At 73.2% G+C, this 111,459-nt stretch carries 108 protein-coding genes, 2 pseudogenes and 1 riboswitch (2 of these 111 running past the window's edge); of the genes and pseudogenes, 61 read left to right on the top strand and 49 right to left on the bottom strand.

From position 1 onward, the window contains the following. The 3 genes from IE260_RS08745 to IE260_RS08735 form a co-directional block, all read left to right on the top strand. Positions 1-2,885, top strand: partial view of a vWA domain-containing protein gene (locus IE260_RS08745; protein ID WP_373303324.1) — the 3' portion only. It extends 748 nt beyond the left edge of the window; the window shows 2,885 of its 3,633 coding nt (coding positions 749-3,633); the start codon falls outside the window, past its left edge; the stop codon is at positions 2,883-2,885. Beyond that, complete coding sequence (locus tag IE260_RS08740) at positions 2,882-4,714, top strand: hypothetical protein (RefSeq protein WP_189869912.1); 1,833 nt, start codon at positions 2,882-2,884, stop codon at positions 4,712-4,714. The genes IE260_RS08745 and IE260_RS08740 overlap by 4 nt, the downstream gene beginning before the upstream one ends. Before the next feature lie 340 nt (positions 4,715-5,054). Next, positions 5,055-5,447: a luciferase domain-containing protein gene (locus IE260_RS08735; protein WP_189869911.1), complete on the top strand. Its 393-nt coding sequence runs from the start codon at positions 5,055-5,057 to the stop codon at positions 5,445-5,447. Between the two features lie 45 nt (positions 5,448-5,492). On the opposite strand, the gene IE260_RS08730 is transcribed toward IE260_RS08735, so the two are convergent. Both IE260_RS08730 and IE260_RS08725 read right to left on the bottom strand, forming a co-directional pair. Continuing rightward, positions 5,493-7,085 (bottom strand): MFS transporter, encoded by a 1,593-nt coding sequence (locus IE260_RS08730; protein ID WP_189869910.1) that lies wholly within the window; start codon positions 7,083-7,085, stop codon positions 5,493-5,495. Between the two features lie 120 nt (positions 7,086-7,205). After that, positions 7,206-7,679, bottom strand: coding sequence for a MarR family winged helix-turn-helix transcriptional regulator (locus tag IE260_RS08725; protein WP_189869909.1), 474 nt, complete (start codon positions 7,677-7,679; stop codon positions 7,206-7,208). Positions 7,680-7,780: 101 nt separating this feature from the next. Here IE260_RS08725 and IE260_RS08720 point away from each other — a divergent pair, with 101 nt between their 5' ends. After that, the gene (locus tag IE260_RS08720; protein ID WP_189869908.1) at positions 7,781-8,146 is read left to right on the top strand and encodes a DUF779 domain-containing protein; all 366 of its coding nucleotides are present in this window, start codon (positions 7,781-7,783) and stop codon (positions 8,144-8,146) included. Between the two features lie 27 nt (positions 8,147-8,173). Here IE260_RS08720 and IE260_RS08715 read toward each other — a convergent pair whose 3' ends face one another. The 6 genes from IE260_RS08715 to IE260_RS08690 form a co-directional block, all read right to left on the bottom strand. Continuing rightward, positions 8,174-8,368: a hypothetical protein gene (locus IE260_RS08715; protein ID WP_189869907.1), complete on the bottom strand. Its 195-nt coding sequence runs from the start codon at positions 8,366-8,368 to the stop codon at positions 8,174-8,176. Positions 8,369-8,482: 114 nt separating this feature from the next. Then, positions 8,483-9,346, bottom strand: coding sequence for a phosphatidylinositol-specific phospholipase C/glycerophosphodiester phosphodiesterase family protein (locus tag IE260_RS08710; protein ID WP_189869906.1), 864 nt, complete (start codon positions 9,344-9,346; stop codon positions 8,483-8,485). A 185-nt stretch (positions 9,347-9,531) separates the two neighbouring features. Continuing rightward, a complete protein-coding gene (locus IE260_RS08705; protein ID WP_189869905.1) occupies positions 9,532-10,623 on the bottom strand; it encodes an acyl-CoA dehydrogenase family protein in 1,092 nt (363 codons plus the stop codon). After that, the gene (locus tag IE260_RS08700; protein ID WP_189869904.1) at positions 10,620-11,801 is read right to left on the bottom strand and encodes an acyl-CoA dehydrogenase family protein; all 1,182 of its coding nucleotides are present in this window, start codon (positions 11,799-11,801) and stop codon (positions 10,620-10,622) included. Before IE260_RS08700 ends, IE260_RS08705 begins: the two co-directional genes overlap by 4 nt. Next, positions 11,798-12,769 (bottom strand): NADPH:quinone oxidoreductase family protein, encoded by a 972-nt coding sequence (locus tag IE260_RS08695; protein ID WP_189869903.1) that lies wholly within the window; start codon positions 12,767-12,769, stop codon positions 11,798-11,800. The genes IE260_RS08700 and IE260_RS08695 overlap by 4 nt, the downstream gene beginning before the upstream one ends. A gap of 90 nt (positions 12,770-12,859) precedes the next feature. Further along, on the bottom strand, positions 12,860-13,432 hold the full coding sequence (locus IE260_RS08690) for a helix-turn-helix domain-containing protein (RefSeq protein WP_189869902.1): 573 nt from the start codon (positions 13,430-13,432) through the stop codon (positions 12,860-12,862). A 77-nt stretch (positions 13,433-13,509) separates the two neighbouring features. On the opposite strand from IE260_RS08690, the gene IE260_RS08685 reads away from it, so the two are divergent. The 5 genes from IE260_RS08685 (at position 13,510) to IE260_RS08665 (ending at position 18,770) form a co-directional block, all read left to right on the top strand. Next, positions 13,510-14,457: an NAD(P)/FAD-dependent oxidoreductase gene (locus IE260_RS08685; RefSeq protein WP_189869901.1), complete on the top strand. Its 948-nt coding sequence runs from the start codon at positions 13,510-13,512 to the stop codon at positions 14,455-14,457. A gap of 594 nt (positions 14,458-15,051) precedes the next feature. Then, positions 15,052-16,590, top strand: a complete 1,539-nt coding sequence (locus IE260_RS08680; RefSeq protein WP_189869900.1) for an ATP-dependent DNA ligase — start codon at positions 15,052-15,054, stop codon at positions 16,588-16,590. Then, positions 16,587-17,045, top strand: a complete 459-nt coding sequence (locus tag IE260_RS08675) for an NUDIX hydrolase (protein WP_189869899.1) — start codon at positions 16,587-16,589, stop codon at positions 17,043-17,045. Before IE260_RS08680 ends, IE260_RS08675 begins: the two co-directional genes overlap by 4 nt. A 76-nt stretch (positions 17,046-17,121) precedes the next feature. Next, positions 17,122-18,507, top strand: a complete 1,386-nt coding sequence (locus IE260_RS08670) for an NADP-dependent succinic semialdehyde dehydrogenase (RefSeq protein ID WP_189869898.1) — start codon at positions 17,122-17,124, stop codon at positions 18,505-18,507. Positions 18,508-18,533: 26 nt separating this feature from the next. After that, positions 18,534-18,770, top strand: a complete 237-nt coding sequence (locus IE260_RS08665) for a DUF6213 family protein (RefSeq protein ID WP_189869897.1) — start codon at positions 18,534-18,536, stop codon at positions 18,768-18,770. Here the strand turns inward: IE260_RS08665 and IE260_RS08660 are convergent. Next, positions 18,758-19,435: a thiaminase II/PqqC family protein gene (locus IE260_RS08660; protein ID WP_189869896.1), complete on the bottom strand. Its 678-nt coding sequence runs from the start codon at positions 19,433-19,435 to the stop codon at positions 18,758-18,760. The two genes, IE260_RS08665 and IE260_RS08660, sit on opposite strands and share 13 nt — an antisense overlap. A gap of 191 nt (positions 19,436-19,626) precedes the next feature. On the opposite strand from IE260_RS08660, the pseudogene IE260_RS08655 reads away from it, so the two are divergent. The 3 genes and pseudogenes from IE260_RS08655 to IE260_RS08645 form a co-directional block, all read left to right on the top strand. Then, a pseudogene (locus tag IE260_RS08655) lies at positions 19,627-20,706 on the top strand (type III polyketide synthase); the annotation flags it as partial. Further along, a complete protein-coding gene (locus tag IE260_RS08650; protein ID WP_189869894.1) occupies positions 20,703-21,917 on the top strand; it encodes a cytochrome P450 in 1,215 nt (404 codons plus the stop codon). The pseudogene IE260_RS08655 and the gene IE260_RS08650, both read left to right, overlap by 4 nt. 7 nt (positions 21,918-21,924) lie before the next feature. Then, entirely contained in the window at positions 21,925-22,446 is a 522-nt protein-coding gene (locus IE260_RS08645; protein ID WP_189869893.1) for a cupin domain-containing protein, read from the top strand. 83 nt (positions 22,447-22,529) lie between these two features. On the opposite strand, the gene IE260_RS08640 is transcribed toward IE260_RS08645, so the two are convergent. After that, positions 22,530-23,756, bottom strand: coding sequence for an acyl-CoA dehydrogenase family protein (locus tag IE260_RS08640; RefSeq protein ID WP_189869892.1), 1,227 nt, complete (start codon positions 23,754-23,756; stop codon positions 22,530-22,532). A gap of 169 nt (positions 23,757-23,925) precedes the next feature. Between IE260_RS08640 and IE260_RS08635 the strand changes: the two genes are divergently transcribed. Continuing rightward, on the top strand, positions 23,926-24,582 hold the full coding sequence (locus tag IE260_RS08635) for a TetR/AcrR family transcriptional regulator (RefSeq protein WP_189869891.1): 657 nt from the start codon (positions 23,926-23,928) through the stop codon (positions 24,580-24,582). A 9-nt stretch (positions 24,583-24,591) separates the two neighbouring features. Here IE260_RS08635 and def read toward each other — a convergent pair whose 3' ends face one another. After that, entirely contained in the window at positions 24,592-25,134 is a 543-nt protein-coding gene (def, locus tag IE260_RS08630; protein ID WP_189869890.1) for a peptide deformylase, read from the bottom strand. 180 nt (positions 25,135-25,314) lie between these two features. Here def and IE260_RS08625 point away from each other — a divergent pair, with 180 nt between their 5' ends. The 6 genes from IE260_RS08625 (at position 25,315) to IE260_RS08600 (ending at position 31,911) form a co-directional block, all read left to right on the top strand. Next, positions 25,315-26,553, top strand: a complete 1,239-nt coding sequence (locus IE260_RS08625; RefSeq protein WP_189869889.1) for a MurT ligase domain-containing protein — start codon at positions 25,315-25,317, stop codon at positions 26,551-26,553. A 24-nt stretch (positions 26,554-26,577) separates the two neighbouring features. After that, positions 26,578-27,306: a type 1 glutamine amidotransferase gene (locus IE260_RS08620; RefSeq protein ID WP_189869888.1), complete on the top strand. Its 729-nt coding sequence runs from the start codon at positions 26,578-26,580 to the stop codon at positions 27,304-27,306. Positions 27,307-27,472: 166 nt separating this feature from the next. After that, complete coding sequence (locus tag IE260_RS08615; RefSeq protein WP_189869887.1) at positions 27,473-28,498, top strand: 6-phosphofructokinase; 1,026 nt, start codon at positions 27,473-27,475, stop codon at positions 28,496-28,498. Positions 28,499-28,632: 134 nt separating this feature from the next. Further along, the gene (locus IE260_RS08610) at positions 28,633-29,583 is read left to right on the top strand and encodes a cytochrome c oxidase assembly protein (RefSeq protein WP_189869886.1); all 951 of its coding nucleotides are present in this window, start codon (positions 28,633-28,635) and stop codon (positions 29,581-29,583) included. A 68-nt stretch (positions 29,584-29,651) separates the two neighbouring features. Beyond that, the gene (locus IE260_RS08605; RefSeq protein ID WP_189869885.1) at positions 29,652-31,727 is read left to right on the top strand and encodes a serine/threonine-protein kinase; all 2,076 of its coding nucleotides are present in this window, start codon (positions 29,652-29,654) and stop codon (positions 31,725-31,727) included. 13 nt (positions 31,728-31,740) lie between these two features. Then, positions 31,741-31,911, top strand: coding sequence for a hypothetical protein (locus IE260_RS08600; protein WP_189869884.1), 171 nt, complete (start codon positions 31,741-31,743; stop codon positions 31,909-31,911). A gap of 9 nt (positions 31,912-31,920) precedes the next feature. Here the strand turns inward: IE260_RS08600 and IE260_RS08595 are convergent, their stop codons facing one another. The 4 genes from IE260_RS08595 to IE260_RS08580 are packed head-to-tail and all read right to left on the bottom strand — an operon-like array spanning position 31,921 to position 35,979. After that, a complete protein-coding gene (locus tag IE260_RS08595; protein ID WP_189869883.1) occupies positions 31,921-33,126 on the bottom strand; it encodes a sensor histidine kinase in 1,206 nt (401 codons plus the stop codon). Then, entirely contained in the window at positions 33,123-34,853 is a 1,731-nt protein-coding gene (locus IE260_RS08590; RefSeq protein WP_189869882.1) for a sodium/solute symporter, read from the bottom strand. Before IE260_RS08590 ends, IE260_RS08595 begins: the two co-directional genes overlap by 4 nt. Then, positions 34,850-35,227, bottom strand: coding sequence for a hypothetical protein (locus tag IE260_RS08585; protein ID WP_189870049.1), 378 nt, complete (start codon positions 35,225-35,227; stop codon positions 34,850-34,852). Before IE260_RS08585 ends, IE260_RS08590 begins: the two co-directional genes overlap by 4 nt. A 2-nt stretch (positions 35,228-35,229) precedes the next feature. Next, positions 35,230-35,979, bottom strand: coding sequence for a LytR/AlgR family response regulator transcription factor (locus IE260_RS08580; protein ID WP_189869881.1), 750 nt, complete (start codon positions 35,977-35,979; stop codon positions 35,230-35,232). 77 nt (positions 35,980-36,056) lie between these two features. Between IE260_RS08580 and IE260_RS08575 the strand changes: the two genes are divergently transcribed. From IE260_RS08575 to rocD, 3 genes are all read left to right on the top strand, one after another. Then, positions 36,057-36,590, top strand: a complete 534-nt coding sequence (locus tag IE260_RS08575; protein ID WP_189869880.1) for an Lrp/AsnC family transcriptional regulator — start codon at positions 36,057-36,059, stop codon at positions 36,588-36,590. A gap of 96 nt (positions 36,591-36,686) precedes the next feature. Beyond that, positions 36,687-37,526, top strand: coding sequence for a dimethylargininase (ddaH, locus tag IE260_RS08570; RefSeq protein WP_189869879.1), 840 nt, complete (start codon positions 36,687-36,689; stop codon positions 37,524-37,526). Beyond that, on the top strand, positions 37,523-38,743 hold the full coding sequence (gene rocD / locus IE260_RS08565; RefSeq protein WP_189869878.1) for an ornithine--oxo-acid transaminase: 1,221 nt from the start codon (positions 37,523-37,525) through the stop codon (positions 38,741-38,743). Before ddaH ends, rocD begins: the two co-directional genes overlap by 4 nt. A 334-nt stretch (positions 38,744-39,077) precedes the next feature. Here rocD and IE260_RS08560 read toward each other — a convergent pair whose 3' ends face one another. Then, complete coding sequence (locus IE260_RS08560) at positions 39,078-39,533, bottom strand: RpiB/LacA/LacB family sugar-phosphate isomerase (protein ID WP_189869877.1); 456 nt, start codon at positions 39,531-39,533, stop codon at positions 39,078-39,080. Positions 39,534-39,661: 128 nt separating this feature from the next. Here IE260_RS08560 and IE260_RS08555 point away from each other — a divergent pair, with 128 nt between their 5' ends. From IE260_RS08555 to IE260_RS08545, 3 genes are all read left to right on the top strand, one after another. Further along, complete coding sequence (locus IE260_RS08555; RefSeq protein WP_189869876.1) at positions 39,662-41,182, top strand: MFS transporter; 1,521 nt, start codon at positions 39,662-39,664, stop codon at positions 41,180-41,182. 154 nt (positions 41,183-41,336) lie between these two features. Continuing rightward, a complete protein-coding gene (locus IE260_RS08550; RefSeq protein WP_189869875.1) occupies positions 41,337-42,050 on the top strand; it encodes a lysophospholipid acyltransferase family protein in 714 nt (237 codons plus the stop codon). A gap of 66 nt (positions 42,051-42,116) precedes the next feature. Further along, positions 42,117-43,151 carry an NAD-dependent epimerase/dehydratase family protein gene (locus IE260_RS08545; protein ID WP_189869874.1) on the top strand — a complete coding sequence of 345 codons (1,035 nt, stop codon included), beginning with the start codon at positions 42,117-42,119 and terminating at the stop codon, positions 43,149-43,151. Between the two features lie 55 nt (positions 43,152-43,206). Here the strand turns inward: IE260_RS08545 and IE260_RS08540 are convergent, their stop codons facing one another. The 8 genes from IE260_RS08540 to IE260_RS08505 form a co-directional block, all read right to left on the bottom strand. Continuing rightward, positions 43,207-44,814, bottom strand: a complete 1,608-nt coding sequence (locus tag IE260_RS08540) for an alpha/beta hydrolase (protein WP_189869873.1) — start codon at positions 44,812-44,814, stop codon at positions 43,207-43,209. Positions 44,815-44,964: 150 nt separating this feature from the next. After that, positions 44,965-45,726, bottom strand: coding sequence for an urease accessory protein UreD (locus IE260_RS08535; RefSeq protein WP_189870048.1), 762 nt, complete (start codon positions 45,724-45,726; stop codon positions 44,965-44,967). Beyond that, the gene (gene ureG / locus IE260_RS08530) at positions 45,723-46,400 is read right to left on the bottom strand and encodes an urease accessory protein UreG (RefSeq protein ID WP_189869872.1); all 678 of its coding nucleotides are present in this window, start codon (positions 46,398-46,400) and stop codon (positions 45,723-45,725) included. Before ureG ends, IE260_RS08535 begins: the two co-directional genes overlap by 4 nt. Positions 46,401-46,564: 164 nt before the next feature. Continuing rightward, positions 46,565-47,239: an urease accessory protein UreF gene (locus IE260_RS08525; RefSeq protein ID WP_189869871.1), complete on the bottom strand. Its 675-nt coding sequence runs from the start codon at positions 47,237-47,239 to the stop codon at positions 46,565-46,567. Positions 47,240-47,247: 8 nt separating this feature from the next. Next, positions 47,248-48,969 carry an urease subunit alpha gene (locus tag IE260_RS08520; protein ID WP_189869870.1) on the bottom strand — a complete coding sequence of 574 codons (1,722 nt, stop codon included), beginning with the start codon at positions 48,967-48,969 and terminating at the stop codon, positions 47,248-47,250. Further along, on the bottom strand, positions 48,962-49,273 hold the full coding sequence (locus tag IE260_RS08515; RefSeq protein ID WP_189870047.1) for an urease subunit beta: 312 nt from the start codon (positions 49,271-49,273) through the stop codon (positions 48,962-48,964). The genes IE260_RS08520 and IE260_RS08515 overlap by 8 nt, the downstream gene beginning before the upstream one ends. Before the next feature lie 13 nt (positions 49,274-49,286). Continuing rightward, positions 49,287-49,589: an urease subunit gamma gene (locus IE260_RS08510; RefSeq protein ID WP_189869869.1), complete on the bottom strand. Its 303-nt coding sequence runs from the start codon at positions 49,587-49,589 to the stop codon at positions 49,287-49,289. Positions 49,590-49,755: 166 nt separating this feature from the next. Beyond that, a complete protein-coding gene (locus tag IE260_RS08505; protein WP_189869868.1) occupies positions 49,756-50,409 on the bottom strand; it encodes a TetR/AcrR family transcriptional regulator in 654 nt (217 codons plus the stop codon). 103 nt (positions 50,410-50,512) lie between these two features. On the opposite strand from IE260_RS08505, the gene IE260_RS08500 reads away from it, so the two are divergent. Further along, on the top strand, positions 50,513-51,547 hold the full coding sequence (locus IE260_RS08500; protein ID WP_229880553.1) for an ABC transporter permease: 1,035 nt from the start codon (positions 50,513-50,515) through the stop codon (positions 51,545-51,547). Positions 51,548-51,627: 80 nt separating this feature from the next. Here IE260_RS08500 and IE260_RS08495 read toward each other — a convergent pair whose 3' ends face one another. After that, on the bottom strand, positions 51,628-51,906 hold the full coding sequence (locus IE260_RS08495) for a type II toxin-antitoxin system Phd/YefM family antitoxin (RefSeq protein WP_189869867.1): 279 nt from the start codon (positions 51,904-51,906) through the stop codon (positions 51,628-51,630). A gap of 156 nt (positions 51,907-52,062) precedes the next feature. Between IE260_RS08495 and IE260_RS08490 the strand changes: the two genes are divergently transcribed. From IE260_RS08490 to IE260_RS08480, 3 genes are all read left to right on the top strand, one after another. Next, a complete protein-coding gene (locus IE260_RS08490) occupies positions 52,063-52,698 on the top strand; it encodes an ATP-dependent Clp protease proteolytic subunit (RefSeq protein ID WP_189869866.1) in 636 nt (211 codons plus the stop codon). 4 nt (positions 52,699-52,702) lie between these two features. Next, positions 52,703-53,011, top strand: a complete 309-nt coding sequence (locus IE260_RS08485; protein ID WP_189869865.1) for a hypothetical protein — start codon at positions 52,703-52,705, stop codon at positions 53,009-53,011. A 422-nt stretch (positions 53,012-53,433) separates the two neighbouring features. Continuing rightward, positions 53,434-53,580, top strand: a riboswitch (cyclic di-AMP (ydaO/yuaA leader). Positions 53,581-53,583: 3 nt separating this feature from the next. Continuing rightward, entirely contained in the window at positions 53,584-54,057 is a 474-nt protein-coding gene (locus tag IE260_RS08480) for a C40 family peptidase (RefSeq protein ID WP_189869864.1), read from the top strand. Between the two features lie 52 nt (positions 54,058-54,109). On the opposite strand, the gene IE260_RS08475 is transcribed toward IE260_RS08480, so the two are convergent. Beyond that, a complete protein-coding gene (locus IE260_RS08475) occupies positions 54,110-54,589 on the bottom strand; it encodes an ATP-binding protein (protein ID WP_189869863.1) in 480 nt (159 codons plus the stop codon). A gap of 214 nt (positions 54,590-54,803) precedes the next feature. Between IE260_RS08475 and IE260_RS08470 the strand changes: the two genes are divergently transcribed. Then, a complete protein-coding gene (locus IE260_RS08470) occupies positions 54,804-55,664 on the top strand; it encodes a helix-turn-helix domain-containing protein (RefSeq protein WP_189869862.1) in 861 nt (286 codons plus the stop codon). A gap of 9 nt (positions 55,665-55,673) precedes the next feature. Beyond that, positions 55,674-55,904: a DUF397 domain-containing protein gene (locus tag IE260_RS08465; RefSeq protein ID WP_189869861.1), complete on the top strand. Its 231-nt coding sequence runs from the start codon at positions 55,674-55,676 to the stop codon at positions 55,902-55,904. Positions 55,905-55,946: 42 nt separating this feature from the next. Here IE260_RS08465 and IE260_RS08460 read toward each other — a convergent pair whose 3' ends face one another. Further along, the gene (locus tag IE260_RS08460) at positions 55,947-57,074 is read right to left on the bottom strand and encodes an 8-amino-7-oxononanoate synthase (protein WP_189869860.1); all 1,128 of its coding nucleotides are present in this window, start codon (positions 57,072-57,074) and stop codon (positions 55,947-55,949) included. 150 nt (positions 57,075-57,224) lie between these two features. Between IE260_RS08460 and bioB the strand changes: the two genes are divergently transcribed. The 4 genes from bioB (at position 57,225) to IE260_RS08440 (ending at position 61,530) form a co-directional block, all read left to right on the top strand. Further along, positions 57,225-58,370 carry a biotin synthase BioB gene (bioB, locus tag IE260_RS08455; protein WP_189869859.1) on the top strand — a complete coding sequence of 382 codons (1,146 nt, stop codon included), beginning with the start codon at positions 57,225-57,227 and terminating at the stop codon, positions 58,368-58,370. Beyond that, positions 58,363-59,649, top strand: a complete 1,287-nt coding sequence (locus IE260_RS08450) for an adenosylmethionine--8-amino-7-oxononanoate transaminase (RefSeq protein WP_189869858.1) — start codon at positions 58,363-58,365, stop codon at positions 59,647-59,649. Before bioB ends, IE260_RS08450 begins: the two co-directional genes overlap by 8 nt. Before the next feature lies 1 nt (position 59,650). Continuing rightward, positions 59,651-60,367, top strand: a complete 717-nt coding sequence (bioD, locus tag IE260_RS08445; RefSeq protein ID WP_189869857.1) for a dethiobiotin synthase — start codon at positions 59,651-59,653, stop codon at positions 60,365-60,367. Positions 60,368-60,840: 473 nt separating this feature from the next. Next, positions 60,841-61,530, top strand: coding sequence for a class I SAM-dependent methyltransferase (locus IE260_RS08440; protein WP_189869856.1), 690 nt, complete (start codon positions 60,841-60,843; stop codon positions 61,528-61,530). Here the strand turns inward: IE260_RS08440 and IE260_RS08435 are convergent, their stop codons facing one another. Together IE260_RS08435 and IE260_RS08430 are read right to left on the bottom strand one after the other, a co-directional pair. Continuing rightward, positions 61,531-61,905, bottom strand: a complete 375-nt coding sequence (locus IE260_RS08435) for a fic family toxin-antitoxin system, toxin component (protein WP_189869855.1) — start codon at positions 61,903-61,905, stop codon at positions 61,531-61,533. Positions 61,906-61,909: 4 nt separating this feature from the next. Beyond that, complete coding sequence (locus IE260_RS08430; RefSeq protein WP_189869854.1) at positions 61,910-62,128, bottom strand: toxin-antitoxin system HicB family antitoxin; 219 nt, start codon at positions 62,126-62,128, stop codon at positions 61,910-61,912. Positions 62,129-62,335: 207 nt separating this feature from the next. On the opposite strand from IE260_RS08430, the gene IE260_RS08425 reads away from it, so the two are divergent. The 9 genes from IE260_RS08425 to mug all read left to right on the top strand — a co-directional run bounded on the left by IE260_RS08425 (position 62,336) and on the right by mug (position 72,516). Next, on the top strand, positions 62,336-63,142 hold the full coding sequence (locus IE260_RS08425; protein WP_189869853.1) for an ABC transporter ATP-binding protein: 807 nt from the start codon (positions 62,336-62,338) through the stop codon (positions 63,140-63,142). 4 nt (positions 63,143-63,146) lie between these two features. Continuing rightward, positions 63,147-65,714, top strand: coding sequence for an ABC transporter permease (locus IE260_RS08420; protein WP_189869852.1), 2,568 nt, complete (start codon positions 63,147-63,149; stop codon positions 65,712-65,714). 44 nt (positions 65,715-65,758) lie between these two features. Next, complete coding sequence (locus tag IE260_RS08415) at positions 65,759-66,649, top strand: LLM class F420-dependent oxidoreductase (RefSeq protein WP_189869851.1); 891 nt, start codon at positions 65,759-65,761, stop codon at positions 66,647-66,649. A 55-nt stretch (positions 66,650-66,704) separates the two neighbouring features. Beyond that, positions 66,705-67,151 carry a GNAT family N-acetyltransferase gene (locus IE260_RS08410; protein WP_189869850.1) on the top strand — a complete coding sequence of 149 codons (447 nt, stop codon included), beginning with the start codon at positions 66,705-66,707 and terminating at the stop codon, positions 67,149-67,151. 94 nt (positions 67,152-67,245) lie between these two features. After that, positions 67,246-68,589, top strand: coding sequence for a hemolysin family protein (locus IE260_RS08405; protein WP_189869849.1), 1,344 nt, complete (start codon positions 67,246-67,248; stop codon positions 68,587-68,589). Beyond that, positions 68,586-69,599, top strand: a complete 1,014-nt coding sequence (locus tag IE260_RS08400) for a hemolysin family protein (RefSeq protein WP_189869848.1) — start codon at positions 68,586-68,588, stop codon at positions 69,597-69,599. The genes IE260_RS08405 and IE260_RS08400 overlap by 4 nt, the downstream gene beginning before the upstream one ends. A 64-nt stretch (positions 69,600-69,663) precedes the next feature. Further along, positions 69,664-70,443 carry an SGNH/GDSL hydrolase family protein gene (locus IE260_RS08395; RefSeq protein WP_189869847.1) on the top strand — a complete coding sequence of 260 codons (780 nt, stop codon included), beginning with the start codon at positions 69,664-69,666 and terminating at the stop codon, positions 70,441-70,443. An 88-nt stretch (positions 70,444-70,531) separates the two neighbouring features. Continuing rightward, complete coding sequence (gene purB / locus IE260_RS08390) at positions 70,532-71,974, top strand: adenylosuccinate lyase (RefSeq protein WP_189869846.1); 1,443 nt, start codon at positions 70,532-70,534, stop codon at positions 71,972-71,974. After that, complete coding sequence (gene mug, locus IE260_RS08385; protein WP_189870045.1) at positions 71,971-72,516, top strand: G/U mismatch-specific DNA glycosylase; 546 nt, start codon at positions 71,971-71,973, stop codon at positions 72,514-72,516. Before purB ends, mug begins: the two co-directional genes overlap by 4 nt. Before the next feature lie 94 nt (positions 72,517-72,610). Here mug and IE260_RS08380 read toward each other — a convergent pair whose 3' ends face one another. Genes IE260_RS08380 through IE260_RS08370 form a run of 3 tightly spaced genes read right to left on the bottom strand, consistent with a single transcriptional unit; the run spans position 72,611 to position 74,757 of the window. Further along, positions 72,611-73,051, bottom strand: coding sequence for a hypothetical protein (locus IE260_RS08380; protein ID WP_189869845.1), 441 nt, complete (start codon positions 73,049-73,051; stop codon positions 72,611-72,613). Between the two features lie 57 nt (positions 73,052-73,108). After that, the gene (locus IE260_RS08375) at positions 73,109-73,834 is read right to left on the bottom strand and encodes an ABC transporter permease (protein ID WP_189869844.1); all 726 of its coding nucleotides are present in this window, start codon (positions 73,832-73,834) and stop codon (positions 73,109-73,111) included. 2 nt (positions 73,835-73,836) lie between these two features. Beyond that, on the bottom strand, positions 73,837-74,757 hold the full coding sequence (locus IE260_RS08370) for an ABC transporter ATP-binding protein (RefSeq protein ID WP_189869843.1): 921 nt from the start codon (positions 74,755-74,757) through the stop codon (positions 73,837-73,839). A gap of 108 nt (positions 74,758-74,865) precedes the next feature. On the opposite strand from IE260_RS08370, the gene IE260_RS08365 reads away from it, so the two are divergent. The 3 genes from IE260_RS08365 (at position 74,866) to IE260_RS08355 (ending at position 77,960) form a co-directional block, all read left to right on the top strand. Next, positions 74,866-76,020 carry a sensor histidine kinase gene (locus tag IE260_RS08365; protein WP_189869842.1) on the top strand — a complete coding sequence of 385 codons (1,155 nt, stop codon included), beginning with the start codon at positions 74,866-74,868 and terminating at the stop codon, positions 76,018-76,020. A gap of 14 nt (positions 76,021-76,034) precedes the next feature. Further along, entirely contained in the window at positions 76,035-76,697 is a 663-nt protein-coding gene (locus tag IE260_RS08360) for a response regulator (protein ID WP_189869841.1), read from the top strand. 108 nt (positions 76,698-76,805) lie between these two features. Further along, positions 76,806-77,960 carry an ROK family transcriptional regulator gene (locus tag IE260_RS08355; protein WP_189869840.1) on the top strand — a complete coding sequence of 385 codons (1,155 nt, stop codon included), beginning with the start codon at positions 76,806-76,808 and terminating at the stop codon, positions 77,958-77,960. A gap of 75 nt (positions 77,961-78,035) precedes the next feature. Here IE260_RS08355 and IE260_RS08350 read toward each other — a convergent pair whose 3' ends face one another. Continuing rightward, on the bottom strand, positions 78,036-78,797 hold the full coding sequence (locus tag IE260_RS08350; protein WP_189869839.1) for a GntR family transcriptional regulator: 762 nt from the start codon (positions 78,795-78,797) through the stop codon (positions 78,036-78,038). A gap of 316 nt (positions 78,798-79,113) precedes the next feature. Further along, a complete protein-coding gene (locus IE260_RS08345) occupies positions 79,114-79,995 on the bottom strand; it encodes an RNA polymerase sigma-70 factor (RefSeq protein WP_189869838.1) in 882 nt (293 codons plus the stop codon). Between the two features lie 158 nt (positions 79,996-80,153). Between IE260_RS08345 and IE260_RS08340 the strand changes: the two genes are divergently transcribed. After that, on the top strand, positions 80,154-81,032 hold the full coding sequence (locus IE260_RS08340; RefSeq protein ID WP_189869837.1) for an alpha/beta fold hydrolase: 879 nt from the start codon (positions 80,154-80,156) through the stop codon (positions 81,030-81,032). On the opposite strand, the gene IE260_RS08335 is transcribed toward IE260_RS08340, so the two are convergent. Both IE260_RS08335 and IE260_RS08330 read right to left on the bottom strand, forming a co-directional pair. Further along, positions 80,984-81,853 carry an esterase/lipase family protein gene (locus IE260_RS08335; protein ID WP_189869836.1) on the bottom strand — a complete coding sequence of 290 codons (870 nt, stop codon included), beginning with the start codon at positions 81,851-81,853 and terminating at the stop codon, positions 80,984-80,986. The two genes, IE260_RS08340 and IE260_RS08335, sit on opposite strands and share 49 nt — an antisense overlap. Before the next feature lie 161 nt (positions 81,854-82,014). Further along, positions 82,015-82,518, bottom strand: a complete 504-nt coding sequence (locus tag IE260_RS08330) for an SRPBCC family protein (protein WP_189870044.1) — start codon at positions 82,516-82,518, stop codon at positions 82,015-82,017. A 372-nt stretch (positions 82,519-82,890) separates the two neighbouring features. Here IE260_RS08330 and IE260_RS08325 point away from each other — a divergent pair, with 372 nt between their 5' ends. The 6 genes from IE260_RS08325 (at position 82,891) to IE260_RS08300 (ending at position 89,406) form a co-directional block, all read left to right on the top strand. Then, positions 82,891-83,541 carry an HD domain-containing protein gene (locus IE260_RS08325; RefSeq protein ID WP_189869835.1) on the top strand — a complete coding sequence of 217 codons (651 nt, stop codon included), beginning with the start codon at positions 82,891-82,893 and terminating at the stop codon, positions 83,539-83,541. Between the two features lie 47 nt (positions 83,542-83,588). Further along, on the top strand, positions 83,589-85,391 hold the full coding sequence (locus tag IE260_RS08320) for an NAD(P)/FAD-dependent oxidoreductase (RefSeq protein ID WP_189869834.1): 1,803 nt from the start codon (positions 83,589-83,591) through the stop codon (positions 85,389-85,391). 223 nt (positions 85,392-85,614) lie between these two features. Continuing rightward, positions 85,615-86,064 (top strand): RNA polymerase sigma factor, encoded by a 450-nt coding sequence (locus IE260_RS08315; RefSeq protein ID WP_229880550.1) that lies wholly within the window; start codon positions 85,615-85,617, stop codon positions 86,062-86,064. A gap of 96 nt (positions 86,065-86,160) precedes the next feature. After that, positions 86,161-86,796 carry a hypothetical protein gene (locus IE260_RS08310; protein WP_189869832.1) on the top strand — a complete coding sequence of 212 codons (636 nt, stop codon included), beginning with the start codon at positions 86,161-86,163 and terminating at the stop codon, positions 86,794-86,796. Positions 86,797-86,889: 93 nt separating this feature from the next. Further along, the gene (locus tag IE260_RS08305; protein WP_189869831.1) at positions 86,890-88,476 is read left to right on the top strand and encodes an ABC1 kinase family protein; all 1,587 of its coding nucleotides are present in this window, start codon (positions 86,890-86,892) and stop codon (positions 88,474-88,476) included. 48 nt (positions 88,477-88,524) lie between these two features. Then, entirely contained in the window at positions 88,525-89,406 is an 882-nt protein-coding gene (locus IE260_RS08300; RefSeq protein ID WP_189869830.1) for an SAM-dependent methyltransferase, read from the top strand. Between the two features lie 55 nt (positions 89,407-89,461). On the opposite strand, the gene IE260_RS08295 is transcribed toward IE260_RS08300, so the two are convergent. The 9 genes from IE260_RS08295 to IE260_RS08255 all read right to left on the bottom strand — a co-directional run bounded on the left by IE260_RS08295 (position 89,462) and on the right by IE260_RS08255 (position 98,252). Further along, positions 89,462-90,700, bottom strand: coding sequence for a wax ester/triacylglycerol synthase domain-containing protein (locus IE260_RS08295; protein WP_189869829.1), 1,239 nt, complete (start codon positions 90,698-90,700; stop codon positions 89,462-89,464). A 52-nt stretch (positions 90,701-90,752) separates the two neighbouring features. Continuing rightward, a complete protein-coding gene (locus IE260_RS08290) occupies positions 90,753-92,075 on the bottom strand; it encodes an NAD(P)/FAD-dependent oxidoreductase (RefSeq protein WP_189869828.1) in 1,323 nt (440 codons plus the stop codon). Continuing rightward, positions 92,072-92,656 carry a flavin reductase family protein gene (locus IE260_RS08285; protein WP_229880548.1) on the bottom strand — a complete coding sequence of 195 codons (585 nt, stop codon included), beginning with the start codon at positions 92,654-92,656 and terminating at the stop codon, positions 92,072-92,074. Before IE260_RS08285 ends, IE260_RS08290 begins: the two co-directional genes overlap by 4 nt. After that, the gene (locus tag IE260_RS08280) at positions 92,628-93,095 is read right to left on the bottom strand and encodes an aromatase/cyclase (RefSeq protein ID WP_189869827.1); all 468 of its coding nucleotides are present in this window, start codon (positions 93,093-93,095) and stop codon (positions 92,628-92,630) included. The genes IE260_RS08285 and IE260_RS08280 overlap by 29 nt, the downstream gene beginning before the upstream one ends. A gap of 41 nt (positions 93,096-93,136) precedes the next feature. After that, positions 93,137-94,420 carry an aspartate aminotransferase family protein gene (locus IE260_RS08275; RefSeq protein WP_229880579.1) on the bottom strand — a complete coding sequence of 428 codons (1,284 nt, stop codon included), beginning with the start codon at positions 94,418-94,420 and terminating at the stop codon, positions 93,137-93,139. A gap of 2 nt (positions 94,421-94,422) precedes the next feature. Then, positions 94,423-95,553 carry an SDR family oxidoreductase gene (locus IE260_RS08270; RefSeq protein ID WP_189869826.1) on the bottom strand — a complete coding sequence of 377 codons (1,131 nt, stop codon included), beginning with the start codon at positions 95,551-95,553 and terminating at the stop codon, positions 94,423-94,425. A 62-nt stretch (positions 95,554-95,615) separates the two neighbouring features. Next, a complete protein-coding gene (locus tag IE260_RS08265; RefSeq protein ID WP_189869825.1) occupies positions 95,616-96,749 on the bottom strand; it encodes an acyl-CoA dehydrogenase family protein in 1,134 nt (377 codons plus the stop codon). A 56-nt stretch (positions 96,750-96,805) separates the two neighbouring features. Beyond that, positions 96,806-97,768, bottom strand: a complete 963-nt coding sequence (locus IE260_RS08260; RefSeq protein ID WP_189869824.1) for a bifunctional lysylphosphatidylglycerol flippase/synthetase MprF — start codon at positions 97,766-97,768, stop codon at positions 96,806-96,808. Next, entirely contained in the window at positions 97,752-98,252 is a 501-nt protein-coding gene (locus tag IE260_RS08255; RefSeq protein WP_189869823.1) for a hypothetical protein, read from the bottom strand. The genes IE260_RS08260 and IE260_RS08255 overlap by 17 nt, the downstream gene beginning before the upstream one ends. A 151-nt stretch (positions 98,253-98,403) precedes the next feature. Here IE260_RS08255 and pdxR point away from each other — a divergent pair, with 151 nt between their 5' ends. The 4 genes from pdxR to IE260_RS08230 all read left to right on the top strand — a co-directional run bounded on the left by pdxR (position 98,404) and on the right by IE260_RS08230 (position 104,383). Beyond that, entirely contained in the window at positions 98,404-99,900 is a 1,497-nt protein-coding gene (gene pdxR / locus IE260_RS08250) for a MocR-like pyridoxine biosynthesis transcription factor PdxR (RefSeq protein ID WP_189869822.1), read from the top strand. Positions 99,901-99,946: 46 nt separating this feature from the next. Further along, the gene (locus IE260_RS08245; RefSeq protein ID WP_189869821.1) at positions 99,947-101,533 is read left to right on the top strand and encodes an alkaline phosphatase D family protein; all 1,587 of its coding nucleotides are present in this window, start codon (positions 99,947-99,949) and stop codon (positions 101,531-101,533) included. A gap of 140 nt (positions 101,534-101,673) precedes the next feature. Continuing rightward, positions 101,674-102,855 (top strand): DUF7825 domain-containing protein, encoded by a 1,182-nt coding sequence (locus IE260_RS08235; protein WP_229880544.1) that lies wholly within the window; start codon positions 101,674-101,676, stop codon positions 102,853-102,855. Positions 102,856-103,006: 151 nt separating this feature from the next. Continuing rightward, the gene (locus IE260_RS08230; RefSeq protein ID WP_229880540.1) at positions 103,007-104,383 is read left to right on the top strand and encodes a GNAT family N-acetyltransferase; all 1,377 of its coding nucleotides are present in this window, start codon (positions 103,007-103,009) and stop codon (positions 104,381-104,383) included. A gap of 24 nt (positions 104,384-104,407) precedes the next feature. Here the strand turns inward: IE260_RS08230 and IE260_RS08225 are convergent, their stop codons facing one another. Next, entirely contained in the window at positions 104,408-105,628 is a 1,221-nt protein-coding gene (locus IE260_RS08225) for a trans-sulfuration enzyme family protein (RefSeq protein WP_189869819.1), read from the bottom strand. A gap of 60 nt (positions 105,629-105,688) precedes the next feature. Between IE260_RS08225 and IE260_RS08220 the strand changes: the two genes are divergently transcribed. Beyond that, entirely contained in the window at positions 105,689-106,180 is a 492-nt protein-coding gene (locus tag IE260_RS08220; protein ID WP_189869818.1) for an Lrp/AsnC family transcriptional regulator, read from the top strand. Positions 106,181-106,257: 77 nt separating this feature from the next. Then, entirely contained in the window at positions 106,258-107,946 is a 1,689-nt protein-coding gene (locus tag IE260_RS08215) for a DUF885 domain-containing protein (protein WP_189869817.1), read from the top strand. Positions 107,947-108,077: 131 nt separating this feature from the next. On the opposite strand, the pseudogene IE260_RS08210 reads toward IE260_RS08215, so the two are convergent. Then, a pseudogene (locus IE260_RS08210) lies at positions 108,078-108,599 on the bottom strand (immunity 21 family protein). A 21-nt stretch (positions 108,600-108,620) separates the two neighbouring features. Next, on the bottom strand, positions 108,621-109,097 hold the full coding sequence (locus IE260_RS08205) for a rhodanese-like domain-containing protein (RefSeq protein WP_189869816.1): 477 nt from the start codon (positions 109,095-109,097) through the stop codon (positions 108,621-108,623). Between the two features lie 135 nt (positions 109,098-109,232). Here IE260_RS08205 and IE260_RS08200 point away from each other — a divergent pair, with 135 nt between their 5' ends. Further along, complete coding sequence (locus tag IE260_RS08200; protein ID WP_189869815.1) at positions 109,233-109,679, top strand: Lrp/AsnC family transcriptional regulator; 447 nt, start codon at positions 109,233-109,235, stop codon at positions 109,677-109,679. A 6-nt stretch (positions 109,680-109,685) separates the two neighbouring features. Here IE260_RS08200 and IE260_RS08195 read toward each other — a convergent pair whose 3' ends face one another. After that, positions 109,686-111,459, bottom strand: the 3' portion of a protein-coding gene (locus IE260_RS08195) for an AAA family ATPase (protein ID WP_189869814.1). Its footprint extends 1,220 nt past the window's final position; 1,774 of the gene's 2,994 nt are visible here — the last part of the coding sequence; the start codon falls outside the window, past its right edge; the stop codon is at positions 109,686-109,688.

Raw genomic sequence — 111,459 nt, 5'->3', positions numbered from 1 at the left:
GTGCCTTCCACGCCCCGGCCCTGACGGCTTCCCCCGACGGAGACCGGCCCGGGCCGGACCATCGGGACACCGGCGGCGCGCCGGGCTGGACCACGTCCCTCATCCCGTACACCTACGCGCTGCTCGACGAACGGTCGGGCTATCCGGCGGGCATCCGGGACCCGGAGTGGCAGCACCTGGTCCTGCGGGCGGCGGGCGATCCGGCCGCGCTGGAGGAGGCGCTGACGGGGGCGGCCGTACGGGTGTGCGCGGAACTGCGCGCCCTCGGCCATCCGTCGGGGCCCGCCGACGCGCGCGAGATCACCCGGTTCGCCTCGGACCTGGCGCGGCTGCGCGGGCTCCCGGCGGCGGGACGCGGGGAACTGGTCGAAGCGGTGCAGACCGTGCTCGCCCAGGGCGAGCCGTACGGCAGGGGGCGTGCCGTCGCACGGGCGATGGAGAAAGTGCTGGTGGGGACGCGCAGCGGCCGTCCCGCACCGGGCGCACCGCGCAGCGGCCTCGCCCCCGCGGTCGAGGCGGAGCTGTCGGCCCTCGGGCTGCCCGGACCGGGTGCCGAGGCGCCCGGCGCGGCCCGGGACCTGCGGCTCGATCCCCTGCGGTCCGACCTCGACCGCCGCCGCGAACTGCTGCTGCGCCGGCTGTCGGTGTGCGGGGTGCCGTACGCGGAGCCGAAGGACGTGGCGGGCGCGGGCGGCGCCGAGGCCCTGACGACCCGTTGGGAAGTGCGCTGGACTCCCGCGACCGAGGCGATGCTGACCGCGGCCGGTGTCCGAGGGGTCACTCCCGCGCAGGCCGCCGAGGGGGCCCTGCGCGAGCGCCGGCGGGCGGAGCGGGACGAGGGCGGTCCGACGGCCGCGCAGACGCTGCAGGGGCTTCGGCAGGCGGCGGAGTGCGGCCTGCCGGATCTGACGGACGCGCGTCTGGCGGAGGCCGCGGAGGTGCTGCCCGGCGCCGCGACGCTGCCCGAGATCCTCACCGGTCTGGCCCTGTCGGACCGGCTGCGGGCGGGTCATGTCGCCGGACTCGACGCCGACGAGGGCCGTACGGCTCGGGCCGCCGCGGTGGCCGAGCTGCTCACCGCCGCCGCGGTGCGCCAGGTGGACGGCCTCACGGGCTCCGAGGACCCGGCCGACGCCCATGCCCTGCTGGAGCTCGCCCACCGGGCCGACCTGCTGGGCGGCATCCGCCTGACCGATGCCCTGGCCCGCCTGGCGCACGACGGTTCGCCCCTAATGCGCGGTGCCGCGGGAGCCGTCCGTGTCCTCCTCGGCCACGAGGACGCCCACGTGCTCGGCGATCGCGTGGCGTCCTGGGTGGGCTCGGCGTGCGACGCCGCCTCCCGGTCCGCGCTGACCGCCCGGCTCACCGGCCTGCTGACGGCCGCGGGCCCGCTGCTGGAGGCCGCCGCCCCCGCGCTGGAGCCCCTGCTCGACCGCGTGTCGGAACTGACCGACAGGGACTTCCTCGACCGGCTCCCGGCGCTGCGCGGAGGGTTCGACACCCTCAGCCCGGCCGCCCGCGACCGCCTCCTGTCCACCGTCGAGGAACGCCTGGCCACCAGCCACCTCGCCGACACGGGCGGCCTGGACCCCGCCGCCCTCGCCCGGTGGACCCGCGCGGACCTGGCGGCCCGAGCCGCCCTGAGCGCCATCGGGCTGCTGTCTCCGCCCCCCGGACCCGCGGCCGGCACCTTGGCATCCGCCCGTGCCGTCACTGCCCTGGGCGAGACCCCGCGCACCTCCCCCGAGCAGCACCGACCGGCGCCCGAGGAACGCCTGCTGTCCCCCGCCGACCGCTGGCGGCTCGTGCTCGGTCGCCGTGCCGACCGGCTGGCGCCGGCCGCGTCCGCCCTGGCCACCGCCTTGGACGAGCTGTACGGCAGGGGGCACGGGGAGGGCAGCAGGGGCGACCTGACCGGGCCGGGCGGCCGGGGCGGTGGCCGGGAGGCTCCCTACCCAGGCGTACGGGAGTGGTCGGAGGAGCTGGCGGTGCTGTTCGGGCCGGGCATCCGCGAGGAGGTCCTGGCAGCCGCCGCCGCGTCGGGCCGGCAGGACGTGCTGGCCGAACTCGACCCTGACAGCGTGCGCCCCTCGGTGGACCTGCTGCGCACCGTGCTCCGGCACGCGGGCGGACTCCCCGAGGCACGGCTGGCCGCGCTCCGGCCGCTGGTCCGGCGCCTGGTGGACGCGCTGACCCGCCAACTCGCCACGCGGCTGCGCCCCGCGCTGCACGGCACGGTCCTGCCGCGCCCCAGCCGGCGGCCGGGCGGCGGCCTCGACCTGCCCCGTACGCTGCGGGCCAACCTCGCGACCGCGCGCCGCGGCCCGGACGGCACCGTCCGGGTCGTCCCCGAGCGCCCCGTCTTCCGTACCCGGGCCCGGCGCGCCGCCGACTGGCGGCTGATCCTGGTCACCGACGTGTCGGGGTCCATGGAGGCGTCGACGGTCTGGGCCGCCCTCACCGCCTCGGTACTGGCCGGGGTGCCGACGCTGTCCACGCACTTCCTGGCCTTCTCCACGGAGGTCATCGACCTCACGGACCACGTCGACGACCCGCTGTCCCTGCTGCTGGAGGTCAGCGTGGGCGGCGGCACCCATGTCGCCGCTGGGCTGCGGCACGCCCGCGAACTGGTCACGGTGCCGTCCCGCACGCTCGTCGTGGTCGTCAGCGACTTCGAGGAGGGGTATCCGCTCGGCGGGCTGCTCGCCGAGGTCCGTGCCCTGGTCGGGTCCGGCTGCCACGTGCTGGGCTGTGCGAGCCTCGACGACGCGGGACGCCCCCGGTACTCCACCGGCGTGGCCGGCCGGCTCGTCGCCGCCGGCATGCCCGTCGCCGCCCTCAGTCCCCTCGAACTCGCCCGCTGGGTAGGAGAGAAGATCGCATGAACCCGCACCTCCCGCCGGTCGCCCCGTCGGTGACCGCCGAGCTCGTCGCGGCGCTGACGCCCCGGTTGCGCAAGCGGCTGGACGCGGGCGTCGCCAAGGTGGCGGGGCGGCCGACGGTCCGCGAGGGCGATGTGGTGCGCATCGCCCTCGACGACGACACCGATCTGGAACTGCACGCTCCCGGCGGGGCCGTGACCAGCGCGGAGGCGGTCCGCTGCGGTTGTCTGCTCGCCCCGGACTGCCTGCACCGCGCCGCCGCGGCATCGGCCGCGCCCGTCGCCGATCCGGCGGACACACCCGCCACCGGCGCACCCCGGCCGCGGCCCGATCCGCCACAGCCCGCACCCGGTCCGGAGCAGCCGCCGACCGCTCCCGCACGGCCCGAGGACCGGACGCCCGCAGCTGCCGCCAGGAGCGTCACGGCGGCACCCACGGAATCCGAAACGGCCACCGCCGAGCAGCTCACCGCCGCAGCCGCCCTCCGCGACGCCGCTGCCGCCGTGCTGGAGGCCGGCGCGGAGGGCGCCGGTGCCGTGCTCCAGGCCGAGTTGCTGCGCGCCGCGCACACCGCGCGGCTCGCCGGGCTGCCCCGGGCCGCGGGCCGAGCGGTCGCCGCCGTCACGGCGTTGCGCGCGGCGCGCAGCGCCGACCCCGCCCACCGCCTCACCGATCTGGCCGCCGCACTCCGCGAGGTGCTGGGGGTCGCCCACCGCCTCCCCGGCGCCGCGGGCGCGGAACTCGCCGGGTTGCGCGGCACCGTACGGCAGCCGTACGCGCCGGACGGTTCGCTGCGTCTGTACGGGCTCTTCTCCGAGCCCGTCCTCACGGCGACCGGATACGCGGGTGCCGTCACGTGGACCGCCGACGCGGAGGGGCGGCTCTACACGGTTTCCGACGTCGCACCGGGCGGCGCGGACCGGGCGACGGGCGCGGCCGGGCGCAGCGTACGCATCGGCGACACGGCCCTGACGCACCGCGAACTGTCGCGGGCCGGACTCGCGGTGTCCGGTGCCACGGTCTCCCCGACGGGCCGGCTGGGTGCGGGCGCCGGCGTGCGGGCGGTGCGGGCGTCCGGCGCCGCGTGGCACGCCGAGCCGCTGGACGGTCTGTGGGCGGTGCCGGTGTCCGAGCAGGTCGCGCGCGCCCTGACGACCGAGCAGGACCTGCTGTTCCTCGACATCACGCTCGCCGGCACGGTCCGTGAGGCGGCGGGGGACTGCCTGGTCGCCGACTGCGGCGGCCTGACGCTCCGTCTCGCCGCCGCCCACGACGACCCCGCGCTGCCCCACCGGGACAACCTCCGCCTCCTCGCCTCCGCCCGGGGCGCCCGTCTCCGCGTCGTCGCCCGCCTCACCCCGGCCCCGCTCCCCCGCGCCCTGCTGCTGGCCACCAGTCACCCCACCGACCCCGGGGCCCGGGTCGACCTCGGTCTCGACCGGCTCCTGCGCGCGGATCTGCCCACCGCGCAGACGCCGCCGGTTCCGGCCGCGCCGGCACCCGACGAGGCCCCGGTGCATCTGCTGCGCCGCCGGGTCCACCAGGCCGCCTCGGGGGGCCGCCGCGTGCTGGCCCTCCCGGGGAACCGGGACGCCGACGCGGCCCGCCTGCGCCGGCACGGCCTGGCCACCGCGGGTGATCTCCTCGACGAGCTCCACGCCGCCGCCGCGGACCGCTCCCGGGACCCCTTCGGCAGGCTCCTGCCCGCCGACACCGCCCGCTTCGGGCGCGCCTGGCTCGCCGCCGCCGTCTACACCGAGGAACTCGACCGTGCGCTGTGCGCGGCCGCGTGGGACGCGCACCTCGCGCCGTCCTCGCCGTCGCCACGATGAGCCCCGAACCGAGGGCTCTCACCAGGCGGTTCGGGTAGCGTTCGACAGCTCCGGTGCCCACGGTCTTGCCAGGAGGAACCCGCCGCCCCTACAGTCCTCGGCACACCGGCGACTGGGAGCGCTCCCATCAGTGGGGAGAGGGGAGCGCTCCCGCCGCCGGCTCCCCTGGACTCCAGGCCCGTCGGCCGCCGGGACGGTCGGCCGCGTGGCGCCGCGACGCGCCCTCGCCGGAACGCGGCGTGAACGGGAGCCACACTCCGGGGGTCGTCCGAACCTCACGCGCCGGTTACAAAACGCTCAACCTCTGGTTGCCACGCGGTGATCGGGCGACGATGGGGGCATGACTCTGGCCCAGCGCGCCCTGGAGCGGCTGCAAGCCTGGCCGGACCTCACCTCGGGGCCGGCCAGTTGCGGCACGGGACGGGCGCTCCGCTCCGTCCGCGACGAGATCGTCCACTTCCACTCGGACCGGGACGTGGACCTCCACCTCACCCGCCGGGCCATCCAGCGCTTCCACTACGACCTCGGCGGTTCCACCGCGATCCGCCTGGTCCCCGGCTCGCGCTGGGTGACCGTGCACCTCGACTGCGACGCGGACGTCGACCTGCTGCTGAGCCTGGTGAGCATCGCGCTGAAGGCCCATCAGACCTGGCCCTCGGCCGACCTGCCGCCGTCGGGGTGCAACTTCCACCGCGTCACCGTGCTCCCCCGCAACGGCGCCGGCGACTCCTGAGACACGGCCGGCGGTGCCCGCGCGCGGACACCGCCGTTCCCCGGCTCAGTGGCCGGCCGGCTGCTCCGCGGTGCGCCGGACGCCGGCCGCGGCGACGACGGCGCCGAGCAGGCACAGGATGCCGGTGACGACGACGGCCGAGTGGACGCCGTTCATGAACGCCTGGCCGCTGCCCTCGATGACCGCCGCCCGCAGCCCCGCCGGCATGTCGCCGGAGACGGGCGCCACGCCCATCGCCACGGCGTCCCTGGCCTCGAGCAGCCCGTGGGCCATGGCCGAGGGGACCCCCGCGTCGGTCAGCTCCCCGGTGAGGGTGGAGCCGACCTTGCTGCTGATGAGGGAGACCAGCACGGACGTACCGAGCGCGCCGCCGATCTGCAGGGTCGTGGCCTGCAGACCGCCGGCCACACCGCCGTCCTGGACGGGGGCGTTGCCGACGATGGCGTCGGAGGAGGCGGACATCACCATGCCGACGCCGAGGCCGAGCGCGATGAACGGCGGCCACATCGTGGCGTAGGACGAGTCGGTCTGCCAGGTGAGCATGCCGAAGCAGGAGGCCGCCTGCAGCAGCATGCCGACAGGCATGGTCAGACGGGGCCCGAAGCGCTGGGTCAGGGCCGCGCCCAGGGGCGAGGCGACCAGCGATGCGAGGCTCAGCGGCAGAGTCCGCACGCCCGCCTCGACCGGGGTGAAGCCGCGCACGTTCTGCAGGTACAGCATGACGAAGAAGATCACGCCGAGCATGACGAAGAAGTTCAGCGCGGTGATGACCGCGCCGGTCGTCAGCGCGCGGCTGCGGAACAGGCGCATCGGCAGCAGCGGGTGCCGGACGCGGGTCTCGTACCAGCCGAACAGGAGGAGCACCACGAGGCCGACGGCGACGGCGCCCAGGGTCCCGGCGGAGGTCCAGCCCCAGGTCTCGCCCTTGACGACCCCGAACACCACGGCCAGCAGGCCGAGGGCGAGCAGGACGACGCCGGGGATGTCGAACCGGTGCCGCCCGGTGGAGTTGCGGCTCTGCGGGAGCACGAAGGCGCTGAAGACGAACGCGATGACGCCGATGGGGGCGTTGATGTAGAAGACGGACTCCCAGGTGACGTGTTCCACGAGGAGACCGCCGACGATAGGTCCGAGGGCCGTCGCGACGGCGGAGACCATGGCCCAGATGCCCACGGCCATGGCGAACTTCCTCGGCGGGAACACGGCGCGGAGCAGACCGAGGGTGTTGGGCATCAGCAGACCGCCGAAGGCGCCCTGCAGAGCACGGAAGACGACCACGCCCTCGATCGACCCGGACAGGCCGATGGCGACGGAGGCGAGGGTGAAGCCGGTCACGCCGACGAGGTAGTACGTGCGCCGGCCGAAGCGGTCGCCGAGCTTGCCGCCCAGGATGAGCGTGGCGGCCAGCGCGAGCAGGTAGGCGTTGGTCACCCACTGCAGCTCGGCCGTCGAGGCGTGCAGGTCGCTGCCGATCTCGGGGTTGGCGATGGCGACGACGGAGCCGTCGAGCTGGACCATGAACAGTCCGAACGCGACGGCAAGGAGGGTCAGCCAGGGGTTGGAGCGCAGACGGCCGGCCGCCGGTGGGGCGGTGTCGGCCGCGGGTGTGGTGGGGTGATCCACGGACGTGGACGGCATGGATGAGCCTTCTCTTCGGGTGCTGGGGTGGTGCGAGGGCGGGTGGCCCACGGGAACGGCGGGCCGGCGGCGGGCACGCCTTCGTGCCCGCCGCCGGCGGGAATGCCTGGAAGCGCCCGGTCAGCGGGCGGTGGGGTGGAGGTGCCGCGTCAGCGCCTCGAGGGCGCCCAGGGCGGAGCCGAGGGCGCCCTGCTGCCCCTCGGTGAGGGACGTCAGGGCGTGGCGGACGAAGGCGGTCTCCAGTTCCCGCACCTCGGCGACCCGCTCACGGGCCGTGGCGGTGAGGTGGAGGCGCACGACGCGCTTGTCGGCGCTGTCCTGCCTGCGTTCCAGATCGCCCTGCTCGGTGAGCTGGGAGACCAGGGCGCTGACGTTGTTCGGCTTCATCAGCAGGGCCTCGGCGGCCTCACGCACCGTGGCGCCCTCGCGCTGCGCTACGAACCGCAGCAGGGCGAGCTGGCCCTCCGGGGGCTTGGGGTGCGGGTACTGAGCGGCGACCTGCCGGTCCAGCGCCCGGTGCAGCGCGGGAAGGCACGCCGCGAGCCCGGAGGCCACGCGGTCGATGTCCCGGCGAGGGGTGCTGGAGTCGGTCACCCGCACACGATAAGTATGAGATTATAGGTATGTCAAAAGAGGTATTCGGTTCCCGGCCCCTGCAACGCCCTCGCAACCTTCCTCGTGCTGCCATACCCGCCATGCACGACACATACGAGGAGACCCCGCGCGTCGAGCTGACCCCCGCCGCGGCCGCACTGCTGCACAGGCTGCACGCGGCGCACGGGCCGTTGATGTTCCACCAGTCCGGCGGGTGCTGCGACGGCAGCGCCCCCATGTGCTACCCGGCGGGCGAGTTCCGCACCGGCGCCGCGGACGTCCTGCTGGCGGAACTGGACGTCGAGGGCATCGAGGAGCCGGTGGGGTTCTGGATGTCGCGCAGCCAGTACGAGGTGTGGAGCCACACCCGGCTGATCGTCGACGTCGTCCCGGGCCGGGGCAGCGGCTTCTCGCTGGAGGCCCCCGAAGGGGTGCGGTTCCTCATCCGTTCTCGCGTCGTACCGTGAGGCAGCCGCGGCGCCGCCGCCGTGCCGTCACGGGCTGAGGCTGCCGACGATGTCCGCCGTCGCACTGAGGCCGCTGTGGATGGTCGGGGCGATGCTCGTGCTGGCCAGGTAGAAGCCGAGCAGCAGGCAGACCAGCGCGTGCGAGAGCTTGAGCCCGCCGTTGCGCAGGAAGATCACCGCCAGGACGAACAGCAACAGCACCACAGAGATGGAAATGGCCATCGTCAACCTCCTCCGCCACGTCCACTTCGCGGCGTTCGGCCGTAAGTGTGGCGTAGCGGAGGGTTCGTCCGTGCGGCTGACCTGTCCTCCGAACGTGTGGTGTCTGCCGGTCCCCTACGCGGCGTGGTGGGCGTCCAGGAACGCCTCCAGCCCCGCGAGGTCGTCGGTGTTGAGGTGGTCGACCCCGGCGGCGAGCAGCTCGCTCCACACCGCGTCCCGGTCGGGGCCCGCCACGTCCGGGGTGGCCCAGAACCGCACGCGTTGGCCTCGCCCGTGGGCGGCGCCGACGATGTCCCGCAGCTTGCGCCGTTCCGCCTCCGGGAAGGCGCCCACGCCGCGCCAGGTGAAGTTCAGCGTCCAGTTGTCGCTGATCAGCGGGACGAAGGAAGCGGGGGCGGAGGTGCCGAGGTCGGTGAGCCGGCCGTCGTAGAAGGCCCGGCGCGTGGCCTGGGCCTCCATGGGCGCACGGGCCGCGCGGTCGCCGGAGATCACGGCGGTGACCGGGCCGGGGAACACCCGTCCGTGAGCGTAGGCGGTGAACAGGTGCTTGTAGCGCCGCAGCCGGCGGTCGAGTTCGAGGTACGTCGACGCGCCCTCGGTCTTGATGTCGACGAGAAGCTGCAGCGGACGCCGGTCACCCCGGTACACCCGGCCGTGGCCCGCCCGCACACGGGCGGCGAGCGGGTCGAGGTAGAGGGATTCCAGGGTGCGGGCCGGGTCGAGGTCCTCGGGGTCGTGGGCGACGAGGAGCTGGTCGCCCACCAGGTAGATGTCGGCCTCCACGCTGCCGAAGCGGTGGTCGAGGGCGTCGAGGAGGGGGCGGGGGTGCTCGTAGTCGTTGTGGGCGTGCGCGCGCCACAACGGGCGCGGCCCGTGCTTGCCTTCGCCCGCCAGTGCGGTGCCGGCGGGCAGGGCGACCGAGCCCGCGAGGGCGGCGCCGAGGGTGGTGAGGGCTCTGCGTCGGGTGGTGAGGGCCATGCTCTGCCTCCCTGGAAGTGCCGTACGGGACGCCTGTGAGTATGGGGTCGCGACACCCTCAAGGAGCAGAGTCCTGCGCGGAGTTGGCCGGACGGCCGTCGTGCGTTCACTTCGCCGGAGCAGGACGCACGGAAAAGCCCGCCCCTGGTGGGACGGGCTTCTCCGGTACGTCGGCCAGGAGCCGGTCAGGGGGCCTGCAGGTCGACCAGGCAGGCCAGGGTCTCCCGGTGGGCGCCGGCCGTGCCGTAGGCGATCGAGTCGGCCTTGGCCCGCTTCAGGTACAGGTGGACCGGGTGTTCCCAGGTCATGCCGATGCCGCCGTGCAGTTGCAGCGCCTCCTCGGCTGCGTGGACGGCGACCTGCCCGGCGTACGCCTGGGCGACGGCGACGGACACGTCGGCGTCCTCCCCGGTCGCGAGCGCGTCGGCGGCGCCCCGGGCGGCGGCGCGCAGGTTGACCACCTCCAGCCACAGCTGGGCGAGCCGGTGCTTGAGCGCCTGGAAGCCGCCGACGGGCCGGTTGAACTGCTTGCGTTCCTTCAGGTAGCGGACGGTCTCCGTCAACGACCAGTCGGCGAGGCCCAGTTGCTCGGAGGCGAGCAGCCCGGCGCCGGCCCGCAGGGCTCGTCGTACGGCGGGTCCGGCCTCACCGAGCCGACGGCCCGGCGCCCCGGCGAGGGTGACCGTCGCGAGCGGCCGGGTCAGGTCCAGGGACGCCTGCGGGGTGACGGTCACCGCGTCGCCGTCCACCGCGTACAGCCCGCCGTCGTCCGCGGGGACGAGCAGTACATCGGCGACGGCCGCGTCCGCGATGCCGGTCAGCTCCCCGTGCAGCAGCCCGTCTTCGAGCCGTACGGTCGTGAAGGCGGCGCCCGGAGCGGTGTCCAGTCCGACGGCGAGGGCCCCGATCAGACGCCCGGACGCCAGGTCGGCGAGCAGGTCGTCGGTGCCGCAGGCCAGCAGGGCCTCGGTCGCGACGACGGCGCTCGTCAGGAACGGCACGGGTGCCACGGCCCGGCCCAGCTCCTCGCACACGACGGCGGCCTCGCGGTGGGAGGCGCCCTGGCCGCCCTTCGCCTCGGGGACCAGGAGCCCGGCGAGGCCCATCCCTTCGGCCAGCGCCTTCCAGGCCGCGCTGCCGTGCGGTGCGTCGGACTCGATGCGCGTGATCACGTCCGCCGGGTCGCAGTGGTCGGCGAGCAGGTCCCGGACGGCGGCGCGCAGCGCCTCTTCCTCCTCCGAGTACAGCAGGTCGGGCTGGGTGCTCGTCGTGCTCATCGGGCGAGGTCCTTCCAGGCGACGTCCTTGTCGGTGCGCGGCTCGGCGGGCAGGCCCAGGACGCGCTCGGCGACGATGTTCAGCAGGACCTCGCTGGTCCCGCCCTCGATGCTGTTGCCCTTGGAGCGCAGGTACCGGTAGCCGGCGTCGCGGCCGGTGAAGTCCACCAGTTCCGGGCGGCGCATGGTCCAGTCGTCGTACAAGAGCCCCTCCGCTCCGCGGAGTTCCACCTCCAGGCCGCTGATCTCCTGGTTGAGGCGGGCGAACGCGAGCTTCATGCCGGCGCCCTCGGGGCCGGGCTGGCCGGCCACGAGCTGCTGGCGCAGCCGTTCGCCGGTCAGCCGGGCGACCTCGGCCTCGACCCAGAGCTTCAGGAGCCGCTGGTGCAGGTCGTGGGTGCGCAGCCCGGGGCGTTCGCGCCAGGTCCTGGAGACCGGGCCGATCATGCCGCCCTCGCGGGGCAGCCGCATGCCGCCGATGGCGACGCGTTCGTTGTTCAGCGTGGTCTGCGCGACCCGCCAGCCGTCACCGATCTCGCCCAGGCGGCGGGAGTCGGGGATGCGGACGTCGGTGAGGAACACCTCGTTGAACTCGGCCTCACCGGTGATCTGCCGCAGTGGCCGGACCTCGACGCCGGGGTCGGTCATGTCGCAGACGAAGTAGGTGATGCCCCGGTGCTTGGGCACGTCCGGATCGGTGCGGGCGATGAGGATGGCCCAGCGGGCGAGGTGCGCGCTGGAGGTCCATACCTTCTGCCCGTTGACCACCCAGTCCTCGCCCTCACGGACGGCCCGGGTGCCGAGGGCGGCCAGGTCGGACCCGGCGCCCGGCTCGCTGAACAGCTGGCACCAGACCTCCTCGCCCGTCCACAGGGGACGCAGGAACCGCCGCTTCTGCTCCTCCGTGCCGTACTGCAGGATCGTCGGCGCGGCCATCCCCAGCCCGATGCCGATGCGCCGGGGGTCGTTGTCGGGAGCGCCCGCGGCCTCCAGCTCGGCGTCGACGACGGCCTGCAGGGAGCGGGGGGCGGCGAGTCCGCCGAGGCCCTCGGGGAAGTGCACCCAGGCGAGCCCCGCGTCGAAGCGGGCCCTGAGGAAGTCGAGGCGGTCGGTCGTGGCCGGCGGACGGTCGGCCAGCAGCTCCCGCGTGCGGCGGCGCAGCTCCTCGGCGTCGGTCATGCGGCGGCTCCCTTCTCCAGGACGACGGCCACCCGGCCGGTCGTCACGCCGTCGGCGACGCGCTGCACGGCGCCCGCGGCCCCGTCGAGCGGCACCCGCTCGCTCACCAGCGGCGCGATCGCGCCCCGCGCGGCCAGTTCGGTGAGCTGCTCGTGGCAGTGCTGGACCAGCTTGGGGTTCTTGGTGTTGTACAGGCCCCAGTGCAGGCCGAGGACGGCGTAGTTCTTCACCAGCGCGTGGTTCAGCGCGGGGCTGGGGATCGAGCCGCTGGCGAAGCCGACGACGACGATCCGGCCCTCGAAGGCGACGGCCTTGGCGGACTGGGCGTAGGCGTCGCCGCCCACCGGGTCGTAGATCACGTCGGCGCCCCGGCCGCCGGTGGCCTCCTTGACGGCGGCGACGACCTCCTCGCTCCGCCGGTCGATCACCACGTCGCAGCCCAGTTCGCGGGCGACGGCGGCCTTCTCGGCGCCGCCGACGACGCCGATGACGGTGGCGCCCGCGGCCTTGCCGAGCTGTACGGCCGCGCTGCCGACCCCGCCCGCGGCGGCGTGGACGAGCAGGGTCTCGCCGGCCTCCAGACGGGCCCGGCGGTGCAGGCCGAACCAGCCCGTCTGGTAGCCGATGTGCAGGGCGGCGGCCTCGGCGTCGTCCAGGGCTTCCGGCGCGGGCAGCAGGGCCGCGGCGTCCGCGACGGCGTACTCGGCGAAACCGCCGTGCGGCAGCACGGGGTTGGCGATCACGCGGCGCCCGTCCTCGGTCTCGCCGCAGACCTCCACGCCCGGCGTGAACGGCAGCGGCGGCCTGACCTGGTACTGACCCCGGCACAGCAGGGCGTCCGGGAAGTTGACGTTGGCGGCGCGGACCCTGAGCAGGACCTGGCCGTCGCCGGGCGTCGGCGGCGCGACGTCCGCGAGGCGCATCACCTCGCTCGGCTCGCCGTTCTCGTGCACCTGCCATGCCTGCATGCGGGGCCTCCACGCGACTGTCGGACCGGGGTCCATCGCATACTAAGCGGTCGCTTGCCGATCAGGGAACAGGTCGCGGACAGTCGGACGTCACGACCGGGCCGGCCGCGCCCGTACGTGCATCCGCTCCCCCTGCGGACCGAACAGGCTGATGAACTCGGCCGGCCCCTCCCCCGTCGATCCGAACCAGTGCGGCACCCGCGTGTCGAACTCGGCGGCCTCCCCCGCGGTCAGCACCACGTCGTGCTCTCCCAGCACGAGCCGGAGCCTGCCGGAGAGGACGTAGAGCCACTCGTATCCCTCGTGGGTCTGCGGGTCCGGCTCCTGCTTCCGCTTCGGTTCGAGCACCTTGAACGCCTGGAGCCCGCCCGGCTGGCGGGTCAGCGGCCAGTGGGTGCGGCCGTGGCGCAAGATCGGCTTGGACCGTACGCGCGGATCCCCGACCGGCGGGGCGCCGACCAGCTCGTCCAGCGGCACCTGATGGGCCTGGGCGATCGGCAGCAGCAGTTCGAGGCTCGGCTTGCGCAGCCCCGACTCCAGCCGCGACAGGGTGCTGACCGAGATGCCGGTCGCCTCCGAGAGCGAGGCGAGGGTCACCTCCCGCTCCTTGCGAAGCCGGCGGAGCCTCGGTCCGACACCCGCGAGAACATCGTCTGCAGTCATGAACTTATTGCAGAACCGGCAAACGCGTTTGTCAATGTGGTGGGGCCCGAGCGACCTTCTTCGTGGAGGTGGTCACCATGACCCGGAACAACGACCTGACCGAGAAGTACGAAGTGATCGTCGTCGGGGGCGGCGCGGCCGGACTGTCCGCCGCGCTCGTCCTGGGCCGGGCACGGGTGCGGACCCTCGTCGTCGACGCGGGCGAGCCGCGCAACGCGCCGTCCGACCACATGCAGGGGTACCTGACCCGGGACGGCGTGTCGCCCGCCGAGTTCCTGGCCCTCGGCCGGGAGGAGATCGCCCGGTACGGCGTCGAGCTCGTCCGGGACCGGGCGGTGGACGTGAGCCCGGGCGAGGACTTCGCGGTGGTGCTGGCCGGCGGTCGGACCGTGCACGCGCGCCGGCTGATCGTCACCACCGGGCTGAGGGACGAATTGCCGGAGGTCCCCGGGGTCGCCGAGCGGTTCGGCCGGGACGTGCTCCACTGCCCGTTCTGCCACGGCTGGGAGGTCCGCGACGAGCGCTTCGGCGTCCTCGCCACCAGCCCGCTGGGCGTGCACCAGGCGCTCATGGTGTCCAACTGGTCGGACGACGTGACCCTGTTCCTGCACACGGTCGCCGAGCAGGAGCTGTCCGACCAGGACCTGCGCCGGCTCGCCGCCGCCGGGGTCAAGGTGGTCCCGGGCGAGGTCGCCGGCCTGCGGGTCGAGGACGACCGGCTCACCGGGGTCCGGCTGGCGGACGGTGCGACGCACGAGCGCTCGGTGGTGTTCGTCGGCCCGCGCGCCGTCCCGCAGACCGGCCTGATGGAGCGGCTGGGCGCCGAACTGCAGGAGACCCCCTTCGGGGCCTACCCCGTGGTGGACCCGACGGGCCGGACGACCGTCCCCGGTGTGTGGACCGCGGGCAACGCGATGGGATTCGGCGAGCAGGTCGTCCACGCGGCGAGCGGCGGCTACCGCGCGGCGGCGGCGATCGTGGGCGACCTCGTCATGTCGGACCTGGACGCGGGCCTGGAGAAGTAGGGGACGCGGGCGCGGCCGGACGGCCGCGGACGCGGCCCGGCGGGGGGCGCGGACTCGGACGCGGGGGCACCGGTGCGCAGGCACGCCCGCCGAGGCAGCAGGCACGAACGCCGAGGCACCGCAGGCACGAACGCCGAGGCACCACTGCCGCGCACCGCCCCGTCCCGCACTCCCGGGCCCCGGACCACGTCGGTGCGACCACGCCCCGTCACAGCCGCCCGTCCCACGGACGATCACCACCGGCCGGCATCCCCAGACCGGCACCGACCAGCGACACACCGCCCGCCCCAAAGCCCCCCCGACACCCCCGACCCCCCCGACACAGACACAACCGCCCGCCCGCGCACGGACCCCACCGGCCGGCATCCCCAGGTCGGCACCGACCAGCGACACACCACCCGGCCCCACACCACCCCCGATGCAGCCACAGCCGCCCGCCCGCGCACGAACCAACAGGCCGACACCCCGCGCCAGGGCCGACCAGGTGATGTACGGCCGGCGGGTCCGAAGCCGGTCGCGGACGTCGGGCGGCCGGCCCCGGTGGGAGACGGCCGTGCGGGTGTAGGGCGGCCCGGCGCGGTGCACCATGGCTGCATGCTGCTTGCCCGGCTGGCCCAGGTGTCACGCGAGGTCGGCGCCACCTCGGCGCGGTCCCGGAAGATCGCCCTGCTCGGGCAGCTGTTCCGGGAGGCGGAGCCGGAGGACGTGCCGGTCGTCATCCCCTACCTCGCGGGGCGGTTGCCGCAGGGCCGCATCGGCGTCGGCTGGAAGGTGCTGAGCCGCCGTGTCGCTCCGGCCGCCGAGCCGACCCTGACCGTACGCGAGGTGGACGCCCGGCTCACGCACCTCGCCTCGGTCTCCGGGCCCGGTTCGCAGGCCGAGCGCACGGAACTGGTCGGGGAGTTGATGGGCGCCGCCACCGAGGACGAGCAGCGCTTCCTGCTCGGGCTGCTCACCGGCGAGGTCCGGCAGGGCGCCCTGGACGCGGTCGCCGTCGAGGGCCTCGCCGGGGCGACCGGGGCGCCCGCGGCGGACGTACGGCGGGCGGTGATGCTCGCGGGTTCCCTGCAGACGGTGGCCGAGGCGCTGCTCGCCGACGGGCCCGCGGCCCTGGAGCGCTTCCGGCTCACCGTCGGCCGCCCGGTGCTGCCGATGCTGGCGCACAGCGCGTCCTCGGTGGCCGAGGCGGTCGGCAAGCTGGGCGCCTCGGCGGTCGAGGAGAAGCTGGACGGCATCCGCGTCCAGGTGCACCGGGACGGCGAGACGGTACGCGTCCACACCCGCACCCTCGACGACATCACCGACCGGCTGCCGGAGGTCACCGCCGCCGCCCTCGAACTGCCGGGCGAGCGGTTCGTCCTGGACGGCGAGGTGATCTCCTTCGGCGCGGACGGCCGCCCCCGCTCCTTCCAGGAGACCGCCGGACGCGTCGGCTCCCGGGTCGACGTGGCCACGGCGGCGCGGGCGGTCCCCGTCTCCCCCGTGTTCTTCGACGCGCTCTACGTCGACGGCCGCGACCTGCTCGACCTGCCGCTGACCGAGCGGCACGCGGAGCTGGCGCGGCTGGTCCCGGAGCCGATGCGGGTGCGGCGCACCCTGGTGCCGGGGCCCGAGGACACGCGGGCCGCGGAGGAGTTCCTCGCCGAGACGCTGGAGCGCGGCCACGAGGGCGTCGTCGTCAAGGCCCTCGACGCCGCCTACAGCGCGGGCCGGCGCGACGCGGCCTGGCTCAAGGTCAAGCCCGTGCACACGCTCGACCTGGTCGTCCTGGCCGCCGAGTGGGGCCACGGCCGCCGCACGGGCAAGCTGTCCAACCTGCACCTGGGCGCCCGCACCGCCGACGGCTCCTTCGCCATGCTCGGCAAGACCTTCAAGGGCATGACCGACGCCATGCTGGCCTGGCAGACCGAGCGCCTCGGCGAGCTGGCCGTCGAGGAGCACGGCTGGGGGGTGACCGTACGCCCCGAACTGGTCGTCGAGATCGCCTACGACGGCCTCCAGCGGTCCACCCGCTACCCGGCCGGCGTCACCCTCCGCTTCGCCCGCGTGATCCGCTACCGCGAGGACAAGCGGCCGGAGGAGGCGGACACGGTGCAGACGCTGCTCGCCGCCCACCCGGGGGTGGCCCCGTGAGGCGCAGCGCGGGCCTGCTGCTCTTCCGGCCCACCGACCAGGGCCCGCAGGTGCTGCTCGGCCACATGGGCGGCCCCTTCTACGCCCGGCGCGAGGCCGGCGCCTGGACGATCCCGAAGGGCGAGTACGACCCGGCCGAGTCCGCCTGGGACGCGGCCCGGCGCGAGTTCGAGGAGGAGCTGGGACTGCCGCCGCCCGACGGCGAGGCCGTGCCCCTCGGCGAGGTCCGGCAGGCGGGCGGCAAGACCGTCACGGCCTGGGCGGTCGAGGCCGACCTCGACCCGGCGACGATCGCTCCCGGCACCTTCCGGATGGAGTGGCCGCCGAGGTCCGGGCGGATCGAGGAGTTCCCCGAGCTGGACCGCGTGGCGTGGTTCGCGCTGGACCGGGCGCGCGAGGTGATCGTGAAGGCGCAGGCCGCGTTTCTCGACCGGTTGGCGGAGCACTCGCACTGACGAGACCTGTCCGCGTTGCGGCGCCCACCGCCGCGCGCCAAGGTCGAAGCAGAGTTCGCTCCCAGGGAGGCCAGCCATGCCCATCGCGACGGTGAACCCGGCGACCGGCGAGACGCTCAGGACGTACGAGGCCATGGGCGAGGACGAGATCGAGCGCCGGCTCCAGCTCGCCGAGGCCACCTTCCGCACCTACCGGACGACGACGTTCGACGAGCGGGCCCGGCTCATGCACCGAGCGGCCGATCTGCTGGAGGAGGATCAGGAGGAGATCGGCAGGGTCATCACCACGGAGATGGGCAAGCCCGTCAGGCAGGCCCGCGCCGAGGCCGCGAAGTGCGCCAAGGCGATGCGCTGGTACGCCGACCGCGCGGCCGGGCTGCTGGCCGACGAGGAGCCCGCCGAGGCCGATGTGAAGGACTCCGGCGCCTCGCGCACCTTCGTGCGCTACCGGCCGCTCGGCCCGGTGCTCGCCGTGATGCCGTGGAACTTCCCGCTGTGGCAGGTGATCCGGTTCGCGGCCCCCGCGCTGATGGCGGGCAACGTGGGCCTGCTCAAGCACGCCTCGAACGTGCCGCAGACCGCCCTGTACCTGGAGGACCTGTTCCACCGGGCCGGTTTCCCCGAGGGCTGCTTCCAGACCCTCCTCGTCGGCTCCGCCGCGGTCGACGACATCCTGCGCGACGAGCGGGTGCGGGCGGCCACCCTCACCGGCAGCGAACCGGCCGGCCGAGCGGTCGCCTCCACCTCCGGGGAGATGGTCAAGAAGACGGTGCTGGAGCTGGGCGGCAGCGACCCGTTCGTCGTCATGCCGTCCGCCGACATCGACCGGGCGGCCCAGGTCGCGGTGAACGCGCGCACCCAGAACACCGGGCAGTCGTGCATCGCCGCCAAGCGGTTCATCGTGCACACGGACGTGTACGACGCCTTCGTCCAGCGCTTCACCGAAGGCATGAGGGCGCTGAAGGTCGGCGACCCCATGGACGAGGACACCGAGGTCGGCCCGCTCTCCAGCGAGCAGGGCGTGAACGATCTGGTGGAGCTGGTCGACGACGCGGTGCGCGGCGGCGCGACCGTGCTGTGCGGCGGCGAGCGCCCCGACGGACCCGGCTGGTACTACCCGCCGACCGTGCTGGCCGGCATCACCCGCGAGATGCGCATCCACCGGGAGGAGGCCTTCGGTCCGGTCGCCACGCTGTACCGCGCGGCCGACCTGGACGAGGCCGTGCTGATCGCCAACGACACGGACTTCGGTCTCAGTTCCAACGTCTGGACGCGCGACGACCTGGACGTGGACCGCTTCGTCCGGGACCTGGAGGCGGGCAGCGTCTACGTGAACGGGATGACGGCCTCGCACCCGGCGTTCCCGTTCGGCGGCGTCAAGCGGTCGGGCTACGGGCGTGAGCTGTCCGGGCACGGAATCCGCGAGTTCTGCAACATCACCACCGTATGGCACGGGGCGTGAGGCTTCCGCGGCTACGATCCCCTTTTGTGACCCGCGAAGTGACACTGCCCCTGATCGTCGACGACCGCGGCACCCTGCAGGTGGCCGCGGCCGACGTGAGCAAACTGCTGCGCACGGTGGGCGGACGGTGGCTGCGTCTGGTGGAGGCCGGCGAGGAGAGCCTGGACGAGGACACCGTCGCGGCCCTCACCATCGAGCTCGCCAAGCTGGCCGACCGGATCGACGTGGCCTGCATCGCCCACAGCAGCGGTCAGTCCTCCTGACGCACCTCCAGTTCCCACAGCGTCTCCCAGAACATCGCCTCGTAGGCCCGCAGCAGGTGCCCGTAGCGGTGCACGAGGTCCTCGTCCAGCCGCCCGGCGTCCAGCGCGGCCTGCACCGCGGCCGTCGCCGTCCGCTCCAGTTCCGGCGCGGGTCCGGCGAAGAAGTCGAAGAACGCGCAGGCCTCGTCGGTGAAGCCGTAGTGCCGGCGCAGCGCCTCGGCGATCGCCGCGCAACAGCCGCCCCACGCCGAGAAGTTGGCGTGCAGGGCGAGCATCGTCTCGGACGGCGAGCCGTTCAGTGCCAGCCAGGCGACGTACGCCGGATAGGCCTGGCAGCCGGGCAGCGGTTCGTACGCCACCGCCCGCTCCTCGTGCACACCGCAGGCCGCGGCGAACGCCTCCAGCAGCCGACCGGCCGACGCCTCGCCCTCCGCCAGCGCCGTGAACCACGCGGCGGTCCGAGGCTCCTGGGCGGCACGGCCCGCCAGGTACAGGAACGAACGGTGGTCCGCGGCGATCACCCACCGCTGCTCCAGCGCGAGCGCCGCGAGCGTGTCCCGGCCGGCCGCGCCCCGCGCCAGCAGCGGCACCAGCCGGTTGGCGCCGGGATCCGGGGCGAGTTGCCGCGTGGTCGTCTCCGGCAGTTGCCCGGCCGTGCGGCCCATCGGTGCCTCCTCTGCCTCCCTGCGCGCGGTCGCGCCCCTCCGCCAGGGTCCCCGAAATGGAGTAGTCCCGCGAGTGATCACCGCCCTGATGGGTGATTGTGGGTGGACACCCCAAGTGGTGCACCCGTCCTAGGCGCACCGCTTTCTGACCGGGGGGCGCAGGGCCTTCCGGGAGGCGAAAGCAGGCACGGTTCATGGCGACTTTGTGCAGACCTTCGGTGTCCGTCCCAGAGCACGTGATCACGATGGAGGAGACGCTGGAGCTGGCGCGTGAGCGCCACGCGGGCCACCCTCAACTGTCGCTGGCCCTCCGGCTGATCGAGAACACGGGCGTGCGCACCCGGCGCATCGTCCAGCCCATCGAAGAGACCCTGAAGCACCCCGGCTTCGAGGAGCGCAACGACGTCTACGAGGCCGAGGCGAAGGCCCGGGTCCCCGCGGTGATCCAGCGGGCCCTCGACGACGCGGAAGTACTGGCCACCGACATCGACGTCATCATCTACGTGTCGTGCACGGGCTTCATGATGCCCTCGCTCACCGCGTGGCTCATCAACGAGATGGGCTTCGACAGCACGACGCGTCAGATACCCATAGCCCAGCTGGGCTGCGCGGCCGGCGGCGCGGCGATCAACCGCGCCCACGACTTCTGCACGGCCTACCCCGAGGCCAACGCGCTCATCGTGGCCTGCGAGTTCTGCTCGCTGTGCTACCAGCCCACCGACCTCGGCGTCGGCTCGCTGCTCTGCAACGGCCTGTTCGGCGACGGCATCGCGGCAGCGGTGGTCCGCGGCCGGGGCGGCACCGGCGTCCGGCTGGAGCGCAACGGTTCGTACCTGATCCCCAAGACCGAGGAGTGGATCATGTACGACGTGCGGGCCACCGGCTTCCACTTCCTGCTGGACAAGCGGGTGCCGGCCACCATGGAGCCGCTCGCCCCGGCGCTGCAGGAGCTGGCCGGCACGCACGGCTGGGACGCGTCCGACCTGGACTTCTACGTGGTCCACGCGGGCGGGCCCCGGATCCTGGACGACCTCAGCAAGTTCCTGGAGGTCGACCCGCACGCGTTCCGGTTCAGCCGGGCCACGCTCACCGAGTACGGGAACATCGCCAGCGCGGTCGTCCTGGACGCGCTGCGCAGGCTCTTCGACGAGGGCGGCGCCACCGACCGGGCGCGCGGACTGCTGGCCGGTTTCGGGCCCGGCATCACCGCGGAGATGACCCTGGGCCGCTGGCAGACCGCGGACGACATGCAGGAGGTGGGGCGCACGTGATCGAGGAGACGCTGGAGCGGAGCGTCCCCGCCGTGCGGGACTGGCCGCCGGCCGGCCTGGACGGCACGGACTTCGACCCGGCCCTGGCGGAGCTGATGCGGGAGGGCCCGGTGACCCGCGTCGGCCTGCCCGACGGGGAGGGCCGGGCCTGGCTGGTGACCGGCTACGACGACGTGCGCCTGGTCACCGACGACCCTCGGTTCGCGCGCGCGCCCGTGATGGCCCGGCAGCTCACCCGGCCGGCCCCGCACTTCGTCCCGGAGCGCGGCGCCGTGGGCCTCCTCGAACCGCCCGACCACATCCGGCCGCGCCGCGCGGTGGCCTCCGCCTTCACGGCGCGGGGCGTGGAGCGGGTGCGTGAGCGGGCCCGTGGCATGCTGGGCGAACTCGTCGACGCGATGCTGCGGGCGGGGCCGCCGGCCGACCTCACCGAGGCGGTGCTGAGCCCCTTCCCCATCGCGGTGACCTGCGAGCTGATGGGCGTCCCGGCCGCCGACCGGCACAGCCTGCGCACCTGGACCCGGCTGATCCTGTCCTCCTCGCACGGCGCCGACGTCGGCGAGCGGGCCAAGCGCGCGATGAACGCGTACTTCGCCGATCTCATCGGCTCGCGCGAGGACAGCACGGACGAGGACGTCACCTCGCTGCTGGGCGCCGCCGTCGGCCGGGGCGAGGTCACGTCGGAGGAGGCCGTGGGTCTGGCGGTGCTGCTGCAGACCGGCGGCGAGGCGGTCACCGACAGCAGCGGGCAGATGTTCCACACCCTGCTGACCCGCCGCGAACTCCTCGAGCGGCTGCGCTCCGAGCCGGAGACCCGGCCCCGGGCCGTCGACGAGCTGCTGCGCTGGATTCCCCATCGCAACGCGGTCGGGCCGTCCCACACCGCTCTGGAGGACGTGGAGCTCCACGGGGTGCGGATCCGGGCGGGCGACGCGGTCCACGTGTCGTACCCGGCCGCGAACCGCGACCCGGAGGTCTTCCCGCACCCCGACGACATCGACGTCTCCCGCAGCCCCAACCCGCACCTGGCGTTCGGCTTCGGACCGCACTACTGCCCGGGCGGCATGCTGGCCAGGATGGAGTCGGAGCTGCTGGTCGACACCCTCCTGGACCGGGTGCCGGGGATGAGGCTCGCCGTGCCGCCGGGGGACGTGCCCTTCAAGAAGGGCACGCTGATCCGCGGGCCCGAGGCCCTGCCCGTGACGTGGTGATCGGACGATGACGACGACGGAGGGGCTGCTGGTGCCGCCCGGTCACGGCCGGGTCGTGCAGGCACCCGCCCAGCACGTGACCTTCAAGGTGACCGGTTCGCACTCGCGCACGGCATCCACCTTCGAGGTGGTCGTGCCGCCGGGCTTCGACGTCGGCGCCCATGTGCACACCCGCAGCGAGGAGCTGTTCTACGTGCTCGAAGGCGAGCTCGACGTGCTCGCCTTCGAGCCGCGGGTCCGCACGGCCGACAACTGGCAGAAGTGGGAGTCGAGTTCGGGCAACCGCGTGGTACGCGCCACCCCGGGCACGGTCATCGTCGTACCGCCCGGCTGCCCGCACGCGTTCGCGAACCCGACGGACGCCCCCGCGAAGATGTTCTTCCAGGCGTCCCCGCCCCCGGACCACGAGCGCTACTTCGAGGAGCTGCTGGAGATCCTGGGCGAGGGGGGCCCACCGGACCACGAGGCGATCGAGGCTCTGAGGAAGCGCTACGACATCGAGCAGCTCACACCTTTGAAACACAGGTGAGGGTGCCGCCTCAGGGGCGCGGGGAACTGCGCGACCGGCCACAGCGGACCTCGGGACCGCATGGAACCCGCACCCCCACGGCGTCACCGGATCGGCATCCCCGACAGGGTCCGGGCGATCACCAGCCGCTGGATCTCACTCGTCCCCTCGAAAATCGTGTAGATCGCGCTGTCGCGGTGCATCCGCTCCACCGGATACTCGCGCGTGTACCCGTTGCCGCCCAGGATCTGGACCGCCTGGGCGGTCACCTTCTTCGCCGTCTCGCTGGCGAACAGCTTGGACATCGAGCCCTCGGCCGCCGTGAACGGCTTGCCGTTGACCGCCATCCACGACGCCCGCCACACCAGCAGGCGCGCCGCGTCGATGGACGTCCGCATGTCCGCGAGCTGGAAGGCGACGCCCTGGTTGTCGATGATCGGCCGGCCGAACTGCTCCCGGGTCTGCGCGTACGCCAGCGCCACCTCGTACGCCGCCCTGGCGGTGCCCACCGCCATCGCGCCGACCGCCGGACGGGACGCCTCGAAGGTCGCCATCGCGGCGTTCTTCACCCTCTCGCCGCCCTTCTTCGCGCGCTCACGGGCCCGCGCCAGGCGCTCGTCCAGCTTCTCCTTGCCGCCGAGCAGGCAGGAGCCGGGGACGCGCACGCCGTCCAGGATCACCTCGGCGGTGTGCGAGGCACGGATGCCGTGCTTCTTGAACTTCTGGCCCTGGGACAGGCCGGGCGTGCCCGGCGGGACGATGAAGGAGGCGTGGCCCTTGGAGCCCAGCTCCGGGTCGACGACCGCGACGACCACGTGGACGTTGGCGATGCCGCCGTTGGTCGCCCACGTCTTGGTGCCGTTGATCACCCACTCGTCCTTGGCCTCGTCGTACACGGCGCGCGTGCGCATGGAGGCCACGTCGGAGCCGGCGTCGGGCTCGGAGGAGCAGAACGCGGCGACCTTGACGTCGTTCGCGTCGCCGTACATCTGGGGGATCCAGGTGCCGATCTGCTCCTCGGTGCCGTTGGCGAGGACGCCGACGGCGGCGAGGCCGGTGCCGACGATCGACAGGGCGATGCCCGCGTCGCCCCAGAACAGCTCCTCCATCGCCATGGGGATGCCGAGACCGGTGGGGTCGAAGTACTGCTGGGCGTAGAAGTCCAGGGAGTAGATGCCGACCTTGGCGGCCTCCTGGATGACCGGCCAGGGAGTCTCCTCACGCTCGTCCCATTCGGCGGCCGCGGGACGGATGACGTCGGCGGCGAAGCCGTGCAGCCAGTCCCGGACCTCCTTCTGTTCGTCGTTGAGCTCCATGGTGAACTCGGCCATGACCCCTCCAGCGGCGCACGTGCATGTTACTTGCGGTAACAGGAGTCTGTTACCGGTGGGTAGGAAAAGTCAACTCCCGACGACCCGTCGGCCTCCCGTTCGATGCCCGGGACCCCCCGGGTGTTAGTTTGCGCAGGCGTCACCGAATCAGCACGGGTGGGGAGAGCACATGGACACCACGCAGCGGACCGATCAGCAGCGGTCCGCCGACCGCCGACGGCGGGAGCTGCTGGAGGCCGCCGACCGGGTGGTGCTGCGCGACGGCCCACAGGCCTCGATGAACGCCATCGCCGCCGAGGCGGGCATCACCAAGCCGATCCTCTACCGGCACTTCGGCGACAAGGGCGGCCTGTACGCCGCCCTCGCCCAGCGGCACACGGACGCCCTCCTCGATTCGCTGCGGGCCGCCCTGGACGCCCCGGCGGACCGGCGGGAACGCGTCGAGGCCACTCTGGACACCTATCTGGCGGCGATCGAGGCCCGCCCGCAGGTGTACCGCTTCCTGATGCATCCGGCGGAGGGCAGCGCCGCCCCCGGCGACCAGGGCGAGCAGGGCTTCGACGTCGGCAAGCACTCGGCGCCCCTGCTGCGCCGCATGGGCGAGGAGCTGGCCCAGGTCATCGAGGAGCGCCTGGACCTCGGACCGGGCAGCCAGCAGCTGGCCCGGGTCTGGGGCCACGGCATCGTCGGCATGATGCACGCCGCCGGGGACTGGTGGCTCGGCGAGCGGCCGTGCGGCCGGGCGGAGTTGGTGCGCAGCCTGGCCGACCTGCTGTGGGGACGGCTGGCCGCGGCCGGGGACCGCGTCGGCGGCCCCGGATTCTGACGGCTGTCGCTACCGGCCGCTCCAGGACGCCCTCGCCGCCCGCCGGAGCACCCTGCGCCGGCGCCACCCCGTGAGGCGGTCGACGTACAGCCGGCCCTCCAGGTGGTCGTACTCGTGCTGCAGGCACCGGGCGAAGAATCCCGTCCCGTGCACGGTGACCGGATCCCCGGTCACCGTGAAACCCTCCACGACCGCGTGGTCGTGACGCTCCGTACCCGCCTCCAGACCGGGCAGCGACAGACATCCCTCCGGACCCCGCACCACCACGCCGTCGGTCTCGACGAGCCGCGGGTTGACCACGTGGCCGACGTGACGCACGTCATCGTCGTCCGGGCAGTCGTACACGAAGATGCGCAGCGGCTCGCCGATCTGGTTCGCCGCGAGACCGACGCCGTGGGCGGCGTACATGGTCGCGAACAAGTCCTCCACGAGCGCCGCGAGTTCCGGACCGAAGTCGGTGACCTCCGCGCAGGGCGCGTGCAGGACGGGGTCACCGAGGAGGGAGAGGGGCCGTACGCGCCCGTGGGCGCCCGGGATGGAGCCTTGTCGCATGGCGGCAAGAGTAAGGTCCCTGTGTCCCCCGTCGGCCCGCGCCCACCGCGGGGACCGTGCGGTCCCGGTGCCGCGATTCGGGAGTGCGAATGGATCTCGATAGGCTGAGGTCCACACCACGTGGCCGTCAGGCTTCACAGGCTTCAGGCGCGGCGCGTACGCAAGGAGGATCGAGAACTGATGGCAGGCAACTCGGACCCGCTCACGCCGCGGGCCAAGCTGGCCGTGACCGCGGGCAAGGCGGTCGCGGCGGCATCGCGCGCCGCAGGGCGCGGCAGCGGTTCGGTGATCGGCGGCCGGGTCGCGCTGAAACTCGACCCCGACCTGCTCGCCCGGCTCGCCCAGAACCTGGACGTGGTCCTGGTCTCGGCGACCAACGGCAAGACCACCACCACCCGGCTCATCGCCGAGGCCCTCCGGGCCGCCGGCCCGGTCGTGTCCAACGCGCTCGGCGCCAACATGCCGGCCGGCATCACCTCCGCCCTCGCCGGCGGCTCGGACGCCCGGTACGGCGTCATCGAGGTCGACGAGAAGTACCTCGCCGGGGTCGCCCGGGACACCGACCCGAAGTGCATCGCCCTGCTCAACCTCTCGCGCGACCAGCTCGACCGCGCCGCCGAGACCCGCATGCTCGCCGAGAACTGGCGCGAGGGACTGACCGGTTCGAAGGCCGTGATCGTCGCCAACGCCGACGACCCGCTGGTGGTGTGGGCCGCGTCCTCCTCCCCCAACGTGATCTGGGTCGCCGCCGGGCAGATGTGGAAGGACGACGCCTGGTCCTGCCCGTCCTGCGGCGGTGTGATGCAGCGCCCGGGCGACGACTGGTTCTGCGGCGAGTGCGGCTTCCGCCGGCCCACGCCGAGCTGGGCGCTCTCCGGCGACCACGTCCTCGACCCGCACGGCTCCGCCTGGCCGATCCACCTCCAGCTGCCGGGCCGCGCCAACAAGGCCAACGCCGCCTCCTCGGCCGCCGTCGCCGCCGTCTTCGGGGTGCCGCCGCAGGTCGCCCTGGAGCGCATGTACCAGGTCCAGGCGGTCGCCGGGCGCTACGACGTCGTCCAGTTCCAGGGCCGTGACCTGCGGCTGCTGCTCGCCAAGAACCCCGCGGGCTGGCTGGAGACCTTCTCCCTGATCGACCCGCCGCCGACCCCGGTGATCCTGTCGGTGAACGCGCGCGGCGCCGACGGCACCGACACCTCCTGGCTGTGGGACGTGGACTACACCCGGCTCACCGGCCACCCGATCTGCGTCATCGGCGACCGGAAGCTGGACCTGGCGGTGCGCCTGGAGGTCGCGAACCAGCAGTTCCAGGTGTGCGAGAACCTCGACCAGGCCGTGCAGCTGTGCCCGCCCGGCCGGATCGAGGTCATCGCGAACTACACCGCCTTCCAGGACCTGCGCCGCCGCGTCGGCAACTGACCACGAGACCTCAGGGGACTTGAAGTGAGCGACAACCAGCTGCGGGTCGTCTGGATCTACCCGGACCTGCTCAGCACGTACGGCGACCAGGGCAACGCCCTCGTCGTGGAGCGCCGGGCCCGGCAGCGCGGCCTCGACGTGGCCCGGCTCGACGTGCGCAGCGACCAGCCGATCCCGACCTCCGGCGACATCTACCTCATCGGCGGCGGCGAGGACCGGCCGCAGCGCCTCGCGGCCGAGCGGCTGCGCCGAGACGGCGGTCTGCACCGGGCGGTGGAGAACGGCGCGATCGTCTTCTCCGTCTGCGCCGGCTACCAGATCCTCGGCCACGAGTTCATCAACGACCTCGGCCAGCGCGAGCCGGGCCTCGGTCTGCTCGACGTGGTCTCGGTGCGCGGCGAGGGCGCCCGGTGCGTCGGCGACGTCCTCGGCGACATCGACCCGCGCCTGGGCCTGCCCCCGCTGACCGGCTTCGAGAACCACCAGGGCGTCACCCACCTGGGCCCCACCGCGCGCCCGTTCGCCCAGGTCCGCTTCGGCAACGGCAACGGCACGGGCGACGGCACGGAGGGCGCGTACAACGACACGGTCTTCGGCACGTACATGCACGGCCCCGTGCTCGCGCGCAACCCGCAGATCGCCGACCTGCTGCTGAAGCTGGCCCTCGACGTGAACGCGCTGCCGCCGACGGACGACCGCTGGTACGAGGCGCTGCGCAACGAGCGCATCGCCGCCGCGCAGCAGCCGGCCTGACGCCTGGTCGACAGCCCGTCTGATGATGCATCCGCACAGGTGAGCGGGTACGTCCAGTAGGCGGACGCACGGTTCGGTCCCGCCCCCTGCTACCGCTAGGGTGGCAGGGATCGAACCGGACAGCGCGGTCCGGACCCGTGCCCCTGTTGAAAAGGTATTTCGGGCTATGCGCATTGGTGTCCTCACGTCCGGCGGCGACTGCCCCGGCCTGAACGCCGTCATCCGGTCCGTCGTGCACCGTGCCGTCGTCGACCACGGCGACGAGGTCATCGGCTTCCGGGACGGCTGGAAGGGCCTCCTGGAGTGCGACTACCTCAAGCTCGACCTCGATGCGGTCGGCGGCATCCTGGCGCGCGGCGGCACCATCCTCGGCTCCTCCCGGGTCCGTCCCGAGCACCTGCGCGACGGCGTGGAGCGGGCGCGGGGCCACGTCGAGGAGCTCGGGCTCGACGCGATCATCCCGATCGGCGGCGAGGGCACGCTGAAGGCCGCCCGGCTGCTGTCCGACAACGGCCTGCCGATCGTGGGCGTGCCGAAGACCATCGACAACGACATAGCGGTCACGGACGTCACCTTCGGCTTCGACACGGCCGTCACCGTCGCCACCGAGGCCCTGGACCGGCTCAAGACCACCGCCGAGTCCCACCAGCGCGTGCTGATCGTGGAGGTCATGGGCCGTCACACCGGCTGGATCGCGCTGCACTCGGGCATGGCCGCGGGCGCCCACGCCGTCGTCGTGCCGGAGCGTCCCTTCGACATCGACGAACTGACCGCCAAGGTCGGCGAGCGCTTCTCCGCCGGCAAGCGGTTCGCGATCGTGGTGGCCGCCGAGGGGGCGAAGCCGCGTCCGGGCACCATGGAGTTCGACGAGGGCGGCAAGGACATCTACGGCCACGAGCGCTTCGCCGGCGTCGCCCGCCAGCTCTCCCTGGAGCTGGAGCGGCGTCTCGGCAAGGAGGCCCGGCCGGTGATACTGGGCCACGTCCAGCGCGGCGGCACCCCGACGGCGTACGACCGGGTGCTGGCCACCCGGTTCGGCTGGCACGCGGTGGAGGCGGTGCACCGGGGCGAGTTCGGGAAGATGACCGCGCTGCGCGGAACCGACATCGTGACGGTGCCGCTGGCCGAGGCGGTGGAGACGCTCAAGACCGTGCCGCGGGAGCGGTACGACGAGGCGGAGTGCGTGCTCTGACCTGCCGCACGTCGATGCAGAACCGCGCCCCTGACCGGGCGCTGAACCGCCCCCGGTGACGGATGTCGCCGGGGGCGGTTCTAGTCTTGGTGCGGACAGACAGCGCTCAACCCCCACGAAACAGGAGCCGGCGGATGGATCACAGCGGGCACGGCATGACGACGGATCTGCCGCCGTTCACGCTGGGGCGGGGTCTCGTGTGGTCGGCGGACTCCTTCTTCCTCATCGCCTGCCTCCTCGGCCTGGCGCTGTACGGATGGGGCGTCCTCCGCCTCGTGCGGCGCGGTGACAAGTGGCCGGTGGGCCGGACCGTCGCCTACGTCGCCGGCGTGCTGAGCATCGGGCTGGTGATGTGCACGAAGCTGAACGACTACGGCATGGTCATGTTCAGCGTGCACATGGTGCAGCACATGGTGATCAGCATGGTGTCGCCGATCCTCATCCTGCTCGGCGCCCCGATCACCCTGGCACTGCGCGCGCTGCCGACGGCGGGCCGCGACCGCAAGGGGCCGCGCGAGCTGCTGCTCATGCTGCTGCACAGCCGCTACATGCGGATCATCACGCACCCGGCGTTCACCATCCCGCTGTTCATCGCGAGCCTGTACGCGCTGTACTTCACCCCGCTCTTCGACACTCTGATGGGCTCCAAGGCCGGGCACATCGGGATGATGGTGCACTTCCTCGCCGTCGGCCTGGTGTTCTTCTGGCCGATCATGGGCGTCGACCCCGGGCCGCACCGCCCGGGACACCTGATGAGGATGCTGGAGCTGTTCGCGGGCATGCCGTTCCACGCGTTCTTCGGCATCGCGCTGATGATGGGCTCCACGCCCATGGTCAAGACGTTCGAGAACCCTCCCGCGTCCCTCGGCATCGACGCGCTCTCCGACCAGAACGCGGCCGGCGGTATCGCCTGGGCCTTCAGCGAGGTCCCGTCCGTACTCGTGCTCCTCGCTCTGCTGTTCCAGTGGTACGCCTCCGAGCAGCGGCACGCCCGGCGCACGGACCGGGCCGCCGAGCGCAACGGTGACAAGGAACTCGAGGCGTACAACGCCTATCTGGCCTCACTGAACGCACGCGGTAACTGAACGACCGCGCCGCGCGGCGCCGTTCAGTAGCATGAGGCGCGTCGGGGGAACCGCCCGGGGGGAGCGGTATGTCACGTCACGCGTCTTCAGGATCACCGCAGTCGGGAGTGGGCCGGGTCGTCGCCGGCCGCTATCTGCTGCTGCGCCGGCTCGGCAGCGGCGGGATGGGCCATGTGTGGCTCGCCCACGATCAGAGACTGGCCTGCGAGGTCGCGCTCAAGGAGATCGTCTTCCGCGATCCGTCGGAGGCCGGCCCGGAGCGCGAGGCACGGGTCGCCCGCGCCCGAGCGGAGGCCCGGCACGCGGCCGGGCTCCGCGACCATCCGCACGTCGTCACCGTCCACGACGTGCTGGAGCACGAGGGCCTGCCGTGGATCGTCATGGAGTACGTGGCGAACGCCGTGGACCTGCGCGAGCTGGTGGCCCGGCGCGGACCGCTGGCACCCGCCGAGGGCGCCCGCATCGGGCTCGCCGTGCTCGACGCGCTGACCGCCGGGCACGAGCGGGGCGTGCTGCACCGGGACGTGAAACCGGCGAACATCCTGCTGGCCCCGGACCGCGCCGGCGCGCCGTACGGCCGGGTCCTGCTCGCCGACTACGGGATCGCCGTCCAGCCGGACACCGGTGAGACGCGGTACACGCTGGCGTCGGCGCTTCTGGGCACGGCGGGCTATCTGGCGCCGGAGCGGGCCAGGGGCGGGCCGCCCACCCCGGCGGCCGATCTGTTCTCGCTGGGTTGCACGCTGTACCACGCCGTCGAGGGCCGCGGGCCGTTCGAACGGGAGTCGCACCTCGCGGAGATCACCGCGGTGGTCACGGAGGAACCGCGTCCCCCGCTGCGGGCCGGTGCGCTGCGGCCCGTGCTGCAGCGGCTCCTCGCCAAGGATCCGGACCTGCGGATCACGGCGGCCGAGACGGAGGCTGAACTGGCGTGGATCATCACGCCCCAGACCGAGACGTACACCCGGACGGGGACCGACCCCGGGTCCCAGCCGCCCTGGGCCTCCGCCCCGCCCGCGCCCGGTCCGCACGGCGCGGAGCCGGATTCCGGCCCGGCCGAGGCGGAGCCCGGGTCCGGTCCGCTTCCCGCCCTTCCCGGGCCCCGGCCGTACAGCGCCGAGTCCGGGTCCGCGCCGGCGGGCGCCGATCCGCACCCGCCGGATCCGCTCCGCGATCCGCGTGCCTCGGTTCCACCTGACCACCGTCCGCACTCCCGGAAGCCGCAGGCCCCCGACCCGAGCGGCTCTCCTTCCCGGGGCCCCGGTCCGCGTGCCTTCGGTCCGGGGGCCTCCCACGCCACCCCTCCTGCGCCCGCCGGGCACCGGCGGCCGCGGCTGCGGGCGCTGCGCGCCGCTCTGGCCGGCGGTCTCGGGCTGATCCTCGCCCTCGGCGGCGTCTGGTACGCCCTCGCCGACCGGGCGACCGGCGGGACGGGGGCGCCGTACGGCGACACCGTGGGGCTGGCGGCGCCGCTGCGGGACGGGGACTGCGTCCGCGCCGACTGGCCCGGCGGCACCCGGTTCACGGGGACGCCCCGGCTCACCCGGGTCCCGGACTGCCGCGGCGAGGCGCCCGACGGTCAGGTGATGGCGTTCGTGGCCGTCTCCTCCGCCGAGGAGGCCCGCGAGCTGGGTCCGGCCCGGTGCGAGGAGCGGACGCGGGAGGTCCGGGCCCGGCTGGCCGACGTGCGCAGCCTCGCCGTCGTGCCGAGCGAGGGCGGTTTCGACGCCGCCGGGCGCCGCGCGGCCTGCCTGGTGATGGGCGCCCACGGCCCGGTGCACGGCTCGCTCGGCCGGTACCGCACGTCCGGGTCGGTCTTCTCGGACACCGCGAACATGCAGCGGCGGGACTGTCTGGACGTCCGCTCCGCCCGGGACGTCCGGCTGGTGTCCTGCGACGGCCGGTACGACGAGCAGGTGCTCGGTTTCACCCGGCTGGCCTCCGACGTCGCCTACGCCGAGGCCCGGACCGCGGCGGGCCGTGCGTGCGCGCGGGACGTGCCGCCGCGCGACTACGGCTTCGATCCCTCCCTGCACGACTCCGGCTCCCGGGTCGGCGAGAACGCCTGGAAAACCGGCACACATCTCGTCGTCTGCACCGTGCGGAGCCGGAACGGGGGCACCATGGAGGGCAACGGACCATGAGGAGGGTGTCGCGATGCCCGGTTCCACGGACAGTTCCACGAAGACGATGGGGGCGCTCACCATCGGCGGCCTGGTCGCGGTGACGGCCTACACGGTGGCGCTCGGAAGCAACGGCTGGCTGTGGTTCGGCTGGGTCGTCCTGGGCCTGATCACGCTGGGCATGGTGGCCACGCGCAGCACCTGAGGAGCACGCTCACTCACGGCCGAGCAGCCCGGCCGAATGCACGCCCGGCTGGTACTTCGGCAGCCGGACGGTGATCTTCATGCCCGCGCCGACGGCGGTCTCGATGACGAGGCCGTGGTCGTCCCCGTAGACCTGACGGAGCCGCTCGTCGACGTTGGACAGGCCGATGCCGCCCGACGGGCTGACCTCGCGCGCGAGGATGCGGCGCAGCAGGCCGGGGTCCATGCCGGCGCCGTCGTCCTCGATGACGACCAGGGCCTCGGCGCCGGCGTCCTGCGCGGTGATCTGGATGTGGCACCGGTCGGACTTGCCCTCCAGTCCGTGTTTGACGGCGTTCTCGACGAGCGGCTGGAGGCAGAGGAAGGGCAGGGCGACCGGCAGCACCTCGGGGGCGACCTGGAGGGTGACGGCGAGGCGGTCGCCGAAGCGGGCCCGCACGAGCGCCAGGTAGTGGTCGATGGCATGGAGCTCGTCGGCGAGGGTGGTGAAGTCGCCGTGCCGGCGGAACGAGTAGCGGGTGAAGTCGGCGAACTCCAGCAGCAGCTCGCGGGCGCGCTCGGGGTCGGTGCGCACGAAGGAGGCGATCACCGCGAGCGAGTTGAAGATGAAGTGCGGGGATATCTGGGCCCGCAGCGCCTTGATCTCGGCCTCGATCAGCCTGGTGCGGGACTGGTCGAGGTCGGCCAGTTCCAGCTGGACCGACACCCAGCGGGCGACTTCTCCGGCGGCCCGGACCAGGACGGCCGACTCGCGGGGCGCACAGGCCACGAGGGCGCCGTGCACCCGGTCGTCCACGGTGAGCGGGGCAACGACCGCCCAGCGCACCGTGCAGTCGGGGGTGTCGCAGCTGAGCCGGAACGCCTCGCCGCGGCCGGTCTCCAGCGGACCGGCGAGGCGCTCCATGATCTCCGTGCGGTGGTGTGCGCCCACCCCGTCCCAGACCAGGACCTCCTTGTGGTCGGCCAGGCACAGCGCGTCCGTGCCCAGCAGTGAGCGCAGCTTGCGGGCCGACTTGCGGGCGGTCTCCTCCGTCAGGCCCGCCCGCAACGGGGGCGTGGCCAGGGAGGCGGTGTGCAGGGTCTGGAAGGTGGCGTGCTCGACGGGGGTGCCGAGCCCGCCGAGGTGCTGCGGCCGGGCGGTGCGCCGCCCGAGCCAGAAGCCCGCGGCCAGCAGCGGGAGGACGGCGACGCACAGGCCCGCCAGGAATCCGCTCACGCCGTCACCTCCGTGCGCAGCTCCTCCGTGCGCAACTCCTCGGGCAGGTGGAAGCGGGCCAGGATCGCCGCCGTCCCGGCCGGCACCCGGCCCGGTGTGGCCAGGGAGACCAGCACCATCGTGAGGAAGCCCAGCGGCACCGACCACAGCGCGGGCCAGGCGAGCAGCGCGTGCAGTGCCCCGCCGCCGCCAGGGAAGCCGGCCATGGTCGCGGCGACGGCGAGCAGCGCGGAGCCGCCGCCGACCAGCATCCCCGCCGCGGCGCCGGGCGGGGTGAGCCGTCGCCACCAGATGCCGAGGACGAGCAGCGGGCAGAACGAGGAGGCCGACACGGCGAAGGCCAGGCCGACGGCGTCGGCGACGGGCAGTCCGCCGACCAGGGCGCTCGCCGCGAGGGGGACGGCCATGGCGAGCAGCGTGCCGAGACGGAAGTGCCGTACGCCGCGGGACGGCAGGACGTCCTGGGTGAGGACGCCCGCCACCGCCATCGTGAGCCCCGACGCCGTGGACAGGAACGCCGCGAAGGCGCCGCCCGCGATCAGCGCGCCGAGCAGGTCGCCGCCCACTCCGCCGATCACGCGGTCGGGCAGCAGCAGGACGGCGGCGTCCGCGTCGCCGGTGAGGGTGAGCTCGGGGGCGTACAGGCGGCCGAGGGCGCCGTAGACGGGCGGCAGCAGGTAGAAGGCGCCGATCAGGCCGAGCACGGCGACGGTGGTGCGGCGGGCGGCGACGCCGTGCGGGCTGGTGTAGAAGCGGACCACGACGTGCGGCAGGCCCATCGTGCCGAGGAAGGTGGCGAGGATCAGGCCGTACGTGGCGTACAGCGGGCGCTCGGTGCGGCTCTCGGCCCGGGAGGGCGACAGGGCGTCGTCGGCGCCGCGTCCGGCCGCCGGGACCGGGGTGTCCTCGGCGAAGGTGAGCCGGGTGCCGGCCTCGATGCGGTGGGTTCCGGCGGGGAGGCGGAGGCGGGTGTCGTCGTGGGTGCGGCCGTCGACGGTGCCGTCGACGGTGACGGTCAGCGGCCGGTCGAGCTTCAGGGTGAGGCCGTCCTCGACGCTGACCGACCGCTGCTCGCGGAAGGTGGCCGGCTCCTGAAAGGCGTGGCTCGGCGCTCCGTCGCCCTGCCAGGCCAGAATCAGGAAGAGGGCGGGGACGAGCAGGGCGGTGAGCTTCAGCCAGTACTGGAAGGCCTGCACGAAGGTGATGCTGCGCATCCCTCCGGCGGCGACGATGGCGGTGACCACGACGGCGACGATCACCCCGCCCAGCCAGTCGGGCGCCCCGGTCAGCACGGTCAGGGTCAGTCCGGCGCCCTGCAGCTGGGGCAGCAGGTACAGCCAGCCGACGCCGACGACGAAGGCGCCCGCCAGCCGCCGTACCGCCTGGGAGGCGAGCCGGGCCTCGGCGAAGTCGGGCAGGGTGTAGGCGCCGGAGCGGCGCAGCGGGGCGGCGACGAAGAGCAGCAGCACCAGGTAGCCGGCGGTGTAGCCGACCGGGTACCAGAGCATGTCGGGGCCCTGGACGAGGACCAGGCCGGCGATGCCGAGGAAGGACGCGGCGGAGAGGTACTCGCCGCTGATGGCGGCGGCGTTGAGGCGGGGGCCGACGGTGCGGGAGGCGACGTAGAAGTCGGAGGTGGTGCGGGAGATGCGCAGCCCGAAGGCGCCGACGAGGACGGTCGCGACGACGACGAGGGCGACGGCGGGCACGGCGTAGCTGGAATTCACGGTCGTCCCGGGTCCTGGTGGTCCTCGACGAGACGCACGAAGTCGCGCTCGTTGCGTTCGGCGCGGCGCACGTACCAGCGGGCGAGGAGGACGAGCGGGGCGTACAGGCCGAAGCCGAGGACGGCCCACTCCAGGCGGCGGGCGTCGGGCATCGCCGCGAACAGCAGCGGCAGGGGGCCGACGAGCAGTCCGAGGACCGCGAACACGGTGAGGGCGGCGCGCAGCTGGCTGCGCATCAGGGAACGGACGTAGGTGTGGCCGAGGGTGGTCTGCTCGTCGATCTCGGTGCGCGGGCGGTAGTAGAGGGGGGCCCGGTGAGCACGCCGGGGCGGGCCGGTGACGACGACGCGGCGTTCGGTGGGGTCCTGGGGCACGGTCACGGCCTCCGCATGAGCAGGTCCCGCAGTTCGCGGGCGTGGCGCCGGCTGACCTGGAGTTCCTCCGCGCCGACGAGGACGCTGACGGTGCCGGCGTCCAGGCGGAGTTCGCCGATGTGGCGCAGGGCGACCAGGTGGCGGCGGTGGATGCGGACGAATCCGCGGGCGCGCCAGCGCTCCTCCAGCGTGGAGAGCGGGATGCGCACGAGGTGGCTGCCCTTGTCGGTGTGCAGGCGGGCGTAGTCGCCCTGGGCCTCGACGTGGGTGATGTCGTCGACGGCCACGAAGCGGGTCACGCCGCCGAGTTCGACGGGTATGTGGTCGGGGTCGGGTTCGTGGACGGGTATGCGGGGCGTGGCGCCGCGCAGTTCGGCGGCGCGTCGGACGGCTTCGGCGAGCCGTTCCCTGCGGACGGGTTTGAGGACGTAGTCGACGGCCTTGAGGTCGAACGCCTGCACCGCGAAGTCCTCGTGCGCGGTGACGAACACGACCAGCGGTGGCCGGGCGAACCCGGTGAGCAGCCGGGCGAGGTCGAGTCCGTCGAGGCCGGGCATCTGGATGTCGAGGAAGACGACGTCGATGGCGTCCGGCCCGTCGGGGCCCGACTCCAGGGCGCGGTTGATGCGGCGCAGGGCCTCCGTCGCGTCGCTCGCGCCCTCCGCCGTGCCGATCCGGGGATCGGCGTTCAGCAGGTACACGAGTTCCTCGAGCGTGGGGCGTTCGTCGTCGACAGCCAGGGCGCGCAGCATGAACGTGGAGTGTAGGGGCGATCCGTACGCCTGCACACGGGCCCGTCGTGGACGTTCGCGCTGGATACAGTGCCCGCATGAACAGCAGGCCGACGCCCTTCGACGAGCTGGACCGGAAGATCATCACCGCGCTGATGGCGAACGCCAGGACCTCCTTCGCCGAGATCGGGGTGGACGTCGGGCTGTCCGCGACGGCGGTCAAGCGACGGGTGGACCGGTTGCGCGAGTCCGGGGTGATCACCGGCTTCACGGCCACGGTGAAGCCGTCGGCGCTGGGCTGGCGCACCGAGGCGTACGTGGAGGTGTACTGCGAGGGCGCGGCCCCGCCCCGGCGGCTGGCGGAGGTGGTCCGCAACCATCCGGAGATCACGGCGGCGATGACGGTGACCGGCGGGGCGGACGCGCTGCTGCATGTGCGGGCGCGGGACGTGGAGCACTTCGAGGAGGTGCTGGAGCGGATCCGGGCCGAGCCGTTCATCCGGAAGACGATCAGTGTGATGGTTCTGTCGCACCTGATTCCGGACAGTCCGGAGGCCGGAACGAGCGGGCCCGCGCCCCAGGACGCAGCGGACCCGCACCGATCGGGCCGAGAACGCAGTGATCCTGCGTGAACACGCAGCTTTCGTTGCTTGTCGCCCGTCCGCCTCCCTTCCTACCGTGGTGTCATCGCCCAGTTACCACCTGTTAGGAAACGGAGGAACCCCTCTGTGCCCGACTCCCGTGTGCCGCGACGGCGGCGCTTCCTCGTCTGCGAACCCAGACACTTCGCCGTGCAGTACGCCATCAACCCCTGGATGCGCCCCGACGAACCCGTCGACGTGGGCCGGGCCCACGCGCAGTGGCAGGGGCTGGTCAACGCCTACCGGACCCACGGCCACAGTGTGGAGACCGTGACCCCGGTGCCCGGTCTGCCCGACATGGTCTTCGCCGCCAACGCGGCGGTCGTCGTGGAGGGCCGGGTCTTCGGCTCCCTCTTCCACGCGCCCGAGCGCCGCGCCGAGTCCGTCCCGTACGAGACGTGGTTCAAGGGGGCGGGCTTCGACGTCCAGCATCCCGAGTCGGTCTGCGAGGGCGAGGGCGACCTCGTGCCCGTCGGCCGCTGGATCCTGGCCGGCACGGGGTTCCGCACGACCCGCGAGGCGCATCGCGAGGTGCAGGAGTACTTCGGTGTGCCGGTGATCGGGCTGACGCTGGTGGACCCGTACTTCTACCATCTGGACACGGCGCTGTTCGTCCTCGACGACGGTCGTGCGGGGGGCGAGGGGAACATCGCCTACTACCCCGGGGCGTTCTCGCCCGGGAGCCGCGAGGTGCTCGCCCGGCTCTATCCGGACGCGGTGCTCGCGACCCGCGAGGACGCCATGGCCTTCGGGCTCAACTCCGTCTCTGACGGACGACACGTGTTCATCTCACCGGGGGCGACCGCCCTGGCCGGCCGGCTCGCCGCCCTCGGCTACGTCCCCGTCCCCGTCGACATGTCCGAGTTCCACAAGGCCGGCGGCGGCATCAAGTGCTGCACCCAGGAGATCCGGGAGAACCTCTCATGACCGCACCCGCCCGCACCCGAGGCACCGAGGAGCTCATCCGGGCGGAGGAGCCCGTCCTCGCGCACAACTACCACCCGCTGCCCGTGGTCGTCTCCCGCGCCGAGGGTGCCTGGGTGGAGGACGTGGAGGGCCGTCGCTACCTGGACATGCTGGCCGGATACTCGGCCCTCAACTTCGGCCACCGCCACCCGGCGCTGATCGAGGCCGCGCACCGCCAGCTGGACCGGCTCACCCTCACCTCGCGCGCCTTCCACAACGACCGGCTCGCCGAGTTCGCCGAGCGGCTGGCCGCGCTCATCGGCATGGACATGGTGCTGCCGATGAACACTGGTGCGGAGGCGGTGGAGAGCGGGATCAAGGTCGCCCGCAAATGGGCCTACGACGTCAAGGGCGTGCCGGCCGACCGGGCGACGATCGTGGTCGCCGCGGACAACTTCCACGGCCGGACGACGACCATCGTCGGCTTCTCCACGGACGAGGCGGCCCGCTCGGGCTTCGGTCCCTTCACCCCCGGCTTCCGGACGGTGCCGTACAACGACCTGGCGGCCATGGAGGCGGCGGTCGACGAGACGACGGCGGCCGTGCTGATCGAGCCGATCCAGGGCGAGGCGGGCGTGATCGTCCCCGACGACGGCTATCTGACGGGCGTGCGGGAGCTGACCCGCCGCGCCGGCTGCCTGTTCATCGCGGACGAGATCCAGTCGGGGCTGGGCCGGACCGGGCGGACCCTCGCGGTCGAGCACGAGTCGGTGGTCCCGGACGTGGTGCTGCTCGGCAAGGCGCTGGGCGGCGGCATCGTGCCGGTGTCCGCGGTGGTGGGCAGCCGGGAGGTGCTCGGCGTGCTGCATCCGGGCGAGCACGGCTCGACGTTCGGCGGGAATCCGCTGGCCGCCGCGGTCGGCACGGCGGTGGTGGAGCTGCTGGAGACCGGCGAGTTCCAGCGCCGGGCGGCCGAGCTGGGCGTGGTGCTGCGCGAGGGCCTGGCGGCACTGGCCGGCCGGGGCGTCGTCGGCTTCCGGACGCGTGGGCTGTGGGCGGGCGTGGACGTCGACCCGGCTCTGGGCACCGGCCGCGAGGTGAGCGAGCGTCTGATGCGCGAGGGCATCCTGGCCAAGGACACCCACGGCTCCACGATCCGGCTGGCGCCGCCGCTGACCGTCACCGGCGAGGAGCTGCGGGAGGCGCTCGGCACGCTGGAGAAGGTGCTGACGTCCTGACGGGCGGGCGCCGACCGGCGTCAGGCCCTGCCGCCACTCCCGCGACGCCCGTCCCGGGGGCCGCGACGCCCGGTGCGTGCGCTCGCAGGGTGCCGGAGCGTCCTCCTGCGCGGGAACGTGACGACCGGCCCCAGGGCGTGTCCACGAAGTCGCGTCGTCCGCCAGGCGGGTCCCGTGGAGTCGGGTGCGTGCTCCAGGAGTCCCCCGGCCGGAGGCCGGGGGCGTACCGGATGAACCCCCGGTGCGGCGGTGGCGGCGCCGCCCGCGCGACCGGAGCCGGGCGCGAGGGAACGTGCCAGGCGTCGCGGGGCGGACGGGCACCGTCGGACAGGCCCTAGGAAGCAGCCCGGCCCCGGTCGAGTCGCTTCACGTGCGCCACGTTGTCCCGGTCCTCGGCGTCCGCGCTCGCCTCGCCCGCGAACCAGGCGTCGAGGATCTCCCCCAGCAGCGGCTGGGAGGTCAGCCGCAGGCTGAGCGCGAGCACGTTGGCGTCGTTCCAGCGGCGTGCCCCGTCCGCCGTGTAGGCGTCCGTGCACAGGGCGGCGCGCACGCCGGGCACCTTGTTGGCGGCGATCGACGCGCCCGTGCCGGTCCAGCAGCACACCACCGCCTGGTCGGCCGTCCCGGCGGCGACCTCGCGTGCCGCCCGCTCCGAGCACACCGCCCACTGGGGGTCCGCCCCGGGCTGCAGCGCACCGTGCGTCAGCACCTCGTGGCCGCGCCTGCGCAGTTCCTCGACGAGGAACCGGGCCACGGGTTCGTCCATGTCGGAGGAGACGGAGATCCGCATGTTCGAAGAGCCTACTCACCGCGTCCGCTGATCCACATGACTGACGTCACGAAAATACGTGGCTTGATCCGGGGAACGATACGACGCGATAACCACACGAACGCGCAGAAGCTCCCGATCGGAACGGTATGCCCCCGGAAAGGAAGTCCGCCACGTCCTCCCCCGAGAACGGCCAGGTCCCCGACTCCGCGGCGATCCGCCGTCACCCCACCCTGTTCCGTGCCGTCAGGCGCAGGCAGAACCCCCGGCTGAGGCGGTCGGACATCACGGTGACGGACGAGGCGGCGGTCAAACGCGCGGTGAAGGCGGCCTCCCTCGGCAACGCCATGGAGTGGTTCGACTTCGGCATCTACGCCTATCTGGCCGGGACCATCGGCCGGGTCTTCTTCCCGTCCGCAAGCGACACCGCGCAGTTGCTGTCGTCCTTCGCCACCTTCGCCGTCGCCTTCCTGGTGCGTCCCATCGGCGGCATGGTGTTCGGACCGATGGGGGACAAGATCGGCCGCAAGCAGGTCCTCGCGCTGACGATGATCCTGATGGCGATCGGCACCTTCGCGATCGGCCTGATCCCGTCGTACGCGGCGATCGGCTTCTGGTCCCCGCTGCTGCTGATCCTCTTCCGGCTGCTGCAGGGCTTCTCCACCGGCGGCGAGTACGGCGGCGCGTCGACCTTCATCGCGGAGTACGCCCCGGACAAGCGGCGCGGCTTCTTCGGCAGCTTCCTGGAGCTGGGCACGCTCGCCGGCTACACGGGCGCGGCGGGCCTGGTGACCGCGCTCACCGCCTGGCTCGGCAACGACACGATGGACGCCTGGGGCTGGCGCATCCCGTTCCTCGTCGCCGGGCCCCTCGGCATCGTCGGCCTCTATCTGCGGTTGAGGCTGGACGACACTCCCGCCTTCCTGAAGCTCGAGGAGGGCAACGTGCACGTCTCCGAGGCGGCGAACACGGTGGAGACCACCGCCCGGGGCGACCTCGCCAAGATCTTCCGGGCGCACTGGCCGACGCTGGTGCTGTGCATCGCGCTGGTCGGCGCGTACAACATCAACGACTACATGCTGCTGTCGTACATGCCGACGTACCTGTCGGACGAGCTGCACTACTCCGAGACCCACGGCCTGCTGATCCTGGTGGCCACCATGGTCCTGCTGATGCTGCTCGTCAACCAGGTGGGCCGCCTGTCCGACCGTTTCGGCCGCAGGCCCCTGCTGATGGCGGGCATGCTCGGCTTCTTCTTCCTGTCCGCGCCGTCCTTCGTGCTGGTCCAGCAGGGCAGCCTGCTCGCCGTCTCGGCCGGCATGGTGATGCTCGGCCTGTCCCTCGTCTGTCTGCTCGGCACCATGTCGGCGGCGCTCCCGGCGATGTTCCCCACCAACGTCCGGTACGGCTCCCTGTCGGTCGGCTACAACCTGTCGACGTCCCTGTTCGGCGGAACCACGCCGCTGGTCATCACCGCCCTGATCGGCGCGACCGGCTCCGACATGATGCCCGCCTACTACTCGATGGCCGCGGCCCTCGTCGGGGTGGTGGCGGTGGCCTGCATGAAGGAGACCGCCCAGAGGCCGCTGGCGGGTTCCCCGCCCTCGGTGCAGACCGAGGAGGAGGCCGCGGCCCTCGTCGAGGCACAGGCCCCGGCGCCGAAGTTCTGACCGCGGCGGCGGAGTCCGGGCGGCAGCGGCGGCGCACCGGACCTGACAGGTACCGGAGGGCCGCCCCCGCACCTACACTGGCACCCCGGCAGACGCCGGTTGACCAGTCAGAACGCGGCGACTGAGCCGTTCCGCCGGGGTGAGGAGCGACGCCTTGTTCTACTACGTGCTCAAATACGTACTGCTGGGCCCGCTGCTGAGACTGGTCTTCCGCCCCCGGATCGAGGGCCTGGGGAACGTGCCGTCCGCCGGCCCGGCCATCGTCGCCGGGAACCATCTGTCCTTCTCCGACCACTTCCTGATGCCCGCCGTCCTCAAGCGCCGCATCACCTTCCTCGCCAAGGCCGAGTACTTCACCGGCCCCGGTCTCAAGGGCCGGCTCACCGCCTTCTTCTTCCGCAGCGCCGGGCAGATCCCGGTGGACCGCTCCGGCAAGGAGGCGGGCCGGGCCGCGATCCGCGAAGGGCTCGGTGTCCTGAACAAGGGCGAGCTGCTGGGCATCTACCCGGAGGGCACCCGCTCGCACGACGGCCGGCTGTACAAGGGCAAGGTCGGCGTGGCGGTGATGGCGCTGCGGGCGGGGGTGCCGGTCGTGCCCTGCGCGATGATCGGCACCTTCGAGGCACAGCCGCCGGGCAAGATCGTCCCGAACATCCATCCCGTGGTGATCCGTTTCGGTGAGCCCCTGGACTTCTCCCGCTACGCCGGCATGGAGAACGAGAAGGCCGTGCTGCGTGCCGTCACCGACGAGATCATGTACGCGATCCTGTCCCTGTCGGAACAGGAGTACGTCGACCGGTACGCCGCCGACGTCAAGGCCGAGGAGGCCGAGAAGGGGCGCAGGTTCCCCCGGATGCCGCGCCGTTGACCGCCGCCTTCTGCCACCGGCAGAAGGGCATGGCCGTACGGGGCCGGTGGGCCTACGGTCCGACGTATGACACGTGCTGTGGTGATCGGAGCGACGGGACAGATCGGACGAGTGGCCGTGGGGGCGCTGGCCCGGGACGGCTGGGAGGTGACGGCCGTCTCGCGGGGCGGCGACCGGGACCGGGGCTGGCCGGACGGCGTGCGGGTGGTGCGGGCCGACCGGGAGGACGACGCGGCGCTGTCCGCCGCGGTGGGCGACGGCTGCGACGTGCTGGTGGACATGGTCGCCTACGGGCCCGAGCACGCCCGGCAGCTGACGTCACTGGCCGGGCGGGTGGGTTCGGCGGTGGTGATCTCCAGCGTCTCCGTCTACGAGGACGACAAGGGCCGCAACTTCGACACGCAGGCCGAGCCCGGCGGTTTCCCCGAGTACCCGGTGCCGGTCACCGAGGAACAGCGCACGGTCCGGCCCGGAGAGTCCTCGTACAGCACCCGGAAGGCGGGGCTGGAGCGTGAGCTCCTCGCGGCGGGCGACCGGTTGCCCACCACGCTGCTGCGGGCGGGCGCGATCCACGGACCGCACTGCCGGACCCCGCGCGAGCTGTACTTCGTCAAGCGCAACCTCGACGGCAGGCGCCGGCGTGTGCTCGCCTTCGGCGGCGCGAGCCGCTTCCACCCGGCGAGCGTGCACACCATCGCGGAGCTGATCCGGCTGGCCGCGGTCCGGCCGGGCGCCCGTGTCCTGAACGCCGTGGACCCGGACGCGCCGACGGTGGCCGAGATCGCGGCGGCGATCGACGCGGTGATGGGGGTGGCGCCGGAGAACGTGCTGGTGGACGGTCCGCCGCCCGCGCCGGGCGTGGGTGACACACCGTGGTCCGTGCCCGTGCCCGTGGTGTGCGACATGACCGCCGCCGAACGGCAGCTGGGCTACCGGCCCGTGGTGCGGTACGCCGAGACCCTGCCGGACACCGTCGCCTGGATGGAGGAGCGGCTGGCCGGGCGGGACTGGCGCGAGGCGTACCCGAAGATGGTCCAGGCCTACGGCGACCTGTTCGACTACGCGGCGGAGGACGCCTGGCTGGCGGCGCGGCACCCGTAGGGACGGTGCAGGGGGCGGCCGGTCGGACCGGCCGCCCCCTGCTGCCTTGCGCTCGTTACGGCTTGGGCGTGGCGTGCGGTGCGCAGGTCACGTCGCGCGTGTCCACCTTGCCGGTGAGCAGATAGGTGTCGACACGGTCGTTGACGCACGGGTTGACCAGGCCGGTGACGCCGTGCGAACCGGCGTCCCGCTCGGTGATCAGACGCGAGCCCTTGAACCGCTCGTGCAGTTCGACGGCGCCTGCGTACGGCGTGGCCGCGTCACGCTCGGACTGGACGATGAGCACCGGCGGAAGCCCCTTGCCGGTCTTCACGTTCAGCGGGGTCTGCTGCTTGACCGGCCAGGTGGAGCACGGCAGGTTCATCCAGGCGTTGGACCAGGTCAGGAACGGGTAGTCCTTGTGCAGCCGGGTGTTGTCGCGGTCCCAGGTCCGCCAGTTGGTGGGCCACTTGGCGTCGGCGCACTCGACCGCCGTGTAGACGGCGTTGCCGTTCTCCGAGGCGGCGTTGCCCGCGGTGTCGGACAGGTCGGGGGCCGCAGCGTCGACGAGGGCCTGGGTGTCGCCGGCGACGTACTTGCTGAACACGGTCGCGACGGGCACCCACGCGGAGTCGTAGTACGGGGCGCTCTGGAAGAAGGAGAGCAGCTCGGCCGGACCGACGATCCCGCCGATGGGGTTCTTCTTGGCGGTGGCGCGCAGCTTGAGCCACTGGTCCTGGACCTCGGCGCGGGTGTCGCCGAGGTGGAAGGTCGCATCATTCCTGGCGACCCAGTCCTGCCAGTCCTGCCAGCGGGTCTCGAAGGCGACGTCCTGGTCCAGGTTGGCCTGGTACCAGATCTTGTCGCGGGAGGGGTTGACGACGCTGTCGACGACCATGCGGCGCACGTGGCCCGGGAAGAGGGTGCCGTAGACCGCACCCAGGTAGGTGCCGTAGGAGACGCCGAGGTAGTTGAGCTTTTTCTCGCCGAGCGCGGCGCGGATGACGTCGAGGTCGCGCGCGGTGTTCGGCGTGGTCATGTGCGGCAGCATGGCGCCGCTGCGCTCGTAGCAGCCCTCGGCGTACTCGCGGGCCAGCTTGCGCTGGGCGCGCTTGTCGGCCTCGGAGTCGGGCACCGGGTCCATCTTGGGCGCCTTGACGAACTCCTGGGGGTCGACGCAGGAGATGGGCGCCGACTTGCCGACGCCGCGCGGGTCGAAGCCCACAAAGTCGTAGGCCTGTGCCGTCTTGGCCCACACCGGGTTCTTGGCGGTGACCCGGGCCGGGAAGCGCAGGCCGGAACCGCCCGGGCCGCCCGGGTTGTAGATGAGCGCGCCCTGGCGCTCGGACTTCGAGCCGGTGTTGCCGATGCGGTCGACGGCGATCTTGATCTGCTTGCCGTACGGCTTGGCGTAGTCGACCGGCACCGTGACCCAGCCGCACTGGATCGGCTTGGGCAGGTTCCAGTCCGCGGGGCAGTCCTGCCAGTCGATGCCGGTCTTCGCGGCGCGCTCGGCGGCGATGGCGGCGCCGCGGGCCTCCCGGTCCTGTCCGTACCCGTGTCCGGTGGCCGGGCTGGCGCTGGCGGCGGGTGCCGTGACGGCGCCGGCTATCAGGGTGGCGGTGACGAGCGCTCCGGCCGAGCCGAGCGCCGCCGCTCTCCGGTGCAGTCCTGTCTTCCTCAAGTGGGCCCTCCCCGTACATCATTTCGACAAGTACGGGGATCCTCGCGGCTGTGTGTTCCCTGAGGACAGGGGCGGTCGGACTTCTTTGCCAATCCGATAAACGGAGAAGACTGTTCGGCGGACGGATGCGGTGCGGGCACCGCCGTCCCGTCAGCAGAGGGACGCCAGGCCCGCGTCCAGCAGCCGGCGCAGCCGGAGCGCGTCCGGCGCCACGGCGGTCACCAGCGCTGCGGGCCCGGGCAGCGGCATGACGGCGGCGCCGTCCGCCAGGACGCGGGCGGCCGGCGGGGCGGTCGCGAACTCCGGTCGGGCCACGACGAGCTGACCGACCGCCCGGTGTCCCGCCAGTCCGGCGGGGCCGTCCCAGCCGCCCGGCGCGCCCGGACCGCAGGCCAGTTCCTGGTCGAGGACACAGCGGCCGGCGATCCGCACCGTGAGACGGCTGGTGAGCCGCCCCGGTTCCTCACCGGTCCGCCCGAGCACCTGCTCCTCGCGCAGCACGAGCCGGGCCGACGTCGCGAGATCGACGCGGGTTCCGACGTACAGGTCGCTGCCGTGCGCGGAGATCAACTGTTCGGGGAGCCAGTGCAGTTCGGCGCCGTCGGCGACGGTGAGCCGCACGTCGTAGCGGGCCGCGGCCTTGTCCTGGCCCGGCAGCGCGAGGGTGGCGGCGGCGGAGCCGATCCACAGTGCGGCGCCCTGCTCCGCGCGGGCGTCCACCGTGAAGTGGTCGCCGCCGAGCGGCCCGCTCATCGCGCCGACCAGCATCACCCGGGCCTCGGTTCCGCTCCCCCGGGTCCGCCGCAGCGCGAGCGGCCCCTCGCCCTCCAGTACGGGCAGGGAGGTACCGCCGCGTCCGTCGCCGCGCGCGACGATCGCCGCCGTCGCCCGCACGCCGCCCGGCGCGGTCATGCCGTCCACGCGGCGAGCCGGGCCCGTACCCAGTCGGCGACGTCCCGTACGCCCTCCTCGCTCCTGAGCGACTGCAGGACGACCGGCAGTTCGCCCCGCTGCGCCTTGGCGTCGGCCGCCATCCGCGCGAGATCGGAGCCGACGTACGGCGCGAGGTCGGTCTTGTTGACGACCAGCAGGTCGGCGGTGCTGACGCCGGGTCCCCCCTTGCGCGGGATGTCGTCGCCGCCCGCCACGTCGATCACGAAGATCTGCGCGTCGACGAGGCCCTTGGAGAAGGTGGCGGTGAGGTTGTCGCCGCCGGACTCCACCAGGATCAGGTCCAGCGGACCGACCTCGTCCTCCAGGTCCTCGACGGCTTCCAGGTTGGCGGAGATGTCGTCCCGGATCGCGGTGTGCGGGCAGGCTCCGGTCTCCACGGCGCTGATCCGCTCCGGCGGCAGTACGGCCTCGCGGAGCAGGAACTCGGCGTCCTCGCGCGTGTAGATGTCGTTGGTGACGACGGCGAGGGACAGTTCCTCGCGCAGGGCCCGGCAGAGCGCGGCGACGGTGGCGGTCTTCCCGGACCCGACGGGCCCGCCCAGCCCGATGCGCAGGGCGCGGCGGGTGCCGTCGGGACGGTGCGCGTCGGCGCTGACGGCCGAGGGCCCGTGGTGGGAGTGGTCGAGGTGCATCGGTGGGCTCCTATGACAACAGTGGGCGGCACAACCAGCCCGTCCGGCGTTCGAGGACGGGGCCGTTCAGGCCGACGGGGTCCAGGGGGCGGAGCCCCCTGGCGGGGACGAAGGGGCAGAGCCCCTGGGGACGGGAAGGGGTAGGGGCGGCGGGGGCGAACCCCCTACGAGGCGAACAACCGCACCGGCCAGCCGGCATGCACCTCGGCCCCGATCTCCAGCAGCGGCGCGGACCTGGCGGGCAGCGCATCGACCCCGTCCGTCATGGCCCGGCGCGCCGCGTCCACGGCGTCCTGGGCCACCCGGTCCAGTTCGGGGGCGAGCCGGGCCAGGACGGCGGTGGCGTCGAACGGGTCGAGGCCGAGCAGCCGCACGACGGCGGTCGCCGGGCCGCTCACCCCCTCGTAGGCGGAGCAGTAGGCCGCGTCCTCGGGCCCGAGCCCGGCCGCCCGGGCGGTCAGGCCGAGGACGACCGGCTGATGGGCGCCCTTGGGGAACCGCTGTGCCAGCGCGTCCAGTTCGGGGTGCGGCCAGGTGGCGCGGGCCGCCCGCATCAGCTGCCGGCCGAGTTTGCGTGCCGCCACGCGCAGGGCGGGTGACGGCGTGCGGGCGTCCGCGGCCCGGTCGAGTCCGGTGGGGTCGACGCCGAGCGCGGCGGCAGCCGCGAGGGCGGCCGTCATGGCCGCGCCGGTGTGCAGTCGCCCCCGGCAGAACTCCTCCAGGCTCGCCGCGTCGGTGATGCGTCCCGCCTTGACGGCGGCCTCCGCCCCGCCGGAGTGGGCGTGCCCTCCGGCGGGGAAGCGGCCGTCGGCCAGGACGAGGAGTGCTGCGCGACTCACGGCGGCGCTCAGAAGAGGAAGTACCGCTGGGCGAGCGGCAGTTCGGCGGCGGGTGCGGGCTCGACGAGTTCGCCGTCGATGGTCACCGCGAAGGAGTCCGCGGCGACCTCGACGCGGGGCAGGGCGTCGTTCTCCCGCATGTCGGCCTTCGTGCGCCCGCGGGTGGAGTGGATGGGCACGAACTCGCGCCCGAGGCCCAGGCGTTCCGGCAGCCCGTCCTCGACGGCGGCCCGGGCCACGAAGTTGACCGAGTTCGCGGCGGGCGCGGTGCCGAGGGCGCCGAACATCGGGCGCGGCAGGACCGGCTGCGGAGTGGGGATGGAGGCGTTGGCGTCGCCCACCTGCGCGTACGCGATCTGACCGCCCTTGAGCACGACCTGCGGTTTCACGCCGAAGAACCGGGGGTCCCAGAGCACCAGGTCGGCGAGCTTGCCGGACTCCACGGAGCCGACCTCGTGCTCGATGCCCTGGGCGACGGCGGGATTGATGGTGTACTTGGCGACATAGCGACGGGCGCGCCGGTTGTCGGCCCGGGTGTCGCCGGGCAGGAAGCCACGACGCCGCTTCATCACGTGCGCGGTCTGCCACGTCCGCAGGATCACTTCCCCGATGCGGCCCATGGCCTGGGAGTCCGACGACATGATGGAGATGGCCCCCATGTCGTGCAGGATGTCCTCGGCCGCGATGGTGCTGGGCCGGATCCGGGACTCGGCGAAGGCCAGGTCCTCGGGGACGGCCGGGTTCAGGTGGTGACAGACCATCAGCATGTCGAGGTGCTCCTCGACGGTGTTGACGGTGTGCGGCCTCGTCGGGTTGGTGGACGCGGGCAGCATGTTGGGCAGCGACACCGCCGTGATCATGTCCGGCGCATGGCCGCCGCCGGCGCCCTCGACGTGGAAGGCGTGCAGGGTGCGGCCCGCGACGGCGTCGAAGGTGTCGCCGACGAATCCGGCCTCGTTCAGGGTGTCGGTGTGGACCGCGAGCTGGACGCCGGACTCCTCGCACACGTCCAGGCAGGCGGAGATCACCGCGGGGGTGGCCCCCCAGTCCTCGTGGATCTTGAAGCCGAGGACGCCGGCGCGCAGCTGGTCGCGCATGGACTCCTTCGACATGGTGCTGCCCTTGCCGAGGAAGCCGATGTTGACGGGGCTCGACTCCATGGCCGCGAACATCCGCGCGAGGTGCCACGAACCGGGGGTGACCGTGGTCGCCTTGCTGCCCTCGGCCGGGCCCGTGCCGCCGCCGATGAGGGTGGTGATGCCGGAGGCGAGGGCCTCGTCGACGAGTGCGGGCGCGATGAAGTGGACGTGCGTGTCGATGCCGCCCGCGGTGATGATCTTGCCGTTGCCCGCGATGATCTCCGTCTCGGGACCGATGACCAGCTCGGGGTGGACGCCGTCCATGGTGTCCGGGTTGCCGGACTTGCCGATGCCGGTGATGCGGCCGTCGCGGATGCCGATGTCGGCCTTGACGATGCCCCAGTGGTCGATGATCACGGCACCGGTGATCACGGTGTCGGGGGCACCGTCGGCGCGTGTGGCGCGCGACTGGCCCATGGACTCGCGCAGCACCTTCCCGCCGCCGAACACGGCCTCGTCGCCGGAGCGACCGGGTCCGCCCGAGCGGTCCTCCTCGATCTCGACGAGGAGGTCGGTGTCGGCGAGGCGGATGCGGTCACCGGTGGTCGGGCCGAACAGGTCGGCGTAGGCGGGACGGGACAGTTCAGGCATCGAGGGCACCTCCCGTGGCGCCGCGCAGGCCCACGACGACGCGGGCACCCGCGAGGGGCACGAGTTCCACGTCGACCGGAATTCCGGGCTCGAAGCGGACGGCGGTGCCGGCGGCGATGTTGAGCCGCTTGCCGTGGGCGAGGGCGCGGTCGAGGTCGAGGGCGGGGTTGGCCTCGGCGAAGTGGTAGTGGGAGCCGACCTGGACGGGCCGGTCGGCGGTGTTGAGCACGGTCAGACGGGTGACTTCGCATCCCTCGTTGAAGGCGACCGGCTCGTCGGCGAACAGGATCTCTCCGGGAGTCATGGCTGCCATCCCGTCAGATGATCGGATCGTGGACGGTGACCAGCTTGGTGCCGTCGGGGAAGGTGGCTTCGACCTGCACGTCGTGGATCATCTCGGGGATGCCGTCCATGACCTCGTCCCGCTGGAGCAGCTTGCGCCCCGAGGCCATGAGTTCGGCGACGGTGCGGCCGTCGCGGGCTCCTTCGAGGATGTGCGCGGTGATCAGCGCGACGGCCTCGGGGTGGTTGAGCTTCACGCCTCGTGCGCGGCGCTTCTCGGCCACGTCCGCGGCCACATGGATGAGCAGTCGCTCCTGCTCGTGCGGGGTCAGTTGCACGTACCACCTCACAGGACATCACGCCAGGACCGAGCGGTCCGGCTGCCGCGGCCACCGCGACGGCTCTAGATGTAACACACATGAATGCACGTCAAGGCGCACGCCGGTGCCCCGAAAACCGCAGGTGGATCGGTGCGCAGACTAGGTCTACGATGTTTCGGGCACGTCACCCGGATTTGACCGACTGATTACCGGCGCCGCCGGTGGCCTCACGCATGCTCAGCAGTCCCCGCATGCCCGCCTGCAGCGTCTCCGGGGGGATGCTGCCGAACAGTGCGTACTGGACGCCGAAGCCCTGCACCACGGCCATCAGCGTCCGGGCGACGGCGTCCGGGTCGGAGTCGTCGCGCATCATGCCGGTCTCCTGGTAGCGGACCACGACTTTCGCCCAGGCGGCCCTGACCTTGGCGAAGCGCTCGCGCAGCAGGGCCGACAGTTCCTCGTTGCGCAGGGTCTCGCTCCAGACCTGGATCATCAGGCGCGGGAACGCCCACTCGCCGTTGTCCAGCATCGGCGACTGCTCCCGCGTCATGTGCGTCAGGGTCCGGGCGATGAGCACGTCGGGCGCGGGCGGCGGACTCTCCAGAGCCGCCCGCTCGTACATGGCCTGCACCGAGTCCAGCACCTCGGTGACGGTGGCCTGGATCAGCTCCTCCTTGCCGCTGAAGTAGCGGTAGACGGCGCCCGCGGACAGGTCGACCTCCTTCAGCACGTCCTGCATCGACGTGGCGTGGAAGCCGTTGCGGGCGAAGCAGCGGGCGGCGCCGTCGAGGATCTGCCGGCGGCGGGCGTCGAGGTGTTCCTGGGATACGCGGGCCATGCCATCAACCTAAAACGAACGTTCCTTCTTGACAAGCGCCGCCACCCGTCGCACGGTGATGACGGACCCTAAAACGAACGATCCTTCTTTTTGAGGAGCGACCATGTCCAGCACGCCCGCCGCGCGTCCCGCCGGCCCCCCGGCCCCCACGCCCCCGCACGGCCGCCGCATGGCCGCCGTGGTCGTCCTCGTGCCCGTGCTGGTCGCGCTGGCCCTGTGGGCCTTCGCCTGGCCGGCCGCCCGGACCGCTCCCCGCGACCTGCCGCTCGGCGTGGCGGGACCGGCAGCCGCGACCGCGCCGGTCGAGCAGCGGCTCACCCGGCACGAGGGCGCCTTCGAGATTCACCGCTACGCCGACGAGGCCGCCGCCCGCGACGCCGTCGAGGACCGGACCGTGTACGGCGCGGTGGTCGTCACCGAACAGGGCCCGAAGCTGCTGACGGCGTCCGCGGCGAGCCCCGCCGTCGCGCAGCTGCTGCAGCAGGCGGTGACCGGGCAGGCGTCCGCCACCGGGGCCGAGGTCCGAACCGTCGACGTGGTGGCCGCCCCCTCGACCGATCCGCGCGGTGCGGCCCTGAACGCGAGCGTGCTGCCGCTCACCCTGGCCGGGATCGCCACCGGCGCCGTGGTGACGCTGCTGGGGCTGCGCGGCGTCCGCGCGGTGGCTGCCGTGGCCGGCGCCACCGCCCTGACCGGGGTGGTCGCGGCGGCCGTCGCGCACAGCTGGCTGGAGGTCGCCACCGGTGACTGGTGGGCGGTGGCCGGGGTCTTCTGGCTGTCCGCTCTGGCCGTGGCCGCCGCCGTGGCCGGGCTCGGCGCGCTGCTCGGGCAGCGGGGCCTCGGACTCGGCGCGTTCGTGGTGATGCTGCTGGGCAACCCGTTCTCGGGAGCGGCCTCGGCCCCGGAGATGCTGCCCGAGCCGGTCGGGGCGATCGGCCAGTGGCTGCCGCCGGGCGCCGGTGTCTCGCTGCTGCGGTCGGTGTCGTTCTTCGACGGGGCGGCGGCCGCGGGCCCCGCGCTGACGCTGACGTGGTGGGCCGTTCTGGGCCTGGGCGCCGTGCTGGCGGGCGGCGCGCTGCGGGAGCGGGCGCACGGCCGCTCGGCGGCGGGCGACCGGGCGCCGGCACTGGTCGGCTGAGACCGGCACCGCCCGCGCACCGACGGCCGCGGCCCTCCTGCCGACAGGCGGGGGCCGCGGCCGTCGGTGTGCGCAGAGGGCTAGGAGGGGTTCGGCCCCCGGTGTTCCGCCGCGATGCCGAAGCGCTGCCGTTCGCGGGGTGCGGGGCCGGTGTCGCGGACGCTGGAGACCGAGGTGACGACCTGTTCCCCCGGCGGTTCCTGGAGCTCCTCCAGACGTTCGAGGTCGGCGGCGGAGACGAGGGCGACGAGGGGCTTGCCGTGCCGCGTCACGACGACGCGCTCACCGCCGTACACCACCCGGTTGATCAGGTCGGCGAGCTCAGCCCTGGCTTGCGTCACCGGAATCTCATAGGCCATACCCACAGCTTACGGTTCACCCCCCGGCGGCCCCGTCGCGTCGGCGCCCGCGCGAAAGCGGAGCTTCTCCGCCACAGCGGAACGTACGTCCTGTACATTTTTGACAGAGACAGCGCAGCGCGCCGGAGACGGCTCTGCCACGAGGAGGGGTTCGCCATGACCCGACCGTCCGCCCGTCATGTCCTGCCCGGGTTCACCGAGCGCACGGGCTTGGAGCACTGGACGACGGACCCGTACTCGAAGCTGCTTCAGGAGCGGATCGTCTTCCTCGGGACACGGATCGACGAGGCGTCGGCGAATGACGTGACGGCCCAGTTCATGTACTTGGAGCACCAGGCTCCGGACCGCGACATCGCCCTCTGCATCAACTCCCCCGGCGGGTCGTTCAGTGCCATGTCGGCGATCTACGACACGATGCGCTTCCTCGCCTGCGACGTGACGACGACCTGCCTGGGCCAGGCCGGGCCGTCGGCCGCGGTGCTGCTGGCCGCGGGCGCGCCGGGCAAGCGCGCGATACTGCCGGGCGCCCGGGTCACGCTCCGTCAACCGGCGCTGGACGGGCCGACGGAGGGACAGGCGAGCGATCTGGCCGTCCGTGCTGCGGAGTTGAACCGTGTCCGCGCCGCCCTGGAGGAGATGCTGGTACGGCACACCGGCCGCACTGCGCGGCAGGTGGCCGAGGACATCGAGCGGGACACGGTCCTGGACGCGCAGCAGGCCATGGCGTACGGCCTGGTCGACCGGATCGTCCCCGGCCGCAAGAACGCGGCCCCCGCGCCCGGCGCGAGGTGAGCCGGTGCTCCCGCCCGAATTGCCACCGCTGCCCGCTCTGACCCGCGCGGAGGCCGAGTTGATCGACCGTTACCTCGAAGTCGTCGACCTGGTCGGGCGCATCAATCCCGCCCAGCCCGGGGACACCTACCGTGGACTGCGCGCCGCCCAGGCCCTGGTCGGCAAGGCGACCGCCCTGCGCGACGCCCTGGCACTCATGCACCGGCGGGGCGAGACCGAGCTGCACGCCGCCACCCTGGCCCGGGCACTGCGCGTCCTGGACGGCGAGCGGCGCACGGCACGCGTCAGCCTGCCACCCTGCTCCGACAGTTGACGCATCTCCGGGAGCCGGCGACGCCCCGCTGCACTCCCCGTCCACGATCCATCTCGGCAGCAGCCGAAACGGGCCAAATGGCGTACCCCCTTTCGGCGTAGCCACACATCGATTTTCGGACCCCCTGAGCTTGCGCAACCGGCGTGCCCATGCGACGGAATGAGCCACTCCATTCCTGGTCCGGGCACCGCCGGTACACCGGCCGATGTCTCGAACACGGCACTGTCCACCCGAACGGGTGAGTGGTGAGTAACAACACAGAAGCCCGGTTCCGTTGGGATTTTCCGACTTGAGGAGACAAGATCCGTGACTGACGACAAGCCCCCGCCACAGCGGCGGGGCGGTCCGGGCGGACGCCGAGTCCTGCCGCCGCCCGGATGACCGGTCGACAGGAGTGGATCGGCAGGAGTGGAGGACCCAAGCACGACGGGTCGCCGGAACGGTCATCTCCGCGAGAAGGAGGCGCCGGGCCGAGCAGCCCTTGGGGTGAAGCCGCACCCGTGCGGCCGGGCCACTTCGCCAGCCCGAATCCGACAGGTCATCCTTCACAGGCGGCTGACGAAGGGTTGCGCATGACTGCGCTCAATCGTGTCCCGTCGCTCATGGCCCGCGCCGGTACGGCCTCGGCCCTGACCATCGCCGCCGTCGGCGGCTCCATCGTGGTCCCCGGTGCGGCCCCCGAGGCCGCCGCCGCGAGCCACGCCACGAAAGCGCTCCGGATCGCGGCCTCCAAGAAGGGTTCGCCCTACCAGTGGGGCGCCACGGGGCCACGCAGGTTCGACTGCTCCGGGCTCACGCTGTACTCGTTCAAGAAGGCCGGCAAGAAGCTGCCGCGCACCGCGGCCCAGCAGTACAACAAGACCCGCCACGTCTCCGCCAAGAACCGCAAGGTCGGAGACCTCGTGTTCTTCCACTCGGGCAGCAGCATCTACCACGTCGGCATCTACGCCGGGAAGGGCAGGATCTGGCACGCCCCGAAGACCGGGGACGTGGTGCGCCTCCAGAAGATCTGGACCAGGAGCGTTCTGTACGGCCGGGTCAAGTGAACCGCCCGGGGAGGCGGCGGCGACCTGACACGCCGCCACCTCCCCGGGCGCCTCACCGCTGAGGCTCCGGCCGGCCGACGGCCGGGACGGGCTCGGCGGGCACCGGCTGCCCCGGCGCCGTCCAGGGCAGCTCGATGGAGACGGTCTTGCCGCCCTCGCGCGTCGGCCGGACCCTCAGCCTGCCGCCGCACTCCGCCGTCAGCCACCGGACGATCACCATGCCCCGGCCGTTGTCCTGCTGGACGGCGGCCGGCAGGCGTTTGGGGAAGCGCGGATGGCTGTCGGTGACACCGATGCGCAGCCGCTCGTCGCGGTCGAGCGCGACGTCGACGGTGAAGGTCGGTGACTGGCCGAAAGTGTGCTGCACCGCGTTGGTGGCCAGTTCCGAGACGATGAGCCGGACGGTGTCGGACACGTCCGTGTCCGCCGGCAGGCCCCACTCCGCCAGGGTGCCGACCACATAGGTACGGGCGGCGGCCACCGAGGCGGGATCGCTCGGCAGAGTGACGGATGCTTCCAGATGGTCTGCCATGGCGACGTCGTCCCTTTCCCACGGGACCGAAGTCCGACACGGAGCGGATGGTTCGAGTACGGTCCCGGACTGGTGCTTCGCCGCCAGACTGCCATCACCACACCGGTGAAGGCTGGCGATCCACCAAGATATGCATATATCTGTCGCTCGATGCGGTGAACTCTGCGACGGCAGCACGTATTCGGGCGGCTCATCGGGAGTAAGGGAGTGGCCCATGCAGCACGGTCCCGTGGTGCGCCGCCGGAAGCTGGGCGCGGAGCTGCGCGCGCTGCGCACCTCGGCGGGGATCACCAGCGGCGAGGCGGCCCGGCTGGTGGGCTGGCACCAGTCGAAGGTGAGCCGTATCGAGACCGGCACGAGCGGGACGAAACCGGCCGACGTGCGGTTACTGCTGGACGCCTACGGCGTGCACGATCCGCAGCTGCGGGAACTGCTGCTTGTTTTGGCGAGGTCCGACGGCGACGGCGGCCGGCACCACTGGTGGCACGCCTATCGCGGGGTGCTGCCGCCGACCTACCGGGACTTCATCAGCCTGGAGTCCCAGGCGAGCGCCATGCGCACGCTGGAGACCACCGTGGTCCCGGGACTGCTGCAGACCCCGGAGTACGCCCGCGCGGTGACGCGGGCCGCGGTGGACGGACTGCCCGAGGAGCGGCTGGACACGCTGGTGGAGGTACGGCTGGCCCGTCAGGACGTGCTGCGTGCCGAGCCGCCGCTGCGGCTGAGCGCCGTCCTGGACGAGGCGGTGCTGCGCCGGGAGGTGGGCGGTCCCGGGGTCATGGACCGTCAGCTGCGGCGACTGGTGGAGGCCGCCCGCCTGCCCCATGTGCGGCTGCAGGTCCTGCCGTTCGCCGCCGGAGCACATATCGGCGTCACCGGCCCTTTCGTAATCTTCTCTTTTTCGAGCACTTCTGATCTGGACGTGGTTGTTCTCGACCACTTGACGAGTAGCCTGCATCTCGAACGGAAAGAAGACCTAGAGGCCTACACGGAGGCCTTCAACGCCCTTTTGAACCATGCCCTTTCGCCCGAGGACTCGTTGGACTTCATCGCCGCGACAGCGGCCGGCGCGTAAGGAGGCACCATGTCCGCACTTCCTCGGAACATCAGTTCGAGCACCGATCTGCACGGCGTGCGGTGGCTGCGCAGCAGCTACAGCACCGGAGCCAACAACTGCGTGGAGACGGCCTTGCCGCCGGCCGGCCCCTGGGCCGGACTGCTCGCCGTGCGCGACTCCAAGGATCCGGCCGGACCCGCGCTGCTCTTCTCCCCCGGGAGCTGGGCGTCGTTCACGGCCGAGGTCCACCGCATCTGATCCCTGCCGGCACCGAGCGGAGCACGGCCGTGCCACGCCGACTCATGGCCGCGTTTCGCCGATCACCCGTACAGCGCGTTCGATCTGCTCCGCGGAGAGGTCCGCGCGGGCGGTCAGCCTGAGCCGTGAGATGCCGTCGGGCACGGAAGGAGGACGGAAACAGCCCACGGTCAGGCCGGCCGCACGGCAGTCGGCCGCCCAGCGCACGGCCCCCTCCGGCGAGGGCGCGCGCACCGAGACCACCGCGGCGTCCGGACGCACCGCCTCCAGGCCCGCGGCGGTCAGGCGTGCGTGCAGTTCGCGGGCCACCGCGCGGGCACGCACCGCCCTCTCCGGCTCGCGGCGCAGCAGTCCCAGTGCGGCCAGGGCCGCGCCCGCCGCCGCGGGGGCGAGGCCCGTGTCGAAGATGAACGTCCGGGCCGCGTTGACCAGATGGTCGATCACCTTGGCGGGGCCGAGCACGGCCCCGCCCTGGCTGCCGAGCGACTTGGACAGCGTGACCGTGACGACCACGTCGTCGGCGCCCGCGAGCCCCGCCGCCTGCGCGGCGCCGCGCCCGCCGTCGCCGAGGACGCCGAGGCCGTGGGCGTCGTCGACGACCAGTCCGGCACCGCGCTCCCGGCACGCCCCCGCGAGGGCCGCCAGCGGCGCGGCGTCGCCGTCAACCGAGAAGACCGTGTCGGAGACGGCGACAGCGGGTCCGTCGTGCGTCCGCAGCGCCTTGCGCACGGCGTCCGGGTCGGCGTGCGCCGCCACCTGGACCGTGCCGCGGGCCAGCCGGCAGCCGTCGATCAGGGAGGCGTGGTTGCCCGCGTCGGACACCACGAGGGTGCCGTGCGGCGCCAGCGCCGTGACCGCGGCGAGGTTGGCCGCGTAGCCGGAGGAGAGGACGAGCGCGGACTCGAAGCCGCAGAAGGCGGCCAGTTCGCGTTCGAGTTCGGCGTGCAGTGCGGTGGTGCCGGTGACGAGCCGGGAGCCGGTCGCACCGCCGCCCCAGGTCCGCGCGGCCCGCACCGCTCCCTCGACGACCTCGGGATGCCGGGCGAGGCCCAGGTAGTCGTTGCTCGCCAGGTCCAGCAGCGGCGAGTCGGCCGGGCGGGGGCGCAGAGTCCGCACGAGTCCGGCCCGGCGGCGCAGCTCCGCCTGCTCGTCGATCCAGTCGAACGCCATGGGTCGGTCCTCCGGGAATTTGTAGGCAATGGACAGACACTAGCGGCCCGGCCGTCCGCCCGAGGTGTGGCAATACCCACACGGCGATCGGGCAGTGTTGTGCGAAGTCTCCTTGGCCCCGGGTGGCTTCGTAGGACAGGATCGGCTCTCATGGACCTGCTGAACACGCTGGTGGACAAGGGGCTTCGGCGCGAGTCGCCGACCCGCGAGGAAGCTCTGGCCGTCCTCGCCACTTCCGACGACGAACTGCTCGATGTGGTGGCCGCGGCCGGCAAGGTGCGCCGGCACTGGTTCGGCCGGCGGGTGAAACTCAACTACCTGGTCAACCTCAAGTCGGGCCTGTGCCCGGAGGACTGCTCGTACTGCTCGCAGCGGCTCGGCTCCAAGGCCGAGATCCTGAAGTACACCTGGCTCAAGCCCGGCGAGGCGTCCGAGGCCGCCGCCGCCGGCGTGTCCGGGGGCGCCAAGCGGGTGTGCCTGGTGGCCAGCGGCCGGGGTCCGACCGACCGGGACGTGGACCGGGTCTCCGAGACCATCAAGGCCATCAAGGAGCAGAACGAGTCGGTCGAGGTGTGCGCCTGCCTGGGCCTGCTCTCCGACGGTCAGGCGGAGCGGCTGCGCGAGGCGGGCGCCGACGCCTACAACCACAACCTCAACACCTCCGAGTCGACGTACGGGGACATCACGACCACGCACACGTACGCCGACCGGGTGGACACGGTGCAGAAGGCGCACGCCGCCGGTCTGTCCGCCTGCTCCGGGCTGATCGCGGGCATGGGCGAGAGCGACGAGGACCTGGTCGACGTGGTCTTCTCCCTGCGTGAACTGGACCCGGACTCGGTCCCGGTGAACTTCCTGATCCCGTTCGAGGGCACGCCGCTGGCCAAGGAGTGGAACCTCACCCCGCAGCGCTGCCTGCGCATCCTGGCGATGACCCGGTTCGTCTGCCCGGACGTCGAGGTCCGCATCGCCGGCGGGCGCGAGGTCCACCTGCGCACGATGCAGCCGCTGGCCCTGCACCTGGCCAACTCCATCTTCCTCGGCGACTACCTCACCAGCGAGGGCCAGGCGGGCAAGGCCGACCTGGAGATGATCGCGGACGCCGGGTTCGAGGTGGAGGGCACCGACCAGGTGACCCTGCCCGGGCACCGGGCGACGGCCGGCGGCGGCTGCGGGTCGCACGAGGGCGGCGGGGCCTGCGGATCCACTCCCGCCGCACGGACCGAGGAACCCCGTACGGACCTGGTCGCCGTACGCCGCCGCGGTGCGGGAACGGACCTCGCGCCCAATGCCTGAGCCCGAACTGACGGTGGACGAGCTGCTCCGGCTCGACCGGCGGCACGTCTGGCACCCGTACGGCCCGATGCCCGGCCGGCAGGACCCGCTGGTCGTGGAGTCGGCGAGCGGGGTGCGGCTGCGGCCGGCCGACGGCTCCGGGGAACTCGTCGACGGGATGTCGTCCTGGTGGTCGGCGATCCACGGCTACAACCACCCGGTGCTGAACGAGGCGGCACGCGAGCAGCTGGAGCGCATGAGCCATGTGATGTTCGGCGGGCTCACCCACGAGCCCGCCGTGCGGCTGGCGAAGCTCCTTGTCGACATGTCGCCCGATGGTCTGGAGCACGTCTTCCTCGCCGACTCCGGCTCGGTGTCGGTCGAGGTCGCGGTCAAGATGTGCCTGCAGTACTGGCGTTCGCTCGGCCGGCCCGCGAAGCGGCGCCTGCTGACCTGGCGCGGCGGCTACCACGGCGACACCTGGCAGCCGATGTCGGTGTGCGACCCCGAGGGCGGCATGCACGAGCTGTGGACGGGCGTCCTGCCGCGCCAGGTGTTCGCGGACGCGCCGCCGGCGGAGTACGAGGAGACGTACGCCGACCACCTGCGGTCACTCATCGAGCGGCACGCCGACGAGCTGGCCGCGGTGATCGTCGAGCCGGTGGTGCAGGGCGCGGGCGGGATGCGGTTCCACTCCCCCGCGTACCTGCGGGTGCTGCGGGAGGCGTGCGACGCGCACGACGTCCTGCTGGTGTTCGACGAGATCGCGACCGGCTTCGGGCGTACGGGCGCGCTGTTCGCGGCGGAGCACGCGGCGGTGACGCCGGATGTGATGTGCGTGGGCAAGGCGCTGACCGGCGGCTATCTGACGATGGCGGCGACGCTGTGCACGTCACGGGTCGCGGACGGAATCTCGCGCGGCGAGGTGCCGGTGCTCGCCCATGGGCCGACGTTCATGGGCAACCCGCTGGCGGCGGCCGTGGCGTGCGCCTCGATCGGGCTCCTGCTCGGGCAGGACTGGCTCGCGGAGGTCAAGCGCATCGAGGCGGGTCTGCGCGAGGGTCTGGCGCCCGCCGCCGAGCTGCCGGGCGTGACGGACGTGCGGGTCCTCGGCGCGATCGGGGTGGTGCAGCTGGACCATCCCGTCGACATGGCGGCGGCGACGCGGGCGGCGGTGCGCGAGGGCGTGTGGCTGCGGCCGTTCCGCGACCTGATCTACACCATGCCGCCGTACGTCACGGGTGATGCGGACGTCGCGCGGATCGGACGTGCGGTGTGCGCGGCGGCCGGGAAGGGATGACATGCCGGTACTGGTGATCACGGGCACGGGCACGGAGGTCGGCAAGACCGTCGCGACCGCCGCCGTCGCGGCGACGGCGCGGGCGGCCGGCCGGTCGGTGGCCGTGCTGAAGGCCGCGCAGACGGGCGTGGGGCCGGACGAGCCGGGGGACGCACAGGAGGTCGCCCGCCTCGCGGGTGCCGTGACGGCGGCCGAAGTCGCGCGCTATCCCGAGCCGTTGGCGCCGGGCACGGCCGCGCGCAGGGCCGGCCGGGCGCCGGTGCACCCCGAGGAGGTGGCCGAGGCCGCCGCCAAGCTGGCCACGGACCACGACCTGGTGCTGGTGGAGGGAGCGGGCGGGCTGCTGGTCCGGTTCGACGCGGCGGGCGGGACCCTCGCGGACGCCGCCGAACTGCTCGGCGCGCCGGTGCTGGTGGTGGCCTCGGCGGGCCTGGGCACGCTGAACACCACGGAGCTGACGGCACGTGAACTGCGCTCCCGCGGGCTCGGTCTGTCGGGCGTGGTGATCGGCAGCTGGCCGCAGCATCCCGACCTCGCCTCGCGCTGCAACCTCGCGGACCTGCCGGACGTGGCCGGAGCCCCCCTGCTCGGCGCCCTGCCCGCCGGTGCGGGCGCCCTCGCCCCGCCCGCCTTCCGCTCCTCGGCACCGCACTGGCTGGCCCCCGCGCTGGACGGCACCTGGGACGTGGAGGCCTTCCGGAAACGGGAGGCCCCCTGACCTGAGAACACCCTGACCCCGAGGACGAGTGACCCGACCGGCCGGCACCCACGCCGCACCGGACGCGCCGTGGTCCCGTCCGGCGGCACCGAAGCGGCAGACACCCGCACCGGAAGCCACCGGCGACGCGGTGAAACCCGCGGCGGCGGGAGAGGCCCTGACCCCAAGGGCAGCCGAACCGGGGGCCCTGGCCCAACCGACGACACCCGACCGGCCGGCACCCACGCCGCACCGGACGCGCCGTGGTCCCGTCCGGCGGCACCGAAGCGGCAGACACCCGCACCGGAAGCCACCGGCGACGCGGTGAAACCCGCGGCGGCGGGAGAGGCCCTGACCCCAAGGGCAGCCGGACCGCGGGGCTTGGTCCGGGCGGTGTCGTGGTGGTCGGCGTGAACCGGAGGCGTCGGCCGGGGGTGGACGGGGCTCGTTCGGGGGACAATCGCGGTAAGGCGCCGCCTCGTGAGGGAGGTCCCATGCCGCTGCGATCCGCCCGCTCCCGCGGGGTGCCGCCGGACGCCGTGCACCACCCGGTGTTCGCCCGCTACTACGCCCGGATCAGCGTGACCGCCGAGACCCGCATGGGCATGGGCCGGGTGCGCGAACGCCTGCTGACCGGACTGTCCGGGCGGGTGATCGAGATCGGCGCGGGCAACGGCCTGAACTTCGCTCACTACCCGGGCACCGTCTCGGAGGTCGTCGCGATCGAACCGGAGCGGGTGCTGCGGCAGTTGGCCGTGGAGGCGGCGCTGCGGGCGGAGGTTCCGGTCGACGTGGCGCCCGGCGCGGCGGAGGCGTTGCCGGTCAAGAGCGAGGCCTTCGACGCGGCCGTGGTGTCCCTGGTGCTGTGCAGCGTGCGCGACGTGCGGCGGACGCTCGGTGAGCTGCGGCGGGTGCTGCGGCCCGGCGGCGAGGTGCGGTTCTTCGAACACGGCCGGGGCGGCGGCCGGATGATGACCCTCACCCAGCGCGCGCTGGACCGGACGGTGTGGCCGCGGCTGACGGGCGGCTGTCATGTCTCCCGGGATCCGGTTGCCGCGCTGCGGACGGCCGGGTTCACGCTGGGCCCCTACCGGCGGGTGCTCATGCCGGAGAAGGGACCCGCGCTGCCGACCTCGTACTGCGTACTCGGCACGGCCTGGCGGCCGCCCGGGACCGAGGAGTAGTCACAGGCTCCACTGGCGCAGCTCCCGCGCGATGTCGTCGACCGACGCCTCGCCGCTCTTGACCAGGAGGGCGAGGTCGCGCACCTGCTCGGGCGTCGTGCTGACCTTGACGCCGCTGGCGACCAGGTAGGCGTACGCCACCGCCGAGGCGAAGAGGGCGTTGGACCGCTCCAGCGCGGGGACGTGGATCAGGAGCTGGAGGAGCGCGGCGGCGCGGTCGTGCGGGCCGTCGTAGACGGGGACGCCGAGTATCTCGGCCCGGTGGCGTGCCACGGCGGCGACGAGGGCTCCCCAGTCGGTGACCTGGGGGTCTCCCGGCGTCCGCTGTTCGGCGAGCATCAGCAGCCAGGCGAGGTCGATCGTGAGGTCGTTCAACGGATCAGCGGCGGTCCCCGCCGGCCTCTTCGGCGAACACCTTCTCGTACTCCCGCATGAAGTCGGCGGCGGCCTCCACGAACGTGCGGCCGGCCTCTCCGGTGTCCTGCCGGACCAGTTCCTCGATGTAGCGGTTGACGCTCATGCCGCGCGCCAGGGCGCGTTCGCGTGCCGCTCGGGCGGTGCCCTCGTCCACCCGCACGTTCAACTGGGTCTTGGCCATACCTTGAAGCTAGCGCCGGACCGCTAGCACGGCAAGGACCGCTCCCGCGGCAGGAAGTTGCCCCTTACACGGGCCTGCGGGACCCGACCTGGGGCGGAGAGCGGACGACACCGCAGAGGGATACCGAGCGTGCGTCGGGTCACACTACGCTCGGCCGGGACGAGAAACGTCGGACGTCCGTGTACCGGGACCACCGAGGAGGCCGTCTTGTCCACACCTGCAGCGGAGCACGCCCCGGGCCTGGCGTCGGCCGACCGGACGGCGGCCCGCGCCCGCGGTCTGACCAAGGCGTACGGCTCCGGCGAGACGACGGTGCTCGCCCTGGACTCGGTGGACGTGGACATCATGCGCGGCCGTTTCACCGCGGTCATGGGGCCGTCGGGCTCCGGGAAGTCCACGCTGATGCACTGCCTCGCGGGGCTCGACACCGTGTCGGCCGGTCAGGTGTGGCTCGGCGACACCGAGATCACGGGGCTGAGGGAGCGTGAGCTGACCCGGCTGCGGCGGGACCGGATCGGTTTCATGTTCCAGTCGTTCAACCTCATACCGACGCTGAACGCGCTGGAGAACATCACCCTGCCCATGAACATCGCGGGCCGGGACCCGGACCGGACGTGGCTCGACCAGGTCGTCGACACGCTCGGGCTGCGGGACCGGCTGAAGCACCGGCCGGCTCAGCTGTCCGGCGGTCAGCAGCAGCGTGTCGCCTGCGCGCGGGCGCTGGTCTCCCGGCCCGAGCTGATCTTCGCGGACGAGCCGACCGGCAACCTCGACTCGCGGGCCGGTCTGGAAGTGCTCGGCTTCCTGCGCGAGGCCGTCGACGAACTCGGCCAGACCGTCGTCATGGTCACCCACGACCCGGGTGCCGCGGCCCACTCCGACCTGGTGCTGTTCCTCGCCGACGGACGGATCGTCGACGAGATGCACCGGCCCACGGCGGAGGCGGTGCTGGAGCGCATGCGTCTGTTCACCGGCGCGGGATCGAGGCTCCCCGGCTCCCCCGCCGAGGACTGAAGCCGTGCTGAAGGCGACGCTCAGGAGCTTCCTCGCACACAAGGGACGGCTGCTGCTCTCGGCGCTGGCCGTCGTCCTGTCCGTGGCGTTCGTCGCGGGCAGCCTGATCTTCTCCGACACCCTCGGCCGGACCTTCGACCGGCTGTTCGCCTCCACCGCCGCCGACGTCACCGTCCGTCCCCAGGAGGGTCTCGCCGAAGCCGTTCCGTCCGGCACGACGGCGACCCTGCCCGCCGCGCTCGCCGGCCGCGTGGCCGACGTCGAGGGCGTCGCCGCCGCGCACGTGGACGCGGAGGTCGAGAACCTCACGGTCGTCGACGACGAGAACGAGTCAGTGAGCCCGACCACCGGCGCGCCCACGATAGGCACCAACTGGTACCCGACCGAGCGCAGCCCCGTGGAGCTCACCTCCGGACACGCCCCGCGCGGCCCCGGGCAGGCACTGCTCGACTCGGAGACCGCCGACCGCGCGGACGTGAGGATCGGCGACACGCTCACCGTCGTGGCCCCGCCGGGCTCGTTCCGGGTGGAGGTCGTCGGCATCGTCACGTTCACCACCACCAACCCCGGGGCCGCGCTGCTCTTCGTCGACACCCCGACCGCGCAGACGAAGCTGCTGGGCGACGCGAAGGCCGCGACGGGCATCTCCGTCGAGGCCGCCGACGGGGTGAGCGACGAGCTGCTGAAGCGCCGCGTCGCGGACGCCCTCGGCCCGGACGCCTACGAGTACCGCACCGCCGCCGAGCAGGCCGAGTCCGACGTCGAGCAGCTGGGCGGCTTCCTCGACGTCATCAAGTACGTGATGCTCGGCTTCGCCGGCGTCGCCGTTCTGGTGGGCGTCTTCCTGATCGTCAACACCTTCTCGATGCTGATCGCACAGCGCACGCGGGAACTCGGGCTGCTGCGCGCCCTGGGCGCGGACCGGCGTCAGGTGCGCCGCTCGGTGCTCACCGAGGCGCTGCTGCTCGGCGTGGCCGGCTCCACGCTGGGCCTGGCCGCGGGCATCGCGCTGGCCGCCGGTCTGATCGGCCTGATGAACGCCATCGGCATGAACATCAGCTCCGCCGAGATGGTCATCGGCTGGGCGACGCCGGTCGCGGCGTACGTCGTCGGCATCGGCGTGACGTTCGTCGCCGCCTACCTCCCGGCCCGCCGGGCGGCGGCCGTCTCGCCGATGGCCGCCCTCGCGGACGCCGAGATCGCCGGGGTGGGCCGTCCGCTGCGCACGCGTGCCGTGGTGGGCGGCGTCGTCGGGGCGGCGGGCGTGGCCGCGCTGGCGGGGTGCGCGGCGGCCACGGAGACCGGGTCGGCGGCGTCGCTGCTCGGGCTCGGAGTCCTCCTGACCCTCGTCGCCACCGTGATCGCCGGTCCGCTGCTGGTCCGGCCGGTGATCCGGGTGCTCGGCGCCGCCTTCCCGGCGCTGTTCGGTCCGGTCGGGCGCATGAGTCAGCGCAACGCCCTGCGCAACCCCCGCCGTACCGGTGCCACCGCCGCCGCCCTCATGGTGGGCCTCGCCCTGGTCGGGGGGATGTCCGTGGCGAGCGCCTCGATGACCGAGTCCTTCGACCGGCAGATCGACAAGACGCTGGGCGCCGACTTCATCGTGCAGAACGGCGGCTTCATGCCGTTCCCGCGCGAGGTGACCGACCGGGTGCGCGAGACGCCGGGCGCCGGGCTCGTCGTACGCTCGCGGTTCGCGCCGGTCGCGGTGCGGCTGCCGGACGGCGACCGGGTGGAGACGTCCGCCGTGGGTTACGACCCGCGGCTCGACGAGGTCGCCGACATCCGCTACGCACAGGGGGACACGGCCGCCGCGCTGGCGGCCGGGCACCTGGCGATGGACGCGGACTTCGCGCGGGAGCACGGTGTACGCCTCGGCGGCACCGTCCCCGTCGAGTTCCAGGGCGGGCGCACGGCCGAACTGACCGTGGGCGCACTCACCGACATGGAGTCCGCCGAGGGATTCGGAACGCAGGGAGGACTGTTCCTCGGACTCGGGACGCTTCAGCGGTACGCGCCGGGCGGCCAGGACTCGGCGCTGTACGTGAACGCGGCGCCGGGGACCGCCGACGACGAGCTGCGCGCGGACCTGGAGCGGACGCTCGACCCGTATCCGCAGGTGCAGGTGCGGGACATCGCCGACTACAAGAAGCTGGTGCACGACCAGATCGCCGTGCTGCTCTACCTCGTGTACGCGCTGCTGGGACTGGCGATCGTCATCGCGGTGCTCGGCGTGGTCAACACCCTCGCCCTGTCGGTCGTGGAGCGCACCCGCGAGATCGGGCTGCTGCGGGCGATCGGGCTCTCGCGGCGCCAGCTGCGCCGGATGATCCGGCTGGAGTCGGTGGTGATCGCGGTGTTCGGCGCGGTGCTCGGACTGGCCCTGGGGCTGGTGTGGGGTGTGTGCATGCAGCAGGTGCTGGCGCTCCAGGGCATGACGGCGCTCGCCGTCCCCTGGGGCACGGTCGTCGCGGTCGTGGTCGGTGCGGCGGTGGTGGGCGTCGTGGCGGCGCTGCTGCCGGCGTTGCGCGCGTCGCGCATGAATGTGCTGGCGGCCGTGGCGCACGAGTGATTGACTCGCCGAGTCCTCAAGTCGCCCGTAGCCGAGGAGAGTTCATGTCGCGTCCGTTCCGCTTCGGCGTCAACCTGATGGCTGCCGCACCGGCCGGGGAGTGGAGTGCCAAGTGCCGGCGGGCCGAGGAGCTGGGTTACGACGTGATCCTCGTCCCGGATCATCTCGGCATGCCGGCGCCCTTCCCGGCCCTGGTCGCGGCGGCCCGGGCCACCGAGCGGCCCCGGGTGGGGACGTTCGTGCTCAACGCGGGCTTCTGGAACCCGGCCCTGCTGGCCCGGGAGGTGGCGACCACGGACGCCCTGACGGGCGGGCGCCTGGAGCTCGGGCTCGGCACCGGCTACGTGCGGGCGGAGCACGACGCCGCGGGGCTGCCGTTCGGCTCGCCGCGCGAGCGGGTGGACCATCTGCGGCACACCGTGCAGGAGCTGGACCGGCTGCTCGGCGCGGAGGACCACCAGCCCCGCCCGGTCCAGCGGCCCGGGGTGCCGCTGCTGATCGGCGCGGGCGGCGACCGGATGCTGGAACTGTCGGCCCGGCACGCCGACATCGCGGCGTTCACCGGGGCGCGGTCGGTCCCGGGGAGCACCACCGGGGAGCTGACCCCGGTCACCGCCGAGGAGCTCGACGAGCGCGTCGCGCACTACCAGAGGCTGGCGCGGGACCGGAAGGAACCGGCGGAGCTCAATCTGCTCATCCAGATGGTGTTCGTCACCGACGACCGGGAGGCCGCCGTACGCCCCTTCCTGGAGCGCGTGCCGCAGCTGTCCTCGGAGCAGGTGCTGGAGCTGCCGATCGTGCTGGCCGGAACCCTGGAGCAGATCACCGCGCAGGTCCGGGCGCAGCGCCAGCGGTACGGGTTCACCTACCTGACCGTGCTGGAGCCGTACATGGAGGCGTTCGCTCCGGTGATGCGGGCGCTGCGCGAGGTCTGACGTCCGCATGCCGGAATTCCGCGCGGCCGTCCCCCCTGCGTGGTGGGATCACGGCATGACTGATCTGCGGATACGGGCCGCCGGGCCCGAGGACCTGGACTCCGTGCTCGCCTTCTGGAAGGTGGGCGCCGAGGGGACGAGCATCAGCGACGACCGGGACGGCGTGGAGCGGCTGGTCGCCCGCGACGCCGAGGCACTGATCCTGGCCGAGCGCGGCGGGGACCTGGTGGGCACGGTGATCGCGGGCTTCGACGGCTGGCGCTGCCATCTGTACCGGCTGGCGGTGCACCCGGACCACCGTCGCCGGGGGATCGCCTCGGCCCTGCTCGCCGCCGCGGAGGAGCGGTTCGTCCGCCTCGGCGGGCGCCGCGGGGACGCGATGGTGCTGCAACGCAACGAGCGGGCGCAGCATGCGTGGCGGGCCGCCGGGTACGCGCCGGAGGAGCAGTGGCGACGCTGGGTGAAGCCCCTCGGCGACCGCGGTGAAGCCCTCACCGGCTGAAAGGCAGTGACCACCGGCGCATGAGCGAGTTCCCCGGCGCACGACATCGCGCGATCCTCCACCTTGTGGCCGATCATGGAACCGAGGTGACCCGATGACCGAAGTGCTCCTGTTGCTGGTGGCCATCCTGCTCTCGCTCGCCTGCGGTGCGTTCGTCGCGGCGGAGTTCTCGCTGACCACCGTCGAGCGCGGCGCGCTGGAGCGGGCTGCCGAGCGCGGCGAGCGGGGAGCGGCGGGCGCCCTGAAGTCCGTACGCAATCTGACGTTCCAGCTCTCCGGGGCGCAGCTCGGCATCACGGTCACCAACCTGGTGGTCGGCATGCTCGCCGAGCCCTCGGTCGCCGCGCTGATCGCGGGTCCACTGCGGGAGCTGGGGATCTCGCAGTCGGTGGCCTCCTCGCTGGCGCTGGTGGTCGGCACGGCTCTGTCGACCGTGTTCCTGATGATCGTCGGCGAGCTGGTGCCCAAGAACTGGGCGATCTCCTCCCCGCTGGCGGTGGCCAAGCGGGTGGGCAGCCCGCAGCGCTGGTTCAGCGCCGCGTTCCGGCCTTTCATCACCCACCTGAACAACACGGCCAACCGCGTCGTGCGCCGTCTGGGTGTGGAGCCCGCGGAGGAACTGGCCTCGGCGCGCGGGCCGCAGGAGCTGGCGGCCCTCGCCCGGCACTCCGCCAAGGTGGGTGCCCTGGAGCCGGACACCGCCGAACTGTTCGTGCGCACCCTGAACCTCGCCGACCTGACCGCGGAGAACGTGATGACCCCGCGCATCCAGGTCGTGGCCCTGGACGCCCAGGCGACCTGCGAGGACGTGGCGAACGCGACCCGGGCGACCGGACTGTCCCGGTTCCCGGTCTACCGGGGCAGCCTCGACTCGGTCGTCGGGACCGCACACGTCAAGGACGTCCTGGCCGTGCCCGCCGAGCGCCGGCCCCGGGTACCCGTCTCCGAGCTGATGCGGGAGCCGCTGCTCGTCCCCGAGTCGCTGACCGTCGACCGGCTCCTCGACCGGCTGTCCGGACGCCGCACGATGGCCGTCGTGATCGACGAGTACGGCGGGACAGCCGGCGTGGCCACGCTGGAGGACATCGTCGAGGAGGTCGTCGGGGAGGTGCGCGACGAGCACGATCCGCACGAGACGCCCGAGCTGGACCCGGCCGGCACGGACGCACGGGGACACGCCCTGTACTGGGCCGACGGCTCGGCCCGCGTGGACCGGCTGGCGCGCCTCGGGCTGAGGGTGCCGGAGGGACCGTACGAGACGCTGGCCGGCCTGGTCGCGGCCGGGCTGGGACGCATCCCCGCGGTCGGCGACACCGTCGAGGTGGCCGGCTGGCGGCTGGACGTGGTGGACGCCACCGGGCGCAGGGCGGCGCGGGTGCTGCTGCACGCGCCGTTCGACGACGAGCGGACCGGCGACGACGAGGAGGCCGGACGGTGATCGCCGTACAGCTGCTGATCGGTCTGGCGACACTCGTCGTCAACGCCTTCTTCGTGGGCGCGGAGTTCGCGCTGATCTCGGTGCGCCGCAGCCAGGTCGAGCCGTACGCCGAGGGCGGCGACCGGCGTGCGAAGAGCGTGCTGTGGGGCCTGGAGCACGTGTCGGCGCTGCTGGCGGCGGCCCAGCTCGGCATCACGCTGTGCACCCTGGTGCTCGGCGTGGTCGCGGAGCCGGCGATCGCGCATCTGCTGGAGCCCGTGTTCCACGCGATGGGCGTGCCGGCCGGGGCGGGGCACGCGGTGTCCTTCGTGATCGCGCTGACGCTGGCGACGTATCTGCACATGCTGCTCGGGGAGATGGTGCCCAAGAACATCGCGCTGGCCGAGCCGGTGCGCAGCGCGCTGCTGCTCGGGCCGCCCCTGGTGGCGCTGTCCCGGGCGCTGCGCCCGGTGATCTTCACGATCAACGCCTTCGCCAACGCCCTGCTCAAGCTGCTCAGGGTCGAGGCGAAGAACGAGGTGTCGGCGACCTTCACGGACGCGGAGCTGGCCGAGATCGTGAAGGACGCCAGCGAGGCCGGGCTGATCGACGACCGCGCCCAGGAGCGGCTGCACGACGCCCTGGAACTGGGTCGGCGTCCCGTCCGTGACGTGGTGCTGCCGCTGGAACGCGTCGTCCACGCGCGCGTGGGGATCACGCCGGAGCAGCTGGAGCGGCTGTCGGCCGAGTCCGGGTTCTCGCGTTTCCCCGTGGTGGACGACGGGCGGCGGATCGTGGGCTACCTGCATGTGAAGGACGCCTTGGACACCTCCCCGCGGGACCTGCCGTTCCGGCTGCGGGACATGCGGCCCATCGCGCGGGTGCGGGAGAGCACCCCGCTGGACGACGTGCTCACCGCGATGCGGGGCAGCCGTACGCATCTGGCGGCCGTGCTGGGCAGCGACGGGCGGCTGGCGGGGCTGGTCACCATGGAGGACGTGCTGCGGGAGCTGTTCGGGCAGCGGACGTGAGCCCGAGCACGTTCCGAGGGCGACCGACCGACGGGTATGTGCAGGGGCTACCATTTCTGTCGCCATGCAGACGAACCCCACCCACACCAGCCTCGTCGCCGTCGGCGACTCCTTCACCGAGGGCATGTCGGACCTGCTGCCCGACGGCTCCTACCGCGGCTGGGCCGACCTCCTCGCCGCGCGGATGGCGGCCCGCTCGCCCGGATTCCGGTACGCCAACCTCGCGGTGCGGGGCAAGCTGATCGGGCAGATCGTCGACGAGCAGGTGGACGTCGCGGCGGCCATGGGGGCCGATGTGATCACGCTGGTCGGCGGGCTCAACGACACCCTGCGGCCCAAGTGCGACATGGCCCGGGTACGGGACCTGCTGACGCAGGCCGTGGAGCGGCTGGCCCCGAACTGCAAGCAGCTGGTGCTGATGCGCAGCCCCGGCCGGCAGGGCCCGGTGCTGGAACGGTTCCGGCCGCGCATGGAGGCGCTGTTCGCGATCATCGACGACCTCGCCGGGCAGCACGGCGCCGTGGTCGTGGACCTGTACAGGGCGCAGTCGCTGGCCGACCCGCGCCTGTGGGACGTGGACCGGCTGCACCTGACCGCCGACGGTCACCGCCGGGTCGCGGAGGCCGTGTGGCAGACGCTCGGCTACGAACCCGAGGATCCCCAGTGGCACGCGCCGATCCCGGCGACGCCGCCGCCGGGCTGGATCACGCGCCGCACCGCGGACGTCCGGTTCGCCCGGCAGCACCTGCTGCCCTGGATAGGCCGCAGGCTGACGGGCCGCTCGTCCGGCGACGGGCTGCCGGCCAAGCGCCCGGAGCTGCTGCCGTACGAGGGTCCGGCGTGATCCTTCCCGGGTCCGCGCGGCGTTCGTAGCTTCCGACGAACAACCCCGCGGCGCTGGCCTGCACGAATCGCCAGTAGAATCCGTACACGTGACTTCCGCTCCCGCCAAGCCCCGCATCCCCAACGTCCTCGCCGGACGCTACGCCTCCGCCGAGCTCGCCACGCTCTGGTCGCCCGAGCAGAAGGTGAAGCTGGAGCGGCAGCTCTGGCTCGCCGTGCTGCGGGCCCAGAAGGACCTCGGCATCGAGGTGCCCGACGCCGCGATCGCCGACTACGAGCGCGTACTCGACCAGGTCGACCTGGCCTCGATCGCCGAGCGCGAGAAGGTCACGCGGCACGACGTGAAGGCGCGGATCGAGGAGTTCAACGACCTCGCCGGGCACGAGCACGTGCACAAGGGCATGACCTCCCGCGACCTGACGGAGAACGTCGAGCAGCTGCAGATCCGGCTCTCCCTGGAGCTGATCCGCGACCGCTCCGTGGCCGTCCTGGCCCGGCTGGGCAAGCTGGCCGGCGAGTACGGCGAGCTGGTCATGGCCGGCCGCTCCCACAACGTCGCCGCGCAGGCCACGACGCTGGGCAAGCGCTTCGCCACCGCCGCCGACGAGCTGCTCGTCGCGTACGGACGGGTCGAGGAGCTGCTCGGCCGCTACCCGCTGCGCGGCATCAAGGGCCCGGTCGGCACCGCCCAGGACATGCTGGACCTGCTCGGCGGGGACGCGGGCAAGCTCGCGGAGCTGGAGCGCCGGATCGCCGGGCACCTGGGCTTCTCCGAGGCGTTCACCTCGGTCGGCCAGGTCTACCCGCGCTCGCTGGACTACGAGGTCGTCACCGCGCTGGTGCAGCTGGCGGCGGCGCCGTCGTCGCTGGCGAAGACCATCCGGCTGATGGCCGGGCACGAGCTGGTCACCGAGGGCTTCAAGCCCGGCCAGGTCGGGTCCTCGGCGATGCCGCACAAGATGAACACCCGCTCCTGCGAGCGCGTCAACGGCCTGATGGTGATCCTGCGCGGCTACGCCTCGATGACCGGCGAGCTGGCGGGCGACCAGTGGAACGAGGGCGACGTGTCCTGCTCGGTGGTGCGCCGGGTCGCGCTGCCGGACGCGTTCTTCGCCCTGGACGGTCTGCTGGAGACCTTCCTGACCGTGCTGGACGAGTTCGGCGCCTTCCCCGCGGTCGTGGCCCGGGAGCTGGACCGCTACCTGCCGTTCCTCGCCACCACCAAGGTGCTGATGGGCGCGGTGCGGGCGGGCGTCGGCCGGGAGGTCGCGCACGAGGCGATCAAGGAGAACGCCGTGGCCTCCGCCCTGGCGATGCGGGAGCAGGGCGCCGAGCGCAACGAGCTCCTCGACAAGCTGGCCGCCGACGAGCGCATCCCGCTGAACCGGGCCGAGCTGGACGCCCTGATGGCCGACAAGCTCTCCTTCACCGGTGCCGCGGCCGACCAGGTGGCGGCCGTCGTCGGCCGGATCGAGGAGATCGTCAAGCAGCACCCGGAGGCCGCGGGCTACACCCCGGGAGCGATCCTCTGACCCGCTTCACACCGGCGGAACTGGAGGCCGCCCGCGACCGTCTCGTACCGGACGTCGTCGCGGACGGCCTCCGCGTGCTGTTCTGCGGCATCAACCCGGGTCTGATGACGGCCGCGACGGGTCACCACTTCGCGCGGCCGGGCAACCGGTTCTGGCCGGTGCTGCACCTGTCCGGTTTCACTCCGCGGCTGCTGAAGCCGTCGGAGCAGCAGGAGCTCCTGTCGTACGGGCTCGGCATCACGAACGTCGTCGCCCGGGCCAGCGCGCGGGCGGACGAACTGACCGCCGAGGAGTACCGGGAGGGCGGCCGGCAGCTGGCGCTGAAGGTGGCGCGGCTGCGGCCCCGCTGGCTGGCCGTGGTCGGCGTCACCGCGTACCGGGCGGCCTTCGACGACCGCAAGGCCCAGGTGGGCCCGCAGCCGCGGAGCATCGGGGACACGCGTGTGTGGGTGCTGCCCAACCCCAGCGGGCTGAACGCGCACTGGACGGCACAGACGATGGCGGAGGAGTTCGCGCGACTGCGCGCCGCGGCGGAGGCGTGAGCCGTCCTGGTCGGGGAGGTCACGCGGGCCGGTCGTGGCAGGGCCTGAGCCGTCGTGGCAGGGCCTGGGCCGGTCGTGGCAGGGCCTGGGCCGGTCACGGCGGGGCCGTCTCCGTGACGACGGCGAGCAGCTGGATCTCGTCCTCCGTGTCCCGGTCGGCGACGGCCACCGCGATCCAGCGTCCGGTGCCCTCGGCCTCCCAGAGGCAGGCCACGCGGGCGCGGGCGCTGAGCCCTGCCCACGGCCGGGGTATCTCCTCCCGCTCGGTCCGCAGGAGGACCGTGTCCAGGTTGTACGGATCGGTCTCCCCCCAGCGAGCCGCGAGCCGCTCACCGACGGCGTCGCGGTACTTCTGGTACTGGTCCACCGTGACCCCCCGCTCCCCCTGGTCGCCGCCGCGCAGGCCGTGGCTGCTCTCCAGCACCACGACGAAGTGACCGGGTCCCCCTGTGCCCCCGTCCGACGGGCCGTGCTCCGCCGGAAAGGGACGGAAGCACAGCTCGTCGATGAGGGCGAGGTGCTGCGCGATGTTCATGCGCTCCAGTAAACCGGCCGCCACTGACAATTGGCGGGGCGTCAGCCGCCCGCGGGATCAGGCGTCCCGGCTGCGCAGCCGCCAGACTCCCGCCAGCAGGGCGGCCGTCGTCCACAGCGCGGTGACCGCCAGTCCCGTCCAGGGCCCCAGCGGCCCGTCGTACGTCTCGTACAGCACCACTTGTCCGGCCTTGTCGGGCAGGAAGTCGGTGATGCCGCCCGCCGCGTCGCCGATGACGAAGGAGACGATCAGGATGAAGGGGATGAGCGTGGACAGGGTGGCCGTGCCGCTGCGGAACAGGGCGGTGAGGCCGGCCGCGAGCAGGGCCATCAGCATCAAGTAGATCCCGCAGCCCACGACGCCGCGCGCCTGCTCACCGGCGGTGAGTCCGCCGGCCGCCTCGCCGAGGCCCGCCCGGGCCGCGACGACGGCGGCGCAGGCGGTGAGCAGCCCCACGGCGAGGGCCGGTACGGCGACGACCACGAGCTTCGCCGCGAACCACCGCCCGCGCTGCGGAACGGCGGCCAGCGAGAGCCGGATTCCGTTGCCGTGGTACTCGGACGACACGACCATGGCCCCGAAGGCGATCGCGGCGATCTGGCCGGGCCAGACGCCGGACAGGGCCGTGAACAGCGGGTCGAAGTCCGGGTCGGACGTGTCGGACGCGCCGGCCAGCGCGGAGAACGCCGTGGTGACCGCGAACACGGCCAGCAGCGTGCCGTACAGCGAGCGCAGCGTGCGGACCTTCAGCGCCTCCGAGCGGAGTACGGGCGTGAAGTGCATGGTCAGGTCTCCTGGGTCGGTGTGGCGAACTCGGTCTCGGCGGCCGTCAGGTCCAGGTAGGCCTGTTCCAATGTGCCTTCGTCCGAGGACAGTTCGAGGATCGGGACGCCCGCGCCCGACATGACGCGGCCGATGTCGTCCACGCGCGCGTGGCGCACGCTCCAGTACCCGTCGTCGTGTTCCACGGCGTCATGGCCGTGCCGGGTGAGGACGGCCTTGAGAGCGGTGGCGTCCGAGGTGCGGATCCGGACGCGCGGCTGCACGCGCGCGTCGATGAACTCCCGCATCGGCATGTCCGCCAGCAGACGGCCCCGGCCGAGGACCACCAGGTGGTCGGCGAAGGACGCGGTCTCGTTCATCAGGTGGCTGGAGACCAGAACCGTGCGGCCCTCGGCCGCGAGGCGGCGCAGCAACTCCCGGATCCAGATGATGCCTTCGGGATCGAGGCCGTTGGACGGCTCGTCCAGCACGACCACCGCGGGATCGCCGAGCAGGGCGGCGGCGATGCCCAGCCGCTGGCGCATGCCCAGGGAGTACGTCCGCACCCGGCGGCGCGCCACCGACGCGATGCCCGTCAGTTCCAGCACCTCGTCGACCCGGCCCGGGGGGATGCGGTTGCTCGCCGCGAGCACGCGCAGATGGTCGCGACCGGTGCGCGAGCCGTGCGCGGCGTGCGCGTCGAGCAGGGCGCCGACGTGCCGCAGGGGCTCGTGGAGCGTCGCGTAGGCGCGTCCGCCGACCGTGGCGGTCCCGGACGTCGGCCGGTCGAGGCCGAGCACCAGCCGCATGGTGGTGGACTTCCCGGCGCCGTTGGGGCCGAGGAAGCCGGTGACGCGGCCGGGCCGCACGGTGAAGGTGAGGTGGTCGACGGCTCGCCGGGTGCCGTACTCCTTGGTGAGGTCCTTGACGTCGATGCTGGTCATGGCAGCAGCGTCGCCGGTCGCGACGGGTCAGGGCCTCCCCCACTGGTGGAGAGCGCCTCCCCCGGCCGGGGGAGGCGCGTCGTCGGCGGCTGCTGACACGATGACGCAATGGCACGGTTCCTGCGCCCGCTGCTCCGCGGGACGACGTACACACGCTTTCTGCACCTGTGGGTGCCCGACGCGGCCTTCAGCGTGTGGATGTTCGTCCAGCCGGGGATGCCGTGGGTTTTCGCGCTCGTGCTGGTCCCGGTCGGGCTGATCCCGGCCGTGCGCGTGGGCGAGGGTGTGCAGGCGCGGCTGTTGCTGACGCCGGGAGAGGCGGAGCCGGGGATCTCCGTCGAGCCTGCCCGCACCTGGCGGGACCGGCTGCGTACCGTGTTGTGGCTGCAGATACGCCTGGCGCTGGGAGCGGTGGCGGCGATGGCCACGGTCTGGCTGCCGATCCTGGCGTACAGCATGGCCTCGGCCGCGGGGGGCCACATGCCGGAGGATGTGCCCTTCCTGAAGGACCTCCCACCGCACTGGTCGTACGCCCTGCTGGTGCCGGTCCCCCTGGTCGTGCTGTACGGAGTGGTGGTCGGCCTCGGTGAGCTGGCGACCGCGGTGGCGCGCCGGCTGCTGGGCCCGTCCGCGGCCGAACGCCTCGCGGCCCTCGAGGAACGCACCGAACAGCTCCTGGAACGCAACCGCATCGCGCGCGAACTGCACGACTCCATCGGCCACGCGCTGACCGTCGCCGTCGTCCAGGCGGGCGCCGCGCGCGCGGCGGGCAGCCCGGAGTTCACCGACCGTGCCCTGGAGGCGATCGAGGAGACCGGCCGGGCCGCCCTGGAGGACCTGGAGCGGGTGCTCGGTGTCCTGCGGGAGTCGGGGCAGCCGGTGAGCGGCAGGCCGACGCTCGTGGACGCCGACCGGCTGCTGGAGTCCGCCCGCGCCTCGGGGGCGAAGGTGGAGGCCGAGGTGACGGGACCGTTGGACACCCTGCCGGGTCCGGTCTCCCGCGAGGGCTACCGGATCCTGCAGGAGGCGCTGACCAACGTGCTGCGGCACGCGGGCGCGGTGCCGGCTCGGGTGCGCGTCGAGGTGGCGGACGGTGCGCTCACCCTGGAGGTGCGCAATGCGCTGCCGGACGGCAGGGGCGGCAGCGGGCGCGGCAGCGGGCTGCGCGGCATACGCGAGCGTGCCGCGCTGCTGGGCGGGCGGGCGCACACGGGGCCCGACGGCGGTGACTGGCAGGTGCGCGTCGAGTTGCCGATGGGCTGATCTACGCTGGGCGGATGCCGGTCAGAGTGCTCCTCGTCGACGACGAACCCCTCGTACGCGCGGGTCTGCGGGCCGTGTTGGAGGCGCAGCCGGACATCGAGGTGGCCGGGGAGGCGGCCGACGGTGCCGCGGTCATCCCGCTGGTGCGGCAGTTGCGGCCCGACGTCGTGGCCATGGACGTACGGATGCCGCTCCTGGACGGCATCGAGGCCACGCGCGCGCTGCTGCGCACGGTGGCCGATCCGCCGCGGATCCTCGTGGTGACGACGTTCGAGAACGACGAGTACGTGTACGAGGCGCTGCGCGCGGGAGCCGACGGGTTCCTGCTCAAGCGGGCCCGGCCGGCGGAGATCGTGCACGCGGTGCGGCTGATCGCCGAGGGCGAGTCGCTGTTGTTCCCCGCCTCGGTACGGCAGCTCGCCGCCGCGTACGGCGACGGTGGCGGGAACCGGGCGGCGCGTGCCGTGCTGGAGCGGGCCCGGCTGACGGAGCGCGAGGGCGAGGTGCTGCGGCTGATGGCGCGCGGACTGTCGAACGCGGAGATCGCGACCCGGCTGGTCGTGGGCACGGAGACGGTGAAGTCACATGTGAGCGCGGTCCTGGCGAAGCTGGGGGCTCGGGACCGCACCCAGGCGGTGATCGCGGCGTACGAGTCGGGGTTCGTGGCGCCGGGATGATCCGGCGCGGGCCGGTCCGTGCGGGCCTCGCGGGTGCCCGGCGCTCGCCGGGCTGCGGCGGGCCGAGTACGATCCGGCGAACACGCGCACGAGCTGGGAGGACGGACGTTGGGGCGGCTGACCGGCGGGGACCCCTCGCTGCTGCGGAGGATCAATTCCGCGGTGGTGCTGCACGCGCTGCGCTCCACGGACTGCGCGACGCTGACCGAGGTCACCCGGGTGACGGGGCTGTCCCGGCCGACCGTCGAGGGCGTCGTCGAGGGCTTGATCGAGGCCGGTCTCGTCGTCGAGACGGCGGCCGACGAGGGCACGGCCCGGCGTCAGGGGCGGCCCGCGCGGCGGTTCCGGTTCCGGGCGGAGGCGGGGCATCTGCTGGGCCTGGAGATCGGTCCGCACCGCGTGGCCGCGCTCCTCGCCGACCTGGACGGCCGGGTGATCGGGGCCCAGGCGAAGGACGTCGACGAGACCGCTCCGGCGGACGAGCGCCTGGAGCGGCTGCGCACGGCGGTCGCCGAGCTGCTGCGCCGGGCCGGTGTGGCCCGCGGGTCGCTGCGCGCGGTGGGGGCGGCCACGCCGGGGATCGTCGAGGCGGACGGCACGGTCCGGCTGAGCACCGCGCTGCCCGAGTGGACGGGGCTGCGCCTGGGCGAGCGGCTGAGCCGTTCCTTCAAGTGCCCGGTGCTGGTGGAGAACGACGCGAACGCGGCGGCGGTCGCCGAGCACTGGAAGGGCGCCGCGACCGAGTCCGAGGACGTGGTGTTCGTGCTGGCCGGGCTGAGCCCGGGGGCCGGTTCGCTGATCGGCGGGCGGCTGCACCGGGGGTACGGCGGGGCGGCCGGTGAGATCGGCGCGTTGCATCTGCTGGGCCGTGAGGTGACGCCCGAGACGCTGCTGTCCACCACGGACGAGCCGCTGCACCCGCTCGACGAGCAGGCGGTCGCCAAGGTCTTCGCCGAGGCCCGGGAGGGCGACCAGCGGGCGCGTGCGGCCGTCGACCGCTTCATCCAGCGGCTGGTGCACGACGTGGCGGCGCTGGCGCTGGCCCTCGATCCGGAGCTGGTCGTCGTCGGCGGCTGGGCCGCCGGTCTCGACGGCGTACTGGAGCCGCTGCGGCGGGAGTTGGCCCGCTACTGCCTGCGGCCGCCGAAGGTGACCCTGTCGCTCCTCGGTGAGGCCGCCGTGGCGACGGGCGCGCTGCGGCTGGCCCTCGATCACGTGGAGGAGCAGTTGTTCGCGGTGGAGGGTACGACGGCGCGCCGCTGAGCGGCCGGCTGTCGCCGGGGTGGGGCGCGGCGGAGGCCCGCCGCGCCACTGCCTGCGTTCCCGGGCGCGGTCAGGTCAGGAGGCGCGGGTCTCGGGGCCGTGGTGGATCTCGACGTCGCCGGAGTCCCCGAAGGTCAGACGGCAGGTGTCCGCGCGGTAGGTGGCGGCGGAGAGCGCGGCGGTGCGGCCCTCGGCGGTGTAGCGGGTGGTGACCACCAGGACGGGCGCGCCGGGGAGGCGGTCCAGTTCCTTGGCGTCGTCGGCGCGGGCCGAGCCCAGTTCCACGGCGCTCTCCTGGCGCTCCAGCTCCAGGCGCTGCAGCTCGCGCAGCACGGTACGCGCGCGTGCCGCGCCGGACGGCGCGTCGATGGCGGACAGGTCGGGTACGGACGCCGGCGGGATGTACAGCAGCTCCGCCGCGACGGGCTGGCCGTGGGTCACGCGGGAGCGGCGGACGGTGTGCACGGGCTCGTCCCGGCCGGTGCCGAGGGCGTCGGCGACGGCCGCGGGCGGGGTCGCCAGGACGCAGTCGACCGGCTGCCAGGCGTCGCCGGCCGATCCTGGCCAGGCGTGCTGCCGCGTGTCCACGGCCACGCCGACGCGCGGCGGTGCGACGGTCGTACCGACGCCACGACGGCGCTGCAGCCTGCCCTCCAGTTCCAGCTGTTCGAGGGCCTGGCGGAGCGTGGCACGGGCGACACCGAAGCGTGCGGCGAGGTCGCGCTCGTTGGGCAGGATCTCACCCACCGAGAACTCCGAGTCCAGCGCCTCACTGAGCACGGTCCTCAGATGCCAGTACTTCGGTTCCGGCACCGATTCGAGCTGCGTGGTCCCCACCCTGTCCTCCGCAATCGCCGTGGTCCGGCGGCTTTTTAGCGCCCTTGTTTATTAAAGGTTGTTGCAGTTCTCTGCGACCATAGGACGGCCCACACCCTTGGTCAAGACCAATCCTCGATCGCTTGCGCGCGCCGCTGCCGTGGTGCCGGGAAGGGTTCACGGGGTGTTCGCACGGGGCGGTCCGCGCGACACGGGACGCCGTCTTCGCGTCACGCGACGGCGGAGCCCCCGTCACGGGACGGGGGCTCCGGTCGGGGAGGGCCGCTCGCGCGGCCACGGGCCTGTCCGGCGGAACAGGCGCTTCAGGTCAATACACCTAGACGGTCAGGGACCGCAGCTTGTCGGGGTTGCGGACGATGTAGACGGACTGGATCCGCCCGTCGGCGATGTCCACCTGGAAGACGGAGTCGGGCTTGCCCCCGGACAGGGCCAGCAGGGCGGGGCCGCCGTTGACCTCCAGGAAGCGGTAGGTGAGGTCCGCGATGCCCTTGCGCGCGGCGCCGACCAGGAAGCGGGCCACCTTGTCGGCGCTCTCCAGGACGCGCAGCGGGGCCTTGGACTTGCCGCCGCTGTCGCCGACCAGCCGGACGTCCGGGGCGAGCAGGGACATCAGCCCTTCGAGGTCGCCGTCGGCCGCGGCGGCGAGGAACCGCTCGGTGAGGTCGCGGCGCTCGGCGGGGTCGACGTCGTAGCGGGGCCGCCGCTCGTCGACGTGCTTGCGGGCCCGCCCGGCGAGCTGGCGCACGGCCGCCTCGGTGCGGTCGAGCATGGCGGCGATCTCCGCGTAGGGGTAGCCGAACGCCTCCCGGAGGACGAACACCGCGCGCTCCAGCGGTGACAGCGACTCGAGGACGACGAGGACGGCGAGGGAGACCGAGTCGGCGAGCACGGCCCGCTCGGCGGTGTCCGGGACGGCGTCCCCGAAGTCGGTGACGTACGGCTCCGGCAGCCACGGGCCGACGTAGGTCTCGCCGCGCGACTTGATCTGGCGCAGCCGGTCGATGGCGAGGCGGGTGGTGACGCGCACCAGGTAGCCGCGCGGTTCGCGGACGCCGTCCCGGTCGGCGCCGGACCAGCGCAGCCATGCCTCCTGGACCACGTCCTCCGCGTCGGCCAGGCGGCCCAGCATGCGGTAGGCGACTCCCAGGAGGACGGGGCGGTGTTCTTCGAAGACGTCGGTCGCGGTGTCGGTGGTCACCGCTCCATCCCAGCGGACGCGTCCGGCCCTGTCCAGGAGGAATCGCCACGGCCCGGAACCCGGCGGCGGGGAAGGGCGACCGGGGGCTACCGGTCGGTAGCCATTGCTGACAGGCTGTCTACCCAAGCCCGCCACCACGCGTCCCGACAAGGAGCCCCATGTCCGCGACCGTCTCCTTCACGGCCCCCACTCCGCACGGCCCGCAGCGCGTCACCGTCGCCTACGCGCGCGTGGGCACCGGCGAACCGCTGCTCCTGCTGCACGGCATAGGCCACCACCGCCAGGCGTGGGACCCGGTGGTGGACATCCTCGCGACCGAGCGCGACGTGATCGCCGTCGACCTGCCCGGCTGCGGCCGGTCACCGGCGCTGCCGGACGGACTGCCGTACGACCTGACGACGATGAACGCCGTGCTCGGCGCGTTCTGTGCGGAGCTGGGGCTCGACCGGCCGCACGCGGCGGGCAACTCGCTGGGGGGCCTGCTCGCCCTGGAGCTCGGCCGCGAGAACCTGGTCCGGTCGGTCACGGCCCTTTCCCCGGCCGGTTTCTGGACGCCGGCCGAGCGGCGCTACGCGTTCGGCGTCCTGATGGGCATGCGGGCGACGGCCCAGCGTCTGCCGCTGCCCCTGGTCGAGCGCCTGTCCCGCTCGGCGGCCGGCCGCACGGCGCTGACCAGCACGATCTACGCCCGCCCTGGCCGCCGGTCGCCCGAGGCCGTGGTCGCCGAGACGCTGGCGCTCGCGGGCGCCGAGGGCTTCTTCGAGACCCTCCGCTCCGGGCGGAGCGTGCAGTTCACCGACGACGTCCCCGGCATGCCCGTGACCGTCGCCTGGGGCAGCCGGGACCGACTCCTCCTGCCCCGCCAGGGCATACGTGCCAAGCACGCCGTTCCCCGGGCCCGGCTGGTGCGGCTTCCCGGCTGCGGCCACGTCCCCATGAACGACGACCCGGCGCTGGTGGCCCGCGTCGTCCTCGACGGCAGCCGGGCTCAGGAGGCCAGCGCCTTGAGGACCTCGTTGAGCACGGTCGCGTTGTAGGGCATGCTCGCGTGCGGGGTGCGATCGCCGGGGTCGATGTCCTGAAGGACGATGTTGTTGACGTACCGGCCCTCCGTCTCCGCCAGGGCGCACGACGTGTACGGGGTGACCACGTCGTCGTACCGGGTGGCGATGACGGTGTGCCGGACGCCCTCCGTGGTCTCGCCGAGGTCGGCCAGCTCCCGCTGGAAGGGATGGTCGTGCTGGAGCTGCGGCCAGGCCGGGACGACCGCCCCGACCGCGCCCTGCTCCAGCAGTTCCACCGCTCCGGGGATCTGGCGGGCGAGGTTCAGCAGGCCCTGGGCCGTCACGCCGTGGTTGCTGGGCGCGATGCCGACGAAGTTGTGCACCTTCGGGCCTCCGCCCAGCGCGTTGAGGTAGTAGCGCGGCATCATGCCGCCCTGCGAGAAGCCGACGATGTCCACCTGCTGAGCGCCGGTGCGCCGCAGCACCTCGTCGACGAACTCGGCGAGCTGCTGGGCGGACCGCTTGATGTCGCCGAGGCCGAAGATCACGGGGTTGCCGTGCTGACCGTAGTCCAGGCGGAAGACCCGGTGGCCGTGCCGGCGGAGCAGGGGCGTGGCCGAGGTCCAGGTGTAGCCGCGGTTGCCGAAGGTGCCGTGCACGAGCACCACCGGGCGCGGGTGCTCCTCGGTCGGTGCCACGTCCCAGTCGTCCTCACCTGCCGCCACGTCGACGGTGGCGATGACCTGTGCCGCACCGGCCTGGGCGAGTCCGCCCAGGCGGTGCGGCGCCTCGGTGATGTCCGTGGTGACGTCGCCGCTGTTGAAGCCGGGGATGCGGGGGGTCGAAAAGCTCACGTCGCTCTCCCTTTCGTGGGGAATACCGCTGGAGTGCGCTCCGACTTCTCAGTCTCACGTCCAGTGAATTCCGCAACGATCCCTCGATCGGGGGAAAGAATTCCCTCCACCGAGTAAGTAGGGTCCGCGTATTCGAAAAAATCCGACGCGGCGCGGCGGGCTCACCCGGTCAGCCGGGGCGCCAGGCGGGCGGTCGCGGTGCGCAGCAGGCGTACGTACCAGCTCCATGTGACGGGGCGGGCGACCCGGCCCGTCAGCGCCTTCTCCGCACAGTCCATGCTGTGCCCGAACGCCGCGTCGTGCAGGGGCCGGAAGAACAGCACCCAGCCCAGCCAGCAAAAGCCCCGCGGACGCAGCACCAAGGTGTTGGTCAGGGCGGTGCGGCCGTCGTCGAGGCGCTCGACGCTGAACTCGTGGAATCCGTCGAAGCCCCGCGGACCGGTGAACCGGAACCGCACCCACCGACCCGGCTCGTAGTGGCTCACGACGTACCGAATCGGCCCGTGGCCGCCGTTCACGCCGACGGCCAGCGGCCCGTCGAAGCGTACGGGTGGCCAGTCGGGCGGCCAGAGACGGTCGTTCTCCCCACCCAGGGAGTCGATCAGGGCACCGACCGCTTCGGGTGGTGCGGGGAGCAGGCGTCGGTGAACATTGAGCACGGCGATCACGCCTTGCAGACTGCCCGCACATGTCCGCGCGCAAGATCCCCCGTACGGGGTTCGGGAATGCACGCCGGGAGCGTGCTCACGCGGAAGAGCGCCGTGGTGCGTGCTCCAACGCGCCCGTGCCGCGCGGGCATTGGCGAGTGGCCGGTTTCCACCTTCGACACCGGCGCCTGCGTCCTCGCCTCTCGGCATCTCCAACTCCCCTCCACCGCGGGCCCGATGCCTTCCCCGCATTCGCGTTCGACGCCTCGAGGGCGAAGATCGGCCAAGGTGGGCGTGGTGCGCGGCGAGTCGGAGGGGGAAGTGAGATCCGAGCGTAAAGACAGATGAGAGAGACGCAGCCAATACGGCGTTCGGACAAGGGGGTTGGTCATGGCCGCAGGGCCGCAGGTGCCCGAGTACGGTCGTGGCGGGGCGAGTTGGCGTCCCCTCCCACCGGAGGCATGGCCGGAGGCATGGCGGCCGCTGCTCGGCCGGCCGGCCTTGGCGGAACTGCTCGGGCATCCCCTCGCGGGCGCCGCCCTGACGGAGATGTACCGGCTCCTGCCGCCCCGTGTCGCACTCCACTCGTTGCGGACGTTCCTGCTGGCCGACGCCTGTGCGCGGACCCGCGGGACCGCGTACGACCGGGTCGGCCTACTGGCCGCCGCCGCGTTCCACGACACCGGGCTGGTGGGGCGCACGCCGCTCGGGCCCGGTGGGTTCCCCCGGCGTTCGGCCGAACTGCTCGACCGTTTCCTGGCCGGGCACCAGGTGGGCGCCGGACGGCGCAGGACGCTGGCGCGCGCGGTGCGTGAGCACATGCGGCCGTTCCCGGCCCGTGACGCCGGGCCCGAGGCACGGCTGCTGCACTTCGGTGCCTGGCTGGACGTCACCGGACGCGGTGGACGTCAGATCCCGGGTGAGCGGCGCCTGCTGAACGGGCTGGCGCCCACACCCTGGTTCGCCGTCTCCTTCTCCGCCCGGGTGGCGGCCTGCGGGCTGCGCCGGGTGCTGCCGGACTCCTCGGCCACCGCCCGGTGACCGTCGGCCCGGCGACTTGCTCTTCCCGTCGCGAAAGGACCGTTGACATGCAAGAGGACCAGCGTGTTTTCGATGTCGCCATCGTCGGTGGCGGCATCGGCGGGACGATGCTGGGGGCCATTCTCGCGCGCCACGGGGTGCGCGTACTGCTGTTGGAGGGCAGCGGTCACCCCCGGTTCGCCATCGGAGAGTCCACCGTCCCCGAGACCACCTTCGGCCTGAGGGTGCTGGCCCGCCGCTACGACGTCCCGGAGATCGAGCACCTGGCGACCAACGGGGCGTTGCGCCGCCACGTGTCGTCGAACTGCGGGGTCAAGCGGAACTTCAGTTTCGTCTACCACCAGGAGGGTGAGCCGACCCGGCCCGACGAGTGCACGCAGTACCCCACCTGGGGTCCGCCGCTCGGCCCCGACTCGCACTACTTCCGGCAGGACGTCGACGCCTACATGTTCCACGTCGCCGTGTCGTACGGCGTCACCGCCCACACCCACACCATGGTCGACGACGTGAAGTTCGAGGAGGACGGCGCCACCCTCGTCACCCGGGACCGGGGCACCTTCCGGGCGTCGTACGTGGTCGACGCCGGCGGGATGCGGGCCGTGCTGCCCGAGCGTCTGGGACTGCGGCAGGAGCCGCCGTACCGCACGCAGTCACGCACGATCTTCACGCACATGGTGGACGTGCGGCCCTTCGACACCGTCGCACCACCTCGCGAACAGCACCGCATGCCCAGCCCGTTCAGCCAGGGCACGCTGCACCACATGTTCCGGGGCGGATGGTTCTGGGTCATCCCCTTCGACAACCACACGACGAGCACGAGCGAGCTGTGCAGCGTCGGCGTCAACCTGGACCTCGACCTCCACCCCCGCCCGGAGGGTCTGTCGGCGGAGGAGGAGTTCTGGCGGCACGTGAGCCGGTTCCCCAGCGTGGCGCGGCAGTTCGAGCGGGCGCGGGCGGTGCGGCCGTACGTGTCGACCGACCGCACCCAGTTCTCCTCCCAGACGGTGGTCGGCGACCGGTGGTGCCTGCTGCCGCACGCGAGCGACTTCATCGACCCCCTCTTCTCCAGCGGTCTCGCGGTCACCGTGATGGCGCTCAACGCACTGGGTCACCGGCTGATCGAAGCGGTGCGCCAGGACGACTTCGACACCGCCCGGTTCGCGTACCTGGAGCACTGGATCAAGCGCATGTTCCGGTTCTACGACGACCTGGTGTCCTGCAGCTACATCTCCTTCGACGACTTCGAGCTGTGGAACGCCTGGAACCGGGTGTGGACCATCACCACGCTCTACGGCACGAACGCCCAGAACCAGGCCGCCGTGACGTTCGAGAAGACTCACGACCGGTCCTGCTTCGACGCGCTGGAACTGCCGCCGTACCGGGGCCTCCAGGGTGTCGACAACCCCTGGGTGGAGCGGCTGTTCGACCAGTCACGCGACGCCGTACTGGCCTACCGGGCGGGGGAGCTGACGAAGGACCGGACCGTCGAGCGCATCTACGGGCTGCTGCGCGAGAGCGAGTTGTGCCCGTCGGTGTGGGGGACGCTCGACCCCGAGGACCGCTGCCCGGCCGGGGTGTTCACCCTCTGGCCGTTGATGAAGATCCTGCTGTGGGGCAAGTTCCGCTCCCCACAGCACGTGCGGGGCTCCTACTTCACCGGCGGCGCGCGGTTGGTGGGCAGGGAGGCCGTCCAGGCGTACGCCACCGAACTGCGCGCCGGCACCACCCAGGTCCACCAGACCGTACGGGACATGTGGGTCAACTGGAACCGTGACTGGTCCCGTCGGCCCGCTCCCCGCACCCCGGCGGCCCGACCGCTCCTGCCAGGAGACGGACGCACCGGGAAATGACCGCGAAAAATCATTCCTGCTGACCAGCGGAGGCACATATTCCGGTTTGCCGCTCCAGGGCCTCGGGTAGGAAAACCACATGGCCGACAAATAGAAAGTCGGCCTCGTTCTCCCTGCTCAATCGAGAGACAACGGGCTGCAATCCACAATGGTGCGACATTCCACCTGTCAATCGCCCGCTGAATGCTCCTGGGAAGACATCTTCCAGCATCAGGACCGCCTCATGCGGTTGGTTCGACGAAGACTGCCGAGTTTCCAGGACGCCGAGGACTGCGTCCAGGAGACCATGGCTCGCGCAGCCGCCCACGCCGCATTGGACAGGAATCGACTGGGTTCCTTTCTGACGTCCGTGGCGCTTCGCCTCTGCATCGACTTCTACCGTGACATGGAGCGTCGCAGCAGACTGCTGCACCGCGCGGCGCTCGTGGACGCCCCCGGCACGACCGAGGAGGACGTCTGTGACGAGGATTTCGGGAGATGGCTGCTGGGCCAAGTACAACATCTGCGAGGCCGGGAGCAGGAAGTCATACTCGCCCGCGCCAAGGGAATTTCCACTGCGGAATTCGCTCGCATACACAACATCTCCGTGAAAGCGGCCGAAGCCGCCTTCACCAGAGGTCGCGCACGCCTGAAGACGGTGTGCGCAAAAGCCCTGGAAGGCTGCGCACGATAAGCGTCCGCAGAGCGTCCGCGTCCTGCGAGGGTATTCGCCGACGCGACTCCGGCACCGCACCTCCTCCATCGCACAGAAACAGAAAGGATCCCCTTCATGTCCAACAACAAGAACATTCAGGACATCTTCAAGGACCTGGTCGGCAATATGGCCGACAGCGGGAAGGAGGCGTTCGACGACATCCTGAACCGGTCGGACAAGCCGGGCGCGTCGGGTTCCGGCAACCCCCTCGACACCCTGGCCGGACTGCCCGCGAACGCCCTCGGGGCCCTCGCCGGCGCAGTCAACCCCGCGACCGCGCTGGCGGGGGCGGCGAACCCGCTGGCCGCGCTCACGGGCGCCGCGGGCGCCGCGGGCAACCCGCTGGCCGCACTCACGGGCGTCGCCGGAGCGGCCAATCCGCTCGCGGCCGTGGCCGGTGCCGCCAATCCGCTGGCGGCGCTCAGCGGGGCGGGCAACCCGCTGGCCGCGCTGGGCGGGGCCGCCGATCCGCTCGCCGCGGTCGGCGGCGCGGCGGGCGCGCTCGGCGGGCTGGGCCAGCTGGCCGGCGGTCTCGGGCACGCGGCGGGCGGGGTCGGCGACCTGCTCTCGCTCCCGGCCCAGCTCACCCAGCTCCTCCAGATGCTGCCCAAGCTGCTGGATGCGCTGCAGGGTCTGCAGAACCTGACCAATCTGCCGGCCCAGCTCGCCCAGCAGGCGCAGGGCGGGGGCAAGCCCGCGTCTGCGGGCTGAACGCCCCTGCCGCCGTCCCGCCCGGCCGGCTGCGGAGAGCACGCCGACCGTCGTTTAAGCACCCGGATCCCGATCTGAGGAGGATCGCACACGATGGCGTCTGTCGTCGGCGACCGGCTGCGTCTCGTGGTCAAGGTCCTGGGAAGTCTCGTCGTCGACGAGGTCGGTCAGGCGACGCGGCTGCGCAGACGGGCGAGACAGGACGGCCGGCCCCCGGCGGAGGCGGGCGACGCCCCCGCCGGGGCACCGGCCGAGCCCGGGGCCGGTGCCGCCGGGGCCGAGCAGCGGCGTGCCAAGGCGGTGCGGCAGGCACTGGAGAGCCTCGGCCCGTTCTACGTGAAGCTCGGCCAGATCCTGTCCACCCGGCCCGACATGGTGCCGCAGTCGATCCGGGACGAACTGCAGAACCTGCACGACCAGGTCGACATCCAGCCGTTCTCGGTGTTCGAACCCGTGCTGGCGCGGGATCTCGGGCCGGACTGGAAGCTGCGCTTCGACGACGTCCACACCGTCGCCCCGCTCGGGGCGGCGTCCCTCGCCCAGGTCTACCGGGTGACGCTGCCCGGCGGACGCCCGGCCGTGGTGAAGATCCAGCGGCCCGGCATCCGCGAGGGCGTGCTCGCCGACATGGCCCTGATGCGCCGGGCCTCCAGGATCGTGGCCCGGGTCGCGCCCCGGTTCAACGAGGTCATCGACATCGAGGCGATGCTGGGCTCCGTCTTCGACGCGATGGAACCGGAGCTGGACTTCACCGGCGAGGCCCACAACATGGACGAGGCCCGCGAGCACATCCGGCCCTTCCGCTCCCTGGAGGTGCCACGGGTGCTGCACGCCGGTCCGCGCGTCCTCGTCCAGTCACTGGCCGCCGGGACGTCGGTGCGGCACATCGAGCGGGGCCACTTCACCGACAGTGAGCGCATCGAGATCGGCAAGGACCTGCTGCGCTTCATGTACCACGGCTACTTCGTGCACCGCTTCTTCCACGCCGACCCGCACGCGGGCAACGTCTTCGCCGCTCCCGGAGCCCCCGCCACGGTGATCGACTGGGGCATGGTCGGACGCCTGGACCGCCGTACCAGCCTGCAGCTCCTGCCGCTGTTCATGACTCTGGCGCAGAACGACGGGGCGGGGCTCGCGCAGCACTGGGCGGAGATGGGCCGCATGACGCCGTGGTCCAACATGCCCGCGTTCACGGCCGACATGGCCGCCTTCGTGCCCAAGGTCTCCCATCTGTCGCTGGAGGACCTGAACTTCGGCGTCTCGCTCACCACCGTGCTGGCCAAGGCGACCAAGCGCGGCATCGGCTCGCCACCGGCCGTGTCGCTGCTCGGCAAGTCCTTCGCCAACCTCGACGGCTCGGTGCGCTGCCTGGCCCCCGAGATCACGCTGCCGGAGGTGTTCCAGGGCGAGGTGCCGAAGATCCTCTTCGCACTGGGCCGCGAGTTCCTCGGCCGCAACCAGTTCGCCCGCAACACCATGGAAGCCATGCTCGCGGCCGTCACCAGCCCCGAGCAGGTCCGCGGGGTCCTCGCCGACATCGCCAACCGCCAGTTCGCGCTGAACATCCACGAGCCGCGCACCACCGCCGCGATGGGCGGCCAGCGTCCCACCCGCCCCTCCGGCGGCCTGCTGGCCCTCGGGGCGCTGGCCGTCCTGCTGAGCCGCCGCCGCTCCCGCTGACCGGACCCGCGTCCGACGCTCGCTCACCACCGACACGAAAGGTCTCCCATGCCGGACACCGCACGGTCCCACACCCCGCCGCCCGCGCCGGGCGGCCCGCTGCCGGACGGTCTGTCCCGGGTCGCGCTCTGGACGGCGGCCGCGCACGCCGCCGAGCACGGCCGGCCGACGCCGTACGTCCGCGATCCCTGGGCCGCCGACTTCTTGCACGCGGCCGGGTTCGCCGGCGGCCCCCCGGGGGACGGTCCGCTCCAGCGGCTGCTGCCCGACTGGGCCGTGGTGCGCACCCGCTTCTACGACGAGCACCTCCTGGCCTCGGTCCGTTCGGGCTGCCGCCAGGTGGTGCTGCTCGGCGCCGGCCTCGACACGCGGGCCTTCCGGCTCGACTGGCCCACCGGGGTGCACGTCTTCGAGGTCGATGACCCGGCCCTGCTGTCCTTCAAGGAGTACGTGCTCGACGGGGCACCGCCGTCCTGCGGGCGGCGCACCACCGTCGGCGCGGACCCGACGGGGTCCTGGGGCGAGGACCTGCTCGCCGCGGGACTCGATCCCCGCCGCCCCACCGCGTGGCTGTGCGAGACGCTGCTCTACCACCTCCAGCCGCAGGCGGTGGAGTCCGTCGTCGGCACGGCCACCGGGCTCTCCGCGCCCGGCAGCACCCTCGGTGCCGAGTGCGTGAACGCCGACGCCGCCTCGTCGTCGTTCGTGGCACCCTTCCTCGACGCCCTGGCCACCACCGGGATCGCCTGGCACTGGCAGCTCACCGACCCGGAGCGCTGGTGGGCGGAGCGCGGCTGGGACGCGCGGGCGGCCGACCTGTTCACGCTGCCGTACGTGATCCAGCGTCTGGCGCCCTATCTGCCGCTGCTGGGCGAGGCCGCCGCCAAGTGCGTGTTCCTGACGACCGGGACGCTGAACCCGCCGCGCTGACCCCGCGGCGAAGGCCCCGGGCGCGACACGCGCCCGGGGCCCCGACCGGTGACGCCTACGACCGCTCCAGCTCCAGCAGCCCCGCCAGCCAAAGGTCCGGCAGCTCGTCGGCGGTCGACAGGGCCTCGTCGTACATGAGGGCCAGACAGGCCGTGTCGTGCTGGCTGGTCAGCGTGGTCACGCAGCGGATACCGGCCCCGAGGCCGGAGTAGACGACGGCCCGCCGGGCGGTGCTGCCCTGGTGGACGAGGGCCGCGCCGAAGTTCACGCTGCTCGCCGGACCGGCCACGGTCCGGCCGTGCACCATCCGGGTTCCCACCCGGGCGCCGACGGTCCGCGGGCCGGCCGTCAGCAGCAGGCGCAGGGCGTCGCGCTGACGGCTCGTCCGCAGCACGGTGGTGCGCTCCTTGATCCTTTCCAGGGCGTGGTGCGGTGACGGGGCGTCGCAGGGCAGCAGGACGCGTGCGACGACGATGCGGTTGCCCGGTGCGCACTCCTCGCCCGGGCCGCGCACCGACATCGGGACGGCCACCGGCAGCGGTGGATGCGGGGAACCGGTGTTCTTCGCGTGCCAGGTGCCCGTCGCGTGGGCGAGCGCGGCGAGGAAGACGTCGTTCACCGTGGCACCGTGCGCGCGGCCGACGGCGCGGACCCGGGCGAGCGGGACGACCGCCTGGCACATCCCGGTCCGTCCGCTGCCCGGCAGGTCGAAGGCAGGTTTCGCGCTCGGGCGCAGCGACGCCGCCACGTCGCCGAGGGCACCGGCGAGCCCCCTGGCGGTGGGCCAGGCGCGGCGGTGCGGCGCCGGACCGCCCCGGGGGTCGTCGTCGAGGAGGGCCCGTGCGGTGTGGGCGGCGCCCACACCGTCCTGGAAGGTGTGGTCGGTGCGGTAGCACAGGCTGTGGCCGCCGGTGGGTCCGTGCACCAGCCACACGTCCCACGGCGGCCGGTCGTCCCCGCCCATGGGTCGGGACAGCATCAGCCGTCCGGCGCCCGAGCCGTCGTCGTCCCCGGGCAGCCATGCCTCGTGCACGTGGTGCTCCACGGCGATCCGGTCGACGCGGGAGAACGCCGTGCGGTCCCGTGCGATGCGGTAGCGCAGCGCAGGGATCCGGTGGGCGCGTTCGGCGACCCTGGCACGCACGGCGTCCAGGGCGGGGGCACGCCCCGAGAAGCCGAACACGAGGCCGGTGGGCAGCGGTCTGCCACCCATGGCCAGGTGGTAGGCGACGTCCGCGGTGCCCATGGGCAGGGACGCCGGCAGACCGCCGTCGGTACCGGGGTGGGGTCGCATCAGGAACCTCTCTGTCGGGGGTGGGGAAGGTGCCGCGGGACCGTGGCGGCCGTCAGCACCGGCGCCGTGCGGCGCGGCCCAGCGTGCCCACGTACGCGCGCAGCAGGGCCCGGCCGGGTCCGCGCACGGGCAGCAGCGGTGCCCTGGACCTGTGCCAGGGCAGGGGGTCGCCGGGGCCGGGCTCGCCGAGCAGGGCCCCGGCCACGTGGGCGCCGTGGGCCGCGGAGAGGGCGAGGCCGTGTCCGCAGCAGCCGCCGATGTACCAGACGTCGGGGAAGCCCTGGACCGGCCCGACCACCGGCAGGTCGTCGCCGGTCATGCCGATCCGCCCGGACCAGCGGTGGGTGACCCGTACCCGGGCGAGTCCGGGGTGCAGCGACCGCAGCCACCGCTCCAGCCAGCCCCACGCGCGTTCGCGGAGGGCCTGGAGCCGGGGCGGGCCGAGTCCGGTCGGCACCGTGGCGGTGCCGCCGCCGGCCACCACTCCCCCGTCCGGCAGCAGCCGGAAGTACGGCGCCATCGGCACGGCGTCGACCACGGCGTGTCCGGCGCGGCCGCCCAGCGCCTCGTACGCCGGGGCGCCGAGCGGTGCGGTGGCGAGGGCGTACACCTCCAGTGGGAGAACCGTGCCGACCGGCAGTCCGACCGCCTGCGCGGCGGAGTTGACGGCGAGCACGGCCTGTCCGGCGTAGAGGCGGCCGTGCGGGAAGACCAGCTCGGGTCCCACGAGGTCGCCGGGGCGTACCGCCAGCAGCGGGCTCTCGCCGTAGAACCGGACGCCCTTGGCGGCGCAGGCGCGGGCGAGGGCGCCGGTCAGGGCGGCGGGGTCGAGGGTGGCGGCGGGGCGGTACAGCAGCCCGGCGGTGTAGGGGACGCCGACCCGGTCGCGGACGCCGGCCGCGGTAAGGACGGGGACGTCGAGGCCCAGCTCGCGGTGGGCGCGGGCCTGGCGGGCCAGTGCCACCAGGCCCGCGGGCGAGCGCGTGGCCATGAGCTGCTCGCCGGCCCGCAGCCCGCACGGCACGTCGAGCCGCGTGCACAGGTCGAGGACGTCCTCGACCGCCCGCACACTGGCCAGGTGCATCCGGCGGGCGGCCTGCGGGCCGAAGCGGCGCACCGCGCGGTCGACGGCCGGTCCGGCCCGGGGCCCCAGCAGGCCGGTGCCCCGGCCGCTGGCCCCGGCGGCCGGACGCTGGGCGTCGACCACGGCGATGTCGAGCCCCGGAGCGCGCTCCGCCAGGTGGTAGGCGCAGGCCAGGCCGGCCAGACCGGCCCCGACGACGGCCACGTCCGCGGTGACCACGCCGTGCAGCTGGGGCTGCGGCGGCAGTTCCGCCGGATCCCAGTACGGCGTTCCGGCCGGCGGCCTGGTCATCCGGCGGCGTCCGGGACCGGCTCGGACAGGGACCCGAACCGGCGGTCGTGCCACAGCAGCGGACGTCCGCCGCCCACGTGCACGGCGGCGACCCGGCCGACCACGAGGTGGTGGTCGCCGTAGCGGCGCACGTCCTCCGTCAGGCACACGGACCAGGCGAGGGCCCCGGCGAGCACCGGCACGCCGAGCACGTGCCGGGTGCCGGTGCCGGCGAACCGCTCGGCGGCGGTGGTCGTCGGGGACGCGAACCGGGCGGCCAGGTCCTGCTGTTCCTCGCGCAGCAGATGGACGGCGAAGGCCCGGTGGGCGCGCACGGCGGCCAGGGTGCGGGAGCCGTCGCGCAGGCAGGCCAGCAGCAGGGGCGGGCGCGCGGACAGCGAGGTGACCGCGGAGACCGTCATGCCGAGGGGGCCGTCCTCGCCCCGCGCCGTCACGACGGTCACTCCCGCGGCCAGTTTGGCGTACAGGCCGAGGCAGCGGGCGGCGCCCGGACCGGGTTCCTCGCGCAGCGGATCGGCGGCCGGCGGGGGCGGTGCCCCGGCGGCCGTCCGGTCAGCCACGAGCCGCAGCCGCGCACTCATCGATCACCTCCGCGCCGACCAGGCCCTTCAGGATGCGGGCGATGTTGGTCCGTACGGTGGACTCGGCCACCGGGTCGAGGATCTCCGCCAGGGTCGGGATGCCAAGATCGAAGGAGGCGGTGAAGACGACGAGCGTGCCTGCGTCCCGCGCCTCGCAGCGCCAGCTTCCCTCGAAGGTCTGGAAGTCGCCGCTGAGCTGCTCGAACGTGAGGCTGTGGGTCTCGGGTGCGTACGTGTCGCGCTCCCGCCAGCGCATCAGGCCGCCCCGGAACTCCACGGTCCAGTCCGAGACCGTGGAGCCGTCGGGCTGCGGCGGCTCGACGCGGACCTCGCGGAACGTGTCGCTGTACTCGGGATAGCGGCCGAAGTCGCTGATGCGTCGGTAGACCTCGGCCGGTGCCAGTCCGTCGGCGATTGCGTGCAGAGCCACGTGGCGCATGGGGTTGTCGGTTCCTTCCCGGTCTGTTTCCGGACGGTGGGTCACCCGGCCACTCGGGCGGCCGTGCTGCGCAGGGCCTCGGCGAGGGTGGTGAGGAACAGGTCGAGAGCGGCGTCCTCGACGACGGCGGGCGGGGTCAGCCGCAGCACGCGGGTGGAGTTGAGGGAGTGGTTGACGAGCACCCCGCGGGCGATCATCTCCAGCAGGAGTTCACCGACCGCCTGTTCCCGGGCGAACTCGATGCCGATCAGCAGGCCCCGGCCGCGCACCTCGCGGACCAGGCCGCCCTCGTAGGGCGCGCACACCGCCCGGACCCCGGCGAGGATGCGCCCGCCGAGCGCCGCCGCCCGGGCCACCGTGTCCTCGCTCTCCATCACCCGTACGGTGGCGAGGGCGGCGGCGCAGGCGATCGGGGACGCGCCGAAGGTGGAGGTGTGCAGGTACGGGTCGCGGCTGAAGGGGGCGTACGCCTGAGCGGTGGCGGTCATCGCGGCGACGGGCACCACGCCGCCGCTGAGCCCCTTGCCGGTCAGCAGGATGTCCGGGCGCACGTCCTCGGCGTCGACGCCCCACCAGGTGCCCAGGCGGCCCATGCCGGTCTGGATCTCGTCGACGACGAGCAGGGCGCCGTACGCGCGGCAGAGTGCGGCGACCTGGCCGAGGTAGCCGGGACGCGGGATCCGGACGCCGCCCTCGCCCTGTACGGGCTCCACGACGACACAGGCCCGGTCGCAGCGGGCGGCCAGCGCCTGTTCCAGATCGGCGGGGTCGTCGTACTCGACCTGGACGACGTCCGGGAGCAGTGGCTCGAACGGCGTCTGGTAGGTGGCGTTGGCAGTGACGCTGAGGGCGCCGAGCGTCTTGCCGTGGAAGCCCTTGCGGGTGGTGATCAGGCAGTTGCGTCCGTGCGCGCGGGCCAGCTTGAGGGCGGCTTCGGTCGCCTCGGCACCGGAGTTGACGAAGTGGACGTAGTCGAGGCCGGGCGGGGTGTGCGCGGCGAGGGCTTCGGCGGCGCGAGCCGCGACGGGTTCGAGGAAGACGCGGCTGGCCAGCGGGTGGGTGTCGATCTGGCGGTGCACCGCCTCGACGACGGCCGGGTGGCGGTGGCCCAGGATGAAGACGCCGTAGCCGCCGAAGTCCAGGAAGCGGCGGCCGTCGTCGGCGTGGATCCAGGCGCCCTCGGAGCGCACTTCGGCCATGCCGCCCATGACCCGGCCCATCACGGCCCGGCCGGAGCCGATGTGCCTGAGGTAGAGGTCGACGACGTCGGTGCCGGCGGTCGCCCGCGCGGGCTGGGCCTCGGTCCGGGCGGGAGGGGGTGACAGGGTCACGACGCCACCTCCGTGGCGGTCGCGGCGGCGGCGTGCATACGGTGCCGGCTCAGCAGTCCCGGCCTTTCCTCGGCCCAGCTCTCCAGGTTGCGCATGAGCGCGGCACGGATCTCGGCGTGGGTCGGGCGGGTGCCGCAGTGGGGGGCGCCGAGGGAGGAGTCGAGGGGCAGTTCGCGCTGGAAGACCAGCAGCAGTTCCGCGTAGTGCTCGAAACGCCGGCGCACCGAGCCGGGCAGCGAGGTGCCCTCCAGCATCGGCAGCAGCAGCCGGTGCACCGCCTCGACGGGGATGAGCCGGGGGCGCGGCGGGCGGGGCAGGCCACGGCGGACGGCGAACTCCGCGCAGGTGTCGGCGATCTCGCTCAGCGCGACGGCCTCCTTGCCGGCCGTGAGCCAGTACTCCCCGCTGCCCACGCCCCCGCGGATCAGGTCGCCGATGGCTCGGCTGACGTAGTCCTGCGGGACCATGTCGACCCGGGCCTCGGGGGCACCGGGCAGGACCGGCACCTGGCCCAGGACCATCGAGCCGATCGTCTTGGTCAGGCCCTGCTGTCCGGCGATCCGCCCGGAGACGGAGTCGCCCATCACGACCGAGGGGCGCACGACGGCGCCGGGCAGGCCCGCTTCGCGCAGCATCCGCTCGGCCCGGATCTTGGAGTTGAGGTAGGCGGCGGCGCCGGGGAAGCGCTCCTCGTCCTCGTCGGTCGGCGTGTTCGCGACGAACGCGGTGCTCACCAGGTACAGGGGGGCGTCGGCGCGGGCGGCCAGGTCGAGCATGGTGTCGGTGCCGAGGACGTTGGTCCGCAGGATCTCCTCGGGCGGGGTGCGCCAGTTGGTCTGGGCGGCGGAGTGCAGTACGACGTCGACCCGGAGAGCGAGCTCGTACCACTCCTGGCGGCTCAGTCCGAGGCGCGGGGCGAGGAGGTCGCCCTCGATCTCGGCCACCCGTGGATCGTCCAGCGGCCTGGAGCGGCGCAGGCACAGCAGGTCGAAGTCGGGTGCCAGTTCGTCGATCAGGGCCCGACCGAGCACTCCGGAACCGCCGGAGAGCAGCAGGGTGGGACGGTCCTGGCGCGGGACGGTCAGCGGTGTGGGCAGGACGGTGGGACGTGGGACGTTTCGCGTCATGGCTGGCTCTCCCCAGCTGGTCTCGGCTGCCGTGAAGGGTGGGGGGTACGCGTCCGGGGCCGTCAGGCGACGGCGAGCGGCCGGTCCGCCAGGTAGGCGGAGAACGGGCCGGTCATCCGGGAGCGGGACGGCGGGTGCAGGGACAGTCCGTTGGCGCAGGCCGCCAGGTGGCCCACCTCGTCGGAGGTCATGAAGTTGAGTCCGCCGAGCAGTTCGACCGCGCGGGGGACGATGCGGGCGATGGCGTCCTGGACGCCGTAGCGCACGTACAGCGCCTGGGCGAGCGCGGATTCGCCGAGGTCGCCCGCGTCGACCCGGCGGGCGACGCCCTCGGCGGTGGCCGCCGCGGCCTCGGTCTCCAGGAAGAGGCGTACGCGGTCGTGCTCGGGGATCCGGTCGTTGAGCAGCACCCGTTCCACCAGGGCGCCGGCCGCGCCGAGGTAGCTGCCCGTCATGAGCATCTGGAACCAGATCAGCCCGGCCGTCTGCAGCTCGTCCAGCCGCTCGCCCGAGGTCGTGGCGGTGCGCAGGACGAGTTCCGGCGGGACGAGGACGTCGGTGAGCGTGACCTGCTCGCTCTCGGCGCCTGCCAGGAAGGCGCTGGACCAGAAGCCGCTGACGCTCAGCCCGTCGCTCTCGGCGGGCACGAGGGCGACGGCGAGCTCCTCGCCCTGTCCGTCCTCGCGCGGGATCATGACGCTGGCGGTGAGCACGTCCATGGACCGGGCCAGGCTGCACGGCCGCTTGACGCCGTTGACGCGGATGCCGTCCTCGGTCACCGTGGCGGTCATCGACGGGTCCAGGATGCCGGCGCCGCTGCGGCCCTCGGCGAACCCCGAGGCGATGATGCGGTTGGTCGACGCCACGCCTTCGATCAGCATCCACTCCAGGCCGTCGCCGAGGCCGCCGAGGCCGACCAGGGTGGCCATGGAGAAGTGGTGCATGCTGGTGGCCACCGCGAGGGACGGCGAGCGGCTGCCGATCGCGCGCTGCACCCGCAGCGCGTCCAGCGCGGTGGCTCCCCGGCCCTGGTGGGACTCGGGGACGAGCAGTCCCGGTCCGCCGCTGTCCCGGAACAGCCGGATGCCCGGGCTGCCCGGCCGCTCCAGTTCCATCATCGGCGTCTCGCGCAGGGCCGGATCCAGGTCCGGCAGCAGCTTGGCGAGGGTGGTGCGCTCGCGTTCGAGGAATCTCATGGGCGTGCGGTCCTCCTGGACGGTATGGGTGCGGAACGGCGTGTGTGGGCGGTCGCTCACACGGCGTTGGTGGCGCGCAGCAGCTGCCACACGGCGCCGGGGCGGGGCCTGCCGCGGAAGGCGATGTACTCCGGGAGGACCGCGTGCGGGGCCCACTTCTCCTTGTACTCGAGCTGGGAGGCCGCGGGGTAGATCGCGCTGCCGCGCTCGGCGAGCATCCGGGCGAAGCGGGAGAACAGGCGGCTCGCGTCGGGCAGTTCGTGCTGCGGGTCGAGGCCGGTGAACGGGGTGAACCCGAAGTGCAGCCAGCCGGCGCCCTCGTCGATCAGGCGGTCCATGACCGTGGCGTTGAGCGCCTCCATCACGCCGGGGGGTGCGTCGGGCCGCCGCCGGCTGAGGTCGTGCAGCCAGCCGGGGCGGCTGCCGTAGACCGGGGAGTAGTTGATGTAGCCGACCGCCTCGCCGTCGATCCGGCCGGCGAACAGGCGGCGGTGCGACTGGAGGGGCCCGGTGCGCTGGCCGACGAGGAACCGCAGCTCCTTGGCGTGCCGTCCCTTGTCCCGCAGCCAGCGCTGGTCGATCCGGTCCAGCTCGTCGCAGTCGTCGTCGGGGCGGACCTCGGTGACCTCCAGACCCGCGCGCCTGGCCCGTGAGATCTTGTTCCGCAACCGGACGAACCGTGAGCCGCGCAGGGTGAAGCGGCCGAGGTCGACGGCGTACGACGCCCCGAGCTGGTTGACGGTGAAGCCGTGCGCCGCGTACAGCTCGGCGTCGGCCCGCTGCAACTGCACCGCGACCAGGCGCCGTCCGGCGTGGGCGGCGAAGGCGTCGAGGAGCGGCGCGCGGTGTTCGGGAGCGGTGAAGGGGCCGCCGAATTGCAGGACATAACGCCCCGAGGCGCGATAGGCGCACGTGCCCTCGAACCGGTCGTCGTGGAAGTATTCGTTGCCGCTGTTGAGGGCGAGAAAGGAACTGGGGTTGTCGCTGTGCGCGGCGAGCGTGTCAAGCACGGACGGCATCGGTGCCCTCCACAGAAGTCCGCGGGACGCCTTCGTCGAATTCCTTCGTGCGGTACCGCTGCTCGAAAGCGCGGAACGCCGGAGTGGTTTCCGGTTCGAAGGCGACACCGAAGGGTTTGAGGGAATTCCCGAAGAGCGCCCGGTCGCCCATGAGATGGATGGGAAGCGCGAGCAGCGCCCACTCCGGCCGGACGAACAGCGCCCACGCCCCGGCCAGGACGCCTGCCGTGACCAGGCTGTGCATCACGTTGTAGGCCACGTAGTAGCGGCGTGGTACTCGCTTGTCCGGGCTGCGCCGGAAGGCGATGGCGCCGGGGACGTAGCCGATGACGTCGATCACCGCGAACAGCAGCACGAACACGCCCCAGCGGATTTCTGTGCGGTGCTGGAAGGCGAGCACGAGCGAAACGGCCAGAAATCCCATCCATTCGAGTCGGGAGAGAGCGAAGGTGGCCTTCGTCTCGAATCGGTTCTTGGCGTCCACGGGCGCTCCAGGATTGCGCGTACGATTCCGGGGCCCGACATCAGCCTGCCCCCTCGCTGTGGTCTGTCACTCCTGTTTACGCGCCAGTGGGTGCAACCCCTCGTAAAGTAGGGGCGATCGGGCCGACACGACCCGCGGGGGGACTGCTTTCATGACATCAGCACCGACGGGTCCGGACGGCCGTCCGGGCTCCGACGACCGGACCGCCGCATGGGAGCTGCTGCTGCCCGCCGCGGCGGCACCGGCACGCGCGCGTGGCCGCGCTCTTCAGGCGGCTCTGCGGGAAGCGGTCCGCTCGGGGCGGCTCGCGCCCGGCACCCGGCTGCCGTCGAGCCGGGACCTGGCCTGCGACCTCGGCGTGTCGCGGGGACTCGTGACGGAGGCGTACGAACAGCTGACGGCCGAGGGCTATCTGCGCAGCGGACGGGGTGCCGGGACGTGGGTGGGCGACGCGGTACGGGCCGCCCGCCCGCGCGCGCGTGATCTCGCCCCGCGCTCCTGCGGCGCCCGCGTCGACTTCGTCCCGGGGACGCCGGACCTGGCGCTGTTCCCGCGCTCCGCCTGGGCGGCCGCGCAGCGGGAGGTGCTGACGGACCTGCCGCACGACGGCCTCGGCTATCCGGATCCGCGCGGGCTGCCGCGTCTGCGGACCGCGCTCGCCGAGCTGCTCGCCCGGCGTCGCGGTGTGGTGGCGGACCCGGAGCGGATCGTGGTGGTCTCCGGGGTGGCGCAGGCGACGGCGCTGCTCGGTTTCGTGCTGCACGCGCGCGGGATGCGCACCGTCGGCGTCGAGGACCCGGGCAGCCCCCAGCACTCCGCCCTGTACGCGGCGGCGGGCGTCACGGCCGTGCCGCTGCCCCTGGACGACGAGGGACTCGCCGTCGGCCCGCTGCGGGACTCGGGCGTGCGGGCCGTGGTGACGACACCGGCCCACCAGTTCCCCACGGGCATCGCCTGTTCCGCACGGCGGCGCGCCGAACTGCTGGACTGGGCGCGGTCCGTGGACGGGCTGATCCTGGAGGACGACTACGACGGCGACTTCCGCTACGACCGGGCCCCGGTGGGCGCGCTCCAGGGGCTCGACCCGGAACACGTCGCCTACGCGGGCTCGGTCAGCAAGTCGCTCGCCCCGGGGCTGCGGCTGGGGTGGCTGCTCGTACCGGAGTCGCTGGCGGACGAGGTCGTCGAGCGCAAGCGGACCATCGACCTCGGGCATCCGTCCCTCGACCAGGCGCTCTTCGCGCGGTTCGTGGAGCGCGGCGACTACGACCGTCAGCTGCGCCGCTGTCAGCGCGCCTACCGTGAGCGCCGCGACGCGCTGGTCGCCGCGCTGGCGGAGCACTTTCCCGGCTCGCGGGTCTCCGGGATCGCGGCGGGACTCCACGTCATCGCCGCGCTGCCCCGGTGCCACGGTTCCGAGGAGCACTTCCTCGCGCGCGTGGCGGCGGCCGGGATCGCGGTGCGCCCGCTCACGGAGTACGGGCACGGGGCCGGCGGCGGTGACGGGACGGCGGAGGAGGTACGGCTGGTGCTGGGGTACGCGCATCTGACGCCGGCCCGGATCCGGGCGGGCGTACGGCTGATGGCCGAGGCCGTTTCGGTCAGTTGTTCACCCGGGGTTTCCGTGGGCGCCGCGCCGCACCAGTAGGTCTGGCACTGCACACTGGCCGGATCTCGTTTCTGGAGGCGCCTCGATGTCACACCGTACGTTCCCAGGTCGCCGCGGAGTGCTGCGCGGAACCCTCGCCGCGTCGGCCGCCCTGACCCTGCCCACGGCCCTCGGGGCGGCGCCGGCGTTCGCCCGCTCCGGGCGGCCGGCGGCGGGCTGGGGCGTACAGACGGGAGACGTGACCTCCCACTCCGGACTGGTCTGGGTGCGGTCCGACCGGCCGGCCCGGATGGTCGTCGAGACGTCGGCGACCGAGTCGTTCCGCAACCCGCGCAGATGGCAGGGCCCGCTGCTCGGCCCGGACACGGACTTCACGGGCACCACCCGGCTGCGCGGTCTGCCGCCCGGCGAGCAGATCCACTACCGGGTGCTGCTCGCCGACCCGGACGACCCGCGCCGCACCGGGGAGCCCGTCGCCGGCACCTTCCGCACGGTGCCGGTCCGCCGGCGCGACGGGGTGCGTTTCGTGTGGTCGGGCGACCTGGCGGGCCAGGGCTGGGGCATCAACCCGGACCTCGGCGGCTACCGCATCTACGACGCGATGGGCCGGCTGGACCCGGACTTCTTCCTGTGCAGCGGCGACAACGTCTACGCCGACGGCCCCATGGCGTCGACGCAGGCGCTGCCCGACGGCAGCACCTGGCGCAACATCACCACCGAGGAGAAGTCCAAGGTCGCCGAGACCCTGGCCGAGTTCCGCGGCAACTTCCGGTACAACCTCCTCGACGACAACCTGCGGCGGTTCAACGCCCGGGTCCCGTCGATCGTCCAGTGGGACGACCACGAGGTGCGCAACAACTGGTACCCGGGCCAGGTCATCGCGGACACGGACAGCCGGTACACGGAGAAGAGCGTGGACGTGCTCACGGCCCGGGCCCGGCGCGCGTTCGCCGAGTACTTCCCGATCTCCACGCTGCGGCCGGGCGCGCGCGAGGGCCGCGTCCACCGGGTGCTGCGCCAGGGGCCGCTGCTGGACGTCTTCGTGCTGGACATGCGCACGTACCGCAACGCCAACTCGCCCGACGACCAGACGGTGGACCCGCAGGGCATCCTGGGCCGCGAGCAGCTGGAGTGGCTCAAGCGGGAGCTGTCGCGCTCCCGTGCGGTGTGGAAGGTGATCGCCGCCGACATGCCGATCGGCCTGGTCGTGCCGGACGGGACCGAGGGAAGGCCCAACTTCGAGGCGGTGGCGCAGGGCGACCCGGGCGCTCCGCTGGGGCGTGAGCTGCAGATCGCGGAGCTGCTGCGGTTCGTCAAGCACCGGCGGATCACCGGCACCGTGTGGCTGACCGCCGACGTGCACCACACCTCGGCCCAGCACTACCGGCCGGAGCGGGCCGCGTTCACCGACTTCGAACCGTTCTGGGAGTTCGTCTCCGGCCCGCTCAACGCCGGCGCGTTCCCGGCCAGCGCGCTGGACGGCACGTTCGGCCCGGAGCGGGTGTTCGTGAAGGCGCCGACGGCCTCCAACGTCTCGCCGGCGGGCGGGTACCAGTTCTTCGGCGAGGTCGACATCGACGGCGACAGCGGCGAGATGACGGTGCGGCTGCGCGAGCAGGACGGCACGGTGCTGTTCACCAAGGTGCTCCAGCCGGGCCGGGTCGGCCAGTAGTCCCGTAACCTGTCCGGTGTGCCGCGCACCGGCGTCATCCCCCGGTGCGCGGCCCCGGCTCCTGGCTCCAACTCCCCGTTTCACGGAGCCTCTTCGCAGGTCACAGCCGATTGTCAGTGGTCGGTCCTACGGTTTTCCGCATGACGCGATCCTTGCAGGCCGTGGCCTATCGACGACCCTCCGTGCTGGAGTCCTCGGCGGCCGGACGGCGCCTGGGCCTGGAGACCTCCCAGGGGGCGACGCCTTCCGGCGCCGTGGACCACCCGCGTTTCTTCGCGGGCTTCCTGACGTCGCCCCGCACGGCGTCCGCCGGGCTGCTCGCGGTGGCCGACGTGGCCGCCGCGCGGTACTTCCAGCCCCAGTTGCGCGCCTCGCCGGACCCTGTGGTGACGGGCAACGGCGACCGTTTGCGCTTCGAGTCCTTCTCCGGCTGCGGCGGGGTGTACGCACGCCTGGACGTGCTGGAGGCGGGCCTCGACGGCGGCGAGGTGGGGCTCGGCACGCAGGAGGGGGCGCGCCTCGCCCGGTGGCTGACCGCCGAGGGGCCCGCCCTGCCGGTGTCCCGGCGGACCTGCGGACCGCGGGTCCTGATCGAGCTCGGGGAGCTTCCCGATGTGCAGGACGGCCTGCCCGCACCGCTGCGGGTGCTGGGCCGCCCGGTGAGCGTCTTCCGGGAGCGCTGGTACTGCCATCACTGGAACGCGGACATACGGCAGCACTGGCCGGCCCTGCTGCCGGAACGCCCGGAGCCGGTGGCCGCGCGGATACTGCGGGACCTGTCCGCGGTGGCCGTGGACGACGCCCGGGGTGCCGCCGCGGTGCTGCCGCAGCTCGCCGAGACGGACGGCGTGGCGGGCGAGGCCGTCCACCTGTGCGTGGCCTACGGACTCGGGGCGCGGCACGCGGAGGACCGGCTCGCCGCCGTGGACGCCCTGCTGGTGCTGGCGGCGCGCGGCCGGCTCGACCCGGGCCTGCTGGGCGCGGACCTCGGGCAGTTGGTGCGCCGCGGCGCGGTGAAGGCGGTACGGCTCGCCGAATCGGTACGGACGGCGGCGGCGACGGACGCGAACGCCACCATCTGGAGCGTGCTGCGCCACACCCTGCCCGTCCTGCTCGCCGACCTCGCCGCCGACGGGACTCTGCCGTCGTCCCGCGGGCTCGGGGATCTGCTGGCGGTGGCCGCCGAGTGCGTGGAGCGGACGGGTGCCCGGGGCGAACTGCCGCACCTGGCCCGGGCGGCGGACCGGCGCGGCTCGTCCCGACTGGTCACCCAGGCCCGCCGGCTGCGCAGCGCGCTGACGGACACGGCGGTCGCCGCCTAGCAGAGCACTGGTAGAAAAAGCAACAAAATACCCCGAAGGGTTCTTTACCCATCGGTCACAAAGCGTTCGTGATCACGCAACACCGTTCCTTCACAGTGGCTGCATGAGTCGAGAAATGTCTGATGTGACGCGTGCACGGCACGGTCGCCCGGTGCACCACTGGCGACGTGATGTGATCGAACTCGCCGCCCTGTTCACCGCCGTCGCGGTGGCGGACGCGGTGGCGAACCTGGTCGGGCACGGGCCGGACGGACCCGCGCTGCTGGCCGTCTCGGCCGGCGCCCTGATCGCCACGGCGGGGTTCCACACCTGGTGGTCACGGCGCCACGGGCACGCCCCGCCGAGGGAGGATACCGGCGCCCGGCCGCCGTCCGCCGAACGGCAGGCCGGGCAGCCGTCCGACCGGGCCGGGGAGGTGCCGGCCGACGCCGGGGAGAGCGCGCTCTGGCGGATGCGGACGACGGTGAAGGACGCTCCCGGGTCGCTGGCCGCGCTGTGCACGGCCCTCGCCGACCGGCGGGTGGACATCCTGAGCCTGCAGACGCATCCCCTGGCCGAGGGCACCGTGGACGAATTCCTGCTGCGCGCCCCGGGCGAGCTGCCGGGGTCCGAGCTGACCCGGGTGGTGTCGTCGGCGGGCGGCACGGACACCTGGATCGAGCGGGCCGACGCCCACGACCTGGTGGATGCGCCGACCCGGGTTCTCGGGCTCGCGGCCCGGACGGCTCATGATGCGGCGGAACTTCCGCTGGCGCTGCGGCAGTTGCTGGGCCGGTGCACGATCCGGTCCCTGCCCGCGCCGGCCGGAGGGGGCGAGCCGGAGGGGGTGCCGGCGGAGGGCGCGCTCGAGGACACGGTGCTGCGGCTGCGCGCGCCGGAGGGCGGGGTCATCAGCGTGGAGCGGCCGTATCTGCCGTTCACCCCGGCCGAGTTCGCCCGGGCACGGGCGCTCGTCGATCTGGACACCCGGCTCGGTCCGCGCATCCCGCGCGGACAGGACGTACTGACCCTCCCCGAGGGCAGCAACATCACCGTCCGCCGGGCCGACACCGGTGACCTCCGGGCGGCGAAGGAGATGCACGAGCGGTGCTCGGCGCGCACGCTCGGGATGCGGTACCACGGCCCGGTCGGCGACGCGGACCGCTATCTGAACCACCTGCTGAGCCCGCGCTTCGGCCGGACCCTCGCCGTGCAGACCGCGTCGGGGCGGATCGTCGGGCTCGGCCATCTGCTGTGGGACGGGGACGAGACGGAGGTCGCGCTGCTCGTCGAGGACGCCTGGCAGCGCCGCGGCATCGGCGCCGAACTCCTGGGCCGGCTGGTGGCGATGGCCGCCGAGACGGGCTGCGAGAGCGTGTACGCGGTGACCCAGGCGTCCAACACCGGCATGGTCGCCGCGATGCGCGGGCTGGGCCTCCCCCTCGACTACCAGATCGAGGAGGGGACCCTGGTGATCACTGCCCGCCTCGACGCCCCGGCCCGGGCCGGGGCCCGGCTGCGGCACGGGGAGCGGATCGGCAAGGAGTAGGACGGGAGGCCGGTGCGGGCGCGGTCACTCCGTCCGCGCCAGCGCCTCCCGCAGCGGTATCGCCTCCGCCCGCTCCCCCAGCGCCCCGTCCAGGTCCGCCCACAGGTCCTCGACGTCCTCCAGCCCGACCGACAGCCGCAGCAGCCGGTCGCTCACCCCGGCGCCCCGGCGGTCGTCGGCGTCCACGATGCGATGGCTGATGGACGCCGGGTGCTGGATGAGCGTGTCCACGCTGCCGAGGCTGACGGCCGGAGTGATCAGACGGACGCGGCCGATGACCTCGTGCGGGTCGCCGTGCACCTCGAAGGAGACCATCGCGCCTCCGATGCGCGGGTAGTGGACGCGGGCGACCCGCGGGTCGGCGGCGAGGCGCCGGGCCAGCTCGGCGGCGGTCGCGGAGGCGGCCCGGACCCGGACGGGCAGGGTCGCGAGGCCGCGCAGCAGCAGATAGCCGGCCAGCGGATGCAGCACGCCTCCGGTCGCGAACCGGACCTGCCTGAGCCTCCCCGCGAACTCCTCGTCGCAGGCCACCACCCCGGCCATCACGTCCCCGTGCCCGCCGAGGTACTTGGTGGCGCTGTGCAGCACCAGCCGGGCGCCCTGTTCGGCGGGGCGCTGGAGTACGGGGGTGGCGAAGGTGTTGTCGGCGAGGAGCGGTACGGAACCGCAGGCGTGGGCCACGGACCGCAGGTCGAGTTCGGCCAGCGTGGGGTTGGCCGGGGACTCCACCATCACCAGACCGGTGTCCGGGCGCAGTGCGTCCGCGATGCCGGCCGGGTCGGTCCAGGTCACCTCCGAGCCGAGCAGCCCGGCGGTCAGCAGGTGGTCGCTGCACCCGTACAGGGGGCGTACGGCGACGACGTGCCGCAGTCCCATGGAGCCCCGTACGAGGAGCACGGCGCTGAGCGCGGCCATGCCGCTGGCGAAGGCGACCGCGGACTCGGTCCCCTCCAGCCGGGCGAGGGCGGTCTCGAAGCGGGCGACGGTGGGGTTGCCGAGGCGCCCGTAGACGGGCGGGCCGTCGGGGTCGGCGCCGGTGGCGGCGAAGGCGTCGATGCGGGCGGCCTCGCCGCGGCTGTCGTAGGACGGGTAGGTGGTGGACAGGTCGATGGGCGGGGCGTGCAGTCCCTGGCGGGCGAGGTCGTCGCGGCCGGCGTGCACGGCCTCGGTGGCCAGCGCCCTGCTCCCGGGTGCGGTGGTGCGTACGTCGTCGGGTGGTGACGTGGGCATGCTCGCGGAGTCCATGGGCCGAAGAGTGAACACGGACCGGTCCTCCGGGTCCGCCGACCGTGCTACGTTCGGCCGATGACCGAATCTGTCGTACTGGATCCGGTGGATCTCCATCTGCTGAGGCTGCTGCAGAACGACGCCCGGACCACCTACCGCGACCTCGCCGCCCAGGTCGGCGTCGCGCCGTCGACCTGCCTGGACCGGGTGACGCGGCTGAGGCGGGCCGGGGTGATCCTCGGCCACCGTCTCGAACTGGACCCGGCGAAGCTGGGACGCGGACTCCAGGCACTGCTGTCGGTACAGGTGCGGCCGCACCGGCGGGAACTGGTCGGGCCCTTCGTGGAGCGGATCAGGGCGCTGCCGGAGTCACGCACCGTCTTCCACCTCACCGGCCCGGACGACTACCTCGTCCATGTCGCGGTCGCGGACATGACGGATCTGCAGCGGCTGGTCCTGGACGAGTTCACGGCCCGGCGCGAGGTGGCCCGGGTCGAGACGCGGCTGATCTTCCAGCAGTGGGACTGCGGGCCCCTGTTGCCGCCCGCGGCGCCGGGTGCCACGCCCTGAGCGAAATCCGGCCGCGGCGGCGTGCGCGGTGGGGAAGCGGGCTGACGCGGCACCGGTATCCGTACGAGGATGTCCGCATGTCAGAGACCAAGAGCCCGCTGCCCCGCGAGGTCGCCGACGCCTATGTCGACGAGCTCATCGCCCTCGACCCGGTCACCGGTACGTATCTCGGCGTGGCCGAGAGCTCCAGCCGTCTGCCCGACTTCTCGCCCGCGGGGCAGGAGGCCCTCGCGGAGCTGGCGCGGGCCACGCTCGCACGGCTCGACGAGGCCGAGCGCCGGCCCGGCGGCGACAGTGACGTGGAGCGCCGTTGCGCCCGTCTGCTGCGGGAGCGGCTCACCGCCGAACTCGCCGTGCACGAGGCCGAGGAGGGCCTGCGCTCGGTCGGCAACATGGGCACGCCCGCGCACTCGGTGCGCGAGGTCTTCACGGTGACGCCGACGCAGACGGACGAGGACTGGGCCCGCATCGCCGAGCGGCTGCGCGCGGTGCCGGCCGCCCTCGCGGGCTACCGCGAGTCCCTCCGGCAGGGCCTGGAACGCAAGCTGTACGCGGGTCCGCGGCCGACCGCCACCTTCGTCGAGCAGCTCGGCGAGTGGGCGGACACGGGTGAGGGCCGCGGCTGGTTCGAGGACTTCGCCTCCGCCGGCCCCGAGGCGCTGCGCGCGGAGCTGGACGAGGCCGCGCGGGGCGCGACCGCGGCCGTGGCGGAGCTGCGGGACTGGATGCGCGACGTGTACGCCCCGGCCGTCGAGGACGCCCCGGACACGGTGGGCCGGGAGCGCTACGCCCGCTGGTCGCGCTACTACAACGGCACCGACCTCGACCTGGACGAGGCGTACGCGTACGGCTGGGCCGAGTACCACCGCCTGCTCGCCGAGATGAAGCAGGAGGCCGAGAAGATCCTGCCGGGCGCCGGGACGCCGTGGGTGGCGCTGGCGCACCTGGACGAGCACGGCAAGCACATCGAGGGCGTCGACGAGGTCCGCGAGTGGCTTCAGGGCCTGATGGACCAGGCGATCGATGCGCTGGACGGCACCCACTTCGAACTCGCCGAGCGGGTGCGGAGGGTGGAGTCGCGGATCGCGCCGCCCGGCAGCGCGGCGGCGCCGTACTACACGCCTCCGTCGGAGGACTTCTCCCGCCCGGGCCGCACCTGGCTGCCGACGATGGGCCTGACCCGCTTCCCGGTCTACGACCTGGTGTCCACCTGGTACCACGAGGGTGTCCCGGGTCATCACCTCCAGCTCGCCCAGTGGGCGCACGTGGCTCAGGACCTCTCCCGCTACCAGGCGTCCGTCGGCATGGTCAGCGCCAACGCCGAGGGCTGGGCGCTGTACGCGGAGCGGCTGATGGACGAGCTGGGCTTCCTCACGGACGCGGAGCAGCGGCTCGGTTACCTGGACGCGCAGATGATGCGAGCCGTCCGCGTCATCGTCGACATCGGCATGCACCTCGAGCTGGAGATCCCGGCCGACTCGCCGTTCCACCCGGGCGAGCGCTGGACTCCGGAGCTGGCGCAGGAGTTCTTCGGCGCGCACAGCAGCCGCCCGGCGGACTTCGTGGAGAGCGAGCTGACCCGGTATCTGACGATCCCGGGCCAGGCCATCGGCTACAAGCTCGGCGAGCGGGCGTGGCTGCTGGGCCGGGAGAACGCCCGCAAGCGGCACGGTGACGCCTTCGACGCCAAGGCCTGGCACATGGCGGCCCTCTCCCAGGGTTCGCTGGGCCTGGACGACCTGGTGGACGAGCTGTCCCGGCTCTGAGACCGGCTCGGCTCCCGAAGCAGCCGTCGGAGTCGACGAGTTGCCGGGACAGCCGGAGGGCGGCCCCGCGGCGTCAGGTGCGTGCTCTCGGCGCACGGCGTCGCGGGGCGGGCGGGCACGGTCGACAGGCCCTAGCGGTCCGTGAGCCGCCGCAGTTGTACGACGTTCAGCCAGGTCTCCGGCCCCGGCCGCACCTCCGCCGCGCGGACGGCGTACCGGCCGGGGTCCAGGGCGACCCGTACGTGATCGGTGCGGGCGCAGTCGCTGCCGGGCCGGGCCGCGTCGAACAGCAGCACCGGGCCGGGTACGCGCCAGCAGACCTCGGGCTCCCACCGGGCCGTGCGGAGCGCCTCGGGGACACCGGCCGAACAGCTCGTCCTCGGAGTCCGCGGCGCACCGGCGGACGAAGGCTGCGTGGTCGGGCAGACAGGCGGTCGAGGCGGGTTCGTCGCCGAACACCAGGGCCGTGAAGTCGCCGACCGGCAGGAGTCCGACGGCCCCCCGTCGACCTCGCAGGCAGGGTCGTGGTCGGAGGCCGTCTCCTCGCCGTCGGCACCGGTCCAGAACGGCAGCACCGCCTCCGGTACCGCCATGAGCGGCCCGCCGCCCGACTCGATCCGGTCCACCGTGCCCGGCTCCGCGTGTCGCACCATGCGGCAGAACCTGCACGCCCCTCAGCAGCCGCAGTCGGCCGCGTCCACGGGGGCGGTCAGCGGGTCGGCGGCGCGCTGCTCACGGCCCTGCCAGGTCTCGTACGCGAAGCCCTCGCGCACCCAGTACTCGAAGCCGCCGAGCATCTCCTTGACCCGGTAGCCGAGTTCGGCGAGGGCGAGCGCGGCGCGGGTCGCGCCGTTGCAGCCGGGGCCCCAGCAGTACGTCACGACCGGCACGGACCGGTCGAGGAGCTGCTCGGCCTGCTCGGCGACGAGCGCGGTCGGCAGGTGGATCGCGCCGGGAACGTGCCCCTGGTCCCAGGACTCGGTGGAGCGGGAGTCCACGACGACGAATCCCGGGTCCCCGCCGGCCGCGAGCGCGGCGGCGACGTCGGAGACGTCGGCGTGGAAGGCGAGGCTCGCCCGGAAGTGGGCGGCGGCCTCGGCCGGGGCCGCGGGAGCGACGCGCAGCACGGGGTTGACGGTGGTGGCGCTCATGGTCCGGCCTTTCCTCGGTGGGTCTCCCCACTGGATCTCCTGACCGGAAATCTACGGTCGGCGGGCGGCGCCCAGAAGGGGCGATCCCCGGCGTACCTCTTGATCGGCCGGGGATCGCCCTGCTATCCAACCGGGATGACCGTGTATTCCCCGGACGCCACCGACTGGCGCATCCTCGAGGTCCTCCAGCGGGACGGGCGGGCCAGTTTCGCCGAACTGGCCCGTGCCGTCTCCATGTCCGCGAGCGCGGTGACCGAGCGGGTCCGCCGCATGGAGGAGGCGGGGGTCATTCAGGGGTACGCGGCGGTCGTGGATCCCGACCGGCTGGGGATGCCGATCCTGGCGTTCGTGCGGCTGCGCTATCCGAACGGCAACTACAAGCCGTTCCACGACCTGGTCGCCGCCACGCCCGAGATCCTGGAGGCGCACCATGTGACGGGCGACGACTGTTTCGTGATCAAGGTCGCGGCCCGTTCGATGCGGCACCTGGAGGAGGTGTCGGGGCGGATCGGCGCGCTCGGCTCGGTCACGACGAGCGTCGTCTACTCCTCGCCGCTCCCCCGCCGCCCCCTGGGCCGCTGAGGCGGCTCAGCCGGCGCCCCGCTGCCGCAGCACCGAACCCGACCGCCCCTTGACGACCTCCAGTTGGGCGTGGATCCGCCGCCGCAGGTCGGCGACGTGGCTGACGATGCCGACGCTGCGGTCCCGTTCGCGCAGCGAGTCGAGCACGTCGAGCACCTCGTCGAGGGTCTGGTCGTCGAGGCTGCCGAAGCCCTCGTCGATGAAGAGGGTGTCCAGGCGCACCCCGCCGGCCTCGTCGGTGACCACGTCGGCGAGGCCGAGCGCGAGGGCGAGCGAGGCGAAGAAGGTCTCGCCGCCGGACAGCGTCGCCGTGTCGCGCTCCCGGCCGGTCCAGGCGTCGACGACGTGCAGCCCGAGGCCGCTGCGGCCACGCCCGGTGCGGTCGTCGGAGTGGACGAGGGTGTAGCGGCCCGAGGACATCTTCTGCAGGCGTGCGGTCGCTGCGGCGGCGACCTGTTCCAGGCGCGCGGCGAGCACGTACGACTCCAGGCGCATCCTGCGTTCGTTGTCCGCCGAGGTGCCCGCGGCGAGGGCGGCGAGGCGGGCGACGCGGTCGTATTCCTCGCGCAGCGGGGCCAGCCGGCGCACGGAGTCCGTGGCGCGAGCGGAGAGCCGGCCGAGCTCGGCGCAGCGCCGGGCGGCGGCGTCGCGGGCGGAGGACGCCTCGCGCAGCCGGCGGCCGGCTTCGGCGGCCGTCCGTTCCGTGGCGGCCAGGTCGGCGGCCGGTTCCCGGGCGGCGGCAGCGGTGTCGGCCTCGGCGAGGACCGCGCGGACGGCGGCCTCCTCGGCCTGCCAGGCGTCGAGCCGCCGCTGCAGCTCGCGGTGGGCGACGTCGTCGAGGAGCGCGGCCGCCGCGTCCTCGGGGGTGTCGAAACCGGCGCGGAAGGCCGCGTCGGCGAGGCGGGCGTCGGCGTCCTTGAGGCGGCGGGCGGTGTCCTCCGCGGCGTTGGCGGCCTCGGCGGCCCGGGTCAGGTGCGCGGCCCGCCGCTCCAGCTCGGCGGCCCGGGCGGCCACGCTGTCGGCGCTTCCCCTGGCGTGCGCCAGCTCCTCCTCCAGGGCGACCCGTTCGCGTTCCAGCCGCTCCCGGTTGCCGACCCGGGCGGCCGCTCGGACGGCGGCCTCCTGCCGGTCGGCGATCCGCCGCTCGCGTTCCCGCTCCGCGCGGCGCAGTTCCTCCTGCGCGGCGTGCAGCCCTGAGGCGTCCGTCCGCGCCCGCGCGTACTGCCGCTGCAGCTCCTCGGCCTCCTCGGCCAGCCGGTCGGTGGGCGTGTCGCCGGCCTCGGCGGTGGCGGCGGCGAGCGCCTCGCGTGCCGAGCCGAGGCGCCGCTCGGCCTCGGCGCGCTGCTCGTCGGCGCGCTGGTGGGCGGCGAGGGCGCGCTCCTCAGCCTCCCGGTCGACGTGCCCGGCCACCTTGCGGGCGGGGGCGGGGTGTTCGGTGGCACCGCAGACCACGCAGGGCTCGCCGTCGCTGAGGTTCGCGGCCAGTTCGGCGGCGATGCCGTTCAGGCGCTGTTCCTTGAGGTCGAGCCAGTGGGCGCGGGCCTCGACGGCGCGCTCGGCGGTGGCCAGTGCCTGCTGCCGGGCGTCGGCCGTGTCGGCGGCGAGCCGGTCGCGCTGCCGGGCCGCCGCCAGCCGGCGCTGCGCGGGCTCCCGCTGCACGGCGAGCTGTTCGGCGCGGGTCGTGGCCTCCTGCGCCAAGTCGACGCGGGCCTGCAGACCGGCGCGGGTCGTCTCCCAGTCGGCGAGCCAGCTCTCCGCCTCGTGCAGGACGTCCTCGTCG

The sequence above is a fragment of the Streptomyces viridiviolaceus genome (assembly GCF_014650995.1).
GTDB classification, from domain to species: domain Bacteria; phylum Actinomycetota; class Actinomycetes; order Streptomycetales; family Streptomycetaceae; genus Streptomyces; species Streptomyces viridiviolaceus.
This window is presented reverse-complemented; position numbering and strand designations above follow the sequence as displayed.

Bases quoted from the DNA above. Each gene is read 5' to 3' on its own strand.
- IE260_RS08740 (WP_189869912.1), top strand. From the start codon at position 2,882: ATGAACCCGCACCTCCCGCCGGTCGCCCCGTCGGTGACCGCCGAGCTC.
- IE260_RS08735 (WP_189869911.1), top strand. From the start codon at position 5,055: ATGACTCTGGCCCAGCGCGCCCTGGAGCGGCTGCAAGCCTGGCCGGAC.
- IE260_RS08730 (WP_189869910.1), bottom strand. From the start codon at position 7,085: ATGCCGTCCACGTCCGTGGATCACCCCACCACACCCGCGGCCGACACC.
- IE260_RS08720 (WP_189869908.1), top strand. From the start codon at position 7,781: ATGCACGACACATACGAGGAGACCCCGCGCGTCGAGCTGACCCCCGCC.
- IE260_RS08715 (WP_189869907.1), bottom strand. From the start codon at position 8,368: ATGGCCATTTCCATCTCTGTGGTGCTGTTGCTGTTCGTCCTGGCGGTG.
- IE260_RS08710 (WP_189869906.1), bottom strand. From the start codon at position 9,346: ATGGCCCTCACCACCCGACGCAGAGCCCTCACCACCCTCGGCGCCGCC.
- IE260_RS08705 (WP_189869905.1), bottom strand. From the start codon at position 10,623: ATGAGCACGACGAGCACCCAGCCCGACCTGCTGTACTCGGAGGAGGAA.
- IE260_RS08700 (WP_189869904.1), bottom strand. From the start codon at position 11,801: ATGACCGACGCCGAGGAGCTGCGCCGCCGCACGCGGGAGCTGCTGGCC.
- IE260_RS08695 (WP_189869903.1), bottom strand. From the start codon at position 12,769: ATGCAGGCATGGCAGGTGCACGAGAACGGCGAGCCGAGCGAGGTGATG.
- IE260_RS08690 (WP_189869902.1), bottom strand. From the start codon at position 13,432: ATGACTGCAGACGATGTTCTCGCGGGTGTCGGACCGAGGCTCCGCCGG.
- IE260_RS08685 (WP_189869901.1), top strand. From the start codon at position 13,510: ATGACCCGGAACAACGACCTGACCGAGAAGTACGAAGTGATCGTCGTC.
- IE260_RS08680 (WP_189869900.1), top strand. From the start codon at position 15,052: ATGCTGCTTGCCCGGCTGGCCCAGGTGTCACGCGAGGTCGGCGCCACC.
- IE260_RS08670 (WP_189869898.1), top strand. From the start codon at position 17,122: ATGCCCATCGCGACGGTGAACCCGGCGACCGGCGAGACGCTCAGGACG.
- IE260_RS08660 (WP_189869896.1), bottom strand. From the start codon at position 19,435: ATGGGCCGCACGGCCGGGCAACTGCCGGAGACGACCACGCGGCAACTC.
- IE260_RS08645 (WP_189869893.1), top strand. From the start codon at position 21,925: ATGACGACGACGGAGGGGCTGCTGGTGCCGCCCGGTCACGGCCGGGTC.
- IE260_RS08640 (WP_189869892.1), bottom strand. From the start codon at position 23,756: ATGGCCGAGTTCACCATGGAGCTCAACGACGAACAGAAGGAGGTCCGG.
- IE260_RS08635 (WP_189869891.1), top strand. From the start codon at position 23,926: ATGGACACCACGCAGCGGACCGATCAGCAGCGGTCCGCCGACCGCCGA.
- def (WP_189869890.1), bottom strand. From the start codon at position 25,134: ATGCGACAAGGCTCCATCCCGGGCGCCCACGGGCGCGTACGGCCCCTC.
- IE260_RS08625 (WP_189869889.1), top strand. From the start codon at position 25,315: ATGGCAGGCAACTCGGACCCGCTCACGCCGCGGGCCAAGCTGGCCGTG.
- IE260_RS08615 (WP_189869887.1), top strand. From the start codon at position 27,473: ATGCGCATTGGTGTCCTCACGTCCGGCGGCGACTGCCCCGGCCTGAAC.
- IE260_RS08610 (WP_189869886.1), top strand. From the start codon at position 28,633: ATGGATCACAGCGGGCACGGCATGACGACGGATCTGCCGCCGTTCACG.
- IE260_RS08605 (WP_189869885.1), top strand. From the start codon at position 29,652: ATGTCACGTCACGCGTCTTCAGGATCACCGCAGTCGGGAGTGGGCCGG.
- IE260_RS08600 (WP_189869884.1), top strand. From the start codon at position 31,741: ATGCCCGGTTCCACGGACAGTTCCACGAAGACGATGGGGGCGCTCACC.
- IE260_RS08580 (WP_189869881.1), bottom strand. From the start codon at position 35,979: ATGCTGCGCGCCCTGGCTGTCGACGACGAACGCCCCACGCTCGAGGAA.
- IE260_RS08575 (WP_189869880.1), top strand. From the start codon at position 36,057: ATGAACAGCAGGCCGACGCCCTTCGACGAGCTGGACCGGAAGATCATC.
- rocD (WP_189869878.1), top strand. From the start codon at position 37,523: ATGACCGCACCCGCCCGCACCCGAGGCACCGAGGAGCTCATCCGGGCG.
- IE260_RS08560 (WP_189869877.1), bottom strand. From the start codon at position 39,533: ATGCGGATCTCCGTCTCCTCCGACATGGACGAACCCGTGGCCCGGTTC.
- IE260_RS08555 (WP_189869876.1), top strand. From the start codon at position 39,662: ATGCCCCCGGAAAGGAAGTCCGCCACGTCCTCCCCCGAGAACGGCCAG.
- IE260_RS08545 (WP_189869874.1), top strand. From the start codon at position 42,117: ATGACACGTGCTGTGGTGATCGGAGCGACGGGACAGATCGGACGAGTG.
- IE260_RS08535 (WP_189870048.1), bottom strand. From the start codon at position 45,726: ATGACCGCGCCGGGCGGCGTGCGGGCGACGGCGGCGATCGTCGCGCGC.
- ureG (WP_189869872.1), bottom strand. From the start codon at position 46,400: ATGCACCTCGACCACTCCCACCACGGGCCCTCGGCCGTCAGCGCCGAC.
- IE260_RS08520 (WP_189869870.1), bottom strand. From the start codon at position 48,969: ATGCCTGAACTGTCCCGTCCCGCCTACGCCGACCTGTTCGGCCCGACC.
- IE260_RS08515 (WP_189870047.1), bottom strand. From the start codon at position 49,273: ATGACTCCCGGAGAGATCCTGTTCGCCGACGAGCCGGTCGCCTTCAAC.
- IE260_RS08505 (WP_189869868.1), bottom strand. From the start codon at position 50,409: ATGGCCCGCGTATCCCAGGAACACCTCGACGCCCGCCGCCGGCAGATC.
- IE260_RS08500 (WP_229880553.1), top strand. From the start codon at position 50,513: ATGTCCAGCACGCCCGCCGCGCGTCCCGCCGGCCCCCCGGCCCCCACG.
- IE260_RS08495 (WP_189869867.1), bottom strand. From the start codon at position 51,906: ATGGCCTATGAGATTCCGGTGACGCAAGCCAGGGCTGAGCTCGCCGAC.
- IE260_RS08490 (WP_189869866.1), top strand. From the start codon at position 52,063: ATGACCCGACCGTCCGCCCGTCATGTCCTGCCCGGGTTCACCGAGCGC.
- IE260_RS08480 (WP_189869864.1), top strand. From the start codon at position 53,584: ATGACTGCGCTCAATCGTGTCCCGTCGCTCATGGCCCGCGCCGGTACG.
- IE260_RS08475 (WP_189869863.1), bottom strand. From the start codon at position 54,589: ATGGCAGACCATCTGGAAGCATCCGTCACTCTGCCGAGCGATCCCGCC.
- IE260_RS08470 (WP_189869862.1), top strand. From the start codon at position 54,804: ATGCAGCACGGTCCCGTGGTGCGCCGCCGGAAGCTGGGCGCGGAGCTG.
- IE260_RS08465 (WP_189869861.1), top strand. From the start codon at position 55,674: ATGTCCGCACTTCCTCGGAACATCAGTTCGAGCACCGATCTGCACGGC.
- IE260_RS08460 (WP_189869860.1), bottom strand. From the start codon at position 57,074: ATGGCGTTCGACTGGATCGACGAGCAGGCGGAGCTGCGCCGCCGGGCC.
- bioB (WP_189869859.1), top strand. From the start codon at position 57,225: ATGGACCTGCTGAACACGCTGGTGGACAAGGGGCTTCGGCGCGAGTCG.
- IE260_RS08450 (WP_189869858.1), top strand. From the start codon at position 58,363: ATGCCTGAGCCCGAACTGACGGTGGACGAGCTGCTCCGGCTCGACCGG.
- bioD (WP_189869857.1), top strand. From the start codon at position 59,651: ATGCCGGTACTGGTGATCACGGGCACGGGCACGGAGGTCGGCAAGACC.
- IE260_RS08440 (WP_189869856.1), top strand. From the start codon at position 60,841: ATGCCGCTGCGATCCGCCCGCTCCCGCGGGGTGCCGCCGGACGCCGTG.
- IE260_RS08430 (WP_189869854.1), bottom strand. From the start codon at position 62,128: ATGGCCAAGACCCAGTTGAACGTGCGGGTGGACGAGGGCACCGCCCGA.
- IE260_RS08415 (WP_189869851.1), top strand. From the start codon at position 65,759: ATGTCGCGTCCGTTCCGCTTCGGCGTCAACCTGATGGCTGCCGCACCG.
- IE260_RS08410 (WP_189869850.1), top strand. From the start codon at position 66,705: ATGACTGATCTGCGGATACGGGCCGCCGGGCCCGAGGACCTGGACTCC.
- IE260_RS08405 (WP_189869849.1), top strand. From the start codon at position 67,246: ATGACCGAAGTGCTCCTGTTGCTGGTGGCCATCCTGCTCTCGCTCGCC.
- IE260_RS08395 (WP_189869847.1), top strand. From the start codon at position 69,664: ATGCAGACGAACCCCACCCACACCAGCCTCGTCGCCGTCGGCGACTCC.
- IE260_RS08380 (WP_189869845.1), bottom strand. From the start codon at position 73,051: ATGAACATCGCGCAGCACCTCGCCCTCATCGACGAGCTGTGCTTCCGT.
- IE260_RS08375 (WP_189869844.1), bottom strand. From the start codon at position 73,834: ATGCACTTCACGCCCGTACTCCGCTCGGAGGCGCTGAAGGTCCGCACG.
- IE260_RS08370 (WP_189869843.1), bottom strand. From the start codon at position 74,757: ATGACCAGCATCGACGTCAAGGACCTCACCAAGGAGTACGGCACCCGG.
- IE260_RS08365 (WP_189869842.1), top strand. From the start codon at position 74,866: ATGGCACGGTTCCTGCGCCCGCTGCTCCGCGGGACGACGTACACACGC.
- IE260_RS08360 (WP_189869841.1), top strand. From the start codon at position 76,035: ATGCCGGTCAGAGTGCTCCTCGTCGACGACGAACCCCTCGTACGCGCG.
- IE260_RS08340 (WP_189869837.1), top strand. From the start codon at position 80,154: ATGTCCGCGACCGTCTCCTTCACGGCCCCCACTCCGCACGGCCCGCAG.
- IE260_RS08325 (WP_189869835.1), top strand. From the start codon at position 82,891: ATGGCCGCAGGGCCGCAGGTGCCCGAGTACGGTCGTGGCGGGGCGAGT.
- IE260_RS08320 (WP_189869834.1), top strand. From the start codon at position 83,589: ATGCAAGAGGACCAGCGTGTTTTCGATGTCGCCATCGTCGGTGGCGGC.
- IE260_RS08315 (WP_229880550.1), top strand. From the start codon at position 85,615: ATGCGGTTGGTTCGACGAAGACTGCCGAGTTTCCAGGACGCCGAGGAC.
- IE260_RS08310 (WP_189869832.1), top strand. From the start codon at position 86,161: ATGTCCAACAACAAGAACATTCAGGACATCTTCAAGGACCTGGTCGGC.
- IE260_RS08305 (WP_189869831.1), top strand. From the start codon at position 86,890: ATGGCGTCTGTCGTCGGCGACCGGCTGCGTCTCGTGGTCAAGGTCCTG.
- IE260_RS08300 (WP_189869830.1), top strand. From the start codon at position 88,525: ATGCCGGACACCGCACGGTCCCACACCCCGCCGCCCGCGCCGGGCGGC.
- IE260_RS08295 (WP_189869829.1), bottom strand. From the start codon at position 90,700: ATGCGACCCCACCCCGGTACCGACGGCGGTCTGCCGGCGTCCCTGCCC.
- IE260_RS08290 (WP_189869828.1), bottom strand. From the start codon at position 92,075: ATGACCAGGCCGCCGGCCGGAACGCCGTACTGGGATCCGGCGGAACTG.
- IE260_RS08285 (WP_229880548.1), bottom strand. From the start codon at position 92,656: ATGAGTGCGCGGCTGCGGCTCGTGGCTGACCGGACGGCCGCCGGGGCA.
- IE260_RS08280 (WP_189869827.1), bottom strand. From the start codon at position 93,095: ATGCGCCACGTGGCTCTGCACGCAATCGCCGACGGACTGGCACCGGCC.
- IE260_RS08270 (WP_189869826.1), bottom strand. From the start codon at position 95,553: ATGACGCGAAACGTCCCACGTCCCACCGTCCTGCCCACACCGCTGACC.
- IE260_RS08265 (WP_189869825.1), bottom strand. From the start codon at position 96,749: ATGAGATTCCTCGAACGCGAGCGCACCACCCTCGCCAAGCTGCTGCCG.
- IE260_RS08260 (WP_189869824.1), bottom strand. From the start codon at position 97,768: ATGCCGTCCGTGCTTGACACGCTCGCCGCGCACAGCGACAACCCCAGT.
- pdxR (WP_189869822.1), top strand. From the start codon at position 98,404: ATGACATCAGCACCGACGGGTCCGGACGGCCGTCCGGGCTCCGACGAC.
- IE260_RS08245 (WP_189869821.1), top strand. From the start codon at position 99,947: ATGTCACACCGTACGTTCCCAGGTCGCCGCGGAGTGCTGCGCGGAACC.
- IE260_RS08235 (WP_229880544.1), top strand. From the start codon at position 101,674: ATGACGCGATCCTTGCAGGCCGTGGCCTATCGACGACCCTCCGTGCTG.
- IE260_RS08225 (WP_189869819.1), bottom strand. From the start codon at position 105,628: ATGGACTCCGCGAGCATGCCCACGTCACCACCCGACGACGTACGCACC.
- IE260_RS08220 (WP_189869818.1), top strand. From the start codon at position 105,689: ATGACCGAATCTGTCGTACTGGATCCGGTGGATCTCCATCTGCTGAGG.
- IE260_RS08215 (WP_189869817.1), top strand. From the start codon at position 106,258: ATGTCAGAGACCAAGAGCCCGCTGCCCCGCGAGGTCGCCGACGCCTAT.
- IE260_RS08205 (WP_189869816.1), bottom strand. From the start codon at position 109,097: ATGAGCGCCACCACCGTCAACCCCGTGCTGCGCGTCGCTCCCGCGGCC.
- IE260_RS08200 (WP_189869815.1), top strand. From the start codon at position 109,233: ATGACCGTGTATTCCCCGGACGCCACCGACTGGCGCATCCTCGAGGTC.